Source organism: Aliiglaciecola sp. M165, assembly GCF_007197995.1.
In the GTDB taxonomy this organism is placed as follows: domain Bacteria; phylum Pseudomonadota; class Gammaproteobacteria; order Enterobacterales; family Alteromonadaceae; genus Aliiglaciecola.
Genome location: NZ_VKKH01000009.1, coordinates 115344 through 230686, shown reverse-complemented (window position 1 = coordinate 230686; position 115343 = coordinate 115344). Strand labels below are relative to the sequence as shown.

The 115343-nt window shown below is 43.1% G+C and carries 109 protein-coding genes, 2 tRNA genes and 2 pseudogenes (1 of these 113 only partly in view); 59 read left to right on the top strand and 54 right to left on the bottom strand.

The window, feature by feature from the left end; genetic code table 11:
- Positions 1 to 522: the 3' portion of a class II aldolase/adducin family protein gene (locus FM019_RS18580; RefSeq protein WP_143837497.1), read on the top strand. It extends 234 nt beyond the left edge of the window; only the last 522 of its 756 coding nucleotides appear in the window; its start codon lies off the left edge, out of view; its stop codon occupies positions 520 to 522.
- 15 nt (positions 523 to 537) lie between these two features.
- On the top strand, positions 538 to 1404 hold the full coding sequence (locus tag FM019_RS18575; protein ID WP_143837496.1) for an alpha/beta fold hydrolase: 867 nt from the start codon (positions 538 to 540) through the stop codon (positions 1402 to 1404).
- A gap of 254 nt (positions 1405 to 1658) precedes the next feature.
- Here FM019_RS18575 and FM019_RS18570 read toward each other — a convergent pair whose 3' ends face one another.
- A complete protein-coding gene (locus FM019_RS18570) occupies positions 1659 to 2855 on the bottom strand; it encodes a hypothetical protein (protein ID WP_143837495.1) in 1197 nt (398 codons plus the stop codon).
- Positions 2856 to 3004: 149 nt separating this feature from the next.
- Here FM019_RS18570 and FM019_RS18565 point away from each other — a divergent pair, with 149 nt between their 5' ends.
- The 4 genes from FM019_RS18565 to FM019_RS18550 all read left to right on the top strand — a co-directional run bounded on the left by FM019_RS18565 (position 3005) and on the right by FM019_RS18550 (position 9430).
- A complete protein-coding gene (locus FM019_RS18565) occupies positions 3005 to 3451 on the top strand; it encodes a DUF3291 domain-containing protein (RefSeq protein ID WP_143837493.1) in 447 nt (148 codons plus the stop codon).
- Between the two features lie 13 nt (positions 3452 to 3464).
- Entirely contained in the window at positions 3465 to 4589 is a 1125-nt protein-coding gene (locus FM019_RS18560; RefSeq protein ID WP_143837491.1) for a 4-phosphoerythronate dehydrogenase, read from the top strand.
- 33 nt (positions 4590 to 4622) lie between these two features.
- Entirely contained in the window at positions 4623 to 5639 is a 1017-nt protein-coding gene (locus FM019_RS18555; protein ID WP_143837489.1) for an aspartate-semialdehyde dehydrogenase, read from the top strand.
- 380 nt (positions 5640 to 6019) lie between these two features.
- Positions 6020 to 9430 carry a FimV/HubP family polar landmark protein gene (locus FM019_RS18550; protein WP_143837488.1) on the top strand — a complete coding sequence of 1137 codons (3411 nt, stop codon included), beginning with the start codon at positions 6020 to 6022 and terminating at the stop codon, positions 9428 to 9430.
- A gap of 74 nt (positions 9431 to 9504) precedes the next feature.
- Here FM019_RS18550 and FM019_RS18545 read toward each other — a convergent pair whose 3' ends face one another.
- A complete protein-coding gene (locus FM019_RS18545) occupies positions 9505 to 10254 on the bottom strand; it encodes an SDR family oxidoreductase (protein ID WP_143837486.1) in 750 nt (249 codons plus the stop codon).
- Positions 10251 to 11399: a serine hydrolase gene (locus FM019_RS18540; RefSeq protein ID WP_143837485.1), complete on the bottom strand. Its 1149-nt coding sequence runs from the start codon at positions 11397 to 11399 to the stop codon at positions 10251 to 10253. Before FM019_RS18540 ends, FM019_RS18545 begins: the two co-directional genes overlap by 4 nt.
- Before the next feature lie 184 nt (positions 11400 to 11583).
- Between FM019_RS18540 and truA the strand changes: the two genes are divergently transcribed.
- The 6 genes from truA (at position 11584) to purF (ending at position 17535) form a co-directional block, all read left to right on the top strand.
- Positions 11584 to 12387 carry a tRNA pseudouridine(38-40) synthase TruA gene (truA, locus tag FM019_RS18535; protein ID WP_260681682.1) on the top strand — a complete coding sequence of 268 codons (804 nt, stop codon included), beginning with the start codon at positions 11584 to 11586 and terminating at the stop codon, positions 12385 to 12387.
- Between the two features lie 186 nt (positions 12388 to 12573).
- The gene (gene accD, locus FM019_RS18530; RefSeq protein ID WP_143837483.1) at positions 12574 to 13422 is read left to right on the top strand and encodes an acetyl-CoA carboxylase, carboxyltransferase subunit beta; all 849 of its coding nucleotides are present in this window, start codon (positions 12574 to 12576) and stop codon (positions 13420 to 13422) included.
- The gene (gene folC, locus FM019_RS18525) at positions 13422 to 14696 is read left to right on the top strand and encodes a bifunctional tetrahydrofolate synthase/dihydrofolate synthase (protein ID WP_143837482.1); all 1275 of its coding nucleotides are present in this window, start codon (positions 13422 to 13424) and stop codon (positions 14694 to 14696) included. The genes accD and folC overlap by 1 nt, the downstream gene beginning before the upstream one ends.
- Before the next feature lie 61 nt (positions 14697 to 14757).
- The gene (locus tag FM019_RS18520; RefSeq protein WP_143837480.1) at positions 14758 to 15432 is read left to right on the top strand and encodes an SPOR domain-containing protein; all 675 of its coding nucleotides are present in this window, start codon (positions 14758 to 14760) and stop codon (positions 15430 to 15432) included.
- A 75-nt stretch (positions 15433 to 15507) separates the two neighbouring features.
- Entirely contained in the window at positions 15508 to 15999 is a 492-nt protein-coding gene (locus tag FM019_RS18515) for a CvpA family protein (RefSeq protein ID WP_143837479.1), read from the top strand.
- Positions 16000 to 16008: 9 nt separating this feature from the next.
- A complete protein-coding gene (gene purF / locus FM019_RS18510) occupies positions 16009 to 17535 on the top strand; it encodes an amidophosphoribosyltransferase (protein ID WP_143837477.1) in 1527 nt (508 codons plus the stop codon).
- Positions 17536 to 17566: 31 nt separating this feature from the next.
- On the opposite strand, the gene rnt is transcribed toward purF, so the two are convergent.
- Positions 17567 to 18205 (bottom strand): ribonuclease T, encoded by a 639-nt coding sequence (gene rnt, locus FM019_RS18505; protein WP_143837475.1) that lies wholly within the window; start codon positions 18203 to 18205, stop codon positions 17567 to 17569.
- A gap of 199 nt (positions 18206 to 18404) precedes the next feature.
- Between rnt and FM019_RS18500 the strand changes: the two genes are divergently transcribed.
- Complete coding sequence (locus FM019_RS18500) at positions 18405 to 19271, top strand: flagellar protein MotY (protein WP_143837474.1); 867 nt, start codon at positions 18405 to 18407, stop codon at positions 19269 to 19271.
- A 147-nt stretch (positions 19272 to 19418) separates the two neighbouring features.
- On the opposite strand, the gene FM019_RS18495 is transcribed toward FM019_RS18500, so the two are convergent.
- Together FM019_RS18495 and glpQ are read right to left on the bottom strand one after the other, a co-directional pair.
- On the bottom strand, positions 19419 to 20741 hold the full coding sequence (locus FM019_RS18495) for a serine hydrolase domain-containing protein (protein ID WP_143837472.1): 1323 nt from the start codon (positions 20739 to 20741) through the stop codon (positions 19419 to 19421).
- Between the two features lie 31 nt (positions 20742 to 20772).
- Positions 20773 to 21768 (bottom strand): glycerophosphodiester phosphodiesterase, encoded by a 996-nt coding sequence (glpQ, locus tag FM019_RS18490; protein ID WP_143837470.1) that lies wholly within the window; start codon positions 21766 to 21768, stop codon positions 20773 to 20775.
- 123 nt (positions 21769 to 21891) lie between these two features.
- Here glpQ and FM019_RS18485 point away from each other — a divergent pair, with 123 nt between their 5' ends.
- Complete coding sequence (locus FM019_RS18485) at positions 21892 to 22848, top strand: carbon-nitrogen hydrolase family protein (RefSeq protein ID WP_143837468.1); 957 nt, start codon at positions 21892 to 21894, stop codon at positions 22846 to 22848.
- A gap of 70 nt (positions 22849 to 22918) precedes the next feature.
- Here FM019_RS18485 and FM019_RS18480 read toward each other — a convergent pair whose 3' ends face one another.
- From FM019_RS18480 to FM019_RS18470, 3 genes are all read right to left on the bottom strand, one after another.
- Positions 22919 to 23398, bottom strand: coding sequence for a nuclear transport factor 2 family protein (locus FM019_RS18480; RefSeq protein ID WP_260681671.1), 480 nt, complete (start codon positions 23396 to 23398; stop codon positions 22919 to 22921).
- A 63-nt stretch (positions 23399 to 23461) separates the two neighbouring features.
- A complete protein-coding gene (locus FM019_RS18475; RefSeq protein ID WP_143837467.1) occupies positions 23462 to 23707 on the bottom strand; it encodes a hypothetical protein in 246 nt (81 codons plus the stop codon).
- Between the two features lie 129 nt (positions 23708 to 23836).
- Positions 23837 to 25237 (bottom strand): M20/M25/M40 family metallo-hydrolase, encoded by a 1401-nt coding sequence (locus tag FM019_RS18470; protein ID WP_143837465.1) that lies wholly within the window; start codon positions 25235 to 25237, stop codon positions 23837 to 23839.
- Between the two features lie 457 nt (positions 25238 to 25694).
- Between FM019_RS18470 and FM019_RS18465 the strand changes: the two genes are divergently transcribed.
- A complete protein-coding gene (locus FM019_RS18465; protein WP_143837464.1) occupies positions 25695 to 26600 on the top strand; it encodes a sialate O-acetylesterase in 906 nt (301 codons plus the stop codon).
- A 63-nt stretch (positions 26601 to 26663) separates the two neighbouring features.
- On the opposite strand, the gene FM019_RS18460 is transcribed toward FM019_RS18465, so the two are convergent.
- The 5 genes and pseudogenes from FM019_RS18460 to FM019_RS18440 form a co-directional block, all read right to left on the bottom strand.
- Complete coding sequence (locus FM019_RS18460) at positions 26664 to 27347, bottom strand: substrate-binding periplasmic protein (protein ID WP_143837462.1); 684 nt, start codon at positions 27345 to 27347, stop codon at positions 26664 to 26666.
- Between the two features lie 246 nt (positions 27348 to 27593).
- Positions 27594 to 28319: a hypothetical protein gene (locus FM019_RS18455; RefSeq protein ID WP_143837460.1), complete on the bottom strand. Its 726-nt coding sequence runs from the start codon at positions 28317 to 28319 to the stop codon at positions 27594 to 27596.
- 325 nt (positions 28320 to 28644) lie between these two features.
- Positions 28645 to 29343: a hypothetical protein gene (locus tag FM019_RS18450; RefSeq protein WP_143837459.1), complete on the bottom strand. Its 699-nt coding sequence runs from the start codon at positions 29341 to 29343 to the stop codon at positions 28645 to 28647.
- A gap of 216 nt (positions 29344 to 29559) precedes the next feature.
- A pseudogene (locus FM019_RS21050) lies at positions 29560 to 29640 on the bottom strand (endonuclease III); the annotation flags it as partial.
- 21 nt (positions 29641 to 29661) lie between these two features.
- Complete coding sequence (locus tag FM019_RS18440) at positions 29662 to 30279, bottom strand: TetR/AcrR family transcriptional regulator (RefSeq protein WP_260681670.1); 618 nt, start codon at positions 30277 to 30279, stop codon at positions 29662 to 29664.
- A 98-nt stretch (positions 30280 to 30377) separates the two neighbouring features.
- Here FM019_RS18440 and FM019_RS18435 point away from each other — a divergent pair, with 98 nt between their 5' ends.
- The gene (locus FM019_RS18435) at positions 30378 to 30809 is read left to right on the top strand and encodes an MAPEG family protein (RefSeq protein ID WP_143837455.1); all 432 of its coding nucleotides are present in this window, start codon (positions 30378 to 30380) and stop codon (positions 30807 to 30809) included.
- A gap of 110 nt (positions 30810 to 30919) precedes the next feature.
- On the opposite strand, the gene FM019_RS18430 is transcribed toward FM019_RS18435, so the two are convergent.
- Together FM019_RS18430 and FM019_RS18425 are read right to left on the bottom strand one after the other, a co-directional pair.
- Positions 30920 to 31795, bottom strand: coding sequence for a creatininase family protein (locus FM019_RS18430; RefSeq protein ID WP_143837454.1), 876 nt, complete (start codon positions 31793 to 31795; stop codon positions 30920 to 30922).
- 232 nt (positions 31796 to 32027) lie between these two features.
- Positions 32028 to 32264, bottom strand: a pseudogene (locus FM019_RS18425) (endonuclease III); the annotation flags it as partial.
- Between the two features lie 234 nt (positions 32265 to 32498).
- On the opposite strand from FM019_RS18425, the gene FM019_RS18420 reads away from it, so the two are divergent.
- Positions 32499 to 33299, top strand: a complete 801-nt coding sequence (locus tag FM019_RS18420; RefSeq protein ID WP_185969342.1) for a LytTR family DNA-binding domain-containing protein — start codon at positions 32499 to 32501, stop codon at positions 33297 to 33299.
- Between the two features lie 94 nt (positions 33300 to 33393).
- The gene (locus FM019_RS18415; RefSeq protein WP_143837450.1) at positions 33394 to 33855 is read left to right on the top strand and encodes a nuclear transport factor 2 family protein; all 462 of its coding nucleotides are present in this window, start codon (positions 33394 to 33396) and stop codon (positions 33853 to 33855) included.
- A gap of 92 nt (positions 33856 to 33947) precedes the next feature.
- Here FM019_RS18415 and nth read toward each other — a convergent pair whose 3' ends face one another.
- The 9 genes from nth to FM019_RS18370 form a co-directional block, all read right to left on the bottom strand.
- Positions 33948 to 34583: an endonuclease III gene (nth, locus tag FM019_RS18410; protein ID WP_143837449.1), complete on the bottom strand. Its 636-nt coding sequence runs from the start codon at positions 34581 to 34583 to the stop codon at positions 33948 to 33950.
- Between the two features lie 23 nt (positions 34584 to 34606).
- The gene (locus FM019_RS18405) at positions 34607 to 35305 is read right to left on the bottom strand and encodes an electron transport complex subunit E (RefSeq protein WP_143837447.1); all 699 of its coding nucleotides are present in this window, start codon (positions 35303 to 35305) and stop codon (positions 34607 to 34609) included.
- Complete coding sequence (rsxG, locus tag FM019_RS18400; RefSeq protein WP_143837445.1) at positions 35302 to 35979, bottom strand: electron transport complex subunit RsxG; 678 nt, start codon at positions 35977 to 35979, stop codon at positions 35302 to 35304. Before rsxG ends, FM019_RS18405 begins: the two co-directional genes overlap by 4 nt.
- On the bottom strand, positions 35976 to 37079 hold the full coding sequence (gene rsxD / locus FM019_RS18395) for an electron transport complex subunit RsxD (protein WP_143837444.1): 1104 nt from the start codon (positions 37077 to 37079) through the stop codon (positions 35976 to 35978). The genes rsxG and rsxD overlap by 4 nt, the downstream gene beginning before the upstream one ends.
- Before the next feature lie 6 nt (positions 37080 to 37085).
- On the bottom strand, positions 37086 to 39311 hold the full coding sequence (rsxC, locus tag FM019_RS18390; protein ID WP_143837443.1) for an electron transport complex subunit RsxC: 2226 nt from the start codon (positions 39309 to 39311) through the stop codon (positions 37086 to 37088).
- Positions 39312 to 39321: 10 nt separating this feature from the next.
- The gene (rsxB, locus tag FM019_RS18385; protein ID WP_143837441.1) at positions 39322 to 39876 is read right to left on the bottom strand and encodes an electron transport complex subunit RsxB; all 555 of its coding nucleotides are present in this window, start codon (positions 39874 to 39876) and stop codon (positions 39322 to 39324) included.
- Entirely contained in the window at positions 39876 to 40457 is a 582-nt protein-coding gene (gene rsxA, locus FM019_RS18380) for an electron transport complex subunit RsxA (RefSeq protein WP_143837439.1), read from the bottom strand. The genes rsxB and rsxA overlap by 1 nt, the downstream gene beginning before the upstream one ends.
- 148 nt (positions 40458 to 40605) lie before the next feature.
- Positions 40606 to 40682 (bottom strand) — tRNA-Asn (locus tag FM019_RS18375).
- Between the two features lie 21 nt (positions 40683 to 40703).
- Positions 40704 to 40780, bottom strand: a tRNA-Asn gene (locus FM019_RS18370).
- 1027 nt (positions 40781 to 41807) lie between these two features.
- Between FM019_RS18370 and FM019_RS18365 the strand changes: the two genes are divergently transcribed.
- The 3 genes from FM019_RS18365 (at position 41808) to FM019_RS18355 (ending at position 46240) form a co-directional block, all read left to right on the top strand.
- Complete coding sequence (locus FM019_RS18365; protein WP_260681669.1) at positions 41808 to 43190, top strand: MATE family efflux transporter; 1383 nt, start codon at positions 41808 to 41810, stop codon at positions 43188 to 43190.
- Between the two features lie 3 nt (positions 43191 to 43193).
- Positions 43194 to 45212 (top strand): excinuclease ABC subunit UvrB, encoded by a 2019-nt coding sequence (gene uvrB, locus FM019_RS18360; protein WP_143837438.1) that lies wholly within the window; start codon positions 43194 to 43196, stop codon positions 45210 to 45212.
- Positions 45213 to 45316: 104 nt separating this feature from the next.
- Positions 45317 to 46240: a LysR family transcriptional regulator gene (locus FM019_RS18355; protein WP_143837437.1), complete on the top strand. Its 924-nt coding sequence runs from the start codon at positions 45317 to 45319 to the stop codon at positions 46238 to 46240.
- A 73-nt stretch (positions 46241 to 46313) separates the two neighbouring features.
- On the opposite strand, the gene FM019_RS18350 is transcribed toward FM019_RS18355, so the two are convergent.
- A complete protein-coding gene (locus FM019_RS18350) occupies positions 46314 to 47948 on the bottom strand; it encodes a M28 family metallopeptidase (protein ID WP_143837435.1) in 1635 nt (544 codons plus the stop codon).
- 177 nt (positions 47949 to 48125) lie between these two features.
- On the opposite strand from FM019_RS18350, the gene FM019_RS18345 reads away from it, so the two are divergent.
- Positions 48126 to 48968: a DUF3025 domain-containing protein gene (locus FM019_RS18345; RefSeq protein WP_143837433.1), complete on the top strand. Its 843-nt coding sequence runs from the start codon at positions 48126 to 48128 to the stop codon at positions 48966 to 48968.
- Here FM019_RS18345 and FM019_RS18340 read toward each other — a convergent pair.
- Positions 48937 to 49641 carry a YIP1 family protein gene (locus FM019_RS18340; protein WP_143837432.1) on the bottom strand — a complete coding sequence of 235 codons (705 nt, stop codon included), beginning with the start codon at positions 49639 to 49641 and terminating at the stop codon, positions 48937 to 48939. The two genes, FM019_RS18345 and FM019_RS18340, sit on opposite strands and share 32 nt — an antisense overlap.
- A gap of 170 nt (positions 49642 to 49811) precedes the next feature.
- On the opposite strand from FM019_RS18340, the gene FM019_RS18335 reads away from it, so the two are divergent.
- Both FM019_RS18335 and FM019_RS18330 read left to right on the top strand, forming a co-directional pair.
- On the top strand, positions 49812 to 50597 hold the full coding sequence (locus FM019_RS18335) for an ATP-binding cassette domain-containing protein (protein WP_143837430.1): 786 nt from the start codon (positions 49812 to 49814) through the stop codon (positions 50595 to 50597).
- Positions 50597 to 51790, top strand: a complete 1194-nt coding sequence (locus tag FM019_RS18330; protein WP_143837428.1) for an ABC transporter permease — start codon at positions 50597 to 50599, stop codon at positions 51788 to 51790. The genes FM019_RS18335 and FM019_RS18330 overlap by 1 nt, the downstream gene beginning before the upstream one ends.
- Positions 51791 to 51866: 76 nt before the next feature.
- On the opposite strand, the gene FM019_RS18325 is transcribed toward FM019_RS18330, so the two are convergent.
- Positions 51867 to 52343 (bottom strand): LEA type 2 family protein, encoded by a 477-nt coding sequence (locus FM019_RS18325; RefSeq protein WP_143837427.1) that lies wholly within the window; start codon positions 52341 to 52343, stop codon positions 51867 to 51869.
- Between the two features lie 270 nt (positions 52344 to 52613).
- On the opposite strand from FM019_RS18325, the gene rsgA reads away from it, so the two are divergent.
- Positions 52614 to 53654 carry a ribosome small subunit-dependent GTPase A gene (gene rsgA, locus FM019_RS18320; protein WP_143837426.1) on the top strand — a complete coding sequence of 347 codons (1041 nt, stop codon included), beginning with the start codon at positions 52614 to 52616 and terminating at the stop codon, positions 53652 to 53654.
- Positions 53655 to 53695: 41 nt separating this feature from the next.
- On the opposite strand, the gene FM019_RS18315 is transcribed toward rsgA, so the two are convergent.
- The 6 genes from FM019_RS18315 to putP all read right to left on the bottom strand — a co-directional run bounded on the left by FM019_RS18315 (position 53696) and on the right by putP (position 60865).
- Positions 53696 to 55423: an SLC13 family permease gene (locus tag FM019_RS18315; RefSeq protein ID WP_143837423.1), complete on the bottom strand. Its 1728-nt coding sequence runs from the start codon at positions 55421 to 55423 to the stop codon at positions 53696 to 53698.
- A gap of 27 nt (positions 55424 to 55450) precedes the next feature.
- On the bottom strand, positions 55451 to 56860 hold the full coding sequence (gene cysN, locus FM019_RS18310) for a sulfate adenylyltransferase subunit CysN (RefSeq protein ID WP_143837422.1): 1410 nt from the start codon (positions 56858 to 56860) through the stop codon (positions 55451 to 55453).
- A gap of 3 nt (positions 56861 to 56863) precedes the next feature.
- Complete coding sequence (gene cysQ / locus FM019_RS18305) at positions 56864 to 57649, bottom strand: 3'(2'),5'-bisphosphate nucleotidase CysQ (protein ID WP_143837420.1); 786 nt, start codon at positions 57647 to 57649, stop codon at positions 56864 to 56866.
- A complete protein-coding gene (gene cysC, locus FM019_RS18300; RefSeq protein ID WP_143837419.1) occupies positions 57646 to 58245 on the bottom strand; it encodes an adenylyl-sulfate kinase in 600 nt (199 codons plus the stop codon). The genes cysQ and cysC overlap by 4 nt, the downstream gene beginning before the upstream one ends.
- Positions 58245 to 59159 (bottom strand): sulfate adenylyltransferase subunit CysD, encoded by a 915-nt coding sequence (gene cysD, locus FM019_RS18295; RefSeq protein ID WP_143837417.1) that lies wholly within the window; start codon positions 59157 to 59159, stop codon positions 58245 to 58247. Before cysD ends, cysC begins: the two co-directional genes overlap by 1 nt.
- Before the next feature lie 191 nt (positions 59160 to 59350).
- A complete protein-coding gene (putP, locus tag FM019_RS18290) occupies positions 59351 to 60865 on the bottom strand; it encodes a sodium/proline symporter PutP (RefSeq protein WP_143837416.1) in 1515 nt (504 codons plus the stop codon).
- Positions 60866 to 61001: 136 nt separating this feature from the next.
- Here putP and FM019_RS18285 point away from each other — a divergent pair, with 136 nt between their 5' ends.
- The gene (locus tag FM019_RS18285) at positions 61002 to 61448 is read left to right on the top strand and encodes a GNAT family N-acetyltransferase (RefSeq protein WP_143837414.1); all 447 of its coding nucleotides are present in this window, start codon (positions 61002 to 61004) and stop codon (positions 61446 to 61448) included.
- Between the two features lie 43 nt (positions 61449 to 61491).
- Here the strand turns inward: FM019_RS18285 and ychF are convergent, their stop codons facing one another.
- From ychF to FM019_RS18270, 3 genes are read right to left on the bottom strand one after another with little or no spacing between them, the layout of a single operon-like run.
- Positions 61492 to 62583: a redox-regulated ATPase YchF gene (gene ychF, locus FM019_RS18280; RefSeq protein ID WP_143837413.1), complete on the bottom strand. Its 1092-nt coding sequence runs from the start codon at positions 62581 to 62583 to the stop codon at positions 61492 to 61494.
- 49 nt (positions 62584 to 62632) lie between these two features.
- Entirely contained in the window at positions 62633 to 63217 is a 585-nt protein-coding gene (gene pth / locus FM019_RS18275; protein WP_143837412.1) for an aminoacyl-tRNA hydrolase, read from the bottom strand.
- A 5-nt stretch (positions 63218 to 63222) separates the two neighbouring features.
- Complete coding sequence (locus FM019_RS18270; protein WP_143837410.1) at positions 63223 to 63873, bottom strand: 50S ribosomal protein L25/general stress protein Ctc; 651 nt, start codon at positions 63871 to 63873, stop codon at positions 63223 to 63225.
- Positions 63874 to 64116: 243 nt separating this feature from the next.
- Here FM019_RS18270 and FM019_RS18265 point away from each other — a divergent pair, with 243 nt between their 5' ends.
- Complete coding sequence (locus tag FM019_RS18265; protein WP_143837409.1) at positions 64117 to 65487, top strand: amidohydrolase family protein; 1371 nt, start codon at positions 64117 to 64119, stop codon at positions 65485 to 65487.
- Positions 65488 to 65815: 328 nt separating this feature from the next.
- Positions 65816 to 66358: a YidC/Oxa1 family membrane protein insertase gene (locus FM019_RS18260; RefSeq protein ID WP_143837408.1), complete on the top strand. Its 543-nt coding sequence runs from the start codon at positions 65816 to 65818 to the stop codon at positions 66356 to 66358.
- 236 nt (positions 66359 to 66594) lie between these two features.
- Here the strand turns inward: FM019_RS18260 and FM019_RS18255 are convergent, their stop codons facing one another.
- Positions 66595 to 66984: a hypothetical protein gene (locus tag FM019_RS18255; protein WP_143837406.1), complete on the bottom strand. Its 390-nt coding sequence runs from the start codon at positions 66982 to 66984 to the stop codon at positions 66595 to 66597.
- A 152-nt stretch (positions 66985 to 67136) separates the two neighbouring features.
- On the opposite strand from FM019_RS18255, the gene FM019_RS18250 reads away from it, so the two are divergent.
- Positions 67137 to 67406, top strand: coding sequence for a Rho-binding antiterminator (locus tag FM019_RS18250; RefSeq protein WP_143837405.1), 270 nt, complete (start codon positions 67137 to 67139; stop codon positions 67404 to 67406).
- Positions 67407 to 67456: 50 nt separating this feature from the next.
- On the opposite strand, the gene FM019_RS18245 is transcribed toward FM019_RS18250, so the two are convergent.
- From FM019_RS18245 to lolB, 3 genes are read right to left on the bottom strand one after another with little or no spacing between them, the layout of a single operon-like run.
- Positions 67457 to 68404 carry a ribose-phosphate pyrophosphokinase gene (locus FM019_RS18245; RefSeq protein ID WP_143837404.1) on the bottom strand — a complete coding sequence of 316 codons (948 nt, stop codon included), beginning with the start codon at positions 68402 to 68404 and terminating at the stop codon, positions 67457 to 67459.
- Between the two features lie 42 nt (positions 68405 to 68446).
- Positions 68447 to 69313, bottom strand: coding sequence for a 4-(cytidine 5'-diphospho)-2-C-methyl-D-erythritol kinase (ispE, locus tag FM019_RS18240; RefSeq protein ID WP_143837403.1), 867 nt, complete (start codon positions 69311 to 69313; stop codon positions 68447 to 68449).
- Positions 69298 to 69903 (bottom strand): lipoprotein insertase outer membrane protein LolB, encoded by a 606-nt coding sequence (gene lolB / locus FM019_RS18235; RefSeq protein ID WP_143837402.1) that lies wholly within the window; start codon positions 69901 to 69903, stop codon positions 69298 to 69300. The genes ispE and lolB overlap by 16 nt, the downstream gene beginning before the upstream one ends.
- A 123-nt stretch (positions 69904 to 70026) precedes the next feature.
- Here lolB and hemA point away from each other — a divergent pair, with 123 nt between their 5' ends.
- The 7 genes from hemA (at position 70027) to kdsA (ending at position 77356) form a co-directional block, all read left to right on the top strand.
- Positions 70027 to 71289, top strand: a complete 1263-nt coding sequence (gene hemA / locus FM019_RS18230; protein WP_143837401.1) for a glutamyl-tRNA reductase — start codon at positions 70027 to 70029, stop codon at positions 71287 to 71289.
- An 11-nt stretch (positions 71290 to 71300) separates the two neighbouring features.
- Positions 71301 to 72389, top strand: a complete 1089-nt coding sequence (prfA, locus tag FM019_RS18225) for a peptide chain release factor 1 (RefSeq protein ID WP_143837400.1) — start codon at positions 71301 to 71303, stop codon at positions 72387 to 72389.
- 10 nt (positions 72390 to 72399) lie between these two features.
- Positions 72400 to 73254, top strand: coding sequence for a peptide chain release factor N(5)-glutamine methyltransferase (prmC, locus tag FM019_RS18220; RefSeq protein WP_260681668.1), 855 nt, complete (start codon positions 72400 to 72402; stop codon positions 73252 to 73254).
- Positions 73255 to 73342: 88 nt separating this feature from the next.
- Positions 73343 to 74905, top strand: coding sequence for a DUF3369 domain-containing protein (locus FM019_RS18215; RefSeq protein WP_143837399.1), 1563 nt, complete (start codon positions 73343 to 73345; stop codon positions 74903 to 74905).
- Positions 74906 to 75109: 204 nt separating this feature from the next.
- The gene (locus tag FM019_RS18210; RefSeq protein ID WP_143837398.1) at positions 75110 to 75493 is read left to right on the top strand and encodes a SirB2 family protein; all 384 of its coding nucleotides are present in this window, start codon (positions 75110 to 75112) and stop codon (positions 75491 to 75493) included.
- A 64-nt stretch (positions 75494 to 75557) separates the two neighbouring features.
- Entirely contained in the window at positions 75558 to 76403 is an 846-nt protein-coding gene (locus tag FM019_RS18205; RefSeq protein ID WP_260681667.1) for a SirB1 family protein, read from the top strand.
- A 101-nt stretch (positions 76404 to 76504) separates the two neighbouring features.
- Complete coding sequence (kdsA, locus tag FM019_RS18200; protein WP_143837397.1) at positions 76505 to 77356, top strand: 3-deoxy-8-phosphooctulonate synthase; 852 nt, start codon at positions 76505 to 76507, stop codon at positions 77354 to 77356.
- A gap of 28 nt (positions 77357 to 77384) precedes the next feature.
- On the opposite strand, the gene FM019_RS18195 is transcribed toward kdsA, so the two are convergent.
- Entirely contained in the window at positions 77385 to 77657 is a 273-nt protein-coding gene (locus FM019_RS18195) for a hypothetical protein (protein WP_143837396.1), read from the bottom strand.
- Between the two features lie 238 nt (positions 77658 to 77895).
- Between FM019_RS18195 and FM019_RS18190 the strand changes: the two genes are divergently transcribed.
- From FM019_RS18190 to rlmM, 4 genes are read left to right on the top strand one after another with little or no spacing between them, the layout of a single operon-like run.
- Entirely contained in the window at positions 77896 to 78801 is a 906-nt protein-coding gene (locus tag FM019_RS18190; protein WP_143837395.1) for a transcriptional regulator GcvA, read from the top strand.
- On the top strand, positions 78785 to 79402 hold the full coding sequence (locus FM019_RS18185) for an alpha/beta family hydrolase (RefSeq protein ID WP_143837394.1): 618 nt from the start codon (positions 78785 to 78787) through the stop codon (positions 79400 to 79402). Before FM019_RS18190 ends, FM019_RS18185 begins: the two co-directional genes overlap by 17 nt.
- Entirely contained in the window at positions 79399 to 79770 is a 372-nt protein-coding gene (locus tag FM019_RS18180) for a DUF423 domain-containing protein (protein ID WP_143837393.1), read from the top strand. The genes FM019_RS18185 and FM019_RS18180 overlap by 4 nt, the downstream gene beginning before the upstream one ends.
- Positions 79760 to 80830: a 23S rRNA (cytidine(2498)-2'-O)-methyltransferase RlmM gene (rlmM, locus tag FM019_RS18175; RefSeq protein WP_143837392.1), complete on the top strand. Its 1071-nt coding sequence runs from the start codon at positions 79760 to 79762 to the stop codon at positions 80828 to 80830. The genes FM019_RS18180 and rlmM overlap by 11 nt, the downstream gene beginning before the upstream one ends.
- Positions 80831 to 81214: 384 nt before the next feature.
- On the opposite strand, the gene FM019_RS18170 is transcribed toward rlmM, so the two are convergent.
- From FM019_RS18170 to FM019_RS18160, 3 genes are read right to left on the bottom strand one after another with little or no spacing between them, the layout of a single operon-like run.
- Positions 81215 to 83230: a DUF3488 and transglutaminase-like domain-containing protein gene (locus FM019_RS18170; RefSeq protein WP_143837391.1), complete on the bottom strand. Its 2016-nt coding sequence runs from the start codon at positions 83228 to 83230 to the stop codon at positions 81215 to 81217.
- Positions 83231 to 83240: 10 nt separating this feature from the next.
- Complete coding sequence (locus FM019_RS18165; RefSeq protein WP_143837390.1) at positions 83241 to 84197, bottom strand: DUF58 domain-containing protein; 957 nt, start codon at positions 84195 to 84197, stop codon at positions 83241 to 83243.
- A 2-nt stretch (positions 84198 to 84199) separates the two neighbouring features.
- The gene (locus tag FM019_RS18160; RefSeq protein WP_221934398.1) at positions 84200 to 85117 is read right to left on the bottom strand and encodes an AAA family ATPase; all 918 of its coding nucleotides are present in this window, start codon (positions 85115 to 85117) and stop codon (positions 84200 to 84202) included.
- A 318-nt stretch (positions 85118 to 85435) separates the two neighbouring features.
- Here FM019_RS18160 and seqA point away from each other — a divergent pair, with 318 nt between their 5' ends.
- The 9 genes from seqA to FM019_RS18115 all read left to right on the top strand — a co-directional run bounded on the left by seqA (position 85436) and on the right by FM019_RS18115 (position 95203).
- On the top strand, positions 85436 to 86026 hold the full coding sequence (gene seqA / locus FM019_RS18155) for a replication initiation negative regulator SeqA (RefSeq protein ID WP_143837389.1): 591 nt from the start codon (positions 85436 to 85438) through the stop codon (positions 86024 to 86026).
- Positions 86027 to 86071: 45 nt separating this feature from the next.
- Positions 86072 to 87724: a phosphoglucomutase (alpha-D-glucose-1,6-bisphosphate-dependent) gene (gene pgm, locus FM019_RS18150; protein ID WP_143837388.1), complete on the top strand. Its 1653-nt coding sequence runs from the start codon at positions 86072 to 86074 to the stop codon at positions 87722 to 87724.
- Between the two features lie 207 nt (positions 87725 to 87931).
- Positions 87932 to 90460 carry a glycogen/starch/alpha-glucan phosphorylase gene (locus FM019_RS18145; RefSeq protein ID WP_260681666.1) on the top strand — a complete coding sequence of 843 codons (2529 nt, stop codon included), beginning with the start codon at positions 87932 to 87934 and terminating at the stop codon, positions 90458 to 90460.
- 152 nt (positions 90461 to 90612) lie between these two features.
- On the top strand, positions 90613 to 91926 hold the full coding sequence (locus FM019_RS18140; protein ID WP_143837387.1) for a putative bifunctional diguanylate cyclase/phosphodiesterase: 1314 nt from the start codon (positions 90613 to 90615) through the stop codon (positions 91924 to 91926).
- A 100-nt stretch (positions 91927 to 92026) separates the two neighbouring features.
- Positions 92027 to 93052 (top strand): succinylglutamate desuccinylase, encoded by a 1026-nt coding sequence (gene astE / locus FM019_RS18135; protein WP_143837386.1) that lies wholly within the window; start codon positions 92027 to 92029, stop codon positions 93050 to 93052.
- 9 nt (positions 93053 to 93061) lie between these two features.
- A complete protein-coding gene (locus FM019_RS18130; RefSeq protein WP_143837385.1) occupies positions 93062 to 93487 on the top strand; it encodes an HIT domain-containing protein in 426 nt (141 codons plus the stop codon).
- Positions 93481 to 93801, top strand: a complete 321-nt coding sequence (locus FM019_RS18125) for a heavy metal-binding domain-containing protein (RefSeq protein ID WP_143837384.1) — start codon at positions 93481 to 93483, stop codon at positions 93799 to 93801. The genes FM019_RS18130 and FM019_RS18125 overlap by 7 nt, the downstream gene beginning before the upstream one ends.
- A gap of 51 nt (positions 93802 to 93852) precedes the next feature.
- Complete coding sequence (locus FM019_RS18120; RefSeq protein WP_143837383.1) at positions 93853 to 94230, top strand: hypothetical protein; 378 nt, start codon at positions 93853 to 93855, stop codon at positions 94228 to 94230.
- A 52-nt stretch (positions 94231 to 94282) separates the two neighbouring features.
- Positions 94283 to 95203: a PD40 domain-containing protein gene (locus FM019_RS18115; protein ID WP_185969341.1), complete on the top strand. Its 921-nt coding sequence runs from the start codon at positions 94283 to 94285 to the stop codon at positions 95201 to 95203.
- 12 nt (positions 95204 to 95215) lie between these two features.
- On the opposite strand, the gene FM019_RS18110 is transcribed toward FM019_RS18115, so the two are convergent.
- Positions 95216 to 95713, bottom strand: a complete 498-nt coding sequence (locus tag FM019_RS18110) for a DUF2244 domain-containing protein (protein WP_143837381.1) — start codon at positions 95711 to 95713, stop codon at positions 95216 to 95218.
- Positions 95714 to 95916: 203 nt separating this feature from the next.
- Between FM019_RS18110 and FM019_RS18105 the strand changes: the two genes are divergently transcribed.
- Genes FM019_RS18105 through FM019_RS18090 form a run of 4 tightly spaced genes read left to right on the top strand, consistent with a single transcriptional unit; the run spans position 95917 to position 100561 of the window.
- The gene (locus FM019_RS18105; protein ID WP_143837380.1) at positions 95917 to 96801 is read left to right on the top strand and encodes a sulfite exporter TauE/SafE family protein; all 885 of its coding nucleotides are present in this window, start codon (positions 95917 to 95919) and stop codon (positions 96799 to 96801) included.
- Between the two features lie 12 nt (positions 96802 to 96813).
- On the top strand, positions 96814 to 97692 hold the full coding sequence (locus FM019_RS18100; RefSeq protein ID WP_143837379.1) for a formate dehydrogenase accessory sulfurtransferase FdhD: 879 nt from the start codon (positions 96814 to 96816) through the stop codon (positions 97690 to 97692).
- Positions 97689 to 99986, top strand: coding sequence for an FdhF/YdeP family oxidoreductase (locus FM019_RS18095; RefSeq protein WP_143837378.1), 2298 nt, complete (start codon positions 97689 to 97691; stop codon positions 99984 to 99986). The genes FM019_RS18100 and FM019_RS18095 overlap by 4 nt, the downstream gene beginning before the upstream one ends.
- 11 nt (positions 99987 to 99997) lie before the next feature.
- On the top strand, positions 99998 to 100561 hold the full coding sequence (locus FM019_RS18090) for an isochorismatase family protein (protein ID WP_143837377.1): 564 nt from the start codon (positions 99998 to 100000) through the stop codon (positions 100559 to 100561).
- Between the two features lie 64 nt (positions 100562 to 100625).
- On the opposite strand, the gene FM019_RS18085 is transcribed toward FM019_RS18090, so the two are convergent.
- Positions 100626 to 102476: a TonB-dependent receptor plug domain-containing protein gene (locus FM019_RS18085; protein ID WP_185969340.1), complete on the bottom strand. Its 1851-nt coding sequence runs from the start codon at positions 102474 to 102476 to the stop codon at positions 100626 to 100628.
- Positions 102477 to 102622: 146 nt separating this feature from the next.
- Here FM019_RS18085 and FM019_RS18080 point away from each other — a divergent pair, with 146 nt between their 5' ends.
- The 4 genes from FM019_RS18080 to FM019_RS18065 all read left to right on the top strand — a co-directional run bounded on the left by FM019_RS18080 (position 102623) and on the right by FM019_RS18065 (position 107862).
- Positions 102623 to 104728 (top strand): PQQ-dependent sugar dehydrogenase, encoded by a 2106-nt coding sequence (locus tag FM019_RS18080; protein ID WP_143837375.1) that lies wholly within the window; start codon positions 102623 to 102625, stop codon positions 104726 to 104728.
- 380 nt (positions 104729 to 105108) lie between these two features.
- Positions 105109 to 105936, top strand: a complete 828-nt coding sequence (locus tag FM019_RS18075) for a LytR/AlgR family response regulator transcription factor (protein WP_185969339.1) — start codon at positions 105109 to 105111, stop codon at positions 105934 to 105936.
- Positions 105937 to 106096: 160 nt separating this feature from the next.
- Entirely contained in the window at positions 106097 to 106888 is a 792-nt protein-coding gene (locus FM019_RS18070) for a DUF6503 family protein (RefSeq protein ID WP_143837373.1), read from the top strand.
- On the top strand, positions 106885 to 107862 hold the full coding sequence (locus tag FM019_RS18065; RefSeq protein ID WP_143837372.1) for an aspartyl protease family protein: 978 nt from the start codon (positions 106885 to 106887) through the stop codon (positions 107860 to 107862). The genes FM019_RS18070 and FM019_RS18065 overlap by 4 nt, the downstream gene beginning before the upstream one ends.
- A 920-nt stretch (positions 107863 to 108782) precedes the next feature.
- Here the strand turns inward: FM019_RS18065 and FM019_RS18060 are convergent.
- Positions 108783 to 109193 (bottom strand): hypothetical protein, encoded by a 411-nt coding sequence (locus tag FM019_RS18060; protein ID WP_143837371.1) that lies wholly within the window; start codon positions 109191 to 109193, stop codon positions 108783 to 108785.
- Between the two features lie 125 nt (positions 109194 to 109318).
- On the opposite strand from FM019_RS18060, the gene FM019_RS18055 reads away from it, so the two are divergent.
- Together FM019_RS18055 and FM019_RS21045 are read left to right on the top strand one after the other, a co-directional pair.
- Entirely contained in the window at positions 109319 to 109732 is a 414-nt protein-coding gene (locus tag FM019_RS18055; protein WP_185969338.1) for a winged helix-turn-helix transcriptional regulator, read from the top strand.
- Between the two features lie 197 nt (positions 109733 to 109929).
- Positions 109930 to 110055, top strand: coding sequence for a hypothetical protein (locus tag FM019_RS21045; protein ID WP_260681665.1), 126 nt, complete (start codon positions 109930 to 109932; stop codon positions 110053 to 110055).
- Positions 110056 to 110194: 139 nt separating this feature from the next.
- Here FM019_RS21045 and FM019_RS18050 read toward each other — a convergent pair whose 3' ends face one another.
- The 6 genes from FM019_RS18050 to FM019_RS18025 form a co-directional block, all read right to left on the bottom strand.
- The gene (locus tag FM019_RS18050) at positions 110195 to 111049 is read right to left on the bottom strand and encodes an alpha/beta fold hydrolase (protein ID WP_221934397.1); all 855 of its coding nucleotides are present in this window, start codon (positions 111047 to 111049) and stop codon (positions 110195 to 110197) included.
- A gap of 21 nt (positions 111050 to 111070) precedes the next feature.
- Positions 111071 to 111967, bottom strand: coding sequence for an alpha/beta fold hydrolase (locus tag FM019_RS18045; protein ID WP_143837368.1), 897 nt, complete (start codon positions 111965 to 111967; stop codon positions 111071 to 111073).
- A 106-nt stretch (positions 111968 to 112073) separates the two neighbouring features.
- Entirely contained in the window at positions 112074 to 112940 is an 867-nt protein-coding gene (locus FM019_RS18040) for a LysR family transcriptional regulator (RefSeq protein WP_143837367.1), read from the bottom strand.
- Positions 112941 to 113385: 445 nt separating this feature from the next.
- On the bottom strand, positions 113386 to 113904 hold the full coding sequence (locus FM019_RS18035) for a hypothetical protein (protein WP_143837366.1): 519 nt from the start codon (positions 113902 to 113904) through the stop codon (positions 113386 to 113388).
- A gap of 9 nt (positions 113905 to 113913) precedes the next feature.
- Complete coding sequence (locus FM019_RS18030) at positions 113914 to 114714, bottom strand: hypothetical protein (protein WP_143837365.1); 801 nt, start codon at positions 114712 to 114714, stop codon at positions 113914 to 113916.
- Positions 114715 to 114855: 141 nt separating this feature from the next.
- A complete protein-coding gene (locus tag FM019_RS18025) occupies positions 114856 to 115101 on the bottom strand; it encodes a hypothetical protein (protein WP_143837364.1) in 246 nt (81 codons plus the stop codon).
- Positions 115102 to 115343 lie beyond the last annotated feature (242 nt).

The following is a 115343-nucleotide window of genomic DNA, read 5'->3' as shown; positions in this document are numbered from 1 at the left end:
ATGGATACTGATTACAATATTAATCCAGCAGGATTTACGATCCACAGTGCCGTCCATGAAGCTAGAGAAAATGCCAAATGTGTTTTACATTTGCATACCAACGCCGGTGTCGCAGTTTCAACATTGAAAGACGGATTGCAGGCCTACAGTCAGCAGTCTTTGTTTGCCTTGTCATCTTTGGCCTATCACGATTACGAAGGTGTGGCGTTAAATCCGGATGAGAAAAAACGATTAGTTGCTGACTTGGGTGATAAGGTGTTTATGATTTTACGCAATCATGGTTTATTGACTTGCGGCGAAAGCATCGCTGATACCTTTTTGTTTATGTTTTTGTTGCAACGTTCTTGTGAAATACAACTGCAAGCCCAGGCCACAGGACAGGAAATGATTAAAATTCCTGATGTGATATTACAAGGTATCCAAGCTCAAGGAGAACAAGTCACGCGTTCTGCGGGTGGTGCTTTAGCCTGGCCCGGTATTTTGAGAAAACTAGACAGAATAAACCCGGGTTATGAACAATAAAAGCACGGTCTATTAATGCCTTATTCTGACTTAACCGCCTATCGAAAAAATAGTCAAAACTTTGATTTTGGTGGGCACAAAATTGCCTATTGGCAAGCGGGGCAGGGACCAACTTTGGTGTTGGTGCATGGCTTTCCCAGTGCTGCATGGGATTGGCATACTTTGTTCGAAGCTCTCACCAAGCAGTATAAAGTTATTGCCCTGGATTTACTTGGTTACGGGATTTCGGCTAAGCCGCACCCCCATCGTTACAGCGTGATTGAGCAAGGCGATTTGGTTGTCGCGTTATTGAAATTCCTTTCTGTTAAACAGGCACATTTTTTGGCTCACGATTATGGTGACTCTGTTACACAAGAAGTGTTAGCTCGCCATTTTAATCAAGAAATTGAACTGGATATCCAGTCGGTATGTTTTCTAAATGGTGGGCTATTTGCAGAATCCCACCGTCCGCTCATGACGCAAAAAATCCTCAAAAGTGCTTTGGGTCCACTTGTCGCCAAATTTATGGGAAAGAGCGCCCTGCAAAGAGGGTTTAATAAGATTTTTGGTCCCCACACGCCTCCTAAATCATATGAAATTGATGTGCTTTGGGAGTTGTTAGGTTTCAACAAAGGTCAGCGAGTATTACCCAGTTTGCTCACTTATATCGATGAACGACAACGTTATCGACAAAGGTGGGTGGACGCCATGCAAAACACGCAGGTGCCACTTTGTTTTATCAATGGGGTTCACGATCCTATCTCAGGGCTGCATATGGTTGAGCAGTTTGAGCGAGAAGTTCCTCATGCAATGTGTAGCAAATTAGATTGTGGGCACTATCCACAACTGGAGCAACCAGAATTGGTTCTAAAAGAATTTTTACATTTTCAACAACAATGCTAATCGCTATCTATTTAACCCCAATTCTGGATAAGAAATGTCGGAATTGCTTAGTTTTTAAAGCTTTATCAATGACATAGAAGCTATCGTCATTTTGATATTGGTTTTTAATAGGTAAGTGCCGTGATTTATTCCCTTATCAAGGCGAGAATTATGTTGTCTAGTCGCTCTAAACGCATAATGAATAACGAAGATAGGGGGATAAATAGCGGTGCTTACAGGCGTTGCTTATCCGGGATTGGGGTTATTTATGCAGACTAGCCCTTTTGATGGAACGCAAGCATAGACTGAAATAGGTTTATATGCGTTGCAATTGAGGTCAAATCGAACTCGTTAAGCTGATGCAGAAGAGTCTTATCTATTTTGTGTTTGCGCAAAAATATTGCTGTTTCGTGCGGGTGTATTCTGCCGGTTTTAAACAGTTGTCGATACAAAGCATAGGCTCGGGCTTGAAAAAACACGTTTGCAAGCGGTGAGTCTTGGTCAGCGTAACCAAGCAAATATGGCATGGGGTCAAAATGTTCGAAGCCCAAATCCTCCAGGATATGCGGTTTTAGGATCTCTTCAAGACACAAAAATTCCCGCATCGCATCGCTCGAAAATACATAATTATCAAGCACATCCAGCTTGTTCTTATCGACATGCTCTTCTTGCAATAAGGCTTCTTTTTGCTGTGCAATAAGTGAGTTGATTTCAGCGTTTACCATATTAATGATTAAAAACAATGGGACGACACTGATACCCGCTAACATGTAGATCATCCATTTGTCTTTTTGTTGAATGTTTGCCCTAACAACCAACTTCGCGATGGCACCAGAGGTAAATCGACCATACTGTCTCAGCCGACCAACGAGATCACGCAATGAAGGATGCATTTTAGCGTGTAACACCTCACTTATAAAACGCGGTAACAACCAAACGAATAGTTGATAACCGAGCTTACTGAGAATCTCATTGGTATCACCTTTTGACTTAAGGCCTAATAAATTCTGATATTCGGGGTTTTGAGAAAAGCGTTTGATTTGAGCCGATAACCACGGGATCTGGTTAATGTCTTTTAGCAGTGCTTGGTCAAATTCTTGGTGCTCACCAAAGGATTTGAGTATAGGTTGAAGATCTCTCAACTCAGGGCAAGACGCGAATAGGTCATCTTGCTTCTCCAGCTTGTTGTTAATTCTCGACTTTAACATGTAGTCCAAAATACCTTTGTATTCTGGATCAGCATAATTTTCTCTGGCTTTTTGTAGGCGATCTTGCTGAGAAACCTCTACTTCCAGTCGAATCCGAGACATATTGAGTTGTTCATCGTCCAAGTCATTATTACCTTGCCCAGCATCGAAAGTATAAAAAAGCTTTTCGTAATCGCCTCCGATTAAATACAAATAAAAACGGCGTTCCAACTCACTTAAAATTAGTGACTCGTTGTAATGAAGTGAATCGTCCATTGTGCTCATAAATCCGTGATCACCTTGTGTTTTTATTGAAGTTTGTCGAATCAGTATAAAGTAGTACAAAAAATCAAAGGGTTCATAAACTTATTCGTTATACTGCAGAAATTAATAGTAAAAACACGTGACGATTATCTTAGATTGTAGGAGTTTTAATGGAATTTCATTTGGCACAATTGAATATTGCACGGGCTTTAGGTGCTATGGACAGCGCAGTAATGAAAGAATTTTCGGATGGTTTAGTGCCGGTTAATGCCACCGCCGAAGCGTCGGAAGGTTTCGTTTGGCGCCTTCAAGATGAAAATGGTGATGCCACAAACATCCAATTCTTTGACGACCCTAATATGCTCGTTAACATGTCTGTATGGCGAGATATTGCATCGTTAAAACACTTTATGTTTAAAACGCACCACGCGAGCTTCATGGCAAATCGCAAAAGCTGGTTTGAATCATCGCCAGAAGCCACATATGTATTGTGGTGGATAGAACAAGGCCATATCCCAAGCCTTGAAGAAGCGATTGAGCGACTTGACCACCTGCGAAAGCATGGAGATACGGCCTATGCATTTTCATTCAAACAAACCTTTCACACACCAGAATAGACGCTGACATAAAATGAATATTCTTTATGAAGATAGCATGCCTTATGCGGAACACTTTTTTGCACATTTAGGGCACTGTCGGGCTTTTTCAAGCGGCACGATTCTAGCCGTAGACCTTGATAACATTGATGTACTGTTAGTGCGCTCTACCACTAAAGTCAATGAGTCATTGATACACCGAGCTGACAAATTAAAATATGTTGCGACCGCCACAGCAGGCTCAGACCATCTTGATAAACACTATTTAAATCAGCGCAACATTCCTTGGGGAAGCGCTGCTGGTTGTAATGCGATCGCAGTTGCAGAGTATGTATTAAGTTGTTTGATGGTCGAGCACCAAGACAATTTGCATGAGCTGTTTAATAAGACAGTGGGGATCGTTGGTGCAGGGCATGTAGGAACTCAGCTGCAAAAACGTCTGGCTACAACAGGGATAAAAACCAAACTCTGTGATCCGCCGCTAGAGGCAAAAGGTGATCCAAGGCAAATGGTTAGTCTCGACGAGGTTTGTCAATGTGACATCATCAGTTTACACGTTCCATTTGTGAATGAAGGTCCTTGGCCGACGTTACACATGTTTGATGCTTCACGGTTAGATCGATTAGACGAAAATCAATTATTGATCAATGCCTGTCGTGGCGAGGTGGTCGACAATAAAGCATTGTTAGCTTTACTGAAAAGCGGAGCCAAGCGCAACGTCGTGCTGGATGTTTGGGAAAATGAACCAAATATTGACTTCGAACTCGCTGGGAAGGTCAATCTAGCAACCGCTCATATCGCCGGTCATTCCTTAGAAGGCAAAGCACGAGGCACATATATGTTGTACGAGCAACTTTGCAGCCGTTTTGGTTTGGCAAAAACATTGAGTTTTGAGAGTTGTTTGCCCAAACCACCTGAAATTGATATTTCTTCACAAAATATCACCAGTAATGAACAACTTATTTGTGCTGCGGTGCTCAATACGTATAACGTTAGAATCGATAGTGATAGGTTTATCCAGGATGTAAACAGCGCAGATAAATTTGTTTATAGCCGAAAACACTATGCTATTCGAAGAGAATTTGCTCACGTGAAGTTAAATGCTGGAAATCATTCTCTTTCCGAGGCAATCTACGGCCTCGGATTCAACACGCCATAATGGCGATTTTTCTTTTATTGGAGTAATAGGTTAATGTCTCGTGCGTTTGATGTTGCTGTATTGGGTGCAACAGGTTTAGTTGGTCAAAATATGATAGAAATTCTCGAGCAAAGAGATTTTCCTGTGAATAAATTGTATCCCTTAGCGAGCAGTCGCTCTGCGGGAGGGAAGGTGACCTTCAAAGGCAAAGATATTACCGTTTTAGACGCTGACGAGTTTGATTGGTCCCAGGTTCAGATAGGCTTTTTCTCTGCGGGTGGCAGTATTTCCGAAAAATTCGCACCCATTGCGGCAGAGGCTGGTTGTGTTGTGATTGACAATACGTCGCACTACCGATACGACGCAGATATTCCTTTAGTCGTGCCAGAGGTCAACTCCCACGCATTGGCTGATTTTCGCAATCGCAATATTATTGCCAATCCCAACTGTTCAACGATACAAATGTTGGTAGCGCTCAAGCCTATACAAGATGCTGTAGGAATTGCCCGTATTAACGTTTCGACTTATCAGTCGGTTTCAGGTGCTGGAAAGTCAGCTATGGAAGAGTTGGCTAAGCAGACGACGGACTTGCTAAGCGGAAGAGAAATTACGCCAAAAGCCTTTAGCCGCCAAATCGCCTTTAATGTTATCCCACAAATTGATGTCTTTATGGATAACGACTACACCAAAGAAGAAATGAAAATGGTGTGGGAAACACAAAAGATCATGGGTGATGACTCGATTTTAGTCAACGCGACAGCTGTTCGTGTGCCGGTGTTTTTTGGTCACGGTGAAGCAATCCACATTGAAACACATAGTCCCATTGATGCCGAAGATGTGAAAAACTTGTTGCGCGACGCACCAGGTGTCACGCTTATGGAGAATCGTGAAGATTTCCCAACGCAGATTGGCGATGCAAGTGGAAAAGATGATGTATTTGTTGGCAGAGTGAGGAATGACATTTCTCATCCGAACGGCATTAATATGTGGGTTGTGTCGGATAATGTTAGAAAAGGTGCTGCGACCAACAGCATTCAAATTGCTGAAGTGTTAGTTAACGAATACATGTAAAGCACACTTTCACTATAAAACGGCCAGTCGATATTCGACTGGCTTTTTTGTTGTGGTTAAAAATAAATGTCGGCGAAGGCATCATAGATTATTAAGTATTGCCGATAACCACTTCAAATACATGTATTGAATTTGATAATAAATGTTAGTGATGATTAGTGTCGTCTTTTAACAAGGATTGGGATTATTTCCACCTGACGATTCTGGATCATAATGGTCAGGTGGTTTATATTTGCATTGCGATCTAATGACATTCCTGCATGATAGTGGAATGAGTTTTGCAGATAAAATTTACAATCGAAAAAGTAGTGAATATTTATAAATAAGTTGGCGGAAAATGACCAACAACAATAATTCTTAAAGGGCGTCGATTAAATCATATGAATGTGCGACAGGTTGCGTTTTTATTTTTGCTAAGCATTGGGCTTTCCTTTATAGGCGCTTCCGTTGATGCTCAACAGATACAGATCAAAGGCCCCAAAAATAGCAGCAGTCAATTATCTGGTTCTACTTATGGTCCTATTACCCCAGAAGATACCCTTTGGCGTATCGCTAATCGCTATAGGCAGAATAAAAATTTATCCGTCTATCAAATCATGCAGGCGATTTATGAGCTAAATCCCGATGCGTTTGAAGATCAAAACTTCAATCATCTTAAAGACGGTGCGATCTTAAAATTACCCTCTGAGCGTTACATTGCTCGCATCGATGCTGAGCAGGCAAGGCTAAAAGCCGAACAAGACGATAGTAGCTGGCAAGCTTTCACCAAAGGCGAAACTGCAACAGTCGTCAGCACGCCGCCAAGTTCGGTCGCTAGCAAAGACGATTTAACCGAAACAAAAGAAGTTATCGAACAAAAGCTCACCGCTTTGGATCAGGAACAAAATCGCCAGTTTATGGCAATACGGCAGCAATTTGCCGAGTCGATCGACAGCGTTCAATCTCTTCTCAATGAAAATCGTAAGCTGGTCGAAAGATTGGATACGGTTGATCAAGAGATCGGAAGTTTACGTGGCCGCGTAGATGAAGAGCTGCAGGTGCAGATGGACCAGATGTTATCCCTGCAAAACGAGCTGTTATCGATTTCCAGAGAAGCTGAAGCTCAACGTAAAGCGGAAATGGAAAGTGACAGTTTCGCTTGGCTGACCGATCCGATTTTTCTGATTTTCTTAACTGTGCTGATGTCAATTAGTTTACTTGGCGGCTTCGCCATGTGGCTAATTCGCAGAAACAAAACGTCTACTGACAGTTCGGAACCCTCGCATGATGAGATCCATGCAGCAGTGTTAGAGCAAAGCGATGAAATGGATGACTTGGCAGACGCTTTAACCAGTGAACTCAGTGAAGAGTTAGACGAAGACAACGACGACGATTTATTCGGCGATGAAGATCTTCTTGATGACGTGTTGTCTGATGAACTTGAAGAGTCATTAGACACTGCACTTGACGATGAATTTGAAAGTTTTGACGACCTAGATGATGAAAGTTTAGATCCGATTATTGAGGAGGCTACCGACGCACTGGATGATGATGATGGCTTGCTAGATCAGGAAGATTTGGACAATCTATTTGATGAATCTGATGATGATCTGTTGGCTGATATTGATAGTGAACTCGATGATTTAGAATCGACAGTCAGTGACGACATTGGCGATTTATCTGGCTCAGATGCCGAGTTAGACAGTTTATTAGATGAAGACGCGTCTGAATTACTCGCCGAATCAAGTGATGAAGAGACCGATGGCGGTATAGACATTTCTGAAGAGGACTTGGGCGCCTCATTAGATGAAGAGCTTGAGCAGCAGACACAAGAGCTTAATGTTGACGAAATAATGGATTCCGCTTCGCAACCAGAACCAGCATCTGACGCTGGCGAAGCACCCGTGATGGCGAAAGCCGCAATTGATGATGAACCTGAAAAACCTGAGATCAGCATCGATGAGCTTTTAGAGCAGCCAGAGCCTGAATTACCAGAATCTATTATCTCCGAAGATCCGGATTTGATGAACGAAGAGATGTTGCAAAACATTGATAAAGAGATTAGTTCTCAAAACGAACAGCTCGACAAAGTAACGGATGAATTGCTCAATGAAATTGAGCAGCTTGAACAAATGGGCGGCATGCTCGAAGAAGATGAAGACGATCAAGATGTCACTGAAAATACTGATACTTCGTCTGCAGACGCCGAACAACAAATGGACATACAAGCATTAGATACTCTGTCTGAGGGACTAGACGACATGCTCGACGATCCTGTTGAGGGATCGCTTGGTGAACAATCCTTAGATGAAATTGAGTCTTTGTTGGAAAATACACCGACTGTTGATTCAGAATCGCAGACAGGAACCGAACAAGACGAAGTCAATATAGACGACATATTGCAAAGTGTTGAAGACAGCACTGCCGAAAGTGAAAAAGAACAAGATACAGGTTCCCAAGGAGAGCCAGAAGTTGGGGATGCGGCTGAAGTTGTCGATGAGGAATCGGCACTAGCAGCGGATGATATTGATGCTTTGTTAGAGCAAGAAAGCTCCTCAGAGGATGCAGCGTCTGCAGAATCTAGTGATGAACAAGAATCTGAACTAGCCGTTGATGATATTGACGCTTTGCTGGAGCAAGAAAGTCCCTCAGAAGAACCGGCAGCCACAGAATCTGGTGACCAACAAGAACCTGAATTAGCCATTGATGATATTGATGCTTTGCTAGAGCAAGAAAACATCAAAGATGAATCAATTTCATCGGTATCAGCAGATGAATTGTTAGCGGAATTAGACAACAGTTTAGAAGGACAATCCGAACAAGAGTCTGCGCCGGAGCCAGATGCCAGTGAAGAGCTTGAATCTGCTGGGCAGCTCGATGTTGAAGATGACCTTGCATCTGACGGTGACGAACCTGCATCTTCTTCTGATGAATTAGCTGATATCCCAGAATTAGATAAAGCCTTGGAAGAGTTTGAGCAGGAAATATCTTCCGAAAACAACGGTTTCGAAGAGTCTGATAGTGTCGAAGACCTTGTCAGTGAGGCAAAAGGTGAAGTGCAACTCGACGAAATCATCCCTGATGACAGAGCCGACGATATTGAAAAAGTCATTTCTGAACTCGATGATGAAATTCCAAGTATCGGCGATTTGGATAGCATTGCCTCTGACCACGATGACGGATTTGATGACGCTGACCTAAATGAGGCTCTGCGTTCCTTCGATGAATCTTCACTCGAAGAAGAGACTGGGGATTCAGCCGCTAAACAGGAAGATGATGTTGAATTGGAAGATCTGCCTGGGCTTGGTGACTGGTTATCGACATCGGAAGCTGAAGAGACCGCATCAATTGACGAGCTTGAAAAAACAGATTTTGATGAACTGCTGGAAAGTATTGACGATGTTGACGACGTCGCCGAAAAAGAAGCGATCCTTGAAGAAACTGGACTTGATTTAGACGCACTTTTATCTGAGACGGAAAGTGAAGGGGCTTCCGCAGAAGCACAAGATAACGAGTCAGACTTTCTTGATGTTGATGATCTTATCAACGAAAGTATTGAAGCTGAAAGCGATGGTGACACCGAACGTGAACTTAATTTAGATGCTGCGTTGGATTCTTATGCAGGCATTGGTGAAATCCAACAAGTGGACGTAGATGGCGATAATGGTGTGGGGGCAAAACTCGACCTTGCCCAAGCCTATATCGAAACTGATAATTTAGACTCGGCCAAAGAAATTCTTGAAGAGATTCTCGAAAAAGGTGATGAATCACAGCAAGCTGAAGCCAAAGAGTTGTTGGAAAAATTGGTCTAGGGATAATAGATTTCGAATATGAGCTTTTGTAAATAAGGCGTTTTGCTTTTTACTTGGCGAACTCGATGCAAAGCTCAAAGACCCCCTGCCACATCTATAATTGTACCTGTCATATACGAGGCTTCATCTGAAGCAAGCCATGCAACGGTTTTGCCTACTTCATGGGCAGTGCCTGGTCGCTGCATAGGGATAATTTTGGCAATGCTTTTTGCTCGTTCAGGCTCACCACCAAGTCGATGTATATCCGTATCTACTGTGCCAGGTCGAACACCATTGACACGTATCCCATACTTGGCAACTTCTTTCGCCAGACCTATGGTGAAAGAGTCCAAGCCACCTTTGCTCGCCGCGTAATCCACATACTCATTCGGTGACCCCGTTTTACTTGCTATCGATGAAATATTGATAATACAGCGTTTATCTTTTGGGTTTTGTTCCATCATGCGTTTGACAGCTTGTTGGCAACACAGCATGGGCCCAATCAGATTTGTATCGATTATTTTGTGTATTCGCTGGCTGTCCATGCCAAGCAGTGACGATTGTTGAGCAACAATTCCTACATTATTTACCAATACCCGCAATAAACCATGTTTGTCTGCTTGCTCAAATACGTCACAAATAGTTTTTTCATCACTCATGTCGCCCGGTAATAAAAAACCTTGCCCACCGCAACAATCAATGTCATTGATCAAAGATTGGGCAGATACTCTGTCTTGTATAAAGTTTACACCCACCTTGTAGCCTTGTTCTGATAACATCAAAGCAGTCTGGCGACCAATACCTCGGCTACTACCGGTGACAATTGCAATACTATTTGGGGTCATAATGCTTCCTTAACAATAGACACCAACTGGCCAATTTTATTTGGTTCTAACCAACGTGTGACAATTAGCAAATCGTTTTTTTGGTCGACAACGACAAAATTGCCACCGAAGCCCGCAGCATAAAATATCGATTCATCGTCCACTTCAGACCATTTTCTTGGGCCTTTGTTAATCCACCACATGTAGCCATAACTTTGATGTGCGGGTGAAGATTCAGTGGCCATATCTATCCATTTTGATGAGATAACTTGTTGGTTTTCCCACTTACCATCTCGGGTGAAAAGTAAACCAAACCTTGCCTGGTCCAACGTCGAGACAAACACACCGCCTCCAGAGTGTCCTCCGCCCGTGACCGATTGCATTTTAATCCCATCAATATTTACCCAAGCATGATCATAGCCAAACCACCGCCAGGTTGTTGAGGCTCCAATAGGATCCATGACATGTTTTTTGAGCACTTGTGGAAGAGGAGTACGCCAAGTATGCAATAAAGAATATGCGAGCAAATTGACCCGGACATCATTGTATTCCATGGCTGTTCCTGGAGGATTTAACACTCGCCTTTGCCAGTCATCTAAACCGCCTTCTCTAGGCGGCCTGTCAGCCCAATCCTTGATGCTAAACAATTCACCCGACCAATCAGACGATTGATTGAGTAAATGCTGCCATTCTATTTGGCTGTTGTGAGCGCCGGCGAAGCTTCCATCCCAAACATAGTTGTCGAGCTTCGAATTGACATCATCTATCAACCCCTTGTCATAAGCTAATCCAGCAATGGTTGACAGGTAACTTTTTGTCACACTGAATGTCATGTCAACACGCTCGGGATCACCCCACTTAGCAACGATAAAGCCATCTTTAACAATCAAACCCGCAGGACCGCCCCGTTTTTTTGTCGGTCCGAGTATTTCGTGAAAAGGTTCGCGCTCAAACCCTTTCAAAATTGCTCTGCGTAGATCTTTGGCGCCTGAATATTCGTTATTTAAGGCAAATTCCACCGCTCGTTGCAGTGTATCTTGATCCAGATTTACTTCACTAGGGGATTTGCTTTGCCATTGCCCTTTTTCAGGGAAGTAAGGTGAAGTTTGCGCATGGAGTGGAAAGCCGCTGAATAGCAGCGCAATCCCCAGTATAATTATCTTCATATCGATCCTGGCTAAAGCAATTGGTTGCGATAATGCACTTTAATCGTTCAAGGTCATTAACGTCAATTGCCGGCCGTAATTATTAGGTCTAGTTTCAAGCACTTGTGCACTGGTTAAAAATATAAATTACAATACGTTTTTAACTCAATTGCTTATTTCAAGTAAGCACAATGAAGTGAGACTAATTTTAGTGGAAGAACAAGCGCTAACAAGAGTTGCTTTGGGTATAGAATATGATGGCTCAGGGTACTACGGCTGGCAGAGGCAATCTCACGCCGCCAGTGTGCAAAGTCATTTGGAATCAGCCTTGAGTAAGGTCGCCAACTGTCCTATTCAAGTACAATGTGCAGGTCGAACCGATGCAGGCGTGCATTCTACAGGACAAGTGGTACATTTTGATTCACCAGTTACAAGGCCAGAGAGAGGTTGGACATTAGGCGTTAACGCAAACTTACCCGACGATATTGCCGTTAAATGGGTGAAAAACATGAGCAGTGATTTTCACGCCCGTTTTTCTGCAACGGCAAGGCGATACCGTTACATCATTTTTAATAACCCCTTTCGTCCAGCGATTATGAATAAAGGTGTCACTCACGTATACGCACAGCTAGATCATGAAAAGATGCATGAAGCCGCCCAGTGTTTGGTCGGTGAACATGACTTCAGCGCATTTAGAGCGTCGCTATGCCAATCAAAATCGCCCATTCGTCGTCTTAAACATATCGACGTGACACGCAAAGGCGAATACATCATGATAGATGTTCAAGCCAATGCGTTTGTGCACCACATGGTAAGAAATATCGCTGGAAGCTTAATTGTGATAGGCAGTGGTGAGCAGCCAGTGACGTGGATGCAGGACATGTTGGAATTAAAAGATCGTACCAAAGCCGGCGCCACGGCTAAACCGAATGGATTATATTTAGTTAAGGTGATTTATCCAGAACACTTTGGCGTGCCGGAAATTCCTCTGGGTCCAGTATTCATTTGAGTATTCTTGCTTGAAAAAGGCCCCTTGAACTTTATTATAAGCAACGCCAAATCGACTTCTTAGACCAGTTTTGTTTTCTTGCTTCGCGCAAACTATGCTTTAATGGCGCGATAAATTGTTTTCGTTGTTAATTTGGCGAAAATAGCGTCAAACATGCCGCTTTTAAATGCATTTAGGAAAAGTTAAATGAGTTGGATACAAAAAATATTACCACGCACTCAGTCCGCGACTAAAAGTAACGTTCCTGAGGGGATCTGGACAAAATGTGGGTCTTGCGGGGCTGTATTGTATAAAACCGAATTGGAAAAGCAGCTAGAGGTTTGCCCCAAGTGCGACCATCACATGCGAATTACCGCTCGCGCTCGAATCAATACATTCTTGGATCAAGCTGATCGCAAAGAAATTGGCGAAGAGTTAGAACCTCAAGACATTTTGAAATTTAAAGACTCAAAACGCTACAAAGATCGTATCAGTGCAGCACAAAAAGCGACTAAAGAAAAAGATGCTTTGGTTGTCATGCAGGGCAAGCTTAAAGGGATGCCCGTAGTGTGTGCCGTGTTTGAATTTTCATTCATGGGTGGCTCTATGGCATCGGTAGTAGGGGCGCGATTTGTCAAAGCTGTGGAATCCTGTTTAGAAAACAACACACCGTTGATTTGTTTTTCAACCAGTGGCGGTGCGAGAATGCAAGAAGCTCTTTTTTCTCTTATGCAGATGGCAAAAACCAGTGCTGCGCTTGCCCGATTGAGCAAAAAAGGACTACCTTATATTTCGGTGTTAACCGATCCAACCATGGGAGGCGTTTCGGCCAGTCTTGCCATGTTGGGTGACATCAATATCGCTGAGCCAAAAGCCTTGATCGGTTTTGCTGGTCCTCGTGTTATTGAACAGACAGTAAGAGAAACCCTACCTGAGGGATTTCAGCGCAGTGAATTTTTGTTAGACAAAGGCGCAATTGATATGATCGTTGATCGTCGCGAATTGCGAGACAAAATTCACGGTGTGCTTAAGAAGTTACATCACACTTCGCACTAATGTCAGAGCAAAAATCTGTTGTCAGCCAGGATAAGCCAAACTTATCCTGGTCTCTCCACCAATGGACCGATTACCTGCTGTCGATCCATCCGAAAAATATCGACATGGGACTGGAACGCACACAAAGCGTTTTCACAAAACTTGGATTGGATTTCTCTGCACAGCGTGTTGTCACTGTCGCTGGCACAAACGGCAAGGGTACAACGTGCAGAATGATCGAAAACGGCTTGTTAATGGCAAACAAAACCGTTGCTGTATACAGCTCGCCTCATTTAATTGATTACAAAGAGCGTGTTCGGGTCAATGATCAACTTTTGACTGACGCAGACCATGTCGCTGCATTTATGCAAGTTGAGAAAGCCAGAGGCAATATCTCGCTCACTTTTTTTGAATTTGCCACCCTGGCAGCTTTTGTTTTAATTAAACGTTTTAACGTTGACTACGTGTTACTTGAGGTCGGTCTAGGTGGCAGATTGGATGCGGTCAACGTGGTCAAGCCAGATTTGGCGGTGATCACCAATATAGATCTTGATCACCAAGACTGGCTGGGGGATACCCGCGAACTCATTGCCGTTGAAAAAGCCGGGATCTTAAGGCACAACATTCCAGCCGTTATCGGAGATGAGCAGCCGCCGCAATCGTTAGTCAGTGAATGCCAGCGTTTTAATGCAAACACCAGTTGGCAAGGAAAGAGTTTTACCTACACAAAGGATAAACATCATTGGCAATGGCACAATGGTCAAGCGCACTACACCGAACTGCCTTTTCCACATATTCCGATTCAAAATGCGTCCACTGCGTTGCAGGTGTTATCGGTTTTAAACATTTCACTTAGTGATAAAAGCGTTAGCAAATTAATCGCTGAGACACGATTACCAGGCAGATTTCAGCAGGTGAGATCTTCTCCCAAGGTGTTTTTAGATGTTGCCCATAACCCCCAGGCCGTTGGCTATCTCAAACAGCGTATTTTGCAGCAACCATATAAAACTCTTCGAATTGTTGTGGCAATGTTGGCAGATAAAGACGTAGAAACTAGTTTAAAATGCCTTAATTCCCTCGATGCATTGTGGTATGTTGCATCACTTGATGCACCTCGAGGTGCACCGAACGAGACATTAAAATCAGTGCTAACATGGACGCAAAAGGTGTTAACATTTGAATCGGTAGAATTGGCCTATCAACAGGCAATAGAGGATGCAGAAAAGGATGATATGGTGATTGTATTTGGTTCGTTTTTCACCGTTAGCCAAGTTATGAATGTGTTGGCTAATTGAACATTTCTGCCACTGGCCTGTCGATAAAAGGCGCTTATTGCAAACCTAAGAGGGAAAATCATTGTCTTCTGCGTTACAAAATCGCTTAGTTGGAACCATAATCGTCGTGGCTCTTGCGGTCATCTTTTTACCAGATATTCTCGGTGGGAAAAAACAAACCAACCAGGATTTATTTGTTGAACTTCCAACCCCTCCTCAGATGAGGCCTGTTTCAGAATCTGAAACCTTTCCCCAAGAACAAGTTAAACAGCAAGTAGAACGCAAAGCAGAAATCATTCCTGATGTCGCGACTGATGATTTTGATATGGACGAACAGCCTACTGCAGTCGAGCCAGTAGAGAACGTTTCGACAGCACAAGATAAGGTTGAGGGCGCAGCTCTCAACGAGGTGCAAGATCGTCCTGTTGAAGACCGTCCTCTTGTCGATATTGCTGTTGAACCACCTGTAACTACATCCGTCGCACAGAGTTTAGGAGCGGATAGTCTGCTCGAAGAAGCAGGCTGGGTCGTGCAATTAGGCGTTTTCAGACATCAAAAGAACGTGAGAGAGCTACTCAACAAATTAAAAGATTCTGGATATCGAGCTTTTAGTCGTCCGGTAAAAACCAGCACTGGAGAACTCACCAAAGTGTTTGTTGGTCCAGATTTAGACAAAGCAGTGCTGGAAAATGCGCTGCCACATTTACTGGAATTGACCAAATTACAGGGGCGCGTTACACCCTTTACAGTGAAATGAGTGCTAGAAAAAGTTTCAATCTCTGATAGAATGCGCGCGATTTCAACGAACCAACACTAGTGTGACTGTATCATTATGAATTGGATTGACTTCACCATTATTGGTGTTATCGCTCTTTCCACCATCATTAGTCTGATCCGTGGTTTTGTCAAAGAGGCTATCTCTTTGGCGATTTGGTTCGCCGCCTTTTTTATCGCTAGTCAATTTTACGAAAATCTCGCTGTTTACATGACCCACTTTAATGATCAATTGATTAAAAACGGTGTGTCGATTCTGATTTTGTTTGTCAGTACGCTAATTCTTGGCGGATTAGTGAATTACCTCATTTCACAGCTTGTACAGTTTACCGGTCTGACCGGAACCGATAGAGCCCTCGGATCAGTATTTGGAGCCTTGCGAGGCGTGTTAATTGTTAGTGCAGGTCTGTTTTTCTTAGATACCTTTACCGCTGCGGCAGATTCTAGCGGCTGGACAGGTTCAATTCTCATTCCAGAATTCACTCCTGTTATCGAGTGGTTCTTTAGTTATATACAAGATAATTCAAGTTTTATAAAACCGAATATATAGGTAAATCGCATGTGTGGTATTGTTGGAATAGTGGGTAAAAGCGCAGTTAATCAAGCTTTGTACGATGCATTAACCGTGCTCCAACATAGAGGGCAAGATGCCGCTGGGATCATGACAGTTGATGAAGGCATGTTTCATCTGCGCAAAGCCAATGGCTTAGTCCGTGATGTTTTTCACACTCGACATATGAAGCGTCTGACTGGAAATTTTGGTATTGGCCATGCACGCTATCCAACCGCTGGAAGTTCTAGTTCTGCAGAAGCTCAACCATTTTATGTCAATTCGCCTTTTGGTATCGCTTTTGCGCATAACGGCAATTTGACCAATGCTCATGAATTGCAAGACGAAGTTTATCGTATTGCCAGACGCCATATTAATACAACGTCCGATTCAGAGTTACTACTCAACATTTTTGCCCACGAATTACAAAATTGTGCTGGCCTGACGTTAACCCCTGAGCAGGTATTTTCTGCGGTGTCGAACGTTCATGATAAAATCCGCGGCGCTTACGCGGTTGTCGCAGCGGTCATTGGCAACGGTATGGTTGCATTTAGAGACCCCCATGGGATCCGTCCTTTGGCCCTAGGAAAACGCAAAACGGAAAGTGGCGATGAATATATGGTCGCTTCAGAAAGTGTTGCGCTGGATGCCGTTGGTTTTACTTTTATTCGCGATGTAGCACCAGGCGAAGCCATTTACGTTACCGAAGAGGGCGAGTTGCATACCCAACAATGTGCAAAGAATCCATCTCATGCCCCTTGTATATTTGAGTTTGTCTATTTTGCACGCCCAGACTCTTTTATCGACGGTATCTCTGTTTATGCGTCTCGCGTCAATATGGGCAAAAAGCTTGGTCAGAAAATTGCCAAGGAATGGGCTGATTTGGACATCGATGTTGTTATTCCAATCCCTGAAACATCCATGGATGTGGCACTACAAATCGCTATTGAGCTAAATTTACCTTATCGCCAAGGTTATGTGAAAAACCGCTATATCGGCCGCACGTTTATCATGCCTGGGCAAACCATGCGCAGAAAATCAGTACGTCGCAAGCTCAACGCCATTAAGTCTGAATTCAAAGACAAAAACGTGCTGTTAGTTGACGACTCCATTGTTCGTGGAACTACCTCTGAGCAAATTATCGAGATGGCACGGGAATCTGGAGCGAAAAAAGTATATTTTGCCTCGGCTGCACCTGAAATCCGCTTTCCGAACGTTTATGGTATCGACATGCCTAGTGCAAATGAGTTGATTGCTTATGGTCGCGAGATCGACGAAATTAGCGATTTAATCAAGGCTGACGGACTTATTTTCCAAGATATTCAAGACTTGGTAGACGCGGTAAGCGAAGAAAATCAGAGCATTAATCGTTTTGAAACGTCAGTATTTGATGGCAAATATATCACCGGTGATATCGATCAAGCGTATCTTGAACGGGTCGACGGAGCGCGCTCAGAAGGCGCTAAATCTGCTGGGATCCAAACAGAATTGAGTAACCTTGAAATGCATAATATTGATGTTGACGGCGAAGACTAAGCTTTGTTGTCAGGTCTACTCTAATCAGCGATTAGGGTAATGGCCAACCACCAAGCTCTTGCCAACGATTGACCATATAACAAAACAATTCGGCCGTTTTGCGTGTGTCATACAACGCTGAATGTGCTTCCCGTTGGTCGAATTCTATCTTTGCTGCCTCACACGCTTTGATTAGCACGGTTTGACCCAAGGTTAAACCGGCCAAACTGGTAGTATCAAACGATACAAAAGGGTGGAATGGCGTGCGCTTAATATTGCTGCGCTCTATCGCCGCATTAACAAATCCTTGATCAAAGGCAGCGTTGTGAGCGACGATCACCGAGCGTTGGCAATCTGCTTCTTTTTGCGCCTTGCGGATCTGTTTGCACAAATCTTTTAACGCTTCAGCCTCATCAATTGCCCCGCGCAATGCACAATCCGGGTCAATACCATTAAATTCCAGTGCAGCTTGTTCCAAATTAGCACCCTCAAATGGCGTAATGTGATAGTGAAAGGTTTTGTCAGGATGCAAAATCCCTTTTTCATCCATTTTCACTGTCACCGCCGCCAACTCAAGTAATGCATCGGTCTTAGCGTTAAACCCTGCGGTCTCGACATCAATAATGACCGGAAAATACCCACGAAACCTTTTATCGAGAGAAGGAGTTATTTGCGACTCGGATTCTAACATTGTGACCTAAATGTGCGCTTAAAGGCCGAGCATTATGGCAATCTTTGATAAGGCATTCCAGCGGTTATTTTTAGCGGTGAAGGGTTTGCATAGATGTTGACCGAAGATTACACTGAAAGTCATTACCAATTCTTAAACCTTTTGTCGAAACAGTCGATAGAAGATTAGATTGAGACTTGTTGTGGGTGGATTTAATAACATGGTTAGAAAGACAGCTGTTGCCCTGAGTATTGCCATGAGTTTTTGTGCGTCAGCCGGACTGCGTCACTATTCAGCGCCTGTTGAGATGTCGCAATGGCAGGTTAGTGAAAAATCGCGATTACAATGTACACTCGCCCATCCACTTCCCGGTTATGGCGAAGCAATGTTCACCAGCATGGCATCTAAGCAGTTGAACATGGAATTTGAGCTGGAGATGTTGCGTCTTCCTGCTAACTATAGTGTTGCGTCGGTTTATTCTGTCCCTCCCCAATGGATGCCAGGTCAGGTACAACGAGAAATCACATCCATGCCTATCCGCAAGCAATACAATGGCGATATACCTGAAAAAGCGGCATGGACGATGCTGTCTGAGCTGGAAAAAGGCTATTGGCCAACCTTGTATTACCAAGACTGGTATAGCGATTTTGACCGCATCTCGGTCGGACTCAATGCCAGTAACTTTTCTCAACCTTACGTTGAGTTCGTTGAATGCGTGGCCAATTTATTGCCATACAGTTTCGACGATATTGCCTACACTGTGTTGAGTTATAAAAGCAATAGTGTTGATCTGACCAAATATTCTAAAAAGCGCCTGCAAATGATCGCGGATTATCTCAAGGAAGATACTGATTTAGAATTAGTCTTACTGGACGGTTATAGCGATAGTTATGGTGGCCGTTGGAACAACAAACAATTATCCATTAGACGCGCGGTTGAAATTAAAAGTTTCTTTAGTGACATGGGCGTAGATCCCACGCGCATTGAAGTTACCGGGCACGGCGAAAGACGCCATGCAGCACCTAATACCAATAAGATGTCTCGGGCCAAAAATCGACGGGTAGTGATTCGAATGGCGAAACCTTAAGTTAAGGTAACGATTTAAGGTCATTCCCAAATAGAAAAATATTTCATCCTGGCAGAACCTTAAGCCGGGATCTGGTTGATGTTTATGGAGATCCCCGCTAAAAACATGCGGGGATGACGTTGAATTGTGAACTTGGGGGGATGAGGATCAATCTCTGACAAATAGGTGTTGCCCACCTCCTTGAATAAGTAAAAACTTAACTGAATCATCATCCAGATGTTCAAACTTTATAGTTATTCCTGCCAGATCAAACTTGAACACCAGATCTTCGTATCCATCCAGCGGAAGTGCTCGTTGATTGGTTGCTTGAGCGTAGAGCTGGCCATTCTCAATATAAACCTTTATGTCTAAAGGCAGGGTGTTTGAAACGTAATGACCCACAAGTTTTTGCAATTCCTTCTCGCTGTAAGTTTTGCTTTGGCGGTTAAAATTTGGGAGCACTAGGCCTTTGTTATACACGCTATCCAGAATCGCAATTACCACATCATTGAAAGCATAGTTCACCCCATTTGCGAGAAGTGCTATCGCGATTTCATCTTCGGGCTGGTAGGCGGCGACGGATATAAACCCGTCGATTCGACCATTGTGGCCGATAAACTGTTTGTCGTGGTAGGGAAACGAATATAGGCCATATCCATAATTATCATTTAAGGCAGTCATTTGTTTTACGTAAGACAAAGACAGTAATTTGCCTTTGAATAAGGCTTCAAAAAAATGGGTAAGCTCTTTTGACGTTGAAATGATCGCGCCAGCACCGTGGGGAACCGTCATATTTGATTCGGGCAGTGTGCTCCAGAATCCGCTGTAGTGAAATGAACGGGCCTGATTGTTGTCAATATTGATGGCTTGTCCATACTCTGTTCGATTCATTAACAAAGGCTTAGTGATTTGCTGCTCTAATACCTTTGCATAGGAACGTTGCGTGAGACGTTCGATAATAAACCCAAGCAACACGTAGTTTGAGTTGGAGTATTGATGTTTCGAACCAGGTACAAAGAGCGACTCCATGCCTTCAATGATTTTTAGCATTTGCTCGGTTGATTGAGGAAAATACATATATCGCGAAAAGCTGGCGTCATCAGTAAAATTGGCAATGCCACTTCGATGGGAGAGTAAGTGAGCAACGGTGATCTTGTCGGCATGTTTTATCTGCTTATAAAACGTCGATAAAGGCGTGTCCAGACTAAGCTTTTTCGCCTCAACAAGCTGCATAATTATAGCAGCGGTGAAGGTTTTGGTGACTGACCCGATCCGAAACTGGGTGTCCTTGTTGATTTCACGTTTAGGAATTTGCGAAGCAATCCCTAAGTGTTTGTCATAGATAACCTTACCTTTTTGATTAACAGTCACACTGAACATCAATTTGTTATTGTCGTGCAGGGTTTGCAGGTAGTCATCCAACTGTGAAAATTGCGTATCTCCTGCGACCGAAAAACTCATTAATCCCAAACATATGAATAACATTTTCATCCTTGATTTCCCCTGTACTTTTCTGATTGATCTATGGCTGCTTTGTTGCGTCTAAGTGACTTATTACAACGTCAGTGAAATCTGTAAAGACTCCATCTACCTTCAGGATGTTGAATAAAATATTGAGTGTCGATTGGGTCGTCAGACCTTCAGGCAATGCGTCGGCTCTAAAAGTATAGGGATGAATTTGTAATCCCTGTTGTTTAGCCAAAGAGGCTAATTGAGTGGGTTGCATCGCTTGCAGGTCAAACAGTTGTGGCATCCAAGGACCAATACCTTGTGCAACCTTAGCAATTTCAGCTAGTCCAGATGCAGTCCTTAAATAATTATAGTCAGACGTTGATTCAGCCCAGCTATTTTCTGCAATAAGCTGCACTAGTTTGACCTTTACGCCTAGCTCATTGCGTAATCGTTTGGTCTCTGCAAAATCAAAACACTGCACAAAAACATTACTTTCTAACCGGTCTAAATCGTAGCGCCGTAATATGTCGACGACTATTTGACTGATGTCTGCTCCTTGGGTTTTATGCCAGGCGGGTGACTTGATTTCCGGATAAATACCGACTTGCTTTTTAAACTGACGGTTCAACTGGTTAATAAGTTGAATGTGTTGCTCGAAAGTTGCGATTTTAAAGGTGGACATTCCTTGGTATCGCCCAGAAAAGACCTGTTGTCCTTGAGCATCAGTGCGTTCATGTTTATGTAAGGTTTGTAATTCTGTCAGGGTAAAATCGATCGCATAGTACCGCCCGTCTTTTCGAGCGCGCTTGGGGAAAACTTGCTCAACATTGGTTACAGATTCTAAGTGAATATCATGCAAGACCACTGGTACACCGTCTTTGCTCAATACCAAGTCTTGTTCAATATAATCAGCACCTTGGGAATAGGCCAAAATCGCCGCTTCAAGAGTATGTTCGGGCAAGTAACCTGAAGCGCCTCGATGGGCAATAACCAAGGGTTTGGCGATTAATAGTGTGCACTGAAAAAGCAACGCTATTCCCACAACAATTCGTGAAGTTCGACTCATTATCCCATCCGATCGATGTTATTTTGTTTGAAAATACATGGTTTTAAGTCAAGATAACAGGCTTAAAAGAATTTAAAAGAATCTGTGGAAAAGCAAATTTGACCCACAAACATGGAGATACTGATGACACATTCGGCAACAATGACAGTAGCACTGGGGCAAATTGCACCGGTGTGGTTAAACAAACGAAAAACCATTGATAAGGTACTGGAAACGATAAACCAAGCCGCCGATGGTGGTGCTAAATTGGTGACCTTTGGTGAGACCTTGTTGCCTGGGTATCCTTTTTGGGTGGAACGCACGGATGGGGCGCGATTTGAATCGCAGCGGCAAAAAGAGATCCACGCTCACTATCTTCGTCAAGCCGTTAGCATCGAAAATGGCGATTTGGATACAATATGTCAGCTAGCTAAACAACGAAAAATTGCCGTGATCATTGGTACCGCCGAACGGGCAGGAGACAGAGGTGGTCATAGTGTCTACTGCACCTTAGTTTACATAAATGAAATGGGTGTGGTTACTCATACACACCGCAAACTCATGCCCACTTACGAAGAACGATTAACCTGGTCGCCCGGTGACGGCAACGGCCTACAAGTGCAGCCATTAGGACGCTTTACTGTTGGTGCGCTAAACTGCTGGGAAAACTGGATGCCATTACCCAGAGCTGCGCTGTATGCCCAAGGCGAAGATCTGCACGTAGCGATTTGGCCCGGTGGTTTGCACAACACTAAAGACATCACTCGATTTATTGCCAAGGAGTCCCGTTCTTATGTGGTATCTGTCTCAAGCTTAATGCGCCCGGAAGACTTTCCTAAAGATACACCTTATCTTGATGATATTCTTGCTGATGCGCCTGAGTATATGGCCAACGGTGGCTCCTGTGTAGCAGCGCCCACTGGAGAGTGGATACTTGAACCTCAAGTCGGAGAAGAAAAGGTATATTTTGCCGAGATCGATCATGATGTTGTACTACAGGAGCGGCACAGTTTTGATCCCGTGGGGCATTATTCAAGACCAGATGTAACACAGCTTCACGTTAACCGGGAACGGCAAAGCACGGCAAAATTTAAAGACTAAATGTGCGCAGAGGATCTGCAGGCGACATTTTGCAATTGAATAAAATGTCGCCTTTTTGGCGAGGCAAGCTCTAGTTGTCAGTATGCGCCTGATGGCCGTAACTTAGTACACGGGTAACTTCCCATGTGCCTTCAGTGTCTCGCCAGACCATGACAAATTTAGCTTTGCCCTCACACTTTTGGCTCGAAGTTTGGCAAAAAACATGAACACCTTCAGTGATCGCCCCAAACCCTCGAATAGGACTGACTTGAAAAGTGTTTGGCAATAGTTTGCGCGTGAACTTTCCGCAGGCGTGCTTTTGCGTATTTTCTAGCATTGTTTCTCTATCCCAAGTGACACCGCCATTATCGTGATAGAACTCAACATCGGGTGCAAAGTAAGTTGCGTGTTTTTTCAACATTTTAGGGTCTTCACAACGATTAAAACTATCAAATGCAGCGTTATCTAATGAAAGCATTTTTTCTTGTAAGGACAGTTGCTCTGCACAGGCAGAGAATGTGTTGAATATCAGAGCTATTGCCAGCAATATTTTCATAACTAATTGTTTCACATGATTTTATTAACCTAATACTGTTATATCATAAGTACAGTTTTCTTTGAAAAAAATGTCGACTTATGTTTTTGATTGTGACGATTGCTTATTAGAAAAATAAAAGTACAGGTTAATAGCAGAGACAAAATACGCCCCAATTGCGACAACGATGCATGGTACCATCATCAAAGCCATACCCGTCATATATCCAAAATAGGCCATGGCGGTACTGATCAGTGCTATGCAAAACTCAACAAGTGTCATTCCTAATCCGCTTTTACTCGTTGCTTCAACGGGCTGTGGATATAGTTTTACTTTGTAACTCATCCTTGTCTCCCTTGTATTGGAGGGTAAGTCTGATAGTAGATTTTTAGACTTACACTTTTACCTGCTGAAACTGCTTCAGCTGCAGATCAGGATCAAACCTAATTAACCCCAATCAGGGATTGGGGTTAATTAAGGTTTCAATTCAACGTCTGAATCGGCTATCAAATAAATGGTCGTGGCATAAGCTGCAACGTTCTGTGCCAATTCATCTGGATCAATTTTGTCGAGGGTGTCATCTGGCGTGTGGTGCAAGTCAAAATAGTCACGACCATTTTGATTTAATCGAATAGTCGGAACACCTTTCGCCGCAAGAGGGATAATATCGGGTCCGCCACCTGGCACATCAGCTCCACCTCTGACGATCCCAAGAGGAGACAGTATTTTTCCAATCTCATCGATCAATATAGTAGCTTGAGGGTTAACGTTAGACACCAGTTGCCAAATAGTTTGTGCACCAAAATCCGATTCAGTAGCCAATACATGATTTTTTAAGTTGGCTTCATGCTGTTTGGCGTAAGCAAATGCGCCCAACAATCCCACTTCTTCGGCGCCAAACATGACGACGCGAATGGTTCGTTTAGGGCGCTTGGGTAACTTAGCAATAAGCGCAGCTGCAGCGGTAGTAATCGCGATACCCGCGCCATCATCGACTGCCCCAGTACCCAAATCCCAACTATCTAAATGGCCGCCAATAAGAACAATTTCTTCGGGTTTTTCGCTGCCAATCAGATCTAGGATAACGTTGCCACTGCTCACTTCACCTTTCCACTTTGATTCAGAGTGAAGCGATATTTCAATGGGCTTACTCAGGCTATGCAATCTGCGAAGGTGATCTGCATCGGGATTAGAAATGGCGATAACAGGTATAGTTGCCCACTTGTCACCGTCTTTGCTCATCATTCCTGTATGTGGGAATCGATGAGAATCGGAGCCTACCGAACGCACCACGAGAGCACTTGCGCCTCCGCGTTGGGCATGTTGCCAACCAATTCTGCGGCGTTGATTAGCATGACCGTAACCTGCACCCGTTTGGCTCTTCACCATGAGATCGCCATCCACAAATGCTATTTTGCCTTGCAACGCGCCATCTTTAACGTCGGTGAGTGCATGAATATCTCGGAAATAAACCACGTCAGCATTGATACTTTCTTTAGACGGAGCAGCACCGCCCAGCGCCGTGCCATACAGTTCTTGCTGGTAGGGTGAGGTAAGCGAGATGTGAAGATGTCCGCGATCCCAAAATGGCATGGTAAATTCTTCGATTGTTACTTTATCGAAACCTAAGCTTTCACCGAGTTCTTTCCCCCACACGCGAGCACGCTCTTCTGCTTCTGAACCGCCTAGCCGAGGACCAATTTCGGTGGTGAGAGACTCGACAATATCGAAGCCGAGATCGCTCTCAAGTGCTGTTTGCATCAGTTGCGTGGCGGTCTGTTTTTGCTCACTGGAGATAATGGCTTCGGACGCCAATACATGAACACTAAAAATACTTATCGCTACGCAAATGAAGAGGCGCTTGTGAAATTGCATAATAACTCCATTAACTAAAGGGTAGAAAGGCTGGGGTTAGACTATTGAGATCGTTTGATAAAGCAATAACGGCGTTCAATAATTGTTTGATTATCATAACGAAAAGCGCGCAACAATTCGATAAGACAGATAAATTTAATGCGCTGTGAAATAGACAGAGATTTTTACGTATCTGCGCAATAGCCTTTCAATCGCTCTCGACACCAAAAATAGTGTGTACGTTCATTCAGTGGGGAGTGTTAGGTGCATTTCTATGTTAGAAGAATAATACTAGAATATTTAGTAATATTCAGTTTACGCACACTGTACCTGCAAGAAACGTAATTTCTGCAAACGTATTCACGTTATCTTTACTTTCGCTGCTATGTATATGCGGCTACTCTTTTTTTAGTTTCGATCTATTTATCGGCTATAAAGCAAGATTATTGTTTTTTACTACTACAAAGAAAATCAAACTATGAATACCAAATTGCTCATAACATTCTTTCTTTTTCTTTTGTTTACAAAATTTAGCTTTGCTGCTGAATACTTGACCTTCTTTTTAGGAGGTCAATCTAATATGGATGGCTACGGCTATGTCGCTGATTTGCCTGAAAAGTTACGAGGCACACAAAGTACCATGATTTTTCATGGTAACGGTGTGTTTGACAATCAACCTGGTGGAGGGCTAGGTAAATGGACAAGGCTAAGACCTGGTCATGGTGCTGGTTTTAAGTCGGATGGCAAAACTAACGTTTATGCGGACCGTTTTGGTTCAGAACTAAGCTTAGCTTCGACGCTATCGAAAATGTATCCAAACAAAAAGCTAGCGTTTATTAAATATGCAGTAGGCGGGACGGGGCTTCATCTAAGTACTGGCTACAGTAATTGGTCACCTGACTTTCAAGACGGAGAAGGAAAAAACCAATATGACTTTGCGCTAAACACAATTAAAAATGCGTTTTCGGTTACCGATATCGACGGTGATGGCGAAGTTGATCGATTAATTCCCGCTGGTATTTTTTGGATGCAAGGCGAGGCTGATGCCCATGCGAGCCAAGCTTCAGCCAATGCCTACTTTAACAATTTGACCCGTTTGATGGGATTGTTGCGTGCTGCGTTTTGGAAAGATGATATCCCTGTAGTAATTGGTAAAATAACGGATTCGGAGTTAGGCGAAGAGGACTTAATGCCGTATATCAGGCGAGTTCACTTGGCCCAAGAGCAATTTATTGAGCAAGATATTTGTGCAATTTATATGAATCAAACTGAGCGTTATCCCTACAGCGAAAACGATCCTTGGCATTACCTAAGTGAAGGCTTTATTAAAATGGGGGAGGATTTTGCAAAGTCTTACACAGCGCTAGTTCAAGCTTGTCACTAACTTGGCGAATCAAAATAACATAATGATATGAAAAGCTGGCGAAACTAACAAAAGGGTCATGAATCATTTTCGCTCTGAAAATTTTAACTGAGACAGCAATTTTTCAATTTGACCTTCAGCATTTAATTTAAACAACGCTTTATGGAGTGTCTGTCTTGGCTGACGTACAGAACTTCTGTTCTTTGAAAGGTATAGTACAGCAGGAGTGTGTTCAAATTTTTTAACTACCTCAATATTGTGTGCAATATTAAGCTGCCTAATTTGAAAAGCTAAAGTGCTTTCGGTAGTGGCTAACATGTCGATTCTTTTTTTGATAAGCATCTCAAAACCAACTCGTGCAGTGGTGAGAGGAACTCGCTCGAAGTTTTTGCTTTCAACGAACCGCCAAAAATTATCTGTGTAATATCCACCTCGAATGAACCCTACATTGAGCACTTGCCGCAAACTTGAATGTTCAGTGAAGGAGGAGCCACGTTTTAATGTTATTAAAAACATGGTAGTCGGACTTACAATGCCAATACTTTCCGCAAATCTTTCAAAGTGAGGTGTCTGAGTCAATATTGAAAGATCAACTCGTCCAGCCTCTAACTCTCGCACCACGCGAATCGCGGGCGCTAAACTAATGTTGAATGGGATATTAGATTCTTTAGAAATCAGCTTCGCTATTTCAACAACTAAACCTGCTATTTCACCATTGGAGTTAACAAATGCATAGGGCTCTGATTCGACTGCCATGAATTCTAACACGTCACCACTTTGGGCCTGCGTGGGCGTTGTATAGAGGGTTGTGTAAATCAGCCCGATGAGTGTTAGCAGTTTAATAAACTTAACCCCTACGCAGATACAAACAAGAGCGACTCAAAATAAAATTATAGCAGTGTATAGGTTACTTATCTAAAAACTAGCCGACCCAATAACTAGATCCAAAATGTTAAAAAATGAGTGCTAGGTCAAATACTAAAGGCGGCACGCAGAAATAATTGTGTTACTAAATTATCGCTTCAATCCTTTTCCGTTATTGACATCAATGAGACTAAGACCAAGCTCCAGCGCCTTGATTGTATCAATGAAATCAAATTGTATTTTACACTGAGCATTTATCATTTTGAGCCAAACGTAGCGCAGGTTGTCAGGGCGCCGGCCAGTCCAAAATTCTTCAGTTTTGTTGATATAAGCAATCACTGGCGCAACGTGCCCATCGTGATAGATTCGGCGAATTAATTCGACGTCAGGACCAAACGCACTCAACACCGCCGAGTTGCTTACTTCAAGCGACTGCAACAACTCTTTAAAGGCTAGTTCATAGTTGCCTTGTCGGTATGCGAGCCAAGCTCGAGCTATACCCACTGCATGTGATTCACTACTAAAGCGATCAAACACATCGCCAGCAATTTGTTGCTCTGCACTAAGCGCTTCTGCATGGTCAAAAATATGATCAATTTTGGCATTGACCTTTTCAATGGCGTCGAACTGTGCGCTGTACTTAAGATGTCTGCTTAAATCGCCAATCACTCTGTAAGGGTTATTGCTTGTCGCTAAGCTTTGTTCATAGTTGCGAAGCGTTTCAGCAAATAAACGACGATTTTTTGACTCGAAATGAACGAATCTCTGTTCCATATACTTATGATATGCAGGGTCGTCACAGCCTAGTTCATAATTAGCATAGGCATTCGAAATTGCTGTTATGCACAATAAGATTGCGACTAAAGGTTTTATCATCCGACACATCATATAAATACAGTATATCTCTTGTACTTAAAACGCATGCAGAATGATCGCTAAAAATTTGCTGAAAACTTGTGTGAAGGCGCTTTAACAGCAATAGGAGCGTATGGATGGTGCCTTTGCGAAACTAGCGAGTTAAGGACTCTAATGTGAAAATCTACGTGATTGCTGGGGAGTCGAAAGATAATGACAATACGTCAACGCTAAATCGGTTGATTCGCTCTGTTTTTTGCTACTTACGGTTACTAGTCATGATACTCGCAACCGCAAGTCAGCAAATTTATATGGTGAAATTCAAGGACAAATTAACACCTTCTATTTAGCGATTATCTCTCTTTATCGTAGGAAGCATGACACATAGACTTAGTAACATTAACAATAGCGTAGTTGGGGCATTAACTTGGTTAACCGTTAATGACAACTGAGGCGCTGAAATAAAGTCTGTCGCAGTCACAACACTTGGCCCCCAACCGCCACCGTCAGTCTCAAGACCCACAAATGAAATGCCTAAAAAACTGCCACTAAGCGCCATTCTATTTGCGTTGATGAAGTCTGAAAAATCGATAGAAAAAAGATTTGGGTCACCCATAAAATTTTCGACGTATGAAACGTTTGTAATCTTAACGTTGTCATTTTGATCTGCATCACTTACGTCGGCCACGCCGTTTCCGAAATAAACATTTATATCAAAAGTTCGCAAATGTGAATCTTCGTTAAACTGGGTTTCGTGGAAAACATTGTTAGAAAAAATAGAGATATTCAGCAATGCCTCTTGGACAATTGATGAGCTCAAATCAGGGAGTAGATACTCCAAATTATTAATTCTCGCATTACCTGGAACACCTGGGTTAACCGTGTTATTGAATGGATCCGGTTCGAATGTTTCATAGATACCGTCTCCGGAACTATCTAGATTTGAAAACTGGACCGTCGGATCAAGTATTATTGAGGCAGATGCTTTTCCCAAAAAAACAGATAAAGCAAAAATTGCGATTAGCGCGAAGGAGTTTTTCTTCATATTTACTACCGTGTAAGTGAATATTATTATTAGATAGCGAATGCTCAAACCATGTTTGATTATTCAACTGCAGAAAAAAAGCACAAATCATGCCGAATATAATATCCATATAAATCAACATCCTAGTAAAGTGTCAAAAAGAAGTGTAAAGAATGTTGACTACTAAGTCTTGCCGTTAAACTCACACCAATTTTAACTTCTGCCGGTGCGACTTTTAATCGTTTTACCTATTGCCAGTTTAGAGTGATTTGAAATGCGAAATATGTGGGTGTCCACGGCTATGGTTGGCCAGCCAAAACGTTAGAAAATGGACAGGGGTTAATCTTGATTATGATAAATGCCGTCAATAAGTGACAACAGTATAGCTTTATGTCTTGGCAGGCTAGTTGTTGTATCTTCAGCGGCAACAAGATTTCCGTCTAATCTCATGCTTATGTAGCCGTGAATCATTGACCAGATAGCAATCGCATCAGTATCAATATCAACACGACGGCATATATTCTCTTGTTGCAGTGATGCAAGCAGTGCTGAGTAGATACGATCCATTTCTTTCGCAACAGCAGGATTATCTTGATCGATCAATTGGCGTTGCCAAAGCAATTGATAACGATTAGGTGTGCGAAAAGCAAATCTGAAGCAGGTATCTGCAAACGCCTGAATAGCTTGTCTTGGGTTATTTTTTATTGCGGCTACTGATTCTATGGTTTGATCCGCTAAATCGGCAAAAATCATTGCGGCGATGGCTGTTAGCATTGCCCGTCTAGATGGGAAATGATTGGCAGGCGCCGAATGAGCTACACCTGCATTTCGCGCTATTGCACGAATGGTAACCGCTTCTATTCCTTGCGTATCAAGCAATTCTAATCCTTCGCGAAGTAACTCAGACCTTAAGTCTCCGTGTTTTTGGCCTGCTGTACGTTTCAGATTCGTCTTCAAATTGACACCGTCTATTTAATTCACTATATTGACACTGTCAATTTTAGCATCCCTCATTATTCTAACCAAGTTTAATGATAATTTTTAAAGGGTATTCCATGCATCCAAACTATATTTTTTGGCCAGTATTGGCTCAGATTTTCCTAACCCTAACATTGTTTATTATTCTTGGTATGAGAAAGACCAAAGCGGTTAAAGCTGGTGAAGTTGATCGCAAAAAGGCTTCGTTGGACAATAGGGTTTGGCCTGAGGATGTAGTTAAAGTTTCTAACAATATCGCCAATCAATTTGAAACCCCTGTTTTGTTTTATATTCTCTGCTTGGTAATCTATTTGATCAATGCCGTCGACATGGTTGCTATGGTTCTGGCCTGTTTGTATGCAGTGAGCCGATATGCTCACGCTTATGCCCATGTTGGTAGCAATTTTGTTCCGATGAGATTTAGAATATTTTTATTTGGCAGTGCGATATTGATCTTCATGTTCATATTTGTCGCTTGGAATCTGGCTGCAAGCTTCACAATTACATAATCAACATGGGCTCACCGCAAAACATATTGAAAATCAACAGTCGCTTACGACATTGAACGATCGTTAGCCGCTTTTTACTGTCATAGCTGTTTTTAGGTTACTTTTATAAATTATTTTTTTAGCGTTCCACTCAGTGCCTTTTTCATTGCATTTACAGTTATTTTTGCTCGATATTCAGTCAATAATTTACCTACTTCTACTAGCTCATCAATTGATTTGAACTCTACCCCATGAATGGCTAACTTACCGTTTTTCATTCGCGAGCTGGCTCGCACTGTATCTGGGTTTATAACTGACATAATAGATTCATAGTGCAAATCTGTATGTATGTTATTTCTAAATGAAGTTTTTATGTCTGGCTTTTGCACATAACCCAACTTTTTCAAGTAATCATAGCTCCAGATATCTTCAGCGTAATATTCAGGAATGTAAAACACATGTTCAGTTTCACTCCACCAGCTTGAATTTAGAGAATCTGCTACAAATTGCATTCCATCCTGATTGCCACCGCTATCACCTATTAAGAATATATTTTTGAACCCATGTTGACGCAGGCTATTGCAGATATCAGACAATAATGCAATGAAGGTACTCTGACTAATACTGATTGTACCCGGGAAATTCATATGACCACTTGGTGGTGTAATATTTCCTTCTGGAACAAATTGAACAATAGATGAGATCAACATTTTTCCGTGCTTTCTAGCAATAGACTCAGTAGTCGCTCTGAGCACATAATTATGTTTACCCGTTACCACATTTGGTCCATTTTGCTCTATTCCACCTGTTGCAACGATTACCGACGTCATACCGCTTCGTAAAGCAAGAGCAATTTCTCCTGCGGTCATTTCTTCTAGAAAAACCGTATCTACGCCACCTATTGCCTCATCCCAGATGTCAGGGAGAGCTGTTTCTGCTCGGGTTGGTAAAGCAAATACGACTAGAAACAAAATTACTCTGTGTTTTTGAAAAAAGGCTACAACCATGATTTTTCCTTAGTTAAGAGTATTTATTGAAATATAACTGATGAAGGGATCTTGTTTGCTAATAGGTCTGTTCAGTTATTTATCTTAAGATCTATAGCTGATAAACCAGAATGTGTCGAAACATGTTAAACGTAAAACGTCGCTAGCTTTACAGCTACTTTGTTTGAGTAGCTGAGATTAGAGAAATTAAAAACGAACGTCCGTATTTTGATCTCAACTAGTCTGTTTTATCCTAAAACTCACACAAGTCTTCAATAATACAAGAGCCGCAGCGCGGCTTGCGCGCCATGCAAGTGTATCGCCCATGCAGAATTAACCAATGGCGTACATCTACTTTAAACTCGGCCGGAACAACTTTTTATAGCTTCTGCTCCACCTGATCAACATTTTTGCCCATGGCTAATTTAGTGCGATTGGAGACGCGAAATATGTGGGTGTCCACGGCTATGGTTGGCCAGCCAAATGATAAGAATACTAGAGTCGTCGTATTGAGAAAAAGAGCTATTAGGTTTGGCATTATCGGAAAGTCTGAAGGTATTAGCTTCAAACATGCATGATTCATGTATTACAATCGTGGCTAAGAAACAATTGTCTAGCAGGAATATGCGGTATGACGTTAACTTATATTCTGAATAATCGTAAATCGCTAAAAGAATTGACTGAAAAACATATCAGCACGCTCAGCTTAGTGACGTGCGCGCGAATGTTTGCCAAATATTTATGCACTTCCGCTTGCGCCTTTATTGTATTGACACTTTATTGTGTTATGCATAGCGCTGTTGTTCAAGACAGTGATTTTGGACTATTTTTATCGCTTCGCTGGTCATTTGATGTTCTTATTTTCTGGTTTTTAGCTGTCCCCGTGCTTACTCAAGGGATAATAAAAGCCACCCTGTTCGGAAGAACTGCTGCAAGATTAACAGGGTACAGTGTAATCGGTTGCCTCACTGTAATCTTCGGATTGGCGGCGCAATCATTCATCTGGGATTTAGATCTTGAGTCTACATTGAAGCTGGCTTTTCATTTTATACCAGTGGCGTTGCTGATCTATGCAAGTCTTTTATCTTTCACCTTATTCAATACCAACGTAGATAAAAAGTTGTCTATTACTAAACCAGATGGACAAAAGAAAACTAGTTCAGGTGCTCCAATACAATCCCTATTGGTCACTAAAGGGAATCGAGAGCAAGTTATAGGTATCAATGATATTTCTTTAATAAGCAGCGCTGGCAATTACGTAGAACTGTCCTTGGCTGGCGAAAAATATTTGTATCGAAGTACCTTAAAATCGATATTTTCCGTTTTAGAAGACCAGGGCTTTATTCAAATTCATAGAAAATATATCGTCCAGGTAAAATGTATCGACAGCGTAAGTGGATTGGGTAGCCAAAGTCCTGGTGTTACATTAATTGACGGTACATTTCTGCCAGTTGGTAAGCGGTTTAAACAGCGCCTAGTGAGAATGAGAAAACTAGATATAACGCAGCAGGCTCACATCGAATAAATTCATCACGCCAAGCAATAGGTTTGTCACAAAAACCTTTGTTTTCTGATCCTCTCCAGTTAGCTTGTTATCAAATCTAACTTGGAGACATGTCATGAAAGCTTTTACTTTTTCAATCCTTTTTTTAAGTTCGTTAAGCGCTGATGCTAGCTCAGACAGCACAACCTATGAGAATGACGTGGAATATTTGACACAATTAAAACAACATATCTGGCCTGCTATCTACAAAACTTCAGATGTAGCAGGACTTGACGATTTGACCCACCCAGATTTTGTTATAGTCGATCCACAAGGAAAAACCACGTTCAAAGCGCAAGAGTTAAATTTTTTGAAAACCTACACCTGGCCACACGATGAATTTGAATACCATATCCAACGATTGAATATTTTTGAAAACGACACGGCAATTGTTGCTGGACAAGGTAGGGCATCGGGAAAGAATGAAAAAGGCGACTACTGTTTTACTTATGTGTCAACAAATGTGCTAATCAAGATGAGCGGAAAATGGAAAGCCATCCAGTCCCATGTGTCAGGTTATCAAGGAAATTGTAAGTAAGCCCTTTGCACTCACTTAACAACATAAAATTGACGGTTGCTATCGATTTTTCTGATGTCAGCATTGCTCCGTGCAGTTAAATCAGATCCCATTTAGTCTTCAGTCTTTTCTTTAAACTCGCACAAGTCTTCAATAATACAAGAGCCGCAACGAGGTTTGCGAGCAATGCAAGTGTAGCGCCCATGCAAAATCAGCCAGTGGTGTACATCGACTTTAAACTCGGCAGGAACCACTTTTAACAGCTTCTGCTCCACCTGATCAACATTTTTTCCCATGGCTAATTTAGTGCGATTGGAGACGCGAAATATGTGGGTGTCCACGGCGATTGTCGGCCAGCCAAAGGCGGTATTGAGCACCACATTTGCAGTTTTTCGACCGACACCGGGCAGGGCTTCGAGTGCTTCGCGGTTTTCTGGCACTACTGAACCGTGTTGCTCAACGAGGATGCGGCAGGTTTTGATAACATTTTCTGCCTTGGCATTAAACAGGCCGATGGTTTTAATGTATTCCTTTAGGCAGTCGACGCCTAGCGCCAAAATTGATTCTGGGGTGTTGGCGACAGGATAGAGTTTGTCGGTGGCTTTGTTGACACTGACATCTGTAGCCTGGGCAGAGAGGATCACAGCTATTAGTAGTTCAAATGGTGAGGAAAAGTTTAATTCTGTTGTCGGGTGCGGGTTGTCATCGCGCAACCGTGTCAGAATATCATGGCGTTTGGTTTTATTCATTGTTTTTCTCAGAACCTATGAGCTTAGCTATCGGCGGTTACACGGGCCCGTTGCACGGTTTTTTCTTCACTAGGTGTTACCACCCAAGATTCTACTCGTCGATCTAACGCGTTTTTGAACGCGATAAGTAAGCCCATGCCTAAAAAGGCACCGGGGGGCAAAATGGCTAATAAAAATGGATTTTCCGGCTCGAAAACCGTGACTTTGAGGATAGTCGCCCAGTCGCCTAACAATAAGTTGGCGCCGGCAAACAGCGTTCCGCTGCCCAAAAGTTCGCGCATGCCACCGAGAATGACCAATATTGCTGTAAAACCTGCGCCCATCATTAAGCCGTCAAACGCTGCATACTTAACTGGGTTTTTCGATGCATAGGCTTCTGCTCTGCCGATGATCGCACAGTTTGTCACTATCAGCGGAATGAAGATCCCTAAAGATTCATAAAGGCTAAAGGTGTATGCGTTCATAAGTAATTGGATGACTGTCACAAATGCCGCGATGACCATGACAAAAATTGGAATGCGGATTTCGTTAGGCACCATATTTCTCACCAATGAAACGGTGCAGTTAGATCCGATCAATACTAGGGTAGTGGCTAATCCCAAGCCCAATCCATTGACCACTGTCATGGTCACTGCCAACAACGGGCATAAACCCAACAATTGCACAATTGCCGGGTTGTTTTTCCACAGGCCTTGCCAACTTAGCTCTTGGTATTCATTCATGACTGATCACTTGAAGTAGACGTGTCGGGTTTAGCATCACTTGCACCTTGTTCGCACTGAACCGCACTATTGAATAACTTTGACTGGTTCTGCTTCGCAAATAAGGCTGCATTTTTCACCGCGTTGACAACCGCTCTAGGTGTGATGGTTGCGCCTGTAAACTGATCAAACTGTCCACCGTCTTTTTTCACTTGCCAATCATCAAGGTTATTATCAGTGACGGTTTTGCCAGTGAACGACGTTATCCAATCGCTCACCCGCAGTTCGATTTTGTCGCCCAGGCCAGGGGTTTCTTTGTGATCCAATACCCTTACGCCACTAACTTTACCCTCAAGGTCAACGCCAACTATGAGTTCAATTTTACCACTGTAACCATTTGGCGCTGTTGTTTCTATCGCCATCGCCACAGGTTGATTTTGCTTGCGAGCCAAATAAATCGCATGAGGCTGGTCGGTACCCAAAAATTCCTCATTTACAGCAATTGTGCAATCGTGATGAATATCATTGTCATAACTTTCCGCAGGGATAATCGCATTAAGTATAGAAAGGCGTTTTTGCACAAGTTGTTGTTCAATTTTGTCCTTGGTGCCGGTGAAGGTTAGGGCAATCATGGCCGTAGTAGCCAATGCAAAGCCTGTCAGTATCATGCCATTGTTAAGTATACTTTTTTTCATGAGCCTGACTGCTTATCTGAATCTTTTGCTTTGATTGCTTTATTATGACCAGAGCGATGGCCATAAGTGCGTGGTTGGGTGTAATAATCGATCAACGGCACTGCCATATTCATAATTAGCACCGCAAAAGCTATGGCATCTGGATAGCCGCCCCAAGTACGAATAATGTATGTCCAAAGTCCAATACCGAACCCAAAAATAAATCGGCCTCTATTCGTTGTCGAAGCCGACACAGGGTCTGTTGCGATAAAGAACGCGCCCATCATTAATCCGCCGCTGAACAAATGGAACATAGGGGATGTGTACAGTCCATCATCGGTAAGGTACATAATTAATGAAACCACACTAATCCCTGCAATGACGCCGCCAGGTATATGCCAATTGATGACTTTAAGTTTCAATAACAAAAGACCACCCAAAAGATAGGCAGCATTGATCCAGAACCACCCTACACCCAAGCCTTTTTCGAAGATTGCACCTTGGAAGCTTTCTTGTACTGTCATTCCCTGACTGACCGCGGTTTTCACCGCATCTAGTGGCGTGGCTAACGTGTAACCATCTATGTGCGTGCGCAATTGCTCAATACTGTAGCCTTCAGCGCTAAATCCAGTAAAAATAATGCTGAATGAGTCGGAGAAGGATTGAGGAAATTGGCTCATTTCCTGCGGAATTGCCCAGGTCGACATTTGCACTGGGAACGATACCAACAACATTACGTAAGCTGCCATCGCCGGATTAAATAAGTTGAATCCCAAACCGCCGTATAATTGTTTAACAATGGCTATTGCGAAAAAACTACCAATGACGGTGATCCACCAAGGAGCAAAGGGAGGGATGCAAATTGCAATTAAAAATGCAGTAAGCAGCGCACTACTATCCTTGATAGCTGTTTCAAAATTTTTCTTGCGCATTTCAAGAATTGCAGCTTCGGTAACGATAACGGTTAGCGCAGCTATTGCAAAATGTATAAGTGCTCCGTATCCGAAAAACCAAGTTTGCAAGGCCAAGCCTGGAATACCCGCGTAAATCACTAAACGCATTACCTGTCCGGTAGTGCGCTTGACACGCTGGTGCGGAGAGCTTGCCATTTTAAAACTCATAAGAGATTAATTTTCATCCTTTTCTGACTGTGCCTGCAGTTTTGCTTTTTTCGCTGCGTCTCGTTTAGCCTTGGCTTGCAGGTTTTTCTCTTTCGCTTTTGCCACAGCGGCTTCGACTTTTTGTTTTCTAATTTGTGCAGCTGTAAGTTCAGGCGTTTCTTGTTGCTTACTTTCTGCCGGCTTGGTGGCCTTTTTAGCGCTTGATGGCTTGGGGGCTGATTTGCCTTCAGCAACAGGTGCTTCTTGCTGCGCTTTTTGTAGCTGTCTTTTGGCCTTGGCTTTAGCAATCGCTGCAGCAACTTTTGTATCTTTGTCAGATTTAGCGTTCACTTTAGAATCTTCTTTAGAAGTGGGTTCTGCGGTTACCGTTTCTGTGCTTTGCTTATCTAACTCTTTTGCTCTAGCCGCTTTAGCGGCTTCGCGCTTAGCTTTAGCTTTGGCGATCGCAATAGCAACTTTTTCTTTTTTTACTTCACTGGGCTTTTCCTGAGCTTCGGGCTGTGCGGGTACCGCATCGGGCGTTTCACTTAGCTGTGCTTTAGCTGCGGCGCGTTTGGCTTTGGCTCTGGCAATCGCCGCCGCGACTTTGTCTTGTTTGACTGTTTGGGATGATTCAGGCGTTTTCGTTACCGATGCAGAAGCTGCGTCTTCTGTTGAGGCGGCGTCAGACGCTGTGCCTTGCTTTTTAGCCTTAGCACGTGCAAGGGCAGCTGCTATTTTATCTTTTGCGTCACTGCCTTTTTCACTCATTGCTTGACGTCTTGCTTCGGCCGCTTTGGCGTGTTTTTCTTCGCGTTCTTTTTGCTCACGTTCTAACCTGGCTTTACGCGCTTCAAATCGCTCACGTGCCTTATCTGCCTGGTCTTTTTCATGTTGCTGATTGCGAATGTCAGATTTAGCAATACGGTAATAATGCACTAGCGGAATTTCACTGGGACACACATAAGCACAGGCGCCACATTCAATACAATCAAACAAGTTGTAATCTTGTGCTTTGTCGTATTCTTTGGCTTTGCTATGCCAGAACAATTGTTGAGGTAATAAACTGGCAGGGCAAGCATCTGCACAGGCACTGCAGCGAATACAGGGTTGTTCAGGTCCAGGCTCTGCGACTTCTGCTGCCGATGGTGCGAGTATACAGTTGGTGATTTTTACTACTGGCACATCAGCATTGATGACATCGAAGCCCATCATGGGGCCGCCCATGATGACCTTCGCTTGACGTTGCTTGTGCTCTCGATATTGTCCAAATTCCAACAAATGAGAAATCGGTGTTCCTATCGGCGCCCATACGTTTTGAGGGCGCTTGAACGCTTCACCTGTTAAGGTAACCACTCTTTCAATTAAGGGTTTGCCACTAAAAATGGCATCGGCTATGGCGTAACAAGTGCCCACGTTATGCATGATCACGCCCACATCAATAGGCAGACCTCTTCCTGGAACTTCACGATTGGTCAAGACCTGGATGAGTTGTTTCTCTCCGCCTGCGGGGTACTTAGTGGGAATCGACACAACGCGATACTTGGCGTTTTCCTGACAGGCCACCTGCATAGCTTCGATAGCTTCAGGTTTGTTGTCTTCAATGGCAACAATCACCATTTTAGGTGAGAGCAAATGCACCAAAACGTCAATACCCTGACGAATTTGCCACGCATGCTCTCGCATTAATCTATCGTCTGAGCTGATGTAGGGTTCGCATTCCACGCCATTAACGATGAGGAACTCGACATCTTTTTTGGGCGACGCCTTGATATGAGTTGGGAAGCCTGCACCCCCCATGCCGCTGATCCCAGCGTTACATATTGCCTCGACTATCTGCGCTTTGGGTTTCTGTTGGTAATCCAAAATGGGATTCAGCTCAATCCATTTTTCGAATTCGTCTGTGCTGATTTCGACGCTTAGCTCTTTTATCCCAGATGGGTGCGCGGAAACATGGGGGCCAATATGCGTAACCGTACCTGATGACGGAGCATGCACTGGCACGGAAAAAGGATTGGAACTGCGGGTTAGGGCCTGACCTTTTAATACTCTGTCACCCACCTCAACAACAAGATTGCCTTCAACGCCAATATGCTGTTTTACCGTGACATATAACTTGGCCGGCATCGGAATTCGCGCGATGTCTTTTTGATTCGACAGGGTTTTAAATTCTGGTGGGTGCACACCACCTGGAAAATCCCAAAGCCGGTCTTGGTTGAGGCGGTTTACGATGTCATCGTATTGATTATACAAATCCTATTCCTCAACTCACTTGTTTGACAGGTATCGACTCTAGCTGCCAGCGCCAGGAAGCAGTCGTTTGGGTCAACGGGATCATATCAATGCAATCAACAGGGCATGGGTCGACACATAGGTCGCAGCCCGTGCACTCATCTTCAATAACTGTATGCATATGTTTTGCCGCGCCAATAATGGCATCAACAGGGCAGGCTTGGATACATTTAGTACAACCAATGCATTCGTCTTCTCGAATGAAGGCAACCTTTTTAACATCTTCGCTACCATGGGCTTCGTCAAGAGGCTTAGGTTCAACACCCATTAGGTCGGCCAGGTTTTTAATGGTTGCTTCACCACCGGGAGGGCACTTGTTGATGTCATCTCCATTAGCGATGGCCTCAGCATAAGGACGGCAGCCTGGATAACCACATTGTCCACATTGGGTTTGTGGCAAGATTTCATCAATTTGCTCTACCAAAGGGTCGCTTTCTACTTTGAAGCGAATAGCTGCGTAACCCAAAATGGCGCCAAACACGAGTGCCATTATTCCAATTGAGATCAGAGCAGCGAAGATAGTCATTAGAATTTTACTAACCCCGTAAAGCCCATAAATGCCAGTGACATTAGCCCAGCGGTAATCATCGCAATTGACGCACCTTTAAACGGGGTAGGGACATTCGCTGCAGCAAGTCTTTCACGCATTGCTGAAAACAAAATTAACACCAGAGAAAACCCAGCAGCGGCACCAAAACCATAAACGACTGACTCAACAAAATTGTGTTGCTCATTAACGTTCAACAGCGCAACACCTAATACTGCACAATTGGTGGTAATAAGCGGCAGAAAAATGCCTAATAGACGATATAAAGTTGGACTGGTTTTGTGCACAACCATTTCAGTAAACTGCACAACAACAGCAATCACTAGAATAAAACTCAACGTGCGAAGATAGCCAATGCCAAGAGGGATCAAAACATAGTGTTCAACCAAATAGCTTGAAAGCGAAGCTAAGGTCAGAACAAAGGTGGTCGCCATAGACATACCAATGGCTGTTTCTAAGCGGTTAGACACGCCCATAAACGGGCACAATCCAAGAAATTGTACCAACACAAAATTATTTACCAGCACTGTGCCTATCAGTAAAACCAAAAATTCTGTCATGGAAAAATTGAATATCGCCTAACGATGAGGGGAAACTCGGTTATTATCCCAATTTAAGGGCAGTTTAACAACTTGATATTTATAGGGATATTGCGATGGTTTTTTGAACAGTAAAAGCTTTGTTGAACGCGCATAGCCTGGAGGAATTTGGCTCCCCCTCCCCGATTTGAACGGGGGACCTGCGGATTAACAGTCCGTCGCTCTAACCAACTGAGCTAAGGGGGAATCAAATTGTACTGTTGAAGTTGGCTCCCCCTCCCCGATTTGAACGGGGGACCTGCGGATTAACAGTCCGTCGCTCTAACCAACTGAGCTAAGGGGGACCAGATTTTCAACGGAGGCGAATATTAATGAGCAACAGCCGCGCTGTCAATACAATATCTGAGGTTTTTTAGACAAAAGCGTTAATTGATGCTTTATCCATCAGAAGGACGATGATTTGTTGAATAAATCGCCATTTTGGTCATTCATATTTTTTGTCTTTTTGAAAGGAGAGATTACACGCGAATTTTTAGTGTTTTTGTGGCTTTTTGGAAAGCGCTTACAGATTACTAAAAAGGCAAAAAGTGCTGCCCAAAATTTGGGCAAAATCAATGCCAACAAGGTCACTTCGCTTAATAACGAATTTAGTGGGTTTCTAGATTAAATTGTTATAAATAAATCGTTGATCACTGTTCGTGTGATCAGTGTTTCATAAAACTGAAACATAAAGTTACAGCTCATAAGGTTAGTGTCGACTTACCTAATTTTTCGTCACATAACTGTAATATGGCGCTGTCATTGGGCTAAGTACAGTTATCCACGATTCCTGTGGATAACTCTGTGAGTAACTGTTTCAGTTTATAAGCTCAAAGCAAAAGGATATTGTCAACATGTTATACGAGTTTTTTGGAAAATAAAATAAAATCCAATAAAATCAATGGTATAAGTTTTATATGAGGGGTGGTGATATTTTTGGGTAAGTATCCTTACCGAGATTGTCCGCTGCTGTGTGTACTTTATTAAAATTCTCACTATATTGTTATTAACAGATTGAATAACGGCACTTTATTGACATTAAGTGTCAAAATACTATCACTGCAAAAATTGGCGGCTTTTTGCTTTTTTGATGCTAACTATGCTGATTTACTCTCAGATAAGCAAAATAGGAATTTATTTGCTTCGCTGTCTGACTTAATATGATGTATTGGACATCGGATATCTTTTTTAACAGCTTTTTTGTCCTTTAGATACTTAAGTTTCATCGACTTATTTGCAGTTGTTTTGTGTTGACTAAACTCCACACTCAAACAGGCACAATATCATCGTTTAAACAGCACTTTCCCACATTGATTAAAGAGACAGAATTACGTGAGTCAATCCGACAATTCAAAAAGAAACAACGATCTTCTTAATGGACCCATAGGTGGGACGCTAAAGCGCATGACGATGCCGATGATACTTGGCATGATTATGCTAATGACCTTTGGATTAGTTGACACCTTTTTTGTCAGTTTACTTGGCACAGAAGAGCTTGCTGCGATAAGTTTTACATTCCCTGTGACATTTACCATTATCAGTCTGAACATTGGTTTAGGTATCGGTGCCTCAGCCACCATCGGTCGATGTTTGGGATCTGGTGAAAAACATCTAGCCAAGGAGTATGCAACAGGCGCTTTGATGTTGTCATTCGTGATGGTTGGTGTTCTGGCATTGATCGGCGCACTGACCATAGACCCGATTTTTAGAATGTTAGGTGCCACAGACGATTTACTGCCTTACATTCGTGACTATATGCTGATTTGGTATAGTGCCGGAATTTTTCTCGCTGTGCCTATGGTTGGCAACAGTGTACTGAGAGCTTCTGGTGACACCAAAACGCCAAGCATTGTCATGGCCAGTGGCGGTTTTATTAATGCGGTGCTCGATCCCATATTAATTTTTGGTTGGGGGCCATTCCCGGCAATGGGGATCAAAGGCGCAGCATTAGCGACGGCTATCGCCTGGGGTCTTGGACTGATTTATATTTTGTATCTACTGGCCATCAAGCGCAAATTGATGCTGCCTCGGCTGCTTACCTGGTCAGAACTTAAACTAACTGGTCGAGATGTATTGAGAATTGGATTACCTGCCGCCGGGTCCAATATGCTCACCCCAATTGCCGGGGGAGTAGTGACGGCTATTATTGCTGGTTATGGTCCAGCAGCCGTCGCCGCATGGGGAGTAGGGAGTCGGTTGGAATCGATTGCCAGTATCGTTGTTTTAGCGCTTTCTATGTCACTACCGCCTTTTATCAGCCAAAATTACGGCGCAAATAAAATTGATAGAGTCAGGCAAAGTTACACCTTAGCTCTGCGTTTTGTGATTGTTTTCCAGCTGGTGATTTATGGGCTGTTGTGGCTCGCCGCTCCCTATATCGCAGCACTTTTTGCAGAAGAGCAATCTGTGGCAGATCTGATCACTATGTTCTTGATGATCGTACCGATTGGATACGGATTGCAAGGCATCGTTATTTTGACCAATTCCTCATTTAATGCCATGCACAAACCGATGTCAGCAATGATATTAAGTATCATTAGGCTCTTTGTATTTTTTGTCCCACTGGCTTACTTAGGAAGTCAATGGTACCAAATCCCAGGCATATTCTGGGGGACAGTTTTGGCCAACATCTTTACTGCGGCAGTTGCTTATTTTTGGTTTATGCACAGCAGTTCGTGTCGATTAGCGGCCTCAACAAGTAGTGAAGGAAATTAGTGAGTGAATAGACCGTTTGAACTTAACTCTAAATATCAACCCGCTGGCGACCAACCTAAAGCGATTGAAAGCCTGGTGGATGGTTTGGAGTGTGGATTGGCCAGTCAGACGCTTCTGGGAGTAACAGGCTCAGGTAAAACCTTTACGATGGCGAATGTTATTAATCAAGTCCAACGCCCAACTTTGATCCTGGCCCACAATAAAACCCTGGCAGCCCAACTCTATGGTGAGATGAAGGAATTTTTTCCCAATAATGCGGTAGAGTATTTTGTTTCTTATTATGACTACTATCAACCTGAAGCCTATGTGCCAAGTACAGATACCTTCATCGAAAAAGATTCATCGATAAACGATCATATTGAGCAAATGCGTTTATCTGCTACAAAATCATTAATGGAGCGTCGAGACGTTGTTATTGTCTCCAGTGTTTCTGCAATTTACGGTTTGGGTGATCCAGAATCCTACATGAAAATGTTGTTACATCTTCGTCAAGGCGATCTGATGGATCAGCGGGCGATTCTGCGCAGACTTGCTGAACTGCAATACACCCGTAACGATATTTCTTTCGAACGAGGCACTTTCCGCGTTAGAGGGGATGTGATTGATATATTTCCCGCGGATTCTGAAAAACAAGGGGTCAGAGTTGAGCTGTTTGATGAGGAAATCGACGCCATCCGCTTATTCGACCCATTGACAGGGGCAGTAGAAAGCACCGTAACACGCACAACAGTGTTTCCGAAAACTCATTACGTTACTCCTCGTGAAAAGATACTGTCTGCTATCGACGAGATAAAAGTCGAGCTTAAAGAAAGAAAAGAACAGCTTAAATCGGTAAACAAACTGATTGAAGAACAACGTATTGTGCAACGCACCCAGTTTGATATAGAAATGATGCAAGAGCTTGGTTATTGCTCTGGAATTGAAAACTATTCCCGCTATTTGTCAGGTAGAGCGCCTGGTGAGCCACCACCTACGTTGATTGACTATTTTCCTGCAGATGGGTTGTTATTCATCGATGAGTCTCACGTAACTGTGTCACAAATTGGTGCCATGTATAAAGGTGACCGCTCAAGAAAAGAGACGCTGGTAGAATTTGGCTTTAGATTGCCTTCGGCGCTAGACAATCGACCGTTAAAGTTTGAAGAATTTGAACAGATATCACCGCAAACCATTTATGTGTCGGCTACCCCCGGCAAACACGAATTGGAAAAGTCGGGAGATGATGTCATTGAGCAAGTTGTTCGTCCGACGGGATTGATTGATCCCGTATTAGAAGTTCGCCCGGTCGCCACACAGGTTGATGACGTTATGTCTGAAATTCATAAGCGCGTAGCGGTGAACGAACGTATTCTGGTGACGACCTTGACCAAACGCATGGCAGAAGATCTTAGCGATTATCTTGATGAACATGGCATAAAGGTGCGTTACTTACATTCCGATATTGATACGGTGGAACGAATAGAAATAATTCGAGACTTGAGACTAGGAAAGTTTGACGTATTGGTAGGGATTAACCTGCTCCGGGAGGGGTTGGATATGCCAGAAGTCTCTTTGGTCGCAATATTAGATGCTGATAAAGAAGGGTTTTTGCGCTCGGATCGTTCACTCATTCAAACCATTGGGCGTGCCGCTCGAAACATCAATGGTAAAGCCATCCTCTACGCTGATCGTATAACAGGTTCAATGCAAAGAGCGATGGAGGAAACCGACCGCAGACGCAGCAAGCAACATCAGCACAATATCGACAACGGGATATCTCCTCATCAATTAGTGAAACCGATTACCGACATTATGGATGTGGGCGATGGCAACTCTGTTGATGTAGGAGGTAAAGTGAAGCTGCGTAAAGTTGCTGAAGCGAACAAGGCCTATAAAGCCATGACGGCCACAGAAATCATGAGCAAAATTGGTCAGCTCGAAAAGCAGATGTTTGCAGCAGCTAAAGACCTGGAATTTGAAAAAGCGGCAAGCATTCGTGATGAGATTGAAGCGCTTCGCGAACAGAGCGTTAAATATTCGTAAAAAAGCGGGAAATAATTGGGGCAAATAAAACGTTGTAATACGTGGCCCTTATGCCTAATATAGGCTTTATAGTATCGATATCCATACCTAAACTTGGTGTTTTTATGTTAAACCGCTTACAAGAATCAGACATAAAATTGTTACGGGTCTTTTATGCAGTTGCTTCATGCAACGGATTTACTGCTGCGGAACCCGTTTTACGCATGCAGCGTCCAAATATCAGCGCGGCAATTAAAAAGCTCGAAGAACGACTGGACTTGGTGCTTTGCCACCGAGGACGGGGTGGCTTTCAGATGACTAAAGAAGGTGAGGTGGTTTTCCAGGAAACCAAACGCATATTCAATGCATTTGATAACTTTGTATTCAACTTAAAAAGTTTGCATGACGATTATTCTGGCCATATCACATTGGTAATGATGGCAGGCCTGCCATTATCGATGCACCTTGCTGTGAGTAAAGCAGTTAAAAGCACGATGAAGAAATTCGATGATATCCATGTCAACATTCAGACTCGTTTATACAATGAAGTCGAACATGTTGCCTTGTCAGGTGAATGTCACTTAGTGATTTCCACTTATGATATGGTCAAACCTGAATCTGTAACCTTCCATGCGGTTGATCATACTTGTCATGGTCGCTTGTACTGTGCGCCATCACATCCGTTAGCTAAGTATAAGGACGGCTTACCTTCCGGCGTTAAAATTGAAGATTACCCTGCCATTGGTATTTCAGGATTGTCTTCAGCCAATTACATTCAAGATGAGAGTCGATTAGCGATCCAAACGTTTTCTGATTCTTTTGATGCCTGTATGTCAGCAATTATGACGGGAGAGTACGTTGGCCTGTTGCCAGATTATATGACCAAAGAGCAGGGAGCAGGGTTAGGACTTGTGGCAGTTGGCGGTGGCAACATGTTTGAATTTAAACATGAGTTGTTTGTGATGAACGGTAAAAATACCCGCTTGAACCCTGTACTTCGCCATTGCATAAAAGAATTGAGCTACTTTATTAAAGAAAGCCAAAAATAAATACTTCTTTTTCTGAGCAATAAAAAAGGACGCTTGTTGAGAAACAAGCGGCCTTGTTGTTTTAGTTTGTGGACTAGCGTTGGAATTCGCTAGTTGAATTCCATTTGGGCCAATTATTTGAATTGGCAATCTGATATCCAACATCAAAAAACATTTGCGTGTCTTCTTGCACACCACCAAAATCCCAGTTTTCTCTGAATTGATCACACACTTGGTGATAGCAACCTGTGACAATCACATTGGCGCGCTTTCGATAGTTCGCGGTCTCTTCATCAATGGGTTCACTGCCACCTTTGGCATACAATGCGGGTACGCCGACTTTGGCAAAACTAAAGTGATCTGAACGATAGTAGTAACCGGCTTCCGGTCTTGGTTCCTGCGTCAGGAAACGCCCCTGTTTTTGTACCGCGGTGCCCAAATAGGTTTCTAGTTCAGATTTACCCATGCCAACCACAGCGACGTCTTTGGTTTTGCCTAATACATTCATCGCATCCATGTTTAAGTTAGCAACCGTTTTATCTAATGGAATGATTGGGTGCTCGGCATAATACAAAGAACCAAGTAATCCTTGCTCTTCTGCAGTAACAACTAAAAATGTAATGGAACGAGCGGGACGCTGATCGAGCTCTGCAAAGGCTTTGGCCATAACAATGCTTGCCGCAGTGCCAGTCGCATTGTCGTGAGCACCATTGTATACGTGGTCGCCTTCTTTGCTCATATCTGTGCCAAGGTGATCCCAGTGAGCCGTGTAGATAATGTGTTCATCGGCTCGTTCGCTGCCTGGTAAGGTAGCGATGACATTGTTGCTTACCGATTTTTTCAAAGTGCTGTTGATGGTTACCGAAGCATTTAAGCCCAAGGCTGTATTGTATGGGCCTTTCAATGCATTGGCTTTTTCTTGGGCAAAGTCTTTTCCTGCGTCAGAAAATACTTTTTGCGCCATATCAAGGGTTATCCATCCTTCTACAGCGACACGATCTGCATTGCCGTTTTTGCTCACCAAACTATATTGAGCGCCACTCCAACTGTTAGCCACCACAGACCAACCGTATGACGCAGGCGCCGTTTCGTGAACGATTATCGCTCCTTCGGCTCCTTGTCGGCTAGCCTCTTCATATTTATAGCTCCAACGACCGTAGTAGGTCATGGTTTTGCCCTGAAATTTACCACTGTCTGGGTTTTCAAAGCCTGGGTCGTTTACCAATATGACCACAGTTTTACCTTTTACATCTAACCCTTCGTAATCATTCCAGTTGTATTCTGGTGCGTTTACTCCATAGCCGACAAATACTAATTCAGAATCAGACAAATTGACCTGTGTTGTTTCTCTTTTTGATGAAGCAACCATGTCCTCTTTATAGTTTAAGGTGTTTTCACCTATGGTCATCACCATATCCGGGTCGGCAGTAATTTCCATGAGTTCAACCGCTTGTAAAAAGCTGTTGCCATTACCTGGCTCATACCCTAATGCTTTAAAGTTACTGACCAGATACTCCAGCGTTTTTGTTTCACCTGCTGTAGTAGGAGAGCGACCTTCAAACTCATCAGAAGCAAGGACTTTTGTGTGCAGCTTGAGATCCTCTTGACTGATGTTTTGATAAACGGAGTCAAAGTTGTCTGTGTCAGCAGTATAATTAGCGGTTTGTCCGCATGCCGTAAGAAGTGCTGCAGATGCAAGCAAGGGTAAAAGGGTACGAGGTAATTGCATATTTTAACTCTTATTATTACAGTGGCAGACAGTATAGGAAATCCCATTTCAAAGCACTAGGCTTTATGGGTGTTTCATTTTCAATTGTTCACTAGCCAATTGTGAGATTATGTTTCCACACTGGGCTGTTTCGAACTGCCATCGAACAATATTAACTCTCAGGGCGTCACTCTTTGAATGAAACTACAATCTAAGCACATTGAACTGGAGCCACAACAACAATGGCTAGATGTCATGTCACGCCAACCTTTTTCGGAAATCGAAGATTGGTTAACCTTGACAACCTACTCAGATTTGCTCAGTGCAACGCGCTTAAATCAGCTTTTGGAAATGTCAGGTTGTCAATTAGAGCACAGGTTTGTGTGTCAACAAGAACTGGGAGAAATGCACGACTATTATGAGACGATCATCTATAAAAAACAGATCATTCCTACACGACCAAACTCCTGGCATGACCTGTTCAATGGCTTGGTCTGGTTACAGTACCCTAAGACAAAGGCATTATTGAACACATGGCATGTTGAAGACATTACAGCGCACGGCTTAATACCACGAACCCCGCGTCGCAATCACATCACCCATTTTGATGAGTGCGGCATTATCCTTGCTCTAACCAATACCGACCTGGCGGGAGATTTGCGCGAGCACAAATGGCAAGAATGTCTTCACACTCAACGAGCAGAGTGGGGTAATTCGGTTCAAGCTTTTGTATTTGGTCATGCCAACTACGAGATGATGTTGGCACCTTTTATTGGATTAACTGGCAAGTGGCTGGCGGTAGAAGTTGAGCCTGCGTTTTTTACCCTTCCTTTTACCCAGCAAATTCAAACCCTGGACACATCGTTGCACAAACAACTTTCTGATGCTCAAGGGTTCTTGGGACCAATGACAATGAGCCCTTTACCACTTTTAGGAATCCCCGGCTGGTGGGCGCACAACACATCAGCTAATTTTTATACAAATCAAAGCTATTTTCGTCCTGCTCGCACTAAAAAATCAGCAGTAGCGTCCACAACGTAAATATGATCGCAAAGGGAGTTAGGGTCACGGCATACACCTTTTTGCTTTCAAAGCTTGTCCAGCGGCTTACGCCAACGGCGATCAAATATAGACTCAAAAAGAAGTCAGGGCGCACCATGTTGGTGATGCCGAACCAGTCAGAAGTATCATCTAATCCGAGCCAGTACGACAATGCCAAAGGATTGACTGCTGCCAGAGAAATTTGGTTGCTCGCAGCAAAAGCAATCACCAGAACCGAAGCTATAAAGCTAATTACCGAAGGAAGTGTTACCCACCAGGTGAATCCGTACCAGTCGGTAAATCCGTTTAAGTTGTTCTCATCGGATTTGGTCGCTAAATGGAGATATATCGCCAGCAGCGCATTGATACCTAACTGGTAGATAACAATGAACGTCAGTGAACCATACATCAGCACACTCTGGTTCATCAACGCTCGCATATTATCTTGTTCCGCTGGACTCAAGTCACCTGCTGAAGCATTAATCACAAAATCCACATACCAGTCAAAATCAACAAAGTTGAAATACCAAAATACCGGGATAAAAACGAAAGCCATTGAGAAAAGGAAAGGTATCCATGACCAATTATCTTTTTGATTGATCGTGTCAAAGACTAGACTGGGCTTAAGGAAAATCTTGATACAGGCTTGAAAGGGGTTAGTTATTGCGTCCATAAGTGTAGGTTTTATGCACTATTAGAAAAATTATGGCTCTACAATAACCAATGATAACGCCAAATAAAAGTTGCTAGCCAAAATCCCATAAAAAATATTTTTTAAATAGTTGTAATAAATTTTTGTGCTCGGGCACTATGTATTGCAAACAATAAAGGTTTGGAAATGGAATGATAGAAATCAAACAGTTAGCTAAAAAGTTCTCGGTGGAGAATCCGAAGAAACTCAGCGAGCAGGAAAAAAAAGATCCTCGACTAAAAGGGCGTTTTTTTCATTCTGTCGTCGATGTATCGTTAAGCGTCGATGATGGTCAGGTGATTGGCCTTTTAGGCCCAAATGGTGCAGGCAAAACCACTACTCTGAGAATGCTGTCTACTGCGCTTACACCCGATGCAGGTAGCGTAAAAATTAACGAGGTAGATGTTCTCAAATCGCCTTTGATTGCTAGGCAAAAAATCGGTTTTTTGTCGGGTTCAACCGGGCTTTATGGTAGGTTGACAGGACGCGAAAATATCGAATATTTTGGTCAATTGCATGGCATGGATAAAACCGCTATCGCACAGCGAATAGAGGAACTCTCGCAAATGCTGGACATGCAAACCTTTTTGGATCGACGTTGCGAAAACTTCTCAACCGGAATGAAGCAAAAAACTGCCATTGCTCGAGCGGTGGTGCATCGTCCCGAAGTGGTGATTTTAGATGAACCTACCACTGGGCTGGATATTATGGCGACGCAAACTGTGTTGGATTTTATCCGTTCCCTTAAAGCAGAGAATACGCCAGTCATATTCTCCACCCATCATTTGGACGAAGTTAGCGAACTTTGTGACCGCGTTGCGGTGATCGATAACGGCGTGAGCAAATTCGACGACACTCTAGATGCATTTAAAGCAAAAGCTGAAGACGGCAATTTGCATACGGCATTTCTGGCAACCATCAATCAAGGAGCTCGATAATGTGGTTAGTATTTCTAAAAGAAGTTAAGGAATTGGTCCGCGATAGAAAAACCCTATTCTTTATGATTGCCTTGCCGATTTTAGTGATGCCCGCATTTGCCGGGATGGCGATTTATTTTGCAAAAAACGCGGCTGATGAAGCGCAAAACAAAGTCCTGAAATTTGCCTTAGTTGGTGCTGATTATGCGCCTAAAATTGCCACTGAATTAAGAAATACCGACGGTTTTAGTGAAATTACCTTGCCAGCTGACGTGGATTTTGCTGAGCAGATCCGGGCAGAAAACGTTGATTTCATATTGGAAATACCGGATCACTATAGTGACAATGTATTGCAGTCTGGGCAGGCAATCATCAAACTACATATGCATGACGCTGGACTAAATTTAGTGTTTCAACGTGTTGATGATATTGTCAAAGCGCAAGTCAAAGCCCAGCAAAAGACCGCTTTTGATACCATTGGGCTTCAACCCGAGCAGCAAACTGCATTGCTTAATCCCATCGTGCTTGAAAAAGTCAATACGGCTGACCAACGAGAAAGTTGGGGGGCACAAATTGGTGGCATTATTCCTTACTTCATTTTTATTTTGTGTTTACAGGGGGCGATGTTTCCCGCTACCGATCTTGGCGCTGGCGAAAAAGAGCGAGGAACCCTGGAAACCTTACTTATATCGCCAACTGAGCGCTACAAGCTGGTGTTAGGAAAATTTTTAACTATCGCTCTGGCAGGCTTGACCTCCGCGCTGATAACCGTATCGAGTATGGCAATATGGAGTATAGTGTTAAGTCAAGGAATGGCGATTCAATTTGTCATCGATATCATGTCATCTATCGGTATCTTAGATTTTGTACTGATGTTCTTAATGTTGATTCCAGTGGTAGGAATTTTTGCATCAGTACTGCTTAGTTTGTCGATTTATGCCAAGAGTTTTAAAGAAGCTCAAAGCTACATGGGTTCCTTAATGATGCTAATTTTTGTGCCCATTATCTTTTCGATTCTTCCCGGTGTAGAACTCAAAGGAGGTTGGGCATGGGTGCCATTGACCAATGTTGCATTAGCTATCAAAGAGCTAGTGAAAGGCACCATGGATTATTTCCAACTGTTTGCTATTTTTGGCTCGACCGCCATTATCGCCTTAGCGCTATTAGGGTTTTGTGTGCATTGGTTTAACCGCGAAAAAGTTTTATTTAGATAGTATAGCTTTTGTTACTTATTCGCCGTTCTGGGTTGTATTACATCACTCCCCTGGAGACAGGGGAGATGACTAATCTCTACAATTGATTACCGCTAACTTTAAATGGAATGATGCCGCTGCGCGATACTGGAATACTTCCGAAAAGGCCTTTGTTGGTAAAAATTTTGGCATCGATTTCATAGGCGAGTTCTTTGGGTTTTGCGTTAATAATATCTAACAATACTCGACCAGTATTAAGCAGGCTGGCGCTGACCGTAACCTCAAAGGTGCTTTCTCCAAGCGGCTTTAAAATAAAGGCTTTGTCACTTACGCCTGTTGCGACTTTTAGATCCCGTAGATTAAGCGTAAAGCTCATTCCATCAATCGGTAGTTCGATATTATTGGGATTCACAACCCGAAAACCCAGGCGAAACCGCTGTTCGAGTCCATTTAAAGGAAGCAGGGTTAAACTTGTCACTTGTAAATCTGGCTGTTCAAAGTTGGGTGTTAAGGTGGCGCATGAAGATAGAATTGAGACCATGAGTAACATTGTGAAAATCTTTAGGTGTAGCATTGAGCTCTCCTTGGAATGCCAATGTCGTAGCATACGACCTTGTGCCGCTAATATCTATCCTTGGGAAGGATTAACTTATCGTGTTGATGGTTAGTAGTTCAATCTTTGCTATACTACTCATGATTTTAAATAACGGTTAGGAGCATACTGATGATTGTCGCAAACCTGACCGGGCAATTGAGTTAGTTTAACACTCATACATTCCGCCCGGTGTGAACCGGGGCAAAAGCCCCCTTATCATTTTCATTACCTATATGTTAAGGGTTAGCTATGACAAATTTTCAAGCTTTAACTAGTTTTGGTTGGGATCCTTTTTTCCAACAACAACTCTCCCTCGAAGAATGGAGCGACGCCATTCCTGCTCGTGTATCAGCGCAGCACAAATCCATTGTAAATCTAATGACAGCGTCAGCTGAGATTAATTTCGAGTTGTCACATTCAATGCCAACGCTCGTGGTTGGAGATTGGATTTTACTCGATCAGGATCATCAATTTCTTCGATTGTTAGATAGAAAAACCTGTTTCAAACGCAAGTCAGCAGGCACAGGTGTTGATTGGCAATTTATCGCTGCCAATGTTGATACCGCGTTTATCGTATGTTCTATGAACGAAGAGTTTAATCTCAATCGAATTGAGCGTTATCTTTCACTTGTGCATTCAGCAGACACAGAACCTGTAATTGTGCTTACCAAAAGTGACCTAGTTGATTCCTCTGAAACATGGAAAATGCACGTACAACAGCTGGACACCCACTTGTCTGTTGTAACTGTTAATGCTCATGAGTCAGAGTGCGTTAAGCTTTTGTCAAACTGGCTCTGCGCGGGCAAAACAATTGTGATGCTAGGATCTTCAGGCGTAGGGAAGTCCACATTGACGAATACATTGCTGGGTCAACGTCGACAAAATACAGGGGGGATCCGGGAAGATGATGATAAAGGTCGTCACACTACCACGAGTCGTTCATTGTTGTTGGTACCCCAAGGCGGATTGATCCTCGACACACCAGGTATGCGAGAATTACAAATTGCTGACTGTCAGCAAGGGATCGCGTCAACCTTTGCTGATATCGAAAGCCTTGCGCAGCAATGTCGGTTTTCCGATTGCCAGCACACAAATGAACCCGGTTGCGCGGTGCAAGCTTCAGTGAAAAAAGATCAACTTGAGCATAGACGTCTAGCAAACTACCAAAAGCTTGTTAAGGAAGAGCAGTTTAACTCTGCTTCACTTGCCCAGAAGCGGGCAAAAGACAAAACCTTTGGTAAGTTTATAAAGCGTACTTTGAAGGAAAGCAATAAACTAAAAGGCCGCTGATCAGCGGCCTATGTTTTAGCGTTTCTTTTGGAGATTATGGCTCAAAACCCATAGTTGTATTTTAGCAATAACAACACAATGGTCGAGTAGGTAATTGAAATGAGTAGACCAAATTTAACAAAGTGCTTAAATTGATAATTGGCGGCATTGTATACCAGTAAGTTTGTTTGATAGCCATAAGGTGACAAAAAACTTGCGCTTGCAGCGAATGCCACGGCGAGCGCAAAAGGCATCAATTCCGTCTCGAGTATTTGTGATAGGCCATAGGCAAAGGGGAACATAAGAGCTGCTGCAGCATTGTTGGTTACCAATTCCGTCAAAATAAGCGTCAACAAATAGACAGCGATTAATGCAATAAATGGACTACCATCGGTCAACCAGGGTTTGATGCTGAGCGTCATTGCATCAATCACCCCTGAACTTTGCAAGGCACCTGCCAGACTTAGTGCTCCAACAATGACTATCACCAGATTCAAAGGAATATTACGCTTCACTTCGGAGTTACTTGTCACACCAAATAGCACCAGAGTTGCCATAAAAAAGATTAAACCCGTTGCGAGGCTCAAAACTGAAGTCGCGGCTAAAATCACAGTCAACAAAAAACCGCCTAAAGTCACTAATTCTTGTTGTTTGGACAGTTTTGTTGAAATCCGTTGTTCAGATAACACAAAAAAGTTTTTAGACAGATTGTGACGTTTTTCGAAATCCTGACCGGTTGCAAGCAGTAAAAAGTCACCGGCTTGTAGTTTGATCTCGCCCAATTTACCCGAGAGCTGTTCGCCATCTCGACGAATAGCTACTACCGCCGCATCGAATAGAGCGCGAAAGCCAAGTGCTTTTATCGTTTGCCCAATGATCTGAGCACGATTGGAGATGATCACCTCCGTGAGGTTTTCACGCAGCAAGCCGTTTGTCTCTGCAAACAGCTTTAAGCCTTTGATATGGCCTAGATTGTCCACTTTTTGTATGTTGCCAGAGAAGATCAATTTGTCATGTGCCAGGATTGAAATGTCAGGTGTGACTGGGCTTATCAGCTTACCATCGCGGATAATTTCAACCAGAAACAACTCAGGCAAATTTCGTAAATGATTTTCTTCTACCGTCTTGCCAACCAACTCTGATTCTTCTTCAACTTCCGCCTCGATAAAATACGACTGAAAACGTCCTTTTTTGGTTTCAATGTTCGGTAACCAAGGCGTCAATAAAAACATCAAAAATCCACAACTAAGCCCGGCCACAAGGCCATAAAGGGTGAAGTCCCAAAACTTGAATCCCGGGTGGCCCTGTTCAATTAAAAAACTGTCGACGATCAAGTTAGTCGAGGTGCCGATTAAGGTGACAGTACCGCCTAAAATTGCCGAGTAGGATAAAGGAATAAGTAATTTGGAAGCAGGGTGCCGCTGATTTTGACTGATCGGCCCAATCAGGCTGGCTACGATTGCTGTATTGTTTAGTAACGCAGAAGAAACATAGGTGAGTCCAAATAAACGCCAAAAACTCGTTCTAAAACTTGGTGCAATAAGCTTACGGCCCAAACGCTTTATAAACGAAGTTTTATCTACCGCGCTACTTACCAGCAAAAGCAATATTAGGGTCAGTAACCCCTGATTGGTGAGATTGTGAGCAACGTCTAGCAATGTTGATTGCCCAGTTGCGATCAAACCCAATACCGCACCAGCAAAAATAGTAGAAGGACGCTTATCGGTGAAGATAAGCGCCGCTATGGTAGCAATAAAAATCGCAATAACAATGAGTTGGGATAATTCCACTAAGTCTTATTCAATTTCTGATTCAGGTTACAGTTTTGACAAATCAGCAGCATTCCAATGTGGAAAGTGCTTTCTGACTAAAGCATTAAACTCTAATTCAAATTCAGAAAATTGTGCAGTGTTATTTGCATCTTTATTCTTTTCAATCACCATGCCCGCACCCACTGTACTATTCGTGACTCTATCGATAATGATAAAAGCGCCGGTAGAGCGGTTGGTCTTGTAGGGATCACAAGCCACTTCTTGTGTGAGTTTGATATTGCCCACAGCAATCTCGTTAAGACCTAAGTGAACGGCTTCTTTTCTTTCCAGGGTATTCACATCGATTAAATGGTCAACACTTGAAATCGAGCCAGGCACAAACTTGGTAGCAAACTTAAATCCATATTGTTTGTTGGGGATCATTGCATCTTCAGACATCCACACCAAATGAGTTTTGAAATGATTCCCATGTAATGGCAGGTTGTCTGATTTGACGATCATGTCTCCGCGTGAGATATCAATTTCGTCTTCTAAGGTTATAGTTGTTGCCAGTGGTGCATAGGTAGCATCAACATCACCTTCAAAATTAACCAAGGACTTGACCGTTGATTCTTTTCCCGAGGGTAGCGTAGTGACTTTGTCTCCAACAGCGATAGCCCCGGATACTACAGTACCTGCAAATCCACGGAAATTTAGATTTGGTCGGTTTACATATTGCACAGGGAAACGAAAATCGGCCGCGTTAACGTCTTTGCCAATTTCAATGTTCTCCAAAGTATTCATTAGTGTATCACCGTTGTACCACTGCATTTTTTCGCTGCGGTTAACGACGTTATCACCTTCCAGTGCAGAGATAGGAACAAAGCGAATATCAGGGATATCTAGTTGTTTGGAGAATTCAAGGTAATCTTTTTTGATGTTCTCATAAACGGTTTCGCTGTAATCCTTCAAATCCATTTTGTTGATCGCCACGATGACATGTTTTATGCCCAATAAAGAGACAAGGAAAGAATGTCGGCGAGTTTGTGTTTTCACACCGCCTCTGGCATCCACAAGAATAATCGCTAATTGGCAAGTCGAAGCGCCGGTTACCATGTTTCGAGTGTATTGCTCGTGTCCTGGCGTGTCAGCGATAATAAATTTACGTTTGTCGGTAGAGAAGTAGCGATAGGCCACATCGATGGTGATACCTTGCTCACGCTCTGATTGTAATCCATCTACTAACAATGCCAGGTCAACTTTTTCACCAGTTGTTCCGACTTTTTTACTGTCTTTGGTGATCGCTGCAAGTTGGTCTTCATAAATCATTTTAGAATCATGAAGTAAACGGCCAATAAGCGTACTCTTACCATCATCCACGCTTCCACAGGTTAAAAAACGCAGCAAGTCTTTTTTCTCATGCTGGTCAAGGTAAGACAAAATGTCTTGTTGAAGTAATTCGTTTTCGCTATTCATGATTTAGCAACTCACTAGAAAATAAGGGTTTAAAACAGATTCTTTTTGGTTGTATCGAAGTGCAGATGCATCAACATTAAGTACATCGTCTTCATCGACGATAGTCACTTTGCCCCCTGCCGCTTCAACGACTGCTTGTGCAGCGCCGGTATCCCACTCTGAGGTTGGACCAAGTCTTGGGTACAAATGCGCCTGTCCCTCTGCAACGAGACACAGTTTCAATGAGCTACCCATGGCAACAAGTTCTGTTTCGCCATCAAGCTTGTCGAGTAACGCTTGAATAGCTGGGCTTTGATGAGATCGACTACCTACCACTTTCCAGGTGTCACCCGCTTGATGGGCGATTGGTGTTATCTTTTCGCTGCCTTGATCGGTTGTCTTGTATGCACCTAAACCTTCTACACCCACATAGGTTGTGTTTAAAACCGGCGCATACACTACACCAAGGACAGGGACTCCATTTTTAATCAAAGCAATGTTAACGGTAAATTCACCATTCTTCTTGATGAATTCTTTTGTTCCATCGAGGGGGTCAACTAACCAATATTCTTTCCAACTCTGTCGAGTTGACCAGTCGATATTGGCGGATTCTTCCGATAAAATCGGTAAATCTGATACAGCCTGTAACCCTTCGACAATGATGTTGTGGGCGGCAAGATCCGCTTCAGTGAGCGGACTTTCGTCTGACTTTTCATAAATGGCAAAATCTTTTTCATAAATTACCATTATCGCCTTGCCAGCTTGATGAGCGATATCAGTAATTTGCTCAGCTAATTTATGCTCCATCATTTATCCAAATATCCTTTTTCTTGCAGCATGGCAAACAACTCTTCTGCCGACTGTTCTGGTGTTTGTCCATTAAAGGTTAAAGTAATTTCGGCCGATTCAGGTGCTTCGTACGAAGAATCGATGCCAGTGAAATCTTTAATATCACCTTGCCTAGCTTTCTGATAAAGGCCTTTGGGATCGCGTTTTTCACACTCTTCCAGCGGCGTATCAACAAACACTTCAATGAACTCATTGTCGCCAAGCAAGCTGCGACAGAAGTCTCTGTCGGTTTTAAACGGTGAGATAAAGGCAGTCAAAACGATTGTGCCAGCGTCAACAAAGAGTTTTGCCACTTCACTAATACGTCGAATGTTTTCGACGCGGTCAGAATTGCTAAACCCCAGGTCACCGCAAAGTCCGTGTCGAACATTGTCTCCGTCCAACAAATAGGTGTGCTTGCCTGCTTCTGCGAGTTTTTTCTCAAGTAAATTCGCAATGGTCGATTTTCCCGATCCGCTCAACCCTGTTAACCAGATGACTGCTGGTTTTTGATTTTTTGCTTGAGCGCGTCTTTTTTTATCTACATCATGCTGATGCCAAACAATATTGGTCGCCATTAGAAATATCCTTCCATTTTTTTCTTCTCCATTGAGCCAGAAGAATCATGATCGATTACACGGCCTTGTCGCTCAGATGTTTTGGTGAGTAGCATTTCCTGGATAACTTCTGGAAGCGTATCCGCTTCCGATTCAACCGCACCAGTAAGTGGATAGCAGCCCAGTGTTCTGAATCGAACAGAACGCATTTCAGGTGTTTCACCCTCTTCAAGCGGCATACGGTCATCATCAACCATAAAGTACGTACCATCTCTTTTCACAACAGGGCGAGGTTTGGCCAAATACAAAGAAGGGATATCGATATTTTCCAAATAGATATATTGCCAAATATCTAATTCTGTCCAGTTGGACATGGGGAAGACACGGATGCTTTCGCCTTTGTTAATTTGCGAATTATAAATATTCCAAAGTTCAGGACGTTGGTTTTTAGGATCCCAGCGGTGATTTTCATCGCGGAAAGAATACACACGCTCTTTGGCCCGAGATTTTTCTTCGTCTCTGCGAGCGCCGCCAAAGGCCGCGTCAAATTTGTAATGGTTTAGAGCTTGTTTTAGCGCCATGGTTTTCATGATATCGGTATGTTTGGCACTACCATGTGTGAATGGCCCGACGCCCATATCAACACCTTCTTTATTGATATGAACGAGCAAATCCAAATCATACTCTTTTGCAACTCTATCCCTAAACTGTATCATTTCTTTAAATTTCCAGGTTGTATCTACATGTAACAATGGAAAAGGGATACGCCCAGGTGCAAAGGCTTTTCTTGCCAAATGAAGCAAAACAGATGAGTCTTTGCCTACGGAGTAAAGCATTACCGGGTTGTCGAATTCGGCAGCGACTTCCCTAAAGATATGTATGCTCTCAGCCTCAAGCTGTTTTAGGTGAGTCACGGAGGGTATTTTGGTGGTCATTTTTTGCGTCCCAGAATAATCAAACGTTAGACAAAAGTATTATATGCTTAGAACTTTAACATGTTTTATCGGCGACTTTGTATGCTAATTTTCTATACTTACAATCAAAAAGGTTTAAAAAAAGCATTAGTGAACAAATTGTTAATAGTTTGCTCACTAAAGCAAAAGACTCTTCGAACAAATTAAGCAGTTTATTTCGCCTCGAACAGTTCCTTTTCAACCGCTTCATGCACTTCATGTATTGAATTGGTCGGTTCTTTAGTTAACAAACTAACAACAATTATACAGAGTGTACTTACAATAAATCCCGGCACGATCTCATAAATGATTTGGCTCAATGGCTGGCCATCTAAAGTTATATCAGCAAATATCCATACTAAAACTGTCACCGCACCAGATATCATACCTGCCAGTGCCCCTGAAAAGGTCATACGTTTCCAAAACAAGCTGAGGATCACCAAGGGGCCGAACGCGGCACCAAAGCCAGCCCATGCATTGCTCACTAATGAGAGCACTGTGCTGTTTCTGTCGTAAGCTAAATAAATGGCTACCACCGCTACCACCGCAACGGACAATCTACCTACCATAACCAATTCTTTTTGATTTGCTTGTCTGCGCAAAAAGGCATGATAAAAATCCCCCGTCAATGAACTGGACGTCACCAACAATTGAGATGAAATGGTGCTCATTATGGCGGCAAGAATGGCGGCAAGTAAAAAACCACCTACTAGCGGATGAAACAATACTTGTGATAGAAAGATAAAAATGGTCTCGGGATCATCAACTTGCGCTGCGTTTTTGGTCACGTAGGCTAAGCCCAACAGACCGGTTGCGACTGCGCCAGCTAGTGACACTATCATCCAGCTCATGCCAATTCGACGCGCCGTTTTCATTTCGCGCACGTGACGGATGGCCATGAATCGCACAATGATATGTGGTTGTCCAAAATAACCTAAACCCCATGCCATGAGAGAAATAATGCCGATGGTGCTGAGCGCATTTCCGCTGGCTGCGTCAATCCAAAGACTGGTCATATTTGGGCTGACTGATGAAATTTGATGGGTAACTTCTGCAATGCCTCCCATGTCGACCAATACAACAACAGGCACCAGTACCAATGACACAAACATGATACAACCCTGCACAAAGTCGGTCATGCTAACAGCCAGAAATCCACCAAACAGGGTATAGGCCACCACCACACCAGCTGTCACATACAGCCCTGTTTCATAACTCAAACCAAACGATGATTCAAATAATTTGCCACCTGCTACAACGCCGCTGGAGGTGTACAATGTAAAAAATACGACAATAACGATAGATGAAATGACTCTTAATAACCGCGTTTTGTCCTCAAAGCGATTCTCAAAGAAATCAGGTAATGTGATCGCGTTGTTTGCCCGTTCGGTATATACCCGCAAACGCGGCGCGACCAAGATATAATTTAAATAAGCACCAATAGTCAGTCCAATTGCAATCCAAATGCTGGAAAGTCCTGATACATACATGGCGCCAGGGACGCCCATGAGCATCCAACCACTCATGTCCGAAGCCCCTGCTGAAAGTGCTGTGACTTTTGGGCTGAGCGTTCTTCCTCCGAGCATATACTCTTGCATGTCAGACGTAGACTTTCTGTACGCATATAAACCTATGCCTAGCATGACGATAAAATATATGGATAGGGAAATGACTGTACCAAACTCCATCAGTATTCCTTTTGTTTTTATTAAAATTGAGCCTTAAGATATTCGACACTGTTGCCTTAAGGGTGAATTGATCTATGCTAACAAGCCTGTCATCAACTGACTAGTTGAGTTATGCCTTTATGGAGTGATAGAGAAAATGGAACACAAAATTTATCGTTTCGAAGAGTTGTCCCCTGAGTTGTTATATTCGATTTTACGTCTCCGTGAATCGGTTTTTGTAATTGAGCAGCAAAGTATCTATGAAGATATTGATGGGTTGGATCAAGAAGCCTGGCACCTTTGTATCTTTGACAAAGAACAGCTTATTGGCTACTTGCGCTTGCGACTGATTGTCGAAAAAGATTTGGCAAAAATTGAACGAGTAGTGGTAGATGTTGCTCACCGGTCAAAAGGGGCGGCCAGTTTTTTAATGAAAGTTGCCATGCAAAAAGTCATTGATCAGACGGAATTTAAGCAAATAACCTTATCTGCACAAACTGCAGTGCTGCGGTACTATCAAAAACTTGGATTTGTTGCCCATGGTGATACCTATTTAGATGGTGGTATTCCTCATATAGATATGAGCTGGACGCGCCAATTATAAAGCCGCTTGAAAAGCGGCTTTATTCAAACACATTAGCGATAACTTAGACGTTAAAACGAAAGTGGATTACATCACCATCTTTAACAATGTATTCTTTGCCTTCAAGACGCCATTTCCCGGCGTCTTTTGCACCTTGCTCTCCGTTGAATTCAACAAAGTGATCAAAGCCAACGATTTCGGCACGAATGAAACCTTTTTCAAAATCCGTATGGATTTTTCCAGCAGCCTGTGGCGCTGTTGAACCTTCAGGGTAAGTCCAGGCTCTGACTTCTTTTTCACCCGCGGTAAAATAGGTCTGCAACGTTAACAGGCTATAGCCGGCGCGAATAACGCGATTTAAACCAGGTTCTTCCAAGCCCATATCAGCCATAAATTCAGCTTTTTCTTCGTCTTCAAGCTCGGCGATTTCTGATTCGATTTCTGCACACACTGCCACAACCACGGCATTTTCCTGTGCAGCGATCGCCTTAACTTGATCAAGATACGAATTGTTTTCAAAACCGTCATCATTGACGTTGGCTACATACATAGTGGGCTTCAGAGTCAGCATATTCATATAGCTGATAGCAGCTAACTCTTCTTTTTCTAGTTTTACTGCGCGTAGTAAGGTGCCTTCATCCAAAGCGGGTTTAATTTTTTCCAATACTTTTAATTCGAATTTTGCTTCTGCGTCGCCACCCTTGGCTTTTTTACCGACACGAATCAACGCTTTTTCAACGGTCTCTAAATCAGCCAGCGCTAATTCAGTATTGATCACGTCGATGTCTTCTTTAGGGTCGACCTTACCAGCTACGTGCACGATGTTGTCGTTTTCGAAACAGCGAACCACATGGCCAATCGCATCTGTTTCGCGAATGTTGGCTAGAAATTTGTTACCCAGACCTTCACCTTTTGATGCGCCGGCAACCAATCCTGCAATATCAACAAATTCCATTGTTGTTGGAATAACCCGTTGCGGATTAACAATTTTCGCGAGCGCGTCGAGTCTCTCGTCAGGCACTGGAACAACGCCAGTATTTGGCTCAATGGTACAAAATGGAAAGTTTGCAGCTTCTATTCCAGCTTTGGTTAGTGCATTGAATAGTGTTGATTTGCCTACATTGGGTAAACCCACGATCCCACATTTAAAGCCCATTTGTTATTCCTCAAAAATCTTATTCTTTGCCGACGAGTCAGCTTAGTCATTATTCTGCTTTGAAACTATGTAGCCGGTTCATGGCCATTTTCAAATCGTTTTTTAGCAGTATTTCAGTGCACCGCAGTGCTTCGTCAATGGCTGCTTCCATTTGTTGTTGCTCGTTTTGAGGTGCTTTGCCCAAAACATGACCCGTCACTCTGGACTTGTCACCGGGGTGACCTATGCCGATACGAAGTCGAAGAAAGTCTTTATAATTACCCAGTTTAGACACAATATCGCGAATACCGTTTTGGCTAGAACTTCCACCAACTTTGAATTTTGCGACGCCAGGTGGCAGATCTAGCTCATCAAAAGCTACCAATATATTCTGTGGTTCAATACGATAAAAATTACACATTGCAGCCACGGCTTGGCCACTGCGATTCATGTAAGTTGTTGGGATAAGCAAACGTATGTCCTGACCCGCTAATGTTAGACGGCCAGTAAAACCAAAGAATTTATTGTCTAATTTGAGCGGAACTTGATGCGTTTTCGCTAGGGCTTCGACAAACCACGAGCCAGCATTATGACGGGTATTTTGATATTCGGGGCCTGGATTACCCAGGCCCACAATAAGTTGAATATCAGGCAAACAACTTATTCCTCAGTTGCTTCTTCTGAATCACCAGCTTCCGCTTCTGCTTCGGCTTCATCAGCACTTGGGCCTTTCGCCGTCTTAACAGTAACAACAGCCAAGTCATGTGACTCGCCTTTTGCAAGCTCAACTGATACTACGCCTTTAGGCATTGCAAGGTCAGACAAGTGAACAGTTTGACCAAGTTCAACGTTCATCAAATCAACTTCGATGTACTCTGGAAGTGCACCAGGTAAACAACTAACAACAATGTCAGCCATGTGGTGTTCAGCATGACCACCGTGGATCTTGATTGAATCAGCTTTGTCTTCATTGATAAAGTGAAGAGGTACGTTAGTCGTAACTTCTTTGTTCTTGTCTACACGTAGGAAATCGATGTGCGTCACTTTAGGCTTGAAAGGGTGACGTTGCATATCTTTAACCAAGGCTTCAACGGTCTCGCCGCCAATGTTTAAGGTTAATACGTGGCTGTAGAACGCTTCAAACTCTTGAGCTTGAATGACTTTGTTGTGTGCTAGGGTAAGAGAAACTGGCTCTTTATCAGCACCGTATAGGATCGCAGGAACTTTGTCTTCACGACGTAGGCGGCGGCTCGCACCTTTCCCCAGGTCAGTACGGACTTCTGCATCCAAATTAAAAATTGCATCAGACATGTTAATACTCCAAAAAATTAGACTGTGTAGACCCTTGCGACCAGAGCCTACGATATTGCACAGTGAAAGGTAATAATTTACCTACACCTGCACCCATCAAAAACGGGCGGCGAAGTCTAACACTTGCTCGTTTAGCAAACAAGCGTAAAGTCGCATCCTAAGCGGCTTTTCAACAATTTTCTGTAAAAAGCCTGGATATACGCTAGGGTAAATTCATCCAACAATAAAATAAGGACACACCTTATGCTTGCAAAGGCTCTTTTTTATACATTATTCCCCCTGATGTTTATTACGCATGTGTCAGCTCAGCAAACAGCGTTGGTAGGCGGCAGACTAATTGATGGCTTTGGTCATCAGCCTATCTCTAACAGTGTGGTTCTGGTCAAAGATGGACGTGTTGTGCAAGTGGGCACTGTCGAGACACTTGCTGTACCTGAGGGATTTGAGGTGGTATCTACCGAGGGTATGGATGTATTGCCTGGACTATGGGAAAACCACGCGCATCTCATGCTAAATGGTCATGCTGATTACGTCCATTGGGATGTTGCTTACGTTGATCGTTTAGCTGATGAAATCATGCCTGCCAGTGCGGCGCAGCTGTTACTCGCGGGCGTCACCTCTGCACGAGATTTAGGTGCTCCCCTAGATGCTACTGTCAGCGTTAAATCCCGTATTGAATCCGGTGAAATACCTGGTCCACATTTATATGTATCAGGCCCTTTTATTCAGCATAAAGCTTACCCTGGCACCGAGAAGTTTCGATGGGGGATAGATGGCGTAAGAGATGCTAAACGTAAAGTGAATAAACTAGCCGATGCGGGCATGGATATCGTTAAGCTTATTGATCAAGACAAAATGACTCTGGAAGAAGCTCAGGCAATCGTTGATGAGGCTCATAAAAGAGGCATGAAAGTGGTGGCGCATTCTCATCGTCCTGACGAAATCCGTCGCGGCTTGGAAATTGGTGTCGACAACTTTGAACATACGGGGTTAACCACAGCGCCCGCTTACCCTGATGATGTCATCGAGCTTTTAAAAGAACGCACTGCTACAGGTCGAGTGGCCGGCGGTCCGCTGTTTTGGACTCCCACTGTGGAGGGCTTGTGGAATTATCAACTGACCGTCGCTAACCCTGAGCGACTGGATAATACCTGCTGGCATCGGGGTCTAAAAGACGACACGATCGCCGATATTAAAGGTTCACTAAAGAATGTCGGTCAGTTGGACTACATGCAGTTGACTCCCTTGCGAAAGTCAACTCTCAAAAACAAAATCGCGCAACTGAAAGAAACAGGGGTTGTATTCCTGGTTGGCACCGATAGTGGCATTCCGACCAAGTTTCACTGCCAAAGCACGTGGAACGAAATGGCTATTTGGGTGGAGGAAATGAATATTTCTGCCATGGATACCATACGTGCTGCGACATACTGGCCAGCAGTCATGATGGGCGTTAACAAAGATTCTGGCACGGTTTCAAAAGGGAAGGTGGCCGATATTATTGCTGTCAAAGGTGATGTGCTCAGATATATAAACCTATTACAACACGTTGATTTTGTGATGAAAAATGGGAAAATATACAAGATAAGTGGTCAAGCCGTGGAGAAAAACCTTTAAAAGACAATTCTCATAAAAAGCGTGTAATCTTCAATGTTATATCGGTTTAATTACTTGATTGACTCGCTTTCAATTGCAGCTCAACTCAATTACATCATTGGACAAATTATAAACTACGAAAAATGCTGTACTTTATGTAAAGAGTCTTGTACAAAAGAGTTTCGAAGGATTGTAATAAAGAACGTAAGCAATCTCCGAGTGAATATTACTTCTTGAATATCAGTTGATTACAAGAAATTAAATTAACAGTGAATGAAAATTTGTTTGTTTGACGTTGCAGCAGTGGTAGCAAATTACCCGTTTACTAAAAAGCACAGTGAGCTCTGTTATGACATTCAACAAATATGTAAAAGCCTTTTTGGCAACAAGTTGCATTATCGTTGCGACAAATGCTTTTTCTCTAAATAGTTCTCCAACTACTACTGAAGACTCTGAAACCATTGAATCCATTACGGTAACCGGTGACGGCAAAGCCTTTTATCGGCAGTTAATGAACCTGGCCGAAGACGACTTCTTTGACTTATATAATCAGATAACTGAAAACGAAGATTTAAAAGTCAAATGCAAAACTAAAAACCGTCATGGATTTACGCGTATTAAACAGCGCAAATGTGAGTCCGCGTTTGTTTCTCGCATCAAATACGATAATGTGCAAGTTTCCATTGAGTCGGGTTCCAGAAGAACGGGCGCGTTGTCATCTGGAACTTGGATGAACAGAATTGGTTTGACGACAAAATCTTATTCTGAAATGAAAAAACTGAGAAAACAGCAAATTGAAGATTTAGAGCAAAAAATAAAAGACAACCCTGAATTACAACAAAAATTGATTAAGTTGTTGCAATCAAAAGAGAAATACAAGAACGCATCATAGCAGTTTAGCTAAAAGAGTCCCTGGTAATGCCGGGGCTTTTTACCTAAGGCTGTTTTATAAAGGGATACCCGCTAAAAGCATGCGGGTATGACGTATCCGGGCATGGGAGTATGACGTATCCGGGCATGGGAGTACAATGCTTAGGCGAAGTGCCGGTGGATCAACCCCGGCTCTCGATATAATACGAATGAAGTTCTTTTATTCCGCTAGTCACACCAGCCAGTGCCGCACTTTTCCTAATATTCGTTCGCCGAAGGTTTAACGTTACTGTCGTCGACCATTTTTGAATCTGTTACTTTGAGTACTTCTCCGTATTGCTGGAATGTCATCATGTCTTTCATGATGATGCCTTTGACTTCAACGACCATACCGTCTTTAAGCAGAGACTTGTCCATACCGTGTGGCATATATTTTTCGCCATTGTGACCATCCAAAGCAAAAAATCCGCCTTCTATGGTTTTAAAGCGAATTGTGCCAGTCACGGTGATCATTTTTTGTTCCTCATTGTTTTTATTTTCAGTGATAGGCTGTTTTTGACTCTTCGCTGCATCCTGGGCAGGAGCCGTGTTAGTTCCTGAGCAGCCCATTACTGCGATAGATATTAATGTCGCTAAAATCAATTTCATTGAATTATGTCTGCCTAATTAAATCGTTGTGTCTATTCAAGCATGAAATCAACCAACATGCGATGCCAGAATGGGTAATTTAAGGCTGACATTTGTCAATTTTTGGTAAAGTATGTGATGCTCATCCGTTCTTTGCTTCAAGGAGGCTTACTATGAAATCTATTCCATCTTGTGATTTATACGACTACCTTGAGATTGCCTGTCTGTTTCGATACCAGCTCAAACTTCAATTGGAGCAAGGTAGGGAGATCTCAGGTATCGCAACGAATGTTGGAACAAACCCTCAAAAAGAAGAAATTCTTTATATCGCGGAACAAGGTCTACCTGACAAAATAACGGAAATTAATACCAACAGTATTTTATCGATGACGGTCTTGACACCAAACGCGCGATTTCAACAGGTCACATTTCGCCAGGCATAAAAAAACCCTCAATTCATGAGGGCTTCTTGGGCTATTCAGCGCACTGAATACTAGTATTCAAACATCGCTGAAATTGATTCTTCGTTACTCACCCGGCGTATGGCTTCAGCCAACATATTCGAAAGTGTTAGCTGTTTAACAGTGCTGAGCGCCTTGATCTCGGGAGCAAGTGGAATGCTGTCTGTAACGATAATTTCATCGATGACAGAGTTTTTGATGTTCTCGACTGCATTACCAGAAAATATAGCATGGGTAGCATAGGCATAAACATTTTTAGCGCCGTGTGCTTTAAGCGCTTCTGCAGCTTTGCCTAGCGTGCCACCAGTATCAATCATGTCATCGACGATAATACAGTCTCGTCCCGCTACGTCACCAATGATATGCATCACTTGAGCAACATTGGCTTTCGGGCGACGTTTATCGATGATTGCAAGATCAGTGTCATTGAGCAGCTTAGCCATGGCCCGTGCGCGCACTACACCGCCAATATCTGGGGACACAACAACAGGGTTGTTAAAGTCACGACGACGCATGTCGTCTAACAATATTGGTGTGCCAAAAGCGTTGTCGACGGGCACATCAAAAAATCCCTGGATCTGTTCAGCGTGCAAATCAATAGTCAACACCCGATCAACGCCCACGTTAGACAAAAAGTCTGCTACAACTTTCGCGGTGATCGGGACACGAGCAGAACGCACTCGACGATCCTGGCGAGCGTAACCGAAATAGGGAATAACAGCGGTAATACGACCAGCAGATGCGCGTCTTAACGCATCGATCATAACGATCAATTCCATTAAATTGTCATTGGTTGGTGCGCAAGTTGACTGGATAATAAAAACGTCCGAACCACGGACGTTTTCATGAATTTCGACGCTTATCTCTCCGTCACTGAAGCGACCTACGCTAGCGTGGCCAAGTTTGGTATAAAGTCGGTCGGCGACCTTTTGGGCGAGTTCTGGTACTGCATTACCAGCGAATAGCTTCATGTCGGGCACAAGAAAATTCCTCAGTGCGATTGTTTTAGGCTTTTACGATACTCAGCGCGACATGACATCGTGTAAATATTCATGTAAAGGCGATGTATTTGCTCCCTTGGCGATGAATGCATAACAATCATCTGGCAAGGTAGTTTTAACTTTTTCTGCATTATCAAGATTGTCAAAAACGGCGAATAAACATGCGCCTGTGCCTGTCATTCTCGACGGCGCGTATTCTAACAAGTGACGTAATATTTTTGCAACTTTAGGATAGCGATCGCAGACCAACTTTTGGCAATCGTTGTGCGTATTGTCAAAATTATAGTCAGCCCAGCTGATTTTGGCGGTTTTGCGCGGTAAATTATTGGCGGAAAATACTTCTGCAGTCGACACGTGACAGTTGGGGTAGACAATGAGGTAATAGTTTATCGGCAACTCTGTCGGCGTGATAATTTCGCCTACACCTTCGGCAAATGCCGTTTTACCATGTACAAAAATCGGTACATCTGCACCCAATTGTAATCCGAGTTCTGCGAGTTTTTGCGTCGATAATCCGGTTCCCCATAAATGATTTAAGGCAACAAGTGTCGTCGCCGCATTGGATGAACCACCACCGATGCCACCGCCCATAGGCAAAACTTTATTCAGAGTTATTTTGCACCCTAAAGTTGTGCCAGTTGCTTGTTGAAGTATTTTCGCAGCGCGAATAATCAGGTTGTCTTTGTCTGGCACACCAGCAAGAGGGATAGCCATTTCAATGGTATTTTCAGCGCAAATATCAAAGGCCAGTGAGTCGCCATAATTTACTATTTGAAATAGGCTTTGCAGTAAATGATAGCCTTGATCATTTTGACCGTTGATATGTAAAAAAAGGTTGAGTTTGGCCGGACTAGGCCAGCAAAGATCGTTATTTAAATCTTCTGCCATGAGGTCACTTTAATTTTCACTTGGTTGCTCTGGTCTTGTTGGTTTATTAGTTCAATCTGGTGTGGCATAGGGATATCGTCAACCGTTCGATAATTAGAAAAGTTTAACAACCAGCCTGCACAGCCGTTGCATCTTGCAGTGAGGGATTTTACTCTGCCAAATTCATCATAAACGACAGAATCGTCTTGGGTGTGTTGTCCTTTCACCCAAAGGGCTAAACTTTCAACCGGTATATTCCAACCGGTGACTCGTTTGATCAATTCGCTAGCATTTCGATCTGAAAAAGTTTTGTCGTCGGCCTCTAAGCTGGCAAACCCAGGATATCCCTGCATCGAAACTAGGGTAGTACCAATAAAATTATTTAGCTGCAAATCGAAGGTTTGATCTCGTTGTTGCCAATGCAGATAGGCACTGAATTTTTCTTCAGGGCTCTTGAAGGCTAATCGACCTTTAATTTTCCAGTGGGAAAGTTGTTCTAATTGTTGCTGGTGGGCAATGCTGTCAACAGTCTGGATTGACTGAGGTAACGAGGCGCAACCAGCCAAAACAGCGCACAAGAACAGAAATGCAGCGCGAAATAGGTTTTTCATTGCAAAGACATCTAAATAAGGCTTATTAGTAATAGGAACACAGATAGTCTGCTACTTTCAATAGTTTTGGCTTTTGCGTACAATGCCGCACCCGTTGTTATTGGACAAGATTAATCCCTTTTAATGAAGTTACTCGCCGTTGGAATTAACCACAAAACTGCTTCGCTGGTATTGCGTGAAAAAGTCGCGTTCCCAGCAGAGTCGTTAGTCGATGCGTTGACTTCATTACGCGATACATTGGGAGCACAAGAATCGGTGATTCTGTCCACCTGCAACCGCACTGAAGTTTACGTTCAAGCCGAAAACTTACAACACCATGCATTGTTAAAATGGATTGCGGATTTTCACCAAGTTGATGCCGGCGATTTGACCCGGCATAGCTATGCTTACGATAGCGAAGCTGCCGTAGCGCATATGATGCGAGTAGCTAGCGGTCTGGATTCGCTGATCCTCGGCGAACCACAAATACTTGGTCAGCTCAAGCAAGCCTACAGTAGTGCGAAAAACGCTGGTGCAGTAGATGGTCAATTTGAGCGCTTATTTCAACATACGTTTTCTGTCGCCAAGAAAGTGCGGACCGAAACGGACATTGGCGCAAATGCCGTATCGGTTGCCTTCGCTGCAGTGCAATTGGCCAAACAAATTTTCTCTTCGTTAGCCAAATCATCGGTGTTACTGATCGGGGCTGGAGAAACGATTGAGCTGGTGGCCAAACATCTATCCGATAATCAGATTAAGAGCATCACTGTCGCCAATAGAACGTTACAACGAGCCAAACAACTTGCCGAGCCGATTGGTGCCAAGGTCATCACCTTAGCTCAAATCCCGAATATGCTGCACGAGGCCGATATCGTTATTAGCTCAACGGCGAGCACTCTGCCAATGATTGGCAAAGGTATGGTCGAAAGTGCGTTGAAAGATCGACGACATAAACCGATCTTTTTTGTTGATTTGGCTGTGCCTAGAGATATCGAAAATGAAGTCGCAGAATTGGATGACGCTTTTTTGTATACCGTTGATGATTTACAACATATTGTTGAGCAAAATCTTGCCAGTCGACAACAGGCCGCCAATGAGGCTCAAAGTATCATTGATAAGCAGATAAAAGAGTTTATTAGCTGGCAAAATTCTTTGCAATCGGTGGATTCAGTCAAAGCGTTTCGAGATCAAAACAATCTAATTAAACATAAACTTCAGCAACGAGCGTTGAGTCAAATTGCAGAAGGAAAAGATCCAGAGCAAGTCGTGATAGAATTATCCAATAAACTTGCCAACGCTCTGATGCACGCGCCGACCAAAGCATTGAGTGAAGCTGCACAACATAACGATCAACATAGGCTTAGCGTGTTGAAACAAAGTCTTGGCCTTAATACCGAAAAAGATTAACTAGGAATAGTATGAAACAGTCCGTTATCAGCAAATTGGAAACTTTGATCGAGCGATTCGAAGAAGTTCAAGCGCTGTTAAGCAATGCAGAGATCATTGCCGATCAAGATAAGTTTAGAGCACTATCCAAAGAGTACTCGCAACTTGAAGACGTCGTAAAAGCATTCAAACAATATCAGCAAGCACAAGAAGATCTAGAGTCTGCGCAGGAAATGATGCAAGAAGACGACGCTGAAATGCGAGAAATGGCGCAGGAAGAATATAAAAGTGCCAAAGCAGACATTGAATCGTTAGAAAATGAACTACAGATTTTATTGTTACCCAGAGATCCTAATGATGACAGCAACTGCTTCATAGAAATACGAGCAGGTGCAGGTGGCGATGAAGCGGCAATTTTTGCTGGTGACCTATTTCGTATGTACAGCCGGTTTGTGGAAACGCAAGGCTGGCGACTTGAATTGATCAATGCAAGCGAAGGTGAGCACGGTGGTTACAAAGAAGTTGTGGCGAATATTGTTGGTGACGGGGCATATGGTGTCATGAAGTTTGAATCAGGTGGCCATCGTGTACAGCGGGTACCTGAGACCGAATCTCAAGGGCGTATCCACACCTCTGCTTGCACTGTAGCTGTTCTACCTGAAATTCCCGAGTCAGAAGCGATTGAAATTAACCCAGCCGATTTGCGAATCGATACGTTTCGAGCGTCAGGAGCTGGTGGGCAGCATGTTAACAAAACTGATTCGGCTATTCGCTTGACGCATATCCCTACAGGCGTGGTTGTAGAATGCCAAGATGAACGTTCACAACATAAAAACCGCGCAAAAGCCATGTCTGTATTGCAAGCGCGGCTGAATCAGATTGAAGAAGAAAAACGCGCTTCAGAGGAAGCATCCACTCGGCGTAACTTAGTTGGAAGCGGTGACCGCTCTGAACGCATACGCACCTACAACTTCCCCCAGGGAAGAGTCACAGATCACCGTATTAATTTGACCTTGTATAAGTTGGACGACGTCATCGCGGGTGACGTTAACGCGTTGCTGGAGCCGATTCGTCAAGAGCACCAGGCGGACTTGTTAGCGTCATTGTCCGACGAACAGTAATAAGCTTTTTGTGGCTGACAATAATATTGAAAAGCTTCTAGCCTGGGCAATTTCGCAGCTAAAATCCATGCCCCAAAGCACGGATAGTCCGGCGTTAGACGCTCGACTACTTCTTGCACATTGTTTGGCAGAAACGACGACTTACTTATTGACCTGGCCTGAAAAGCAGGTTTCAGAAGAAAATATAGAAGCATTCAAAAAGCTGGTGTTTTTGCGTAAAGAAGGTCGACCCATTGCTCACCTGGTAGGCCAGAAAGATTTTTGGTCATTATCTTTGCATGTCAACACGCATACATTAATCCCTCGCCCAGAGACAGAATTATTAGTCGAAAAAGCGCTGCAGTTAAGCTTGCCGGAAACGGCAAAGGTGCTTGATTTGGGAACCGGTACTGGTGCAATCGCCATTGCTCTTGCCGCCGAACGGAAAAATTGGCATCTGACAGGGGTTGATCGAATTGAACAAGCGTTGGTGTTGGCCCGAGAGAATGCTCAGTACAACGCGATTAATAATGTTCGATTTACGTGCAGTAATTGGTTTGAGGATATACCCCTTCAAACGTACGACCTGATTGTATCCAATCCTCCTTATGTCGAATCCAACAGCCCGTTTCTATCCCAGGGCGATGTAAGGTTTGAGCCTCTTTCCGCGTTGACAGCCGGGGAAGACGGCATGCAAGACATTAAGCAAATTATCCCTAATGCATTATCTTATCTAAAAACCGGGGCATGGTTGCTTATTGAACATGGATTCAATCAAGCTAACGCCGTAGAAGCGTGCTTCCACGAACATGGCTATATCAATGTAGAGCTTGTTCGCGATTTGAATCAGTTACCCAGACTGACGCTCGCCCAAAAAACTGGATAATTCACCTGTAATCAATTACTAAACAGTGGTGATATAGCAATTGTGATGATAGATTTGTGCTTTGCGTTGTTTTCTTTGAGGGTGTTGCATGTCTGATATGTTTCTTTTTGCCGAAGATACCGAGGAATCTGTAGAAGAACAAAAAGGAACTTGGAAAGTACTCATTGTTGATGATGAACCAGAAGTCCATGCCGTCACGAAACTTGCTCTGAATGACTTCCAATTTCAGGAACGAGGCCTTGTATTTTTGAGTGCGCACAGTGGTGAGGAGGCCAAGAAAGTTTTTCATCAGCACGACGACATTGCAATCGTATTGTTAGACGTTGTAATGGAAACCGACGAAGCAGGATTAGAAGTTGCGCAATACGTCCGAGATGAATTGAACAACTATTTCACCCGCATCATCTTGCGCACCGGACAGCCAGGGCAGGCACCAGAAAGAGATGTTATCGTTAATTATGACATTAATGATTACAAATCAAAAACAGAGCTTACTGCCCAGAAATTATTCACGGTTGTGATCGCCAGTCTGCGTTCGTATCGAGATATTACGGTGATAGAAGAAAACCGTAAAGGACTTGAAAAGATAATATCCGCATCAGCGGATCTGTTTACTATCCGTTCATTAGAGAGTTTCATAAATGGCATTATGCAGCAACTGACATCTTTACTGGGTGGAACAGAAGATGCTGCTTATATTACATCGGCCGTCGCCGGACCTCAGCCAATAGATCTAACAGAACCTGAAGAATTCTACGTGTTTACCGGGAAAGGAGAGTACCAAAATCGTGAAGGTGATTTGCTGCAAGATGTGGTCAGCGGAGAAGAACTCCTTGCTTGTGAAAAAGCATTGAAAGATCAGACATTAGTCTACGGAGACGAATATGTCGCGGCATATTGTCAGGGTAAACATGCTTTTGGGTCATTACTGTATCTGTCTGGACTGCCGCGTAAACTGAATGATTTAGACAAGAAACTGCTCGAGATCTTCAGCCAAAATGTGCAAATCGCCTTTGATAATGTACTGTTGACTAAAGATATTGAAGATACTCAGACGGAAATCATAGAACGCTTAGGGCAAGCGATGGAAAGGCATTTCAGTGTTGGAAAACATATCCAAAGAATGATTGAGATGTGCCATATTTTGGCCACTGAATATGGGTTGCCTGAAGCCGATGTAGATATGTTGAAACTGGCTGTTCCACTGCATGATGTAGGTAAGCTAAAGGTACCGATGGAAATTATTCGTAAACCTGGGCCATTGTCAGAAGAAGAGAGAAAAACGGTCAAATCCCATGCAGAAGTTGGATACCAAATCCTCAAAGGCTCGCGAAGACCTATTATTCAAACTGCTGCAATGGTTGCTCGGGATCACCATGAACATTGGGATGGCAATGGCTACCCCAGAGGACTTAAAGGTGAGCGTATTCACATTTTCAGCCGCATTACCGCGATTGCTGATGTCTATGATGCGTTGCGCAGTAAGCTATATCACAAAGAAGCATGGCCCCTTGAAAAAGTACTTGAAGTGTTCCGAGGAGAACGAGGCAAACATTTTGATCCCATGCTGGTAGATATTCTACTGAGTAACATCGACAAGATTGAACAAGTTCAACAAATGCACCCTGATCCGGTTGACAACCTAGCTTAATTTTTTCCCCAGTTGAGCAGATTTGTAATGGATTTACGATTGAACCTAAACTAAATTTGGTGCGTACTCAGCGGCTTAGCAAAAAAGCGGTGAAAAGCCCTATGTAAAGTGTCTATGCTGAGATACAGTAGTAATCTTTGCTAGGCTAACTGCCTAGTTTTTACAATTTGTATGTGCCGATAACAAAAATAATAGGGACATTGTATGAACACTTATATTCTTGCCAAACATCTTCATCTGACTGCCGTTGTGCTGACCATTGCGCTGTTTTTGCTGCGTTATTTCTGGTTGCTACGAGGTTCAGGCATGTTGCAACAAAAATGGGTGAAAATTGTTCCGCACGTCGTTGACACTGTCTTACTGGCCAGTGCAGTCGCCTTGTGCCTTTTGATCCCACTCAATCCGCTTCAACACCCTTGGTTATGGCAAAAAATCCTATTAGTTATTTTGTATATATTCACTGGATATTTTGTGCTTAAGCGTGCACAAGGTTTACTCAGCAAATGGCTAGGTTTTGGTGTTGCCATGGCATGTCTTGCTATGGCTGGGAAAATGGCTGTCAGTAAACAAGCTTTGCTGATGTTATGAATCCAATTTTACGCCAAATAGTCGTTAAGAAATGTGAGACTCGGACCGATAAGAGAAGTATCTGATGATCGTGCTAGAGGAACATGTGAATACACTGCGGCAAACCATTGCTCAGCAAAATACGCTGCTTGCTAGCTTGCTTGTTGCGCAGCATTTTGAAGAGTGTTTGGATATCAATACTGAGCTTAAAAAAGTCTCAACATTGGTCCAAAGAGCCTTTTTGCAAGTTGTGCAAAGCGAAAAACACACAGAAAAAGAAAGATTGGATAGTTTTCTAAAAGTGTTTTTTACAGAGTTTGCCTTTAGCGGCGATGAGAACGACTATTTCAACTCCAAATATAGCCTTGTCAATCAGGTCTTAGATTATCATACGGGTATACCTGTCACACTCTCTATCGTGTTTTGTGCCATCGCCAAAGAGCTAGGATTTGACGCCAGTGGTGTGAATTTCCCCGGTCACTTTTTGGTTAGAGTCAATTTTGAATCCTCTGATCCCGTTTATATTGATCCGTTAAATGGCAAATCCATGTCTTGGTTAGAGCTTGAACATTTGTATGCCAGCATTGTCGGCGCAGATATGGAAGATGATGAGATGCCTCTCGACGTCTTAGAGCCAGCCAGCGCTGAAGAAGTCATTGTTAGATTGCTACATAACTTGAAAGCATCTTTTATTCGTGAGCAGCGTTATCAAAAAGCCTTATATGCCGTGGATTTACTCATCGGGCTTTCGCCAGAAGATCCTTATGAAAGAAGAGACAGAGGATTCCTGTTACATCAACTGGAGTGTCCACAGGTGGCGAAAGCGGATTACCAGTTTTTTATCAAACACTGCCCACAAGATCCTTCTGCACAACTATTGAAACTGCAAATGCGTCATTGGGATTCAATTGGCGATCTGGTTTTTCATTAGGTCGTTTTTCCCTTTTAAATCCACATAAATGTACTTTACTCCTGGTTCGGTTGTTTCTACTATGTTTGCATCTAACCAAAATATTGGAAACATCCTCCTTGATGAATAATAAACAACGTATTTCCGTCGGTAACACTGAAGTTGCTAATGATCAGCCTTTTGTCTTATTTGGTGGCATGAATGTGCTGGAGTCCCGTGATCTAGCAATGACCATTGCCGAGCATTATAAAGAAGTAACTTCTCGTTTGGGAATACCTTACGTATTCAAGGCCTCGTTTGATAAAGCCAATCGCTCATCAATACATTCTTATCGCGGGCCTGGTATGGAAGAGGGGTTAAAGATCTTCGAAGAAATTAAGAAAACCTTCGACGTACCTCTAATAACAGATGTACATGAGCCCCATCAAGCCGCCCCCGTTGCTGAAATTGTTGATGTCATACAGTTGCCTGCATTTTTAGCAAGACAAACTGATCTGGTGGTTGCCATGGCCAAAACTCAAGCTGTAATTAATGTCAAAAAACCGCAATTTCTAGCCGCTCATGAGATGCGCCATATCATCAATAAGTTCATGGAAGCGGGTAATGATAAAATAATCTTGTGTGAGCGTGGTAGCTGTTATGGATATAACAATTTAGTCGTTGATATGTTGGGTATGGATGAAATGAAAGCCTATGCTCCGGTTATTTTTGATGCAACCCATGCATTGCAAAAACCTGGGGGACGAAGTGATTCAGCAGACGGTCGTCGAGCACAAGCGGCTCAGTTGGCCCGCAGTGGAATGGCCTTGGGACTTGGTGGATTGTTCATTGAAGCACATCCAGATCCTAACTCTGCCAAATGTGATGGTCCGTGTGCGTTGCAGCTCGATAAGCTAGAGCCTTATTTGCAACAAATGAAACAACTCGATGAATTGGTTAAAGGATTCCCTGCACTAGATACGAGTGCTAACTAATCGAAGTTAAAAACCAAAAGCTGATAGATTAATCTGACAGCTTTTGGCCTCGTGCCATTTCATTTTTGTCTTTAAGTGTGGCTGCTAAAGTTGGCTGTTTGCTAGTCATTTTGATTTTAGCTAACAACACTTGGTTGGCATTTACTTTGAATTCCGGTAATTGTGCCATGTTTGATTCAAGGGCTGATTCAATTTCCAAGGTGACCGCAGGTTTCTGTAAGCCAGACTCATTAGCAAGAACATTTAATGATAGGCCTGCAAAAATACATAGCGTACCAAACTGTAAAATAGTGTTTTTCATATACTTTCCTAAAATATGTAATATTGTTTTTATAAAAATGTCATAAATAATTAACAATCAAAGGTAATTAACCACATGTTTTTCAAGGGTTAAATTATTGATTGGTGGTATTTTAATCTTTTGTGTAATAGCTTGAAAATGACATTTTGTATGGAATGGTCATTAGAAAAACTAATGATTGTTGTAGCAAGATGAGTTATCCTCTCCATTTTCCTATGATGACTCGCTTGGAAGATATATGAACCGCAGATTACCACCGCTTAACGCCTTACGAGCCTTTGAGGCAGCGGCTAGGCATTTGAGCTTCACCAAAGCCGCAGATGAACTTTTTGTAACACAGGCAGCCGTGAGTCATCAAATTAAAAGTCTTGAAGATTTCTTATCTATTAAACTATTTTTGCGGAAAAACCGTTCGCTATTACTTACCGAACAAGGTCAAAGTTACTATCTCGAATTAAAAGAGCTATTTGAACAACTCCATGGTGCGACAGAGCGGCTTTTAGCTTCAGGCGAAAAAGGCGCTATTACCGTTGCTATGCCGCCCAGTTTCGCCATTCAATGGTTAGTTCCTCGAATAAACCAATTCAGCCAAATCCACCCTGAGATTGACGTGCGAATTAAGGCTGTCGATTTTGATGATGGGTTTTTAGAAGATGATGTAGATGTCGCCATTTATTATGGCAGAGGCAAATGGTCAGGGTTGCAAGCAGACAAATTACACACTGAGTTCTTAACGCCTGTGTGCTCCCCCATGTTGTTTACCGGTAACAAACCCCTGGATAAACTCGATGACTTAAAACATCACAGGCTATTGCACGATTCGACCAGAGAAAGCTGGAAAAGCTGGATACGCTATTTTCATGTCCCTGGAGTGAATGTTGAGCAAGGGCCTATTTTTAGTCATACAATGATGGTCCTTCAAGCGGCAGCATTAGGGCAGGGAATAGCTTTGGCAAATAGCGTATTGGCAAGACCGGAGCTGGCCTCGGGAAGGCTAGTCTGTCCATTTGAAGAACGCTTAGTGAGTAAAAACAGTTTTTATTTGGTTTGTCATCAGTCACAGGCAGAGTTGGGTAAAATTGCAACCTTCCGGCATTGGTTGTTAGAACAAGTTAAAGAAGAGCAAGATGAAGACTATTTGTAATGAAGTTAGACAACCAATAGCCAGGTTACTTTTAGCCCATGGTGCTGGGGCTAATAAAGACAGTGCTTTTATGGAAGAGATCGCTCAACAGCTTGCTCTTTGTGATGTCTCGGTTATCCGATTCGATTTTCCGTACATGTTAAAAGCGGCAGAAACGGGTAAAAAACGACCACCAGATCGAGTGCCGGCTTTAATTGAAGATTTTTCACAAATGATTGATTCCTATGAAAAAGATTTGCCTTTATTTATTGGTGGTAAATCAATGGGAGGACGGATCGCTACATTAATTCCAGAATCTGGAAAGGTCAGAGGGGTAATATGTTATGGCTATCCGTTTCACCCTCCGGGAAAACCTGAAAAACATAGAACCGAACATCTCTATGAATTGACAACGCCAACGTTAATCGTGCAAGGAGAGCGGGATACTTTTGGCACGCGAGAAAGAGTAGACGCCTATCAACTTCCTTCTATAATTACTATAGAATATTTGACAGCTGCCGATCATAGCTTTAAACCACTTAAGTCTAGTGGCTTGAACCAACTCCAGCATATCAAGCATGCTGCACGACTTACCCAGGAATTTATAAAGGGAAATCTATGAAATTTTTACTCGCATTTAGTGCAATAAGCGCCGGGCTGTCTGTCCTGTTGGGTGCGCTAGCAGCGCACGCTTTGAAAGAGTATTTTGGCCCAGAATCTTTAAGTTATTTTGGTACCGCTGTGGAGTACCAAATGATCCATAGTGTGGCGATTTTGGCGTTTGCTACGTTGTATAACAAATTGAAAAACGTATGGTTATTGTGGGGAGCGCGCTGTTTTGCTGCAGGCATCATTTTCTTTAGTGGTAGCTTGTATGTGCTAGCGTTAACAGATATTACATGGATTGGCCCTGTTACTCCGTTAGGTGGATTGTTTTTGGTTTCAGGTTGGGTCTGTTTATTAGTTGCCGCTTACGAATATGACAACTAAATCTGTCCTGTTATATTGCCGTGCCGGGTTTGAATCAGATTTAAGTACCGAAGTCCTCGAAAAAGCTGCTCAGTTGGGCTTATTCGGTTATCCAATCATTAAGAAACAGTCTGGTTATGTCGTTTTAAATTTTCATAACAAAGATGACGCTGCGCAATTGTGTCAAAAATTGCTATTGACTCAAATTGTATTCGCCCGGCAAATGTTCGTTTGCGGCGAACCTATTGAAATCGAAGATACTCAAGATCGCGTCTCAGCCATATTGACTGCCAGCGATAGCTTCCCGCTTTGCGGAAGTATTCTGGTGGAATATCCTGACACATCAGAAGGTCGTGAGTTATCCAAATTGTGTCGCAAAATCACTGTACCATTGCGACAAGCATTAAGAAAAAATAAACGCCTGACCGACAAAGAACAGTTAAGCAAACCCCGACTACATGTCTTTTTTACCCAAGGTGATCGCTGTATCGTTGGATACTCCTTTCCTGCGAATCGAAACCCCGACTTTTTGGGGATCTCAAGACTCAAATTTCCCGCCGATGCACCGAGTCGTTCTACCCTGAAACTTGATGAGGCGTTCCAGACATTCATACCCAAAGATGAATCAGAGCAACGGTTACGGCCGGGATTACATGCGGTAGATTTAGGCGCATGTCCTGGTGGATGGACCTATCAGCTAGTTAGACGAGGTATGTTTGTGCAAGCTGTGGACAATGGTGCTATGGACGAAAAATTGATGGACACAGGGCAGGTGAGCTACTTTCCAGAAGATGGCTTCAAATATCAGCCGCGCAAGAAAAACGTGTATTGGTTGGTATGTGACATGATTGAGCAACCTCAGCGTGTGGCCAAATTAATGGCAACTTGGCTTGTAAAAGGCTGGTGTAAAGAGACCGTATTTAACTTGAAACTGCCCATGAAACAACGATTTGAATCCGTCAGCCAGGCGATGGCGATTATTGATGAAGTAATGAGCCAAGCAAATTGCCAATATCAGATTCAGGCTAAGCATCTTTACCATGACCGAGAAGAAATAACCGTGCACATTAGGTTAACTTGAGTTAAGTAGGAAATGTTTGGCGAGATCCCGTCTCAAGAGCGCTGACGGGATGACGTTGTGGTAGAAACGCTAAGGGAGTGACGTTGTGGTAGAAACGCTGACGAGATGAAGTATTGGGAGAAATGTTGACGTGATGACGTGGTAGGGAGGGCTCAGTTCATTCTCATAAAGGTCTACAACTACTGATCGTACGAACAACGCTTTTCACTTTCACGTCGTTCCCGCGACGCTTTTTATTCTTACGTCATTCCTGCGACGCTTTTTATTCTCACGTCGTTCCCGCAGCGCTTTTTATTCTCACGTCGTTCCCGCAGCGCTTTTGGGCGGGAATCTCCATGCAATCGCTACTTGAGATTGACGTTGGTGGAATCGATGCCTTAACCCTTACCCTTTTTGCTTTTTCATTGCTTGTTTTAGTTGTTTCCAATGGGATTTCATTCTGCTGATAATAAGCTGTTGTTGCGATATGCTCGATGGTTGATAGTGATGTTGTATGTATAAATCTGTGATTGCCGCGAAGGGCTCAGTAATCGAACTTGGCGCTTTGTTTTTCACTTGTGACACAAAATCTGCGGGCCCCTGAGACGCTCTACGGTGCAAATTAACTTTTGTTAGTAGATGCTCTGCCAACTCGTAATAATAACTGGCTTTGTCTTGTTTTGGTTTTCGCCAAATGGGTAAAAAGAACAGGGCGATTAAGGCGAAAATCAGCAAAACAGCACCAAGGCTAAACATTGCTAATTTTTGTGGTGTTATTTTTCCGATAAGAGACTTAATTAAATCCTGTTGTTTGTCTTTATCAAACCCTAAAACCCATTTAGTCCAGAAAAAATCAACGTCTTTCAACCAGTTGCGTAATGAATTTAGCCAGGCCACTGTGCTTAACTGACCAAACCCAGATCCTAATAACAAATCGGCTTCGTTCAGGGCATTTCGAAGACCGGATTCCAATCGATTCGGTGCGACTATGGCTGTTGGATCATAACGGATCCATCCTCTATCATCGTGCCAAGCTTCAATCCATGCATGGGCATCATATTGATAAACACTCATGTAATCACTGTCCAATTGCTCCCCTCCTTGATAACCCGTCACTAGCCTCGCCGGAATACCTCCAAGTCTCAACATGTAGGCCATTGCGCTGGCATAATGAGAGCAAAACCCTCTTTGCTCAACAAACAAAAAAGTGTCCACTTGATCATTCGGCATAAGTGGCGGTTGCAACGTGTATTCAAAGTCTTGTGAAGAAAAGTAGAACATAACAGCGGCGATAAAATCGTCATCAGTAGTATATTTTTGGCGCGTTTCTGCTACCCATTGTTTTGTCAGTGGGTTTCCCTGCTCAGGTAGTTGTCGATTGATACGTTTGTCAACACTAGACAGCGTTTGATTAAGTAAAACTTGCGGAAAAGAGCGTATTTCATATTGAAAGGTACTCACCAAAGGACTGATGCTGCTAAGTTGATATTCATGACTTTGCCACACTTTCTGCTGACTACTGGCTCCAATGGGAGTTGCCACGTCCAGCGCATACAGCCATGATTGGTGAGTGGGTTCGGCAATAACTTGGTATTGATAGTAGTTGCCTTCTAGTATTGGCGAAAACTCCCGATTAGCACCCTTATATTGACGTTGAATTGCTTTACGATCCGGCGACACTTGCCAACTTTCTCCATCGAAGTTTTCCATTACCAATGCGCGCCAATAGCGTTCTTGAGGAGCAGGAATAGTGCCATCAAAGGTTACTCTGAAAGCAAGTTCGGCGCTTTGCGATAAATTAGCAATATCGCCAGGTGTGACTTTTTCAGCCAAACCTGTCTGGTGACTTTTAGATGCTGGCATTTGCCAAAGTGGGCCGATCAGGGGCAACACCATAAATAGCAAAAGCGTGATAGGTATAGCCTGGGCACCCATAACTGACACCTTTTTGATTAGTTTATTAAGTGGCAGATTGGGACTAATGTGAGTAGCCAACGACATTAATAAAACCAAGGTCAAGGCAAAATAGAATAGACTGAAGGCGATTCCTTGTTGAAAAATAAAACCGCAACCAATTAAAAATCCGCAGCTGGTAATTAACTGAAAGTAGTCTTTGTCTGAGCGCAATAGCATGAGTTTTAAAGAACAGGCTAATACCAGTAGGTTAAGCATGCCCAACAGGATACCTAACTGCCAACTAAAGTAAGCCAAAACGATCGCGCTAAGCAGTGCTAAAAGGTTGAGTGTGCGAATAGATGGTGCATGCTTATGCAGTTCTAGATAGAGCGCGGTGCGCATGACCGTTGCACAGATGACCAAAATCAGGATCCAGCTCATAACCGGTTCCAATAGGCTAAAACTGACGATAAAAAAAACTAAGGTCAAAAGTAAGTGAGAATGATTTTTAGCGCTGCTGATCATCGGAAACTAGTTACCCTCTTTTGCCATAAAGTGCCAAGGCGATGAGGCAGTTTTTTTGATGATCGTTACCGCTGTCTGGAGCGATTTTGGAATTCCCCAGGTCCAACCCAAATCGCTGATTTTTGCGGCTCAATTCCATAACTTGATAACATAATTGGCTGAGGGTTAATTCTAAGTTTTCTGATGCGACTTTGGGCATCATCAACCATCCACTGGCGCCGGTTTCATGGCTAAATTGTTTGGACAACATGCCTTGACCCTTAGCGACCTGTTTCCAAGCTACATGGTACAGAGGCTCTCCCTGCTTGTAAGGAGCGAGTGTATCAAAATCATCATGGCCTTTGACCGATACACTGGCGTGGTGTTGCTCTTGTTCATCTGATTTGTTTTCTAAGCGGATCGGGCAACGCACAGGTTTGGGGTAGACAACAATATCTGATTGAAAGGCCAGGTGGGTCCAGCATCGATAGAGACCTAAGGGAAAGTAGCTGCTAAATGTCACTCTAGGTAATGGCAGTCGGCCTCGTTGTGGGCAGGCAAGAGCGATAAACGCGGGATTAGCCAGTGCGTCTAAATCCACGCTTGTTTTTTCCCTATGACGCCAAAAACTCAAATGAATTTTGCCATGAGACTCTTTGTCTCGGTGATTAAACCAAATTGGCACTTGGATATTGTCGCCGGCAAAACTGTTTTGTACTTTGCCTAGTTGAATGTCGAGATTTGAAAAATTGAAATAAGCAGCTAACAGGTTGATTAAAAATAGCGAAATGAGAAAGTAGCACAGTAAGATCATCAAATTATTTTGATAATTTGTCCCTAGCAAAAACAATCCTAAACACAAAAATAAATAGAGCCCACCAAACCGAGAAGGAAAAATAAAAATTGTTCGATGATTGAGTTTAAAACGGCGCGCAGCCGGAATGCGTCTGTCGAGCCAAATGGCGATCCTGCTTTGCATCGCTGACATGATTAAGCCGCCAGCGGGTCGATTGCATCAAGCAGTTTTTCACTCAAGCTAGATTGTCCATTAAAGTCGGAGGTTGAGCCACGCAGACGGTGTTCAGCGACAGAAGGCAGAACTGCCTGAATATCTTCAGGAATAACGTAATCACGACTGTGCAAAAACGCCCAGGCTCTGGCGGCTTGTAATGTCGCTTTACTTGCTCGGGGAGAAAGTGGGTTTGGAAACCCTTCAGTTTCCCTACTAAAAGTAACTAATCTCAACACATAATCCAATATTGCGTCAGACGCATGGACTTTGTTCACTTCATTCTGCATTGAGACGAACTCGTCGACAGTGATTACACTCTCTGTCGTTTCTATCGCCGAAGTGTTTTGACTCAATAACATTTGCTTTTCTGCGTTCCAGTCGGGATACCCGAGTTGAATACGCATTAAAAATCGGTCTAATTGTGACTCGGGAAGTGGGTATGTCCCCGACTGATGCATGGGGTTTTGAGTGCCGATAACAAAAAATGGCGAAGGTAAATCCCGTGTTTCTCCATCTAAGCTAACTTGCTTTTCTTCCATCGCTTCCAATAACGCGCTCTGAGTTTTGGGACTGGCACGGTTGATCTCATCCGCCAATACCAGTTGGCTAAAAATGGGGCCGGGGTGAAATTCAAACGACTGTTTAGCACTATCAAAAATATTAAGTCCTAGCATGTCCGCAGGCAGCAGGTCTGAAGTAAATTGAATACGCGAGAAATCAAGTCCAAGTGTCTTCGCTAACGCGTGCGATAAGGTGGTTTTACCCATTCCAGGTAGATCTTCAATGAGCAAATGACCATTAGCAAGCATGCAGGTTAGGGCCAGCTTAATTTGCTGGTTTTTGCCAATCACTTGATTGGATATCTGTACTATCGCTGTTTCTAAATTTTTTTGCACAACATTTCACGGCTAAACGTTTTTCATAGATTAATTCTAGACTAAGCCATCTCTGGTGTAATCTTTATCGCCTATACAAAGGTATGAATTTAATAAAATCAGTACCTTGTGTTGGGGCGTGTTACTAAAACAATTGAAAATCTAAAGTTGATGATTAATTGTTCAATTGTAGGCGCAAATTGAAGGGGACAGCTTTGACTCGTCGAAATCTTTTGCGATCTCATCGAAAGTTCTTCATAAAAGCTCATTTTTTACTGAAAAAAGTTTTTGGTTGGTCTTATAATGTTGTCAGTCCTTCCTAGCATTATTTATTGAAATATGAAAACCATTACTATTGATGACGAGTTGTATTCTTTCATTGCCTCTCAAACAAAACATATCGGCGAGAGCGCGTCAGATATTCTGCGTCGTATTCTCATCGATGAATTGGGCTTAGTGCATGGTGAAAACTCGCATGTCGACGTAAGTAAACCCGCGCAAGTGACTAAAGCGGTTAGAGAAATTAACAAAATCAAAAAGCCATCTGACATTGATGGGCAACACGAGGATGATAATGTTATCGATGCCGCTGCATTGTTTAAATTGTTAAAAGAAGACGAGTTTACTCAGCCAATGAGTAAAGTTGAGCGTTTTCTAAAAATGCTAGGTGCATTGCATCAGTCACACTCTGAACAATTTAAAAATGTTCTGGAAATAAAAGGTAAAGGTCGACTTTATTTTGCTAAAGACAAAGACACTTTACTAAAGTCGGGCAGTAGTACAAATCCTAAACCCATTCCAAACTCTAGTTTTTGGGTGGTAACGAATAACAACACGGCCAAAAAGCGAGCAATGTTAGTGAATGCTGCAAAACACCTTGGTTATTCTAAGGTTAATGCAGAGCGATTAGGCGATTTATTTGATACCTAGTATCACCTATTAACAACGGCAATTTAAGACACAATCAGGAAAATTATGGCGCTTCACCCTCAAGCCGGTCAACCGGCAGCCAGAGAGCAACTGGTCAATGTTGCTCGACTTGTCAGTGCATACTACACCCAAAAACCTGATATTTCTGATCCGTCTCAAGCTGTTGCTTTTGGCACATCAGGGCATCGAGGTAGTGCATTTTTAAATACCTTTACTGATTCGCACATCAGTGCGATCTGTCAGGCGCTTGCTGAATATCGTCTTGCTCAAGGGACTACAGGACCGATGTTTATTGGTATGGACACCCATGCCTTGTCTGAGCCTGCATTTGTAACCGCTGTTGAAGTGTTAGTAGCTAACCAGGTAAACCTATTTGTGCAACAACAAAGAGGGTATACGCCAACCCCCGTTATCTCTCACGCAATTTTGAATTTTAATCGTGGCAAAACATCCGGCTTGGCAGATGGTGTGGTGATTACACCTTCACATAACCCACCTGAAGACGGTGGATTCAAGTACAACCCTTCTCACGGTGGCCCTGCAGATGGTGATGCGACAAACTGGATTCAAATCAGAGCCAATGAAATTATCAGTCATGGTGGCAGTGAAATTAAGCGCATAGATTTTGATCAAGCGATGAAGTCTGAGTGGGTGAGTGAAGTCGACCTTTGTGAGCAGTATGTTTCAGAATTAGATCAAGTACTAGACATGCAAGCGATTGCCTCTGCTGATTTAGTGTTAGGAACCGACCCTTTAGGAGGTGCGGGATTAGGCTATTGGGATCGAATTGCCGATCGTTACAAGCTAAATATCAAGGTTGTTAATAACAAAGTTGATCAGCAATTTGGTTTTATGCATCGCGATAAAGACGGAAAAATCCGTATGGATTGTTCTTCTCCTTATGCGATGGCTGGATTGATCGATCTTCGGCAAGACTTTGATGTTGCCTTTGGTAATGATCCAGACTTCGATCGTCATGGCATTGTGACCAGACATTCAGGCTTAATGAATCCTAATCATTACCTAGCTGTGGCAATTAACTACTTGTATCAACATCGCCAGCAATGGCCAAGTGATTTGAAAATTGGCAAAACCCTGGTCTCAAGTAGCATGATAGACCGTGTTGCGCAATCTTTAGGGAAACCGCTTTGCGAAATGCCTGTAGGCTTCAAATGGTTTGTGCAAGGTATGCTAAAAAGTGAAATAGGTTTTTCTGGCGAAGAAAGCGCTGGTGGTATTTTCCTGCGTCGCAATGGCCAACCTTGGGCAACGGATAAAGACGGAATTATTTTGTGTTTACTTGCTGCGGAGATTTTAGCGGTGACGGGCATTGACCCTGGTGAGCATTACCAGCAACTAACGCAAAAATTTGGAGCGCCTAGCTACAAACGGATAGATGTGGCAGCTAACCATGCACAAAAAACAGTGTTAAGTAAAATGGATAAGTCGGTGATTACGTCAACCACGCTGGCTGGCGAAGCCATTACCAATATTCAAACCCATGCGCCGGGAAATAATGCCGCGATTGGTGGTGTTAAAGTGAGTACACAAAATGGTTGGTTTGCGGCAAGACCATCTGGCACTGAAAATGTCTATAAAATTTATGCGGAGAGTTTCAATGGTGATTCTCACCTCGATGCACTGCTTAGTGAGGCGCAGAGCTTGGTTGATGGTGTGTTCAAAACGCAAAATGTTTAAATTTGATTGAAATAATGTAAAAAATTTGTAAATAAAGTACATTAAATTTATTTGCATACGAATTCATAGGGAAAATTAACAATTATTTAACAGAAATGACTGAAAATACCTGCTAAAACTACGCTTAAGTAAAGTGAAATTAAATTACAACTATTACTCAATTTAGTGTTAAAAGATGTAATTTAGAAACAAGTAGGAAATTCAGTTATGGCAAAACCCTCTGTCAAAACACCCGTTAAGAAAACGGCTGCAGCTAAAGCGCCCGCTAAAAGCAAAGCGCTTTCAGCTGCCCCATCTTTAGACAAAAATACCATTAAAGAAGCTATTGTACGTCACTTGCATTGCACCTTAGGTACCGATGAAAACAAAGCTAACAACCATGCGTGGTGGAAGGCAGCCTGTGCAGCAGTGCAGGAACAGGTGCTAGAGCGCTTAACCAAGACACAAAAATCCCACTATTTGAACGACACCCGTGCGGTTCATTATTTTTCTGCAGAATTCTTAATGGGACGTTTAATGTCAAACAATCTGCAAAACCTTGGATTGTTTGAAGTCACAGATCAAGCACTCAAAGAGCTTGGTGTGAATTTGACTGATATTATGGAAGAAGAACCAGACATGGCTCTTGGCAATGGAGGTCTTGGACGACTTGCTGCATGTTTTATAGATTCGTTAGCCACTATGGACTTACCTGCTGTGGGTTACGGTATCCATTATGAGCATGGTCTATTCCGTCAAGAAATTAAAAATGGCGCGCAAATTGAACGCCCAGATAGCTGGCGTGACTATGGCAACCCGTGGGAAATTTGCCGACCGGAGTCAATTCAAGACATCTCTTTATATGGTTATGTTGAGACAAAGTATGGCGAAAACGGTCGAATTCAAAAAGAATGGCATCCGGGGTCAATTGTCAAAGGGATCCCTTGGGATATTCCAATCGTGGGATTCGGCGGGAAGACGGTTAATGTCTTACGTTTGTGGGAATCTCAGGCATCTAGCTACTTCAACTGGGACGTATTCAATGCTGGTGGTTATGTCGATGCACAGTCTGAAAACGTGCAGGCAGAAACGATTTCTAAAGTGCTTTATCCCAATGATGAAACTGAAGCTGGTAAAGAGTTACGCTTAATTCAGCAATACTTTTTCTGTGCTTGTTCATTGAAAGATATTATTCGTCGGTACAAACGTGCTCATGGCGATGATTGGAGCCGCTTCTCAGAACAAGTGGTCATCCAACTAAATGACACCCATCCAGCCATTGCGATCCCTGAGCTAATGCGTATTTTAGTTGATCGCGCCGAATTGGATTGGGATGATGCGTGGGAAATCTGTACTAAGACCTTCGCCTATACAAACCATACACTGCTGCCAGAAGCCTTGGAAAAATGGCCAGCACGTATGATTGAAAAAATCTTGCCTCGTCATTTAGAAATTATTTACGAAATCAACCATCGTTTTATGGCTGAAGTTGAGAAAATCTGGCCTGGTAATAACGCAGTAAAAGAGAAGTTATCCATCATTGAGGAAGGAAACGGGAAAATGGTTCGTATGGGGAACCTGTCAGTGATTGGCTCGTTTGCGGTCAACGGCGTTGCTGAGATCCATTCAAAACTAGTTAAGCAAAACCTGTTCCCTGAGTTTGATCAAATGTATCCGGGCAAGCTGACCAACGTTACTAATGGCATCACACCACGTCGTTGGTTGAAAGCATGTAATCCTGCGTTGTCACAATTGATCGACAAAAAGATTGGCTCAGATTGGCCACTTGATTTAGACAAATTGAAACAGTTGGAAGCCTTTGCTGATGAAGCAAAATTCCAGAAAGATTTCATGAAAATCAAGCATCAAAACAAAGTTGCTTTAGCTAAAGAAGTTAAAACCCTTACCGGTATTGATATCGATCCCAAGGCAATCTTTGACATTCAGATCAAACGTTTACATGAATACAAGCGTCAGCATTTGAATTTGCTTCATATCATGGCGTTGTACCGCAGACTGCTTGAAAACCCAAACTATGACATGCATCCTCGCGTGTTCATTTTTGGCGCAAAAGCAGCGCCGGGGTACAAATTGGCAAAGGACATTATCTACGCCATCAACCAAGTAGCAGAGCGTATTAATAACGACCCACGAGTTAACAAAAAACTAAAAGTCGTATTTTTACCTAACTATCGTGTTAGCTTGGCTGAAAAAATGATCCCCGCTGCAGATGTTTCTGAACAAATTTCTACCGCCGGTAAAGAAGCGTCGGGTACAGGTAACATGAAATTGTCACTAAATGGTGCCTTAACAATAGGAACACTTGATGGTGCAAACATTGAGATTGCTGAAGAAGTGGGTGATGAGAATATCTTTATCTTCGGCTTGACCGTTGATGAAGTGCAAAAGGTTCATGCAGATGGCTACAAACCTCACGACTACTACTACCAAAACGCAGAACTTAAAGCGATATTGGATTGGTTGGAAACCGATTACTTTACGCCTGGTAAACCTGGTGCATTGGCATCACTGAAACAAAGTTTGTTGGATGGCGGTGACCCTTATTTGGTGTTAGCTGATTTCGAGTCCTACTCTGAAGCGCACAAAAAAGTGGATGCTGCATATCGAAATAGTAAAGACTGGGCGCGCATGGCTATCCTCAACAGTGCCAGAATGGGCAAGTTTACCTCAGATCGTTCGATTAAAGACTATGTTGAGCGAATTTGGAAGCTTACACCTTGTAAAATTGAAGGGTAAAAAAACGTTTCAATTGCTGATTATTTGATCGCTCAGCATGCATTTTTGACAATTCAAAGCCCAAATCGATATTTGGGCTTTTCTTTAGGTGAATGAAAGGGTTAGAATCATCCTTACATGCATTGTAAGTGCGCCTAATAAGAATTATAAGAATGGGTGAATTTCACCAGTCACTAACAACTATTCCTAATCGATATGCATTTTTAGACCGCATAGACGAGTCGGTCAAATCTGACAACAAATTGTCGTTGATGTTGATCGACGTTGTACGTTTTTCGGACGTAAGCAGTTCGTTGGGCTATCAAGTCGGCGACATCATTCTTCTGGCCATTGCTAATCGTATAAAAAAGCTTTTCGGCGAAGAAGTATTGTTGGGCCGCATTAGCGGTGATATTTTTGGATTAGTGATCCCTGGGCGTCATGGTGAACGCCAACTCCGTTATCATTTCGATCATCTTGTTGAACATTTCAAAACACCCATAACCTTTGATGGTCATGCGTTTATTGCTGATTTTAACGTTGGTGCGGTGGCGAACAGCCAGGACAATAGCGACACCATCAAATTACTTGCTAGAGCTGAAGCCGCACTAAAACAGGCCAAAGAAAACAAATACGAAAACCTGCAAATTCTGAGTATGTTGGAAAAAGCTCAGACAGGGCGTTCACTTGCATTAAAAGCTGATCTAAAACGCGCTTTTCAAAATGATGAAATGGAAATTTACTTCCAACCAAAAGTTGAACTTGAAACGCTAAAAATTATTGGCGCAGAATGTCTGCTTCGCTGGAATCATCCACTGGATGGTGTGCTCTTCCCCGGTGCACTAATCGAAGCTGCTGAATCCTACAACATGATGAACGAGTTGGGATATTGGACCTTAGAACAAGCCTTTAAAAGTGCGGTAAACTTTAAAAGACAAGGTTTAGATCTTGTGCTTTCCGTCAATATGTCTCCGACGCAATTGTATGATTTTAAATTTATTCCCAACCTGCAAGCCCTACAAGAAAAGTATGAGATCAACTTAAATCATTTAGAATTAGAGCTAACTGAGGATGTGGCCTTGTCTAATTCATTAATGGTTAAACGGCAGTTGTCCGAGGCACGAGCATTGGGTATGAAAATATCAGTGGATGATTTTGGCAAGGGCTATTCCAATCTGGCGTACATACGCGATCTTGCCATTGATACGATTAAAATTGATAAAACTTTTGTAATGGGGCTTGAAGGCAATCCAGTTAATCTGGCCATCATCCAGGCCGCTCAAGTCATTGGTGAAGCCTTGAATTGCGATATCGTCGCGGAAGGTATTGAAACGATCGGCCAAATGCACATGTTAAGAGAAGTCGGCATCGAAAGTGGCCAAGGCTTTTTATTTTCTCAAGCAATTCCTGAACTGGATTTTATCGGACTATGTCGCTCTGATTTGGCGGTCGGAACGTCAAAGGCCTTCCTTTCACGGCAGGCTTAAGCAGATTCCTTATGAGTGTGCTGTTTAAGCGCACTGAAAAATACTTGCTATACTAGTCCGGTGCACCTAAAGCATTTTATAGAGGTCAATAGATTTAAATATGTTGTCGGCGTTACTTTTTGAATCGGGTCAGTTCTTGCAGTTTTCTAGGCAAGTACCAGAATCCTTCGAACATGCTATCCATTTTGAATTACCCAATGGTGTGAAGGTCGATATTACAGCACCGGGGATCATAGAATTTACGCCATCAACGCCTTGGGATAAAAATATTGTTTTGTCTTGTGGTGTGCATGGCAATGAAACTGCGCCGATTGAAATTTGTGATGAGTTTGTTCAAGGCTTAATCACAGGTAACATTGTCCCTGCGCAGCGTGTGATGTTTTTATTCGCTAATCTGCCTTCGATGGACATCGCTGAGCGCTTTGTTGAAGAAAACATGAATCGTTTATTTAGCGGAGCCCACTCTCAAGGCCCTGGGCTGATTAACTCCGAGCGCGTGCGTGCCAAACAACTCGAGCAAGCAGTAGAGCGATTTTTTTTATCGTCGCCAGAGAAAACCGCGCGATTACACTATGATCTGCACACTGCAATACGCGCTTCTAAAAATGATAAGTTTGCGGTCTATCCTTTTCTCCATGGAAAACCTCATAATAAAGAACAGTTGGCCTTTTTGAGTGCTTGTGGAGTGAATACCATTTTACTTTCAGAAAGCCCCACAACGACCTTTAGCTATTATTCAACACATCAATTCAATGCCCATGGTTTTACCGTGGAGTTAGGTAAAGTAAAGCCATTTGGCGAAAATAATATGGCAGACTTCAGCGCTGTTATTCAGTCCCTCAAGGCACTGATCACTGAAAAAATGCCAACGTTTCCTGAATTTTCAGCAGAAAAAACGGAGCTCTTTCGTGTCAATCAGGTGATCAATAAACAGCACGACGATTTTAAGCTGCATTTCGATGATGAAACGCCAAATTTCACCGATTTTAAACAAGGTGATGTTTTGGCTTCTGAGTCAGGAAAAGAGTACCTCTGTGAACAAGATGGTGAAGCCATAGTGTTTCCCAATGCGAACGTAGCCTTGGGGCAGAGAGCTTTATTGACGGTCGTGCCAACCCAACTTTGAGGGTATGTTATGCACAACACGGATTTTCAGCTCCATCCGCAATTAGCGGCAGATTGCTTTGAGGTATGTGATTTACCGCTTAGCAAAATTTTGCTGATGAACGACAGCCAATATCCCTGGTTTATTCAAGTCCCTCGTCTTAATGGTGTCAGTGAAGTCATTGATTTAAATGAGTGCCAACAGAACCAACTTTGGTATGAATCTAGGGTGCTGAGCGAACTGATCCGTGACGAATTTAATCCGCATAAACTGAATGTCGCTGCATTAGGCAACATGGTGCCGCAACTGCATATTCATCATATTGCTCGTTATAATTCTGATCCCGCTTGGCCAAAGCCGGTTTGGGGGCTGGCACCGGCAAAAACCTATGATAAAGTAGAAAAACAATCGTTAACTCAACGCATGCAGACGTTACTTAAGGAGAGACTATGTTAGTGACAACAACGAACAATTTGGAAGGGAAAACCATCGAGCAATATTACGGTGTGGTTGTGGGTGAGGCCATAATGGGGGCCAATATCTTTAAAGACATTTTTGCTTCTATCAGGGATATTGTTGGAGGCCGCTCAGGGTCGTACGAACAAGAACTCACTAAAGCCCGCAAAATTGCTTTTATGGAATTAACAGAAGAAGCCAGAGCAATGGGTGCAAATGCGGTTATCGGCGTTGATATCGATTACGAGGTCATTGGACAAAATGGCAGCATGTTAATGGTTAGTATTTGTGGAACGGCGGTACGTTATAAATAGCGTGATTGCTCGGTTTTATACATTGCTCGCCAGATTTTAAAAGGAACTTAAATGAAAATACTTACCATCGTATTCGCGGTTTTATGGCTGTCCGCATGTGCATCCAACCAAGAACTTACACACTCAAAAACACGCCCTGCTAAAAATGTCGAAAATGGCTTAACCCTGCACGAAGACAAGCTGCATGAAGTCTTCAAAGCATTTCCTCATGCAAATGATTCTCCCTCAAAAGTTCAAGTGAAATTTGCGTTTGTGATAGAGCCAGATGGGAGCGTCAGTCGCGCCAAAATTATTAATAAGCAAGTGAACTCAATGGCTTTAAGAAAGCAGCTACTTGCAACACTCAATACTTTTGAATTTGGCTCACTGAATGTTAAGCCCGCAGATGTGAAATATACCGTTGATTTTAATTCTGAAAAAGTGGAATAAACAATAAGCCAAAGCAATCTTTGTGCGGTTAGGCAATTAGATGGAGCAAAAAATGAAAAAGATACCCCTTCTTTCAATCCTTGGATTGGGATTCGCTTTTGCTCAAGCATTGGCAAACGATGAGCCAACTGAAGAAAGACAAAAGATTAATTTGCCTCACTCAGATATTTTTGTATTTGATTTGGATACTGACGACAAATCGATGTCGCTTGCCAATCTCAGGAATATCACTAACCGCAAGGGCTATGATAATCAACCCTATTTCACTAAAAATAGTGATACGCTGATTTACTCCAGAGGTGACGATTACCAGACAGACGTTTATGAGTACTCGTTTTCAAGCAAGCGCTCAACTCAATTAACCGATTCGCCAGCCACCGAATTTTCGCCTACTCCCAGCCCAGACAACACTTCTGTCACTTTTGTTAGTGATCGCAACGGCGGCATTTGGACAGGTGAGCGAAAAAGTCTTAACCAACCTCGTTGGTTACTCAAGCAACATAATAATCAAGAGCCCGTGGGTTATTTCGCGTGGGATCATGACAGCGCTAATCTTTTATATTGGTCCCGTTATGGCTTTAGCATTGCTCTTACCAATGTTGACACCGGGGCCTATCGATTTATTTCAGGCAATACTCCACCGTCTACACCACACGTTATTCCCTCTACCAATAAATTCAGTTTTGTACATCGTCAAACCAATGGCCAGGTATGGATAAAGGAACTGGACCCTAAAACGTTATCCATCCGTCCTTTGGTCCCAGTTATGGGTAGCAACCACAATTACACTTGGACACCCACAGGTGAGATCTTAATGATCCAACAAAATGTGTTGTATCGTGTTAATCCAAGTTCAGATGAAACCTGGGCAAAAGTAGCAGACTTAGCAGAATTTCAGCTGACCAATGCCAATCGACTGGCAGTGAGCCCTGATGGGAAGATGCTTGCCGTTGTTGGTAAGGCGGAAGAGTAAGCTGATAGATATTTAACGTTTCCACCAGTGATTGCTGACCTCTACGATACCGGCTTGCTTAAAGGTATCTCGGGCAAGCTCACAGTCACTTTGATTGAGAAAATCGCCCAACTCTATACTGACATTGTCATCGGTTAAGACCATTTGAGGGCGATCAAATCTCGCTGTTGCTTCGGTAATAGCTAGATGAGTCTCTGCTCGGTTAAATCGCCAAACAAACTCTGGGGATTTGATCCCACATTCGAACACTACTTTTTCTTTTGAGATAGTGATCACTTGTTTGTTATGGCATCGCAAGCTGACCTTATACATCAACAGCGCCAACAAACCGACTTCAAATCCTGCAAAAGGCAAAATAACCCAGACGCCTACAAAGGCCCAAGCGGTGGCGATTAGCATCACAAACAGGCCAATAGCGATTAGCAGAATCTTTACGTCTCTCCAACTCGCAGAGCGGTTGGGTGTAAGTTCGATAATCGTGGCATTTTGCTGCGTTTTGCTTTTCACCATCGTTTATAGCTTTCCGGCACACCATGCATAAATCGCTTGTCATTAGGGAAAGGGATAATACCCAACGCCATACAATTTGATTTATCTCATGAGTTAAATTGACTAAGATGATCCAAATACGCTGTTCAAGGTTATCCAATTCATGTTTTCTACTACACAACCGAACACATTCGGATGATGTTTATCCTAGGCCAATAATAACAATGCTTCAAAATATTACTGCAACCCAATTAAGGCTAGCTTTAGCAATTGCTTGGTTGTCTATTGTTTTATTAAACCCTCAACCTTGGCTGCTGATTGTAGAATATGGCGCTTTTGCGTTTCTCGGTGTCTTGGGAGCCATTTTTGCAAACGCTACGGGCGCTGGCGGCGGCGTGGTATTTGTTCCGTTTTTCAATCAACTTAATTTTGATAGCAATACTACGGTGGCCACCAGTATTGCTATTCAATGTTGTGGCATGACAGCAGGCGCATTGACGTGGTGGTGGTATTACAAATCCAACCAACAAAATAATGCAGACTGGCAAGAGATCGGACGAAGTCTGAAACTTACCGTGCCCCTATCAATATTAGGAATTTGGCTAGCACAAGCGGCGCAATTTATTGACGGCGGTGTTGGTGAAGCGGAGCGTTTACACAGCTTTTTTGGTGTCTTCTCCATTTTGCTTGCGCTATCTATTTTTGCCAGCATTCCACTTTTGAAAAAAGAAACCTTCAAACAAAGTTTCGACAAAATTGATAGTGTCGCACTGCCACTGATCGCCTTATTCGGCGGCGCAATTACAGCTTATTTGTCCATCGGCGTTGGCGAACTCATTGCGGTTTACCTGATCATGCGGCGCTTTAACGTTACCTTCGCAATAGCGGTGGCCGTTATCTTGAGCGCTTTTTCAGTGTGGGCTGGTGTGGGTTTTCATGCTTTAGTACTCAGTTCGGTTTATTGGCCAGTGGTATTGTTTGCTGGAGCCGGTGCAATTATAGGTGGCATGTTGGCCAAATATGTTGTGCTGTATTTTTCTGCAACAAATTTAAAGGTGTTTTTTGCCGGTTGGGTGTTACTCTTGGGTATATCCGCAATGCCTTATTAATTTGCCCCGAGCATGACACACTCACTCAAATCTGAAAATGTCCAAACTGTGACGCAAACTCACACTATTAATCGCTTTGAACGAGGCCAAATAACATCTGTACATGAAGATAGTGTAGTAGTCGAGGAGCCATTAGAAATATGGGTGAAACAATATAGCGCCGGTGATAGCAGTGATATCATTCATCTGAGCACGACGATGCGCACGCCAGGTCAGGATTTCGCGTTAGTTAAAGGATGGCTGCATTCTCTTAACGTCATTAACCTAGATGACATTACCGATATTAAATTCACCGGACGTGAAACGCTTAAACAACAAACCAGCAATCGCATTTTGGTTACGTTAAAACCCGGAATCAGCGGTGCGTGGGAGAGAGTTCAACACAATGACTTCACACATTCCAGCTGTGGGGTCTGCGGGCAACAAAGCATTGAGTGGTTGTTGGAAGATTTGTCGCCTATTTCACCCTGCAACCTCTTTGACATAAGTGCGGCATCTTTGCATGCGTTACCTCAAGCGCTGCAATCCATGCAATCCGCGTTTTCAGAAACGGGAGGCTGTCACGGAGTAGGCCTGTTCGACGCTTCAATGACCATACTTGATTGTCAGGAGGATGTAGGCAGACACAATGCCATGGACAAATTGGTTGGTAACAACCTAGACCGATTGCCTGGTCCTTTTGGCGTCGTATTAAGTGGCCGGGTAAGCTTTGAAATGGTACAAAAAGCAGCAAGGGCAAGGGTCAGTATGATTGTTGCCGTGGGGGCACCGACGAGTCTTGCGATCGAATTGTGCCGAGAATTTGATATCGCCCTGGCGGGCTTTGTTAAATCTGACCGCTATAATGTGTACACAAGCGCTGAACGCTTTATTGGAGCAACAGAAAAATGAGTGCCGACAAAAAAATTGTCAAAACGATTAAAGTGCTTGAGCCTAAAGAGTGGGCAGCAGGCGTGCCAGCTGTTGTCTCAGCTTATAAAAATATTAGTGCCCAGGTTGGGCCAATTAAGGGCACCAAACTGCTTAGCCAATTAAACCAAATCGAAGGCTTTGATTGCCCAGGCTGTGCTTGGCCAGACCCATTAGATAAACGTTCTACTTTTGAGTTCTGCGAAAATGGCGCTAAAGCAGTGGCCGATGAAGCCACTCTGAAACGAGTGACTGCTCGGTTCTTTCGTGAACACAGCATAGAGGATTTAAAATTAGCTTCCGACAAATGGTTGAATCAACAGGGGCGGCTCGCAGAACCCATGTATCGTCCACCAGGTGAAAGCCATTATCAGGCGATTTCCTGGGAACGTGCTTATGACACCATTGCACGACACCTTAATCACCTAGAGAGCCCTGATCAGGCTGCGTTTTATACCTCAGGAAGAACCAGCAATGAGGCTGCCTTTGTGTATCAACTGTTTGTGCGCTTGTATGGGACTAATAACCTGCCTGATTGTTCCAATATGTGCCACGAGTCAAGTGGTGTCGCGCTTAACGAAACCATAGGTGTTGGCAAAGGTACGGTTTCGTTGGCAGACTTAGAACACGCAGAAGCCATCTTTATTTTTGGCCAAAATCCTGGTTCAAACCACCCAAGAATGCTCAGCTCTTTGCAGGCTGCCAAGCGACGGGGTGCTAAAATCGTGTCGATCAATCCACTTGACGAAACGGGACTCAAGCGCTTTAAAAATCCCCAAGAAGTTGAAGGTGTACTAGGCGGCGGTACCGCTTTACGCGACTTACATTTACCAGTGAAAATTAATGGCGATATGGCGTTGCTAAAAGGCTTATGCAAGGTCCTGATTGAGCGGGATGAGCAAACTAATAACGTATTGGATCACGATTTTATTCAGCAATATTGCCACGGTTTTGAAGAGTTTAAGCAAGATATTTTAGCAGTCAATTGGCCGGATATTGAACGAGACAGTGGCGTCAATCAGCAAGACATTAATGCGGCCGCTGAGATTGCGATAAACTCAAAACGTAGCATTTGTTGTTGGGCAATGGGCATGACCCAGCATAAAAACGCTGTGGCAAATATTCAATTGATCACTAACTTTTTAATGCTACAAGGAAATCTCGGAAAACCCGGTGCAGGCGTGTGTCCTGTGCGAGGTCACAGCAACGTGCAAGGCGACAGAACCATGGGTATCTGGGAAAAACCTAGCGATTCCTTGTTGAACACGTTGGCCATGCGTTATCGTTTTGAACCACCAAGAGCCCATGGTGTAGACACCGTGGAGTGTATTCACGCCATGCTTCAAAACCAAGTTAAAGTACTCTTTGCCATGGGCGGAAACTTTTTCCGAGCCACACCTGATCACGTTTTAACTGAGCAAGCCTTAGCAAATTGTGACTTGACCGTTCAGGTCTCGACCAAGCTCAACCGCTCGCATCTACACACTGGCAAAGCCGCACTAATTTTGCCTGCACTGGGACGAACAGAAATCGACAAACAAGCCAGTGGTATTCAAACTATAACGGTTGAAAATTCTATGGGCGTGGTACAAACCTCCCACGGTAAGATCCCGCCAGCATCTTATTTACTCAAGAGTGAAGTGGCGATCGTGTGCGAGCTTGCCGAGCAAGTATTTACGCCAATACCGCGAAAAAAAGTGCGTGTTAATTGGTTAGCACTAATGGCTGATTATTCGCTCATTCGTGACGAAATTGCACAAGTTATCCCAGGTTTCGACGATTTTAACCATAAAATTGACGAATATGGTGAATTTGTATTGCCGAACCCGGTTCGCGATCAACGGCTATTTAACACCGCCACTCACAAAGCTAATTTTGTGGTGCAATCTGATCAAACCGTGGCATTGGCTGACGATCAATTACTGTTAATGACCATCCGCAGTCATGATCAGTTTAATACCACAGTGTACGCAGACGATGATCGCTATCGTGGGATCTATGGTGGCCGAGATGTAATATTTTTAAACGAAGCGGACATCGCGCGCTTTGGTTTGCAAGCTGGACAGCGGGTCGATATTCACAGCCACGAAAAAGCGCACGCTAAAGCAACCCGCAGCGTCTCGGGCTTTCAAGTCGTGGCTTATGATATTCCGCAGGGCTGCGCAGCAGCCTATTATCCCGAAACAAACAACTTGATCATGCTCAACAATGTCGCTGACAAAAGCAATACGCCGGCGTATAAATCGATAATTATCTCCTTGCGACCATCAGCATAAACGGGCTTTTCATGTCACAGAAACCGATCCGTACAAAATCTTCGCAAATATTAATGGTTGATGTGCAAAGCAGCCTGTATACGGCGCTTGATGGTGCCGAGGCGATGTTAAAAAAGTGTTTGACCTTACTCACTGCTGGCCAGCGTTTAGGAATACCCATAACAGCCGTAGAACAAAATCCTCAAGGGTTAGGCAATACGGTTGCGCCGCTGAGCGAATTTGCAAGCGACACCTTCGTTAAAACAACCTTTTCCGCTTTTGGCCACAGCCCATTGAGCAGTCACCTCAATAATTTGCAACGATCACAACAGCGCAGCGACTTGATATTATTTGGTTGTGAAGCCCATGTTTGTTTGTTGCAAACAGCCTTGGATGCTAAGCGGGCAGGTTACAACAGCGTAGTAGTATGGGATGCCTGTGCATCGCGCTATGAGCAAGATCGCGACATCGCTAAACATCGATTGTTAGCTGCACAATGCACCCTGGTCACCACCGAATCTCTCGTGTTTGAATGGCTTGAGGATTATCAACATCCGCAATTTAAATCGCTGATTGCACAGATTAAGCAGCACTGAACAAACAACACCAATAAAAAAGCCACCTTGTTTGCAGGTGGCTTTGTTCATCTTGTTGGTTTACTTAGAAACTATATTGTAATCCAGCGCGTACACTCGAATCATCTATCACGAAGCCGACTGACTCCTGGTAGGTTTTACCTAGCGCGTTGTCTACAGTCAGGTGAAGTCGTAAAGCGTCGCTGTAAAACCAATTAGCGGAAAACCCAAGAATACCTGAGCCGCCTAATTTAACTAGTCCCGTGGCTATTGAGCTATCATAAAAAGCGTCATTAAATGTTAAATAACTATTTAATTCATAGTCTTGCCATGAGAAATCTGCCGCGATTGAACCCGACCAGTTGGGACGTCTGCGCAGCGTAACACCTTCTTCGTTTGCATCGACGTCGGTATAGGCCACATCGACTGACATGTCAAACCAAGACGTGATAGGCATGCGTAAATCAAATTCCACGCCTTGAGTGTCTACCGAACTGCGGTTAACCGAGGTGAAGGTCTCGGCGTCAAAATCAACCAAATCGGTAAATTCGTTGTCAAAATAAGTGATTGATATTTGTGCTTTTTCAGCAAAATCAAACAATACACCAACTTCGTGATTGTCACTGCGCTCTGGTTTTAGGTCAGGGTTCCCAACAAGCGGATGGGCCAGAGCAAAGAAGCTAGGCAGTTTATACCCTTCATTCACTACAGCAAAGGCGCGAAGATTATCCGAAAAAGCGTAGGCCAGGCTTACACGACTCGAAAATTCATTGTCGAAATCGTCTGGAGAATCAAACCTCAGGCCAATATCTAAGGTTAAATTGCCATGTTGACTGCTGCTTTGGATAAAAGCGCTATTAGCATCTAATGACAAGTCAAAATCTACAGGCACTTGCGCGCCAAAATCTACAAAGCCTTTATTGTTACCATTGGCGTTTTTACTATTAGCGCCAACTAACAGATCCCAATTGTCGGCTGCCTGCCAAGTGACAAAGGCTTCAACTTCAGATTTTTTATAGTTGGTTTCAATTTCACTGGCAGGTACACCAGATAAAACGCCAGGAAAGATCCCTGGATTATTTGCAAACTCTTGATGCTGCACCCACGAAAAGTTGGCATTGAGAGTAAGGGTTTCAGATAGTCTGAACAGGTTATTTAACCCAACAATCCATTGTTCGCTGTCGCGGGTTTCAGCTATCTGTGGCATAGCAAATAAGTCACCACCAGAGTCTTCAGCAAAGCCAACATTATCTTGCTCACTAAATGAAGCCACAACAGTATGTTCGCGGTTAGTATTGCGATGCTGAAATTTTAAAAGCAATTGCTTGTTGTCGTGCTGAGCAAACTCAGAGACTTCTCGGGTTTGTGTAGACCCGTTAAACAAAATGCTGTTGCTGGCATTAATTTGTCGAGATAGAGTCAATGAAGCTTGCGCCTGCTGTTGATTGCCCAAGGCGACATTAAGTGAATTTGGACCAGCTTCTCGTGTAACAAAATTGATTGCACCGCTTATTGCTTCACCGCCGTATATGGCACTGATGCCGCCACGATAGACTTCCACGCGTTCAATGGACGAAGGTGAAAGCTGATTGAAGTCGAAACCACCACCTCTACTATTAGTCGGGTCGTTAACGGTGATCCCGTCAATCATAATAAGCGTGAAGTTCGTCTCACCACCGCGGATGGAGACAAATGACAAACCGCCAGCTTGCCCGTTTTCGGCCACTTGAAGGTGAGGAATTCGGCGTAGCAATTCCACCGTATTGGTCGGCGCATACTGCTCGATTTGTTGACGGGTTAACACGCTAGTTGAGGCGCTGGATAGAGAATCCAAACGGCTTCCGACCACGGTCATGCTCTCTATGTCTTGTTGTGCTAGTGCAGAGGAACTTGCTGATAAAATGAATAAACTGCAGGCGACTAATTTTAACTTCACCGAATTATCCTTTGAGATTATTGATAACGAATTTTCTTGTCTTAACTGACGAGGAGCTGGCAATATACAGAACTGATTTTCAAATTCCATCTATTTGGCTGAATTTAAACAATTCTTTACCATTGAATTGCAAAAAAGGATCTGTCGTGAGTGGTCACAACACTACTAGAAATATCGTAATTGCTTTAGTTCAACTTTTTTTAATCTTGTTGGCGGTGATTGCCAGTTATCATTTAACCCGCAGTGTAAATATCATTCCTAAGGCAGTATTGCACCTGCCAGATGTACATGTCAGTCAATCTGACATGTGGTCAGTAGTGAAAATATTCCTGACCACTTATTTACTGCAGATCGGTTTTGCTCAATGGCGTAAAAAGGACGATGGCTTTGCGAGCACCACACGCTTTGCTTCTGAATATGTCTATTATTTGTTTGCCTATACCACGGCTTCTTTATATTTATTCATTGCAACCACCATCAACTACGACCCGCAATTTGTTGCAGGTATTGGTTTGTTCTCTACGCTATTCTATTTTATAGCCTTTCCTATCATTAATACGTTCACCAAAAATGATGCCTTCTTTGGTTCGTTGTTTGGCATGATTGGCAGCGTTTTAAAGCGCATGGTGAGTATTTCTGGTGTGCTGGCGCTGGTGTACTTTTTAGTGCCTTTGATTATGGGCAAAGCCTTTACGGCCAACCGTGATGTAGCCAATGTGATCACTCAAGTGAGAATTTGGTTTAATCCTGTGGGAGACACCGATTGGGGCTTTAAAAACCGTTTGCCTGGGCAAGTATTTGCGCAGCCGGTGTTAGTCAAACAAGCGCCGAACGATACAGAAAATTTGTATGTGTTAGAGCGTGGAGGAAAGGTTTATAAAGTGTCGTTAAGCGACCCATCTGATCGTGAACTCGTTGTTGATGTGAGTGAATTGATGGGCGAAGTGGAAGTAGAAAATGGCGCCGTAGGCTGGGCTTTCCACCCAGATTTTGCTAATCAGCCTTATGCCTTTATGTACTACACCGACACCCGACCTGAAGGCTTCCAATATAATCGCTTATCGCGCTTTGATTTATCTTCTGAACTGCTCAATACGCGCAATGCGTCGGAAACTATTCTGATGGAATTGAAACGCGAGGCGTCTGGTTTTCACAATGGTGGTTCGCTGGAATTTGGACCTGATGGTTACCTGTACTTTGGTATTGGAGAGGGGGTACGTGTTCCCGAAGCAGGTACATCAGACAAAATTCTTAGAGCAGGCATTTTACGCCTCGACGTAGACATCAATTCACAAGCAGGGCTGGCGCCCGAGCCTTTCGAATTTGGCACAGTGCAAAATTATCGTGTACCAAGCGACAACCCCTTTGTGGGCAACGACCAGATCCGCAACGAATACTGGGCAATGGGTTTAAGAAATCCCTTCCGCTTTACTTTTGATGAGCAAACCGGCGACATGTGGTTAGGCGACATTGGCTCAACCATCTGGGAGGAGATTAACAAAATTGAAAAGGGCAAACACTACCAATTCCCCTTTGTCGAGGGTTATAACGAAAGTGGTGTGCCGGCTTGGGAGGAATTAAATCTACCTGAGCAAGGGCCAGTGTATACCTACGAGCACAATGCTTATGACCGCGCTGTGATAGGCGGCGTGGTGAATCGTTCTACCTTGTATGAAGGCTTGGAAAACAAATACATTTTTGCCGATAACTACTCAGCTAAAATCTTTGTCATGGATTCAGACAAAGATCGTGTTGAAGAGGTACAACTTATTGCACGGGCTAACCAATACGCACAACGAGGCGTGAGTTCAGTGGTACAACTGGACAACGGTGAAATCCTGATTACCACCTTAGGTGCTGCATCAGAGCCTTCTGGTGAAGTATTGCAGTTGGTAAACATTGACGAGGCAAACGTGTTCAGAGTTGAAGAAGAGGACAATACACCTAAAGACTACGACGAAGCCGCCACCGCCGCATTGTTCTCAGTGAACTGTGGACGCTGCCACGGTGTCACCGGTGATGGCAAAGGCCCTGACTCCAAATTACTTGGGGTGGAAATGCCAGATCTCACATCACCACTGTTCCACTACAGTCGCTCAAGCGACGACATCAAGCTGGTCATCGAAAAAGGCGGCCCAGCACTGGGCAAAAGCCCATTGATGCCACCTTGGGAAGGCTTCCTCAAACCTCAGGAAATCGACAACCTGGTGATCTACATCGAGTCATTGCCAGATAAGCATCATAAGCATTGAGTCGTGTTAACACCGAACTTTTAAAGCCACCTTGAAAGGTTAATGCTGATCAGTTAAACCAATTCGCAGATGTAATTTATTCAGTGAGGGAATGAATAAACTTTTTACTTCACGCCGTAAACCCGTCCATGGGGGCTCGGCTTCGGCATCCATGCCTCAGACGGAAGTAAAAAGCGTATTATTTTCCCTCATCAACCCCACGAATTTCTTAACTGATTGGCATTGACCTAGAAAGGTGGCTTTTTATTTGTGCCAAGTGAATCGCGGTAAATGGACCTCCGCCATTTTTAATTCCGCTGTTTAAGTTTTGGTTAGGCCCTCTGACAAAATTTTTGTTTTTGTATAAAATGCGAGAATATTTCAGCTTGAGACTGTGTGATTTGCAAAATCAGCAACCCATTAGCGTTAATACCATAAATCGCTGGTTTGTGGTTTCGGTATCCATTTACATCATTGTTGTGCTGAATTTTTTAGAGCCCTTCGGTATCACCATCAACGGATTTATATTCTCTTATCATTTGATGCTCAGTACCTATGGTGTGGTGTCAGGTGTTACCTTAATCGCAGTTTTCTCTCTCTTTTCAAAACTTAATATTAACCTATACAGCGCCAATTCATTGACGTTGTCATTGTGGATTTTTTTAATGGTTTGCTCGGTCAGTTTTTCTAACTGGCTTTACAGTCAATTTTTACATTTTACGATTAGTGGCTGGAACAACATGTATATTCCAGTTCGCTATTTCAGCGAACTGATGCCACAGTTCTTAGCCATTTATATGCTGTGGGGCTTATTAAGTTGGGGGCTTATTTTTATTTTGCAGCGCTCCAATCCCGCTCAAGAACTTGCAACCATTAACCAAGATGACCTGATATTACTCCCTTCAGATAATCAATTTGATAGTTTCAAAGTCCGAAAAAAACAAATTGTTTGTTTTAAAACCAGTGACAATTATCTAGAGGTTTATTATCTGAATGAAAACGAACAACTTCAAAATAGAATGATTCGTTCGAGCATGAAAAAAATGCTAGATAGATTGGATACCAATGAATTTTACCGCTCTCATCAATCTTTTGTCGTTAATGTGGCTCACATAAAAGGCTTGAAAAAAGTTAAAAATAACCACTTTTTAGAAATGTCATATCTTGATTTTGACGTGTCGTTGGCAAGAAGTAATGTGAAGAATATTAAATCTTACTTGGTCAACTGACAAAATATCCCTAAAACCCGTCCAAATTCACCAATCCCTTTTATTTCAAGGGGTTTTCAATGATAAATAAAATCAATCTTAGTCATTTACTATTCAATTGGACGATTTTATTTTGAACATTTTAAAGACTGTAACTATTTCAATATTATTCATATCAGGAATGTGTAGTCACATTGCTGGAGCAACAGACTATGCCAATACGCAAACTAAAGCGGTCATTGAGGCGATGGTTGATGCTCATGGCGGCATTGACAAGTGGCGGTCTATTCCAGCTATTTCATTCGACGCTATTATGCACAATAACTACCATGCAAAACATGAGTTGGCCTGGTGGGTGGCAAGGGAATCCATTGATCAACAGACGAAACAAGTTCATCAGAACTGGTATTTAAGCGATGCGGAGATTGCTTATGATGGGGAAGACGTTTGGTCTAGAAATTGGAATAAAGTCAACCCTCCCACAGCGATGTTGTACTTCTTTTATTATTTCATAAACTTGCCCTTTATCACCCAAGATGAAGGCGTGGTTTTATCTGAAGTGAAAGAATTTGCTTGGCCCGGGCATGGCGGGAAGGTCTATCACGAAGTCAAAATGACCTTTAAGGAGCGCCCTGTGATTGGAAAAAGTGCGTTAGATTATTTTGTGCTCTACATAGACCCAATTACTAATCTCTTAGCTGGTTATCAGTACGCAATCGGGAATAGGGCGATGCTGGATGCATTGGGGCAACCACCAGAAAGGAAACTGTTTGGCCCATTGTGGCGTTACATCGTTAAAAATCAAACGGTTGATGGTTTGGTTTTTCCCGCTGCGTTTAGAACCATGCCCGAAGCAGATGAGCGCATTGTGGGCAATCACATTATTACCGACATCGATATATCTACTCCGTTTGATAAAACATTGTTGAGTATGCCCAAAGACGCAATTGTAGATAACGTTGCCAATCGATGAAGGGGTTTTCAATCGCGCTAGCTATCTCGTTGTTGACGTTCGCACTGGTTGGTTGTCACGTCAAAGAAAATGCTAATTCGTTTAGCAATGTGATGGCCAAACGTGGGTACGAAAAAGTCCAATTGCAAAAACTTTCCACTGGACACGACACCGTCAACGCTAAAATTAATGGCGTTGACGGACTGTTCATTGTTGACACTGGTGCTATTACAGCTTTTAGTCAATCCCTTAAAGCTAAATTTGGCTTTGCAAATGCAGAGCGGTTGAGAACATTAGAGGCCGCTGGCGCTGGAGGCCCAATCAGTATCGACTATTACTCCACTAGCAGTTTTGCTGTAGGCGATCGGGTTATACCTGTTCAGCAAATAGGTTCAACAAACCTTAATGATGTTAGGCGGGGGATATACAACGCTACAGGTCGTTATGTTGACGGACTTATAGGGCAGGATATTTTGATGGTTAATCAGGCAGTTATCGATGTTAAGCATCAACATTTATATTTAAAACAACCATCCCAAAACACTAAGCCGATAAACCATGCCCAAATAAATTGGGTTGTCTTGGATTTGGACGCAATCAGATTGCAAAAGTTTGATGCGGAATTTTTAACCGTTTTCATTAAAATAAACGGTATTGAGGGGCGATTGTTGGTCGATTCTGGGGCGGTGAATAGCCTGCTCGATAACTCAAGCAAACCCAAATTTAAGCTCGAAGAAAAAACGCTGATATCACGGTCGAGCAATACTGGTGCCGGCGGTAGATTCCGTCTCGAACGTCACCAACTCCGATCATTTGATATAAATAACAAAGCCGTTAATACGTCGACTGTATCTGTCGGGGATTTATCTTCGGTCATTGCGTTTGTGCAGTTGCACACTCAGACTTCAATAGATGGTGTGCTCGGACAGGATGTATTAATTGCACACGGCGCGGTTATTGATGTAAGAGCACAAAAATTATATTTTAGGTACTGATATCTAAAAAGGGAAAAGTGGAGCGGAGTGAACTAATTTTTAATGAAATAGTTTTGTAAATTGGTTCAATTAAAATTCTCAAGTAGTCGATTAGAAATCGAAATCCAGAGGCTAGATTCCCACATCATCACTGCGACAAATTGATACACAAGCAAGACCATAATTCCGCGTATTGTAGCGGATGTAGGCTTTTTGTGTGTTTTAAAATCGTACAATACCAATGCAATCAAAATGGTATCAAGGTATCAATATTGGATTACCAGCCAATATTCCTCGCTTTGCATACCCGGAAGCCACCTTATTCTGCTAGCCGCGGCTTCAACCAAAAAGAACACCAATAGAAACATATAACGTTTGTGGGCGTCGGGATTGGAGGTTCGATTTTTATAAGCTAACCAGTAAAACAAGGGATTTAAGGCAAATGCGACAATTTGTAAGAAAAAAAGATTTGAGATGAGCTGCCTTAGTGGGGGAGGGTAATCTTCCAAAAATGCGCTTACTGATACCTGTATTGACGAGACATAAAGAAGAATAAACAACACTACTGAAAAGTAACCCAATTTTTTATGCCACGCCAAGAAACCTCGACTAGGCAATGTGCTTTGTACTAAATACAAAGCTAGCCAGGAAAATGAAATTATCCCATGAAATAGGACCCCACCGTTTAAATTCCCAGTTTTTGGTAATGTGTTGAAAAACGATGGCCAAAATCCTATTACACCAATCACTAGAAACACTATTGCTGATAGTGGGAAGAAATATTTGTCCTGTGGGCACCTATGCTGCATAGACGGATTGAATCCAGTACAGAGTTGTTGATCGGCTACCTTTTAGTATAGTTAATCCGCACGGAAGACGAGTTTTAAAGGCCAGTAAACTGAAAAAGTGTTCGTCCCGATTTTTCTTCAACAACTGAAACACTAAAAGGGCGCTATGACCATTTTCGGCCAGATCGCGCTAAACACACAACCAACAAAAATAGCACCAAACACGATAATAGAAATGGGGCTTGCCATCTGCGCACTGGATTTGCGCTCTCCCTGTTTAAAGTACTCCATTAATAAAATAGCGGATGCGCCACCATTAGATACAATCCCTACATACACGCTGCTGACTAAGACATACTGTTGGTAAGCGTGGTAGGCGCCAAATCCATAAGACACCAGTAGTGCAACAATGGCCGTGGCGTATAGATGAAACAATATGTTTGAATCTCCTTGCAGCGTGGTGAACTTACGCATTACGTTTGCATTGGCTTGAGTGAAAGGCAGTACAACAAAAAATATCGAAACAATGATTTTGATTGTAAAAAGCATTAGCAAGAAAGACATAAAATTAACCTGAGTATTAATATTGAACCTAGACTATTGCATAGTCTGAGTTCACATGTCAAACTCAGGTTATGAGGGCAAATAAAATTAAAAGACGAGCGCCGGTTAAACTTTGTGACTGCGGCATGGCAGCGGCTACCCAGATTTTAAGCGACAAATGGACATTACTGATCATTCGCGAGGCATTTTATGGTGTTGTCCGATTTGATGACATCCGCAAGGATATCGGGATCCCCAAAGCTGTGCTATCCAACCGCTTAAAAAAACTGGTAGAGCAGGGGATTTTGCAAAAAGTCACGTATCAGTTAGAAGGAGAGCGCACCCGATCCGGCTATGTATTAACAGGCAAAGGTAGAGATCTAACATTGGTATTTGTGGCAATGATGGATTGGGGAAATAAACATTGCCTAGATGGCAAATCGGCGGTGACTATCCTCGATAAAAATGACCTGCAAACCCTTAAACTGGGGCTAATTGGTGAGAAAGATTTCGCCCAAATTCGAGGATTGGAGGATATCCATATCCGTCTCAAGCTTTGAAGTGATTGACGAAAATTAGTTCAGCAATCCCCGTCTCTCAGACGCGACGGGACTCAATCTTACCCATCTGAACAAATACATAACAATCTGCTTAGTTATCCCGCTGGTTATTGCTATGAAAAGGGTGCGGAGTCTGAGGTACCCCCACAAATATTTTAGGTAAATCAGTTAGGTAGTTTAAAATTTAGGGAACATTCATGGTATTTGGTGAACTGATCAATCGCCAAACATCACAAATCGAACAACGCCAATACTGCCCAGACTATTATGAACAAAGCCTTTTCCTTTTTTACGCACTTGCCAAAGTCAATTACGGACAATAGCGGTGGTTCGGTGTTAAATTTGGGGGAAAGGATAAGCTTCCAATTCTTGTTTTTTGGTTCCACCATAGATTCGCTCAATGTTACCCGTATTATTAGTGTGTCTACCAGTCTGAAATCCGTAATTCTGAGGTTTGATTATTTAATTTTGACCATTGATCCAATCTAACGGTAATCCCCACAGAGAATCACGGTGTTTACGTTTAAAAAAGCCGAAGTGGCCAATCGATGTCATACTAAATTCTGAAGCGCGCAAAATGTTCATGCTGACATTGGCGTTGGTGTAGCATTGACTCATGGCCTTAACGGCCCGGACCGGTGCTAGCGTGAGGTCGTCCTCAATTGCCGAAAAATGCATTGGAATCTTTAGTTCAGCAAAGGTATTGGTGGAAGTGTCAACAAAGTGGCTAAGTATGTAATTGGGGTGTCTTCCCCAACTTGCCCATTGCTGAGCGATCCTTTTGTTGAGACTTTCCCCTCCTAGCAACCAGCCTGGCATTTTACCAAGTAATGCGCAGCTTAGCGGAATAATACAGTACCAGGTGAGCCACATTTTTACCTTGTACCTGCCTTGCCAATAACGCCAATAACCACTTTGAGAAGCGACACACCATGCGCTTTTAAGTAAATGACTATTATGCGCTAAACCGATAAGTTGACCGCCAACACTGTGGCCAATGCAGTGCCAATTAAGATCGGGATAGTGGTTACTCGCCCAATCTAATACGGCTGGTAAGTCCTTTTCTCCCCAGGCACTGATTGATAACTTGTATTGCTGCGGATGTTCTTCTGCGCGAGAACCGCCTACCCCCCGATAATCATAAGTGATTACCATAAAGCCTTGCTCACTAAGGTATTGAGCAAAAGCTGCATAGTAGCCTTGCGGAACAGCCGTAGCTGAATTGATTATTATCCCACCCAATACCTTACCTTTAGGTTCGAATAAATGTGCACTGATAGGCCAGTCATCAGCCGTATGCACAACAAGTTGCTTCACAATTAGCGCTCCTTACATGGCTTAGTGTTTGTGCAGGAAATCCAATACAGGACCTAAGAATTCGTCAGTTGCTTCCAATTCTGGAAAGTGACCAGCGTCCTTTATCCTAAAGATATCAGCATGAGGAACCATATCCAGACTTGATTGTTTTGCGCATTTACAGTGGGAAGCGTCGCCATCTCCCCATACAAAAAGTGTCGGGCAATCAGAACTGGGCGTTACTGGAGCTCGTCCAGTGAATAGATTCTGAAATGAACTGGCCAAGTTAAAGGCAGCGCCTTGGGAAAAAGACACCTGTACCAACTCGTTAAAACTTTCCAACAAACTGTGATTCGACATCGCGGTTTTTAGCCACGCTCGGGCTCTGCTTCGCTTTAATGCCATTAATAACAGTTGTCCAAGTATGGGAGTAGCGAGCACATGTTTAGGATCTCTGTGTTCCTTCCATTTTAACATCTCTTGCCATGATGGTACTTGTGACAACACTAAATGGGATATCAAATCAGGGCGCTTTTGCGCGACTTCCAAAGCGACGTAGCCAAAACCGCAAGGTGCAATTAATGTTGCTTTTATTTGCAGCAGTTGCATGAGGATTTGTTCAACAACTTGGACACTTGAAACCAGATCGTATTTAAGCGAGGTAGAGGGCAGTGAAAAGCCAAAGCCTGGGGCTTCAACGACAATAACTTGGTAATTCTGACGTAGACAAGAAATCAGATAATCATAGTGTTCAATGACAATCGGTGGATCGGTAAAAAATACGAGAGTTTGTTTACCAATGCCTGCTTTGCGATACCTGACGAGGGTAACGCCTAAGTCCAGAAAGCCAATGCCGTCCCGGCTTCTGGCGGGTATTCCTTTCAATACTTTGCGTTTATTCAAAATAGACGTTACACCGTCCAGTTTTTCAGCAATCATAAATGTAACAACTCTCGCAAATTCTGTGCAAAACTCGTGTTACATTTTCGATGAATTATTTAGCCTTACCAAGCGAGTTTTTACATGTCGTCGCACAAGTAAATGGTTAAGCATCATTCATTAATGCCATAAACCATGAACAGAATTCGATTACTAACAGGTTATCTGAGTTGTTTTTGACATAAGCCAAATACAACGCCCCAAATTCACTTTTCATCGAAGGGTATGGCGTAGTGAGTTGATCATTTTCTATCATTTGATTGAGCAATGGGAAGTACCCCATGGCAAGTCCCATTCCATTGGCTGCTGATTCATAAACCATCTGCATCGATTCGCAGCTAATACTATCCTCCATAGGAATGTTTGCTTGCCAATCAGTTTGCCACTTCTGCCAACTATCTATATCTGACGACAAACGAACAATTTTTGGCGTTTTTAGATCAAGCTCTGGCGAGCAGACTGGGGAGATCGTGATATCAGTTAACTTTTTATATATCAGGGAGTCATCATTACAAACGTAACGGATGGCGACCTCTGTTTTGTTGCTATCTAACGTTGCAATTTGCCGTGTTGCTTCTATTTTGATCCGAACTCCTTCGTGAGACTCCTGAAAAAGGTGAAGATTAGGAATCAATAAGGATTGGGCGACATAGGGTATGCAATAAATCGTTAGATGCGGTGTCGAAGAATTATTGGTCAAATCATTAGTTGCGGACGTAATCATATTTAACGCGGAATGAATTTCTTTATGGTATTTGCTTCCCTGTTTCGTTAACGCTATCTGCCTATTGTCTCTGATGAACAATGTGACACCTAGCTGTGTTTCGAGTTTTCTTACCTGAAAGCTGATGGCCGACTGTGAGACGTTGAGCTCTGCCGCCGCTTTTTTAAAACTCAAGTGATTTGCTGCTGAATCGAAGACCGCGAGTAAACTCAATGAAGGAAGATTGCGTTTAAGTCTTTTGGCGATCAAAATTTTATTCCTGATGTGATCATCATAATTGCTCAGTACCTGTGACTATGAATTGGATAAACATCCAAATATCTTACCTTAACTTTTATGTTGTAGAACACGGATGATTTTGTGAAGCTGTTGTTCGACAAATGCTCCTTTCCTAGAGCACTGGCGTCAGCTATCGGTGGAGTATGCAAAAGTTTACCATGCGAAGTTTTTAGTGCAATTCATGCTTCACAAGAGGTGAAAGGGGTTACACTGATTCATACCTGAGTTAAAGAAATTCCCACCTAAAGGGGCATGAAGTAAGCCTAGTATTGGAATGACTTGCGTTTGGTATAGGAATGGAAGGCTTCTAGTCCTGAAAAGGTATACATCTACCTTGAGACCAACCTGTTTGGGTGAGCCTAGATGTTACAAACTAATCGTTTTTATTTGTTTGCCTTTCTGAACAGGTTAAAACCTAATTACAACTAAAAGAAATATCCGCTTTTAACTCTTCACCTGTCCAGGAAAACTCAGACTTTGGCTCTGACATTTTGAAAACGTAGGGCTGGGCTTGTGCCCTTATGCCGCTGGTATCGGGCCTAAGTGGATTTGGGATTTTGTTGCAATATAGCGCGAAAGTAGTTTCAGAAGTTTCGCCTTTTTGATGAGATTGTTTGCCACTAAACACACCGCACACTAATTCTGTGTCATTTTGTGTGTTGTTGATTACATCTTCGTAGTCACCGGATTGAAGCATCAATGTGAGCCGGTTATCACCTGAGTCGCTAATGGTGAAACTGCTCGGATTGCTGGCGTTTCTGATCACCACCGAACTGAGTTTGCCTTCGCGATTAAAAAAATGGGTAGTGTTGTTCCAATAAACTAGGGCTTCACAGGTTTTGCCATTGTCTTGATAAGTGGTTTTACCTTGGTACAAATGATTTGTGCAAGCAGCTAAAAAAGTGGTTGCTAATACAAGCGTTAGATTTTTCATTTTTCTTCCTTAAACCATCATGTTAACCAGGCCATCGCCAACTAGTGCGCTGTCCCAATAAGCGGTATGAGCCAGCAACCATGTCTTGCCTGTATCCACCGGGAAATCACGGATAAACCAGCCAAAATTGTTGCCTTCCTTTTTGTATCGTTCGGCAATTTTCACATTCGATAATGTTTTACCAAAGATATTACCTGAAACAACGGGGTCGTTAACATCGAAGTAATTTAGCCATTTAAAATTGTATCTGCCCTGGCCCAGATTTTTCGCGGTATTTCGCCCCGTTTTTTTAAACATCGCCAAGCCAAGTGGGCTGCCAATGGTGATCATGCCTTGCACGGGCCACTGCAAAACATCATTGCGATTAAAAAACTGATTGTCGCTAATCAGCTCGTTAATTACATCAAACAGATAAACACTTCCTAAGCTGTGGGCGACAATATATAGCGGTCTTTGCGCGTCGTAGTATTGGAGAATTTTGTCTTTTAAACCTTGACGTATCTGATGAGCAGTTGAGGTGTTCGCTAATGAAATTACTACATCACCAACGATATCAATAACATAAGGTGCAATGGCTTTTCCTACGGGGGAGGAAATGAGTAGTTTAGAGAGTTCTTTAAATTTATTTAGACTGCTGTCAGCAACATTTTCATATTTATATAAATCAACATCGAAATCAAAATGGGTACCACTTAGACGCGATAAAACGAGCTCGTTAATTGCTTTATCTTGGTTTAAGTCAACGTCTGAACCAAGTTGTACACCGTGTACCACTAAAATTGCGGGTTTTTGCTCAGGGGATACAGGCATGTGAAGTCCCTTTCTTAGTTTCTCTGTAATAAGTAATAGATGTTTTTAGTTTAAAAAACAACCAAGCAGGCCGTACGAGTTTGGAATACATCAACGGGTTAAATGAAGCTGGCGTGAAGCAAGTTGTTTATGGAAATAGTTCTAATCTGCTTTGAAACCTTCACCTTCCAAACAAGTCAGGCAATCAGACTCGTTTTCAAACAGCCTTCTTTGATAAGCTTTCGCCTCTGCAGGGACTTCCCGAATACCTTCTGGGATCATCTTTTCTAGTAACTCAATATTTAAATGATCATGGGTATTTACAACCGCTTCTCTGGCTAGCCCAGCCTCTGTTGCGGATTCGTTATATATCTTACGCGCAGTCTGGTGTGCAGAGCTCCCCGTCACTCATGATAGTAATCGCACGCTATGGATGACCTTGAATGGATTTAATTTCCTAGAAAATGGGTTGTCGAAAGGCATTGGCCGTTTCGATATTCCACTCACCCTTGAATTGCAACCGCAATACATTGCCAGACATGCTTACGTGAAAACGACCATGAGCTTCACACATTATTCGAACCAAGAAAAATCAACTCCTGACTCTAAGTGTAGAGTATTGATTTAACTCAGATAGCGATACCAATTAC

Bases quoted from the DNA above. Each gene is read 5' to 3' on its own strand.
- FM019_RS18575 (WP_143837496.1), top strand. From the start codon at position 538: ATGCCTTATTCTGACTTAACCGCCTATCGAAAAAATAGTCAAAACTTT.
- FM019_RS18570 (WP_143837495.1), bottom strand. From the start codon at position 2,855: ATGAGCACAATGGACGATTCACTTCATTACAACGAGTCACTAATTTTA.
- FM019_RS18565 (WP_143837493.1), top strand. From the start codon at position 3,005: ATGGAATTTCATTTGGCACAATTGAATATTGCACGGGCTTTAGGTGCT.
- FM019_RS18560 (WP_143837491.1), top strand. From the start codon at position 3,465: ATGAATATTCTTTATGAAGATAGCATGCCTTATGCGGAACACTTTTTT.
- FM019_RS18555 (WP_143837489.1), top strand. From the start codon at position 4,623: ATGTCTCGTGCGTTTGATGTTGCTGTATTGGGTGCAACAGGTTTAGTT.
- FM019_RS18550 (WP_143837488.1), top strand. From the start codon at position 6,020: ATGAATGTGCGACAGGTTGCGTTTTTATTTTTGCTAAGCATTGGGCTT.
- FM019_RS18545 (WP_143837486.1), bottom strand. From the start codon at position 10,254: ATGACCCCAAATAGTATTGCAATTGTCACCGGTAGTAGCCGAGGTATT.
- FM019_RS18540 (WP_143837485.1), bottom strand. From the start codon at position 11,399: ATGAAGATAATTATACTGGGGATTGCGCTGCTATTCAGCGGCTTTCCA.
- accD (WP_143837483.1), top strand. From the start codon at position 12,574: ATGAGTTGGATACAAAAAATATTACCACGCACTCAGTCCGCGACTAAA.
- folC (WP_143837482.1), top strand. From the start codon at position 13,422: ATGTCAGAGCAAAAATCTGTTGTCAGCCAGGATAAGCCAAACTTATCC.
- FM019_RS18515 (WP_143837479.1), top strand. From the start codon at position 15,508: ATGAATTGGATTGACTTCACCATTATTGGTGTTATCGCTCTTTCCACC.
- purF (WP_143837477.1), top strand. From the start codon at position 16,009: ATGTGTGGTATTGTTGGAATAGTGGGTAAAAGCGCAGTTAATCAAGCT.
- rnt (WP_143837475.1), bottom strand. From the start codon at position 18,205: ATGTTAGAATCCGAGTCGCAAATAACTCCTTCTCTCGATAAAAGGTTT.
- FM019_RS18500 (WP_143837474.1), top strand. From the start codon at position 18,405: ATGGTTAGAAAGACAGCTGTTGCCCTGAGTATTGCCATGAGTTTTTGT.
- FM019_RS18495 (WP_143837472.1), bottom strand. From the start codon at position 20,741: ATGAAAATGTTATTCATATGTTTGGGATTAATGAGTTTTTCGGTCGCA.
- glpQ (WP_143837470.1), bottom strand. From the start codon at position 21,768: ATGAGTCGAACTTCACGAATTGTTGTGGGAATAGCGTTGCTTTTTCAG.
- FM019_RS18485 (WP_143837468.1), top strand. From the start codon at position 21,892: ATGACACATTCGGCAACAATGACAGTAGCACTGGGGCAAATTGCACCG.
- FM019_RS18475 (WP_143837467.1), bottom strand. From the start codon at position 23,707: ATGAGTTACAAAGTAAAACTATATCCACAGCCCGTTGAAGCAACGAGT.
- FM019_RS18470 (WP_143837465.1), bottom strand. From the start codon at position 25,237: ATGCAATTTCACAAGCGCCTCTTCATTTGCGTAGCGATAAGTATTTTT.
- FM019_RS18465 (WP_143837464.1), top strand. From the start codon at position 25,695: ATGAATACCAAATTGCTCATAACATTCTTTCTTTTTCTTTTGTTTACA.
- FM019_RS18455 (WP_143837460.1), bottom strand. From the start codon at position 28,319: ATGATAAAACCTTTAGTCGCAATCTTATTGTGCATAACAGCAATTTCG.
- FM019_RS18450 (WP_143837459.1), bottom strand. From the start codon at position 29,343: ATGAAGAAAAACTCCTTCGCGCTAATCGCAATTTTTGCTTTATCTGTT.
- FM019_RS18435 (WP_143837455.1), top strand. From the start codon at position 30,378: ATGCATCCAAACTATATTTTTTGGCCAGTATTGGCTCAGATTTTCCTA.
- FM019_RS18430 (WP_143837454.1), bottom strand. From the start codon at position 31,795: ATGGTTGTAGCCTTTTTTCAAAAACACAGAGTAATTTTGTTTCTAGTC.
- FM019_RS18420 (WP_185969342.1), top strand. From the start codon at position 32,499: ATGTTTGCCAAATATTTATGCACTTCCGCTTGCGCCTTTATTGTATTG.
- FM019_RS18415 (WP_143837450.1), top strand. From the start codon at position 33,394: ATGAAAGCTTTTACTTTTTCAATCCTTTTTTTAAGTTCGTTAAGCGCT.
- nth (WP_143837449.1), bottom strand. From the start codon at position 34,583: ATGAATAAAACCAAACGCCATGATATTCTGACACGGTTGCGCGATGAC.
- FM019_RS18405 (WP_143837447.1), bottom strand. From the start codon at position 35,305: ATGAATGAATACCAAGAGCTAAGTTGGCAAGGCCTGTGGAAAAACAAC.
- rsxG (WP_143837445.1), bottom strand. From the start codon at position 35,979: ATGAAAAAAAGTATACTTAACAATGGCATGATACTGACAGGCTTTGCA.
- rsxD (WP_143837444.1), bottom strand. From the start codon at position 37,079: ATGAGTTTTAAAATGGCAAGCTCTCCGCACCAGCGTGTCAAGCGCACT.
- rsxB (WP_143837441.1), bottom strand. From the start codon at position 39,876: ATGACTATCTTCGCTGCTCTGATCTCAATTGGAATAATGGCACTCGTG.
- rsxA (WP_143837439.1), bottom strand. From the start codon at position 40,457: ATGACAGAATTTTTGGTTTTACTGATAGGCACAGTGCTGGTAAATAAT.
- FM019_RS18355 (WP_143837437.1), top strand. From the start codon at position 45,317: ATGTTAAACCGCTTACAAGAATCAGACATAAAATTGTTACGGGTCTTT.
- FM019_RS18350 (WP_143837435.1), bottom strand. From the start codon at position 47,948: ATGCAATTACCTCGTACCCTTTTACCCTTGCTTGCATCTGCAGCACTT.
- FM019_RS18345 (WP_143837433.1), top strand. From the start codon at position 48,126: ATGAAACTACAATCTAAGCACATTGAACTGGAGCCACAACAACAATGG.
- FM019_RS18340 (WP_143837432.1), bottom strand. From the start codon at position 49,641: ATGGACGCAATAACTAACCCCTTTCAAGCCTGTATCAAGATTTTCCTT.
- FM019_RS18335 (WP_143837430.1), top strand. From the start codon at position 49,812: ATGATAGAAATCAAACAGTTAGCTAAAAAGTTCTCGGTGGAGAATCCG.
- FM019_RS18330 (WP_143837428.1), top strand. From the start codon at position 50,597: ATGTGGTTAGTATTTCTAAAAGAAGTTAAGGAATTGGTCCGCGATAGA.
- FM019_RS18325 (WP_143837427.1), bottom strand. From the start codon at position 52,343: ATGCTACACCTAAAGATTTTCACAATGTTACTCATGGTCTCAATTCTA.
- rsgA (WP_143837426.1), top strand. From the start codon at position 52,614: ATGACAAATTTTCAAGCTTTAACTAGTTTTGGTTGGGATCCTTTTTTC.
- cysN (WP_143837422.1), bottom strand. From the start codon at position 56,860: ATGAATAGCGAAAACGAATTACTTCAACAAGACATTTTGTCTTACCTT.
- cysQ (WP_143837420.1), bottom strand. From the start codon at position 57,649: ATGATGGAGCATAAATTAGCTGAGCAAATTACTGATATCGCTCATCAA.
- cysC (WP_143837419.1), bottom strand. From the start codon at position 58,245: ATGGCGACCAATATTGTTTGGCATCAGCATGATGTAGATAAAAAAAGA.
- cysD (WP_143837417.1), bottom strand. From the start codon at position 59,159: ATGACCACCAAAATACCCTCCGTGACTCACCTAAAACAGCTTGAGGCT.
- putP (WP_143837416.1), bottom strand. From the start codon at position 60,865: ATGGAGTTTGGTACAGTCATTTCCCTATCCATATATTTTATCGTCATG.
- FM019_RS18285 (WP_143837414.1), top strand. From the start codon at position 61,002: ATGGAACACAAAATTTATCGTTTCGAAGAGTTGTCCCCTGAGTTGTTA.
- ychF (WP_143837413.1), bottom strand. From the start codon at position 62,583: ATGGGCTTTAAATGTGGGATCGTGGGTTTACCCAATGTAGGCAAATCA.
- FM019_RS18270 (WP_143837410.1), bottom strand. From the start codon at position 63,873: ATGTCTGATGCAATTTTTAATTTGGATGCAGAAGTCCGTACTGACCTG.
- FM019_RS18265 (WP_143837409.1), top strand. From the start codon at position 64,117: ATGCTTGCAAAGGCTCTTTTTTATACATTATTCCCCCTGATGTTTATT.
- FM019_RS18260 (WP_143837408.1), top strand. From the start codon at position 65,816: ATGACATTCAACAAATATGTAAAAGCCTTTTTGGCAACAAGTTGCATT.
- FM019_RS18255 (WP_143837406.1), bottom strand. From the start codon at position 66,984: ATGAAATTGATTTTAGCGACATTAATATCTATCGCAGTAATGGGCTGC.
- FM019_RS18250 (WP_143837405.1), top strand. From the start codon at position 67,137: ATGAAATCTATTCCATCTTGTGATTTATACGACTACCTTGAGATTGCC.
- ispE (WP_143837403.1), bottom strand. From the start codon at position 69,313: ATGGCAGAAGATTTAAATAACGATCTTTGCTGGCCTAGTCCGGCCAAA.
- lolB (WP_143837402.1), bottom strand. From the start codon at position 69,903: ATGAAAAACCTATTTCGCGCTGCATTTCTGTTCTTGTGCGCTGTTTTG.
- hemA (WP_143837401.1), top strand. From the start codon at position 70,027: ATGAAGTTACTCGCCGTTGGAATTAACCACAAAACTGCTTCGCTGGTA.
- prfA (WP_143837400.1), top strand. From the start codon at position 71,301: ATGAAACAGTCCGTTATCAGCAAATTGGAAACTTTGATCGAGCGATTC.
- FM019_RS18215 (WP_143837399.1), top strand. From the start codon at position 73,343: ATGTCTGATATGTTTCTTTTTGCCGAAGATACCGAGGAATCTGTAGAA.
- FM019_RS18210 (WP_143837398.1), top strand. From the start codon at position 75,110: ATGAACACTTATATTCTTGCCAAACATCTTCATCTGACTGCCGTTGTG.
- FM019_RS18205 (WP_260681667.1), top strand. From the start codon at position 75,558: ATGATCGTGCTAGAGGAACATGTGAATACACTGCGGCAAACCATTGCT.
- kdsA (WP_143837397.1), top strand. From the start codon at position 76,505: ATGAATAATAAACAACGTATTTCCGTCGGTAACACTGAAGTTGCTAAT.
- FM019_RS18195 (WP_143837396.1), bottom strand. From the start codon at position 77,657: ATGAAAAACACTATTTTACAGTTTGGTACGCTATGTATTTTTGCAGGC.
- FM019_RS18190 (WP_143837395.1), top strand. From the start codon at position 77,896: ATGAACCGCAGATTACCACCGCTTAACGCCTTACGAGCCTTTGAGGCA.
- FM019_RS18185 (WP_143837394.1), top strand. From the start codon at position 78,785: ATGAAGACTATTTGTAATGAAGTTAGACAACCAATAGCCAGGTTACTT.
- FM019_RS18180 (WP_143837393.1), top strand. From the start codon at position 79,399: ATGAAATTTTTACTCGCATTTAGTGCAATAAGCGCCGGGCTGTCTGTC.
- rlmM (WP_143837392.1), top strand. From the start codon at position 79,760: ATGACAACTAAATCTGTCCTGTTATATTGCCGTGCCGGGTTTGAATCA.
- FM019_RS18170 (WP_143837391.1), bottom strand. From the start codon at position 83,230: ATGATCAGCAGCGCTAAAAATCATTCTCACTTACTTTTGACCTTAGTT.
- FM019_RS18165 (WP_143837390.1), bottom strand. From the start codon at position 84,197: ATGTCAGCGATGCAAAGCAGGATCGCCATTTGGCTCGACAGACGCATT.
- seqA (WP_143837389.1), top strand. From the start codon at position 85,436: ATGAAAACCATTACTATTGATGACGAGTTGTATTCTTTCATTGCCTCT.
- pgm (WP_143837388.1), top strand. From the start codon at position 86,072: ATGGCGCTTCACCCTCAAGCCGGTCAACCGGCAGCCAGAGAGCAACTG.
- FM019_RS18145 (WP_260681666.1), top strand. From the start codon at position 87,932: ATGGCAAAACCCTCTGTCAAAACACCCGTTAAGAAAACGGCTGCAGCT.
- FM019_RS18140 (WP_143837387.1), top strand. From the start codon at position 90,613: ATGGGTGAATTTCACCAGTCACTAACAACTATTCCTAATCGATATGCA.
- astE (WP_143837386.1), top strand. From the start codon at position 92,027: ATGTTGTCGGCGTTACTTTTTGAATCGGGTCAGTTCTTGCAGTTTTCT.
- FM019_RS18130 (WP_143837385.1), top strand. From the start codon at position 93,062: ATGCACAACACGGATTTTCAGCTCCATCCGCAATTAGCGGCAGATTGC.
- FM019_RS18125 (WP_143837384.1), top strand. From the start codon at position 93,481: ATGTTAGTGACAACAACGAACAATTTGGAAGGGAAAACCATCGAGCAA.
- FM019_RS18120 (WP_143837383.1), top strand. From the start codon at position 93,853: ATGAAAATACTTACCATCGTATTCGCGGTTTTATGGCTGTCCGCATGT.
- FM019_RS18115 (WP_185969341.1), top strand. From the start codon at position 94,283: ATGAAAAAGATACCCCTTCTTTCAATCCTTGGATTGGGATTCGCTTTT.
- FM019_RS18110 (WP_143837381.1), bottom strand. From the start codon at position 95,713: ATGGTGAAAAGCAAAACGCAGCAAAATGCCACGATTATCGAACTTACA.
- FM019_RS18105 (WP_143837380.1), top strand. From the start codon at position 95,917: ATGCTTCAAAATATTACTGCAACCCAATTAAGGCTAGCTTTAGCAATT.
- FM019_RS18100 (WP_143837379.1), top strand. From the start codon at position 96,814: ATGACACACTCACTCAAATCTGAAAATGTCCAAACTGTGACGCAAACT.
- FM019_RS18095 (WP_143837378.1), top strand. From the start codon at position 97,689: ATGAGTGCCGACAAAAAAATTGTCAAAACGATTAAAGTGCTTGAGCCT.
- FM019_RS18090 (WP_143837377.1), top strand. From the start codon at position 99,998: ATGTCACAGAAACCGATCCGTACAAAATCTTCGCAAATATTAATGGTT.
- FM019_RS18070 (WP_143837373.1), top strand. From the start codon at position 106,097: ATGTGTAGTCACATTGCTGGAGCAACAGACTATGCCAATACGCAAACT.
- FM019_RS18065 (WP_143837372.1), top strand. From the start codon at position 106,885: ATGAAGGGGTTTTCAATCGCGCTAGCTATCTCGTTGTTGACGTTCGCA.
- FM019_RS18060 (WP_143837371.1), bottom strand. From the start codon at position 109,193: ATGTCTTTCTTGCTAATGCTTTTTACAATCAAAATCATTGTTTCGATA.
- FM019_RS18055 (WP_185969338.1), top strand. From the start codon at position 109,319: ATGGCAGCGGCTACCCAGATTTTAAGCGACAAATGGACATTACTGATC.
- FM019_RS21045 (WP_260681665.1), top strand. From the start codon at position 109,930: ATGGTATTTGGTGAACTGATCAATCGCCAAACATCACAAATCGAACAA.
- FM019_RS18045 (WP_143837368.1), bottom strand. From the start codon at position 111,967: ATGATTGCTGAAAAACTGGACGGTGTAACGTCTATTTTGAATAAACGC.
- FM019_RS18035 (WP_143837366.1), bottom strand. From the start codon at position 113,904: ATGAAAAATCTAACGCTTGTATTAGCAACCACTTTTTTAGCTGCTTGC.
- FM019_RS18030 (WP_143837365.1), bottom strand. From the start codon at position 114,714: ATGCCTGTATCCCCTGAGCAAAAACCCGCAATTTTAGTGGTACACGGT.